Origin of the sequence: Halalkalibacter oceani (assembly GCF_023715705.1) — a bacterium.
Lineage (GTDB): Bacteria > Bacillota > Bacilli > Bacillales > Bacillaceae_D > Halalkalibacter > Halalkalibacter oceani_A.
In genome coordinates, this window is the sequence record NZ_JAMBOS010000007.1 from 1 (window position 1) to 115,343 (window position 115,343).

Sequence of the window (115,343 nt, forward strand, 5' to 3'; positions counted from 1 at the left end):
GCATTTTGCGTTCTGTTCATACAACAATGGCAAATGGTATTCCAGTCAAAGTTGTATTTGTTCAAAACCGAAACAAAAAGAGTGAATGGCTGGCGATTCTTAGCACTGATTGTACGCTTTCTGAACAAGAAATCGTCCGTCTCTATGGAATGCGTTGGGATATTGAGATCTTCTTTAAAACGACCAAATCCTTATTACGTCTTCAAAAAGAGTTCCAAGGTATGTCCTATGATTTACTCATTAGTCATACAACGATTGTCTTTTCTCGGTATATCGTTTTGTCATGGCAACACCGTTGTCATAACGATTATCGTACATTAGGTGGACTCTTCTATGAACTTTGTGATGAAGTCAATGAACTGGATTGGGCTGTTGCATTACAACACTTAATCGAGCTTCTTCAAGATACCCTTAAAAAGTCAAATAAAACTATTCAAAAATGGATGAAAAGTCAACTTCAGCAATGGATTAGCGGTCTGCCTACCTATATCAAGGCTTATTTATCAATTTCAGTCTGCGAAGTTTGAGTAAGTTATAAATATTATCAATATAGTTTGGATAAAGGTTAAACGACTGTTTAAAACATTCGAATGCTTTGTTATAGGCATTTTCACGATTATAGAGTCCTACGCCGCGGTCAGACTCAATAAAAGCTCGAATAAGAATGCTTATTTTTTCAGCTACTATTCTATTTCCTTCTTTGTTATAATGCTGACCGTCTGGTAATAATATTTCGTTTAATTGTATGTTTTTCTCCACGTCAACATAGAAAGTTTGCCTATAATCAACACCATCCATTAATATCTCATTATATTTTCTGATTTCGTCATTCATACCTTTGTATCTATTTTCCATTTTTGTATTTGTAGGTGTAATTCCCACAATGATTATCTTGACTTCTGGTCTAAGAGATAACATAGACATTATGCGAATTAGAACTTGGCGAAATTCTACTTTATTTACCATTTGTGTCCCATTTTCATCTCGAAACCAACAGTCAACAAGACCGACATTAAGAATAAGGATATTAGGTTCAAAATAAAACAAGTGATCTGCGAACGTTTGAGCAATATGCTTTATCGTATAGGCCCGTTGTGCTCTGTTAATAACACGTATATGTAAATCAGGATATTCCGCTTGGATCGTCTTTTCTACTAAAAATCCATAAGTATCATCGAAGCTGACTGCTAGTTCTTCTTTTTTCTTTGGATCATATTGATTAATCCTTTTGGGACGTGGTAAAGCTAGCGAATTACCAATTATTACTATCCTCATCATTTTCCTCCCTAAAAATCACAACTACCTACTCTATTATCTTTTGATATACACTATTACAAAGCAAAAGATGCGAACGCAAATCTAATAAATGCTCTTTTTTATGATTTTTAAAAGCTTCTATCTGCTTATATAAACCTGGCTTAAATTGTCGATCCAAACTATCTTCAATTTGCACCTTATCAATCGAAAGACTTCCTAATGATTGAATATAGAGCTCTTCAAGAGGTTGAAGTATGAGTCGAGTCTTTTTTGTAAATAGCTCTATCCCCCATCTACCAGGTGCTTTCCAATTCGCTTGATAAGAAAATAGTGCTTCCCTCTCTGAAACACCAGAGCCAACAAAAATGGCACCATTTTTATGCCAATCCAATTCTCCATTTTTATAAGATTGAATAGATTTTGGAACTCCTCCTAAGAAAAATGCTAAATCTATTACGTGTGACGAATTACAAAACAACCAATTTTCTAATACTTCTTTAGGCTTATTAAGTTTCTCTACCTTATGCGACCATTCAGTAAAATCAAATTGAAAAGAAGTGACACCCCCATCGAACTCTATAATTCTCTGTGCTTCGATCACTGATGAGTAAAACCTTCTATTGTATGCTACAAATATTTCTACTGATCGCTTTTGAGCTTTTTCCAACAACATTTTAACTTCCGTAAAATGTAACCCACCTGGCTTCTCAATTAATATTCTTTTCACTCCATTATCAATTAATTCAGTCGCTACGTTGTATAAGTTTTCAACATTAACAGCTACAACAGCTTGTTTCGGGAGCGGCCTGCCTGTTTGAATATACGAGGATACACCATTAGGAAAAGCGCTTATCCCAGTGTTTTCTTCAAATCTCATTGTTCCTTTTTCACTACGCCCGATAACATAAAAGGGTATATTTTGTGCTTGTAACACTTTACTATACTGTTGAGCCATATTACCAGTACCGACTAATAGTAACTCTTCCTCCCTTATGTAATCATACATTTATCTATCACTTCTCCTTCATTAAAACCACTTGCATTCAAATGCTTAATAAAAGCAGCAAGCATACTTTTATGTAACTTGGCCGATTCCTTATAAGGTGTGAGATCACAATTTCTAGTGTCTATTAATTGCTTGATAATATCACTTGTTGACTGGCTAACATATAGCTTTTCAAACCTATATTCTTCGAAACTCCACTCATTTTCTTTAGTACTAAAGTAAGCAATTTTTTTCGTTTCGTTAATTACTATTTTTGCATCTAAAGTATTTATATTTACCATTACTGGTGCCTCACCGTCAGAATATGAAGTAACAATTAGGTGAAAATTCCTTCCTTCCCCTATTAAAGAACCAGTAAATTCCAAAAAACCTTTCCGTTTACTTTCTTTAATTACTTTATCTAAAAGCTTTTGATTAAATTCAATATTGTCTTCACCTGTGAAATATGCTAGTAAATCAACAAAATGTATACCATTACAACCAAGCCCTAAATTCGAAGAGCTTACTTCAAAATGAATAAAAGAACTTTGATCTATTAAACGTTTTACCTTCTTGTAAATTGGCCACACTCTCCTAGCACAATTTACAAACGCCTGAATCCCTTTAGAATTTAACAGTTCTTCGATTTCAGAATAATCACTTTCCTGTGGAAATAGAAATTTCTCTAAAATAAGGTAACGAACCGAACTTACTGTTAGTAAGTCCATGATTGCTTGTTTTCGAATGTTAGAATTTGTGGCAATTATCCCAACATCCATTTCATTTGGGACATATTTCAACGTTTTTTCAAAGAAAACATCAACAATATTTTTATCCGCTCTTCCCTCTTCTTCAAACCTACCTTTTGCTATCCTTAGTGCTTCTTCACTTGGGTCTACAACGTACACAGTTGCATCTCTATCAAAATGAGCTAGTGATTGCAAATGTCGGCTGCCAATTTGACCAGCTCCTACAATGACAATATTCATCATATATCCCCCTTAATGATAGTTGATTTTTCAATTTATATCGTGTATAAAAGTTAGTCCATTCATTATTACGACTTATTCTTCTATTACTTAGATTTCATTCTTCACAGTGTACCAATGTAACTTTTATTGAAAAAACTGCTTTTGTAACATCCTTTAATCTCAGATCAACAACATTGTCTACAATATAGCTGATACAACTATTTCGAATTTATTAATAATTCAGCGTATTTAAAATCAAGCTCATCATCAATATCAATAGAATGTTCTTTTTTCATGATCACCGCATAACATTTATCCTTATAAAAAGTATCATTAGATAGTAAATAACTTGTTTTACAAATGTATATTGCACCATTTAACCTAAAGAAAGTAGGTAAACTTTGACGACGCCTTTCTACTACCTCTTTTTTCAAAAAGTTTTCCATAGAATAGTCTTCAGGTAAAGTATTAGACCATAATGGAGAATGATCCACTTCACACACCGATACAACGGCATTCGCACTTCTTATTCTCATTTGTTCATGAGCTTTAATTATATCTTCATATGTTCTGAGTGGTGAAGTCGGCTGAAGGAGAGTAACTGTATCAAACTCTCTCCCTGCATCTTTATAACGCTTTAAGACTTCCTTCACAGAATCCCAAGTTGATGCTGTATCAGAAGATAATTTCTCGCTCCTTAGAAATGGAACATTCGCCCCCCATTCTTGAGCAATTTTAGCGTATTCCTCTGAATCAGTAGATACCATTATTTCATCAAATAAATTCGATTTCTGAGCAGCTAAGATCGAGTAAGCTATAAGTGGTTTCCCATGTAACATCTTAATATTTTTATCTTTCAATCCTTTAGAACCACTTCTTGCTGGAATAATTGCAATGTTTCTCATTCGTTCACCCCCATTCATAAATCATAAAACTTCTTTTTAAGTTCGATTCTCTCATTTAGTAGAAATTCTTTAATTTTTGCAATGACCTTCTTTGAGGTACCACCATTACCATATGGATTAATTGTACTTCTACACTTCTTTTTAAAATTAACCGATAAAGCAAGATGTACTGCATTTTTTATATCTTCATAACTTGGTAAACAATTGATCACACTATCGGCTTGAATTCTTCTTTTTTGACGATCTCCAATATTAATTGTTGGTATCCCAAAGCTAGGTGCTTCTATTAAGCCACTGGATGAATTGCCAATAACAAACTCACAATATTTTAAAGCACTTAAATATCGAATCAACCCTAATGACGTAAAGGCTGTAGCGTTATTATATTTTTCTAAATAATGATCGATCATTTTGTTTATAATTCGACCATTAGCATCCGCATTCGCCTTTGTAAATATGAAATTCAAATTCTGGTGCTTTTGACAAACCTTAAGTAAAGCTTGAAATTGCTCTTGTAATTGATTGTCTTCAAGTGTCACTGGATGAAACGTAACTACTGCATATGGCTTGTCAAAGTTGAATTTGATTGATAATGCTAATTCATCTTTACTCATTAATGGCTGACTGAGAATATTTTCTACACCAACTGCCCCCACACAAAATACTCTATCTGGGTGTTCTCCTAACTGAATAACCCGCTTCCGATAGGATTCTGTACTTGTGAAGTGTAGATAGCTTAATTTCGTAATTGCGTGACGAATTGCCTCATCTACAGCACCTTCAGTTGTCTCCCCACCATATAAATGAGCTATTGGAATTCTTTGATTCATCGCAGCAGTACAAACGGCTAACGTTTCATACCGATCTCCTAGAACAAGAAGCATATCTGGTTTAAGTTTTTCAAAATAATCCGCAAAACTTATCATTGCTAAACCCATTGATTTTGAAATTGCCGCCGGTGTATCTGCACTTAGAAGCATTTCAATCTTTGAATCAATTAGAAAACCGTCTTCTTCGATTTCCTTATAAGTCAATCCAAATTCAGGAGATAAATGAGCACCAGTCACTACAATACGCACATCAAACTCTGAGATAGTATTTAAATTTTCAATAATTGGTTTTAATAAACCATATTCGGCCCTCGTAGCAGTAAGGACACTGATCTTTTTCATACCTCTATCAACTCGTCTTCTTCAAAATTACGTTTAGCCGGCTGGCCTATCACCTCATACCACTTCATTGGACTAATTCCATTCCCTGGCCGTTTTACTGCAAGGTTTTCTTCTGTATAGATTTCCCCTTTTGTAATCGAACGATTTGCTACAATACTTTTTCTTGCTACCGCTATATTCTTTTTTTCAGATTCTACCGGCTGTTTTTCGTCACTTCCAATAGACATTTCAACATTACGAATAGCCCTTACCATTGCTTTTAATTCATCTGGTTCTAAACTTGCTTGATGATCAGGGCCGTCCATACTTCGATCGAGAGTAAAATGCTTTTCAATTATCGTTGCTCCCATCGCAACAGCGGCAATAGAAATTTCAATCCCACGTGTATGATCTGAGTAACCAATAGATAAGTTGAATTCCTTATGAATGGTTTTCATTGCAGCCAGATTAACATCCTTAAAAGGAGCAGGGTATTCAGTTGTACAATGTAATATAGTGATCTCACTGGCTCCGTGCTCCTTAAGTACGCGAACAGCATCACGGATTTCCTGCATCGTACTCATTCCTGTTGAAAGTATAACTGGTTTATTTAATTGAGCTATTCTTATTAAATAGGGGAGGTTGGTTATTTCTCCAGAGGGAATTTTCCATCTTTTCATATTTAAACTACTTAAGAAGTCGATACTATCAAAGTCAAAACCGGTTGAAAGAAATTCAATTCCCTTAAGCTCACAATACTTGTTAAGTTCAACAAATGCTCCAAAAGACAACTCTAGCTTACTGAGCATATCTAATTGACTTTCAGCGGCACCTGACTGCTTTCGTTGATAGCCAGCTTTCTCCGCATGCTTAGAAGCCATTTTGTTGGCTACAAAGGTTTGAAATTTTATACAGTCAGCCCCAGCGTCCTTGGCACGATCGACCAACAATTTTGCATTTTCTAAACTACCGTTATGATTTACTCCTGCCTCTGCAATAATGTATACACTCATTTCGAACGCACCTCCTTACAAGGATTACCATAGGCAACCGTATAATCCTTAATATCAGATAAAACAGTACTGCCAATTCCTATAATTGTGTTATCTCCAATTTCAATCTGTTGTTTGATTACACTATTTGCTCCTATATGCGACCGTTTGCCAACCTTAACCTCTCCGCACAGTACGCTACCTGAGGCAATATGTGAAAATTCCTCAACCAAACAATCATGCTCGATCGTAACAGATGTATTAATAATTGCTCCTTTATGAATGACAGATCCAGCATTTATTACAGCGTTTTTACCGATAAAAATCCCTTTACTTAGCTTAGCGTGTTTACTAACTGTCGCTGTTTTATCGATTATATTCGGAATGTTGAAACCTATTGTTTTAATCAAACTTAAAAGTTTCATTCGCAATTCAGGATTTCCAATACTCCCCACTGTTACAAAGGCATCTGTATAACCTTCATCAAAAAATGTTTGTAGATCATCGTCACACCCAACTATAGGAACAGACAACACCCTCTTACCAATATTTTCTCGTTTGTCGATGATTCCAATATTGTGATACATTTCCGTGCTTAAAAGGGCATCTAATACTGACTTACAATGCCCTCCCCCACCAATCAATAGTATTTTTTTACTCATCACGTTCAAGCCTTCTTCTCATATTCTCCATTTCATCTAACTGTCCCATGTCAAGCCAGGCATTTTCACTGATTGGATAAACCCCGATCTTTTCTCCACTTTGCTTGTACTTCTCAATAATATCAGGGAATCCAATAGCCGTGTCATTTTCTAATTCATTAATAACTCGGGGCTCAACAACGTACATGCCTGTATTAGCAAAAAATGAAAATTCTGGTTTCTCTTTCATTTCTTCTATTTCACCGACTTCGCTAATTTCAATAACTCCATATGGTATTTTAATATTTTTTAAAGAGCAGACCATCGTAATTAAATTATTCTCTTTCTGGTGATAATCATAGATTTTTTCGTAATCTTCCTCAATAATAATATCACAATTAGTCAATATAAAAGTTGAGTCTATTTCTCCCTTTAACAAACTCAACCCTCCACCTGTACCTAACGGAAGTTCTTCATCAGCGTAATAGACATCATATTTTTTTTCAATTTCATTAAAATACGCTTTTATCATATTTTTCTTATGATTGACAATTAAATAAAACTGATTACTACCATATTGATTAAACCGATTAATAATATGTTCCGCAACAGGAATCTCTCCAATAGGAATTAATGGTTTGGGAAGGATCTTTGTATACGGGTACAATCTAGTTCCTAGACCTCCGGCCATCATAACAATAGGTGCTTCAAGTTTTCCTCCACGTTCTACCTTTTCGTCATTCCAAAACACGATCGAGACAATCTCTTCTTCTTCATTCAAAACAGGTAACGCTTCAATTGAGTGCTTACGCATATAGTCTTTGACCATTTGTTTATCTTTTTCATAAATGTACTTAGGACTATAGTTAGCCATATCCTTAACTTTTGCATTCAAACTTCCTTTTTTTAAAATCCATCTTCTAATGTCACCATCGGTAATAGCTGCCGCGAACCGATTATCCTTTACAACAAACAGTACCTTTTTCGCTAGTTTATCTAGCAACGCCATCGCTTCTAACATAGTCGATTCTTCATCTATTAAAAACTCTTGTACATCCAATTTTCACACCACCTAATTAATTCTTTAAACTTTCTTGGGGCTTTTTAGACACTCTATGACATATTGAGCATCTTCTTTAGTTAAGTTAGAACTGCAAGGTATATTAACAATATGATGTAGGTAGTGTGATGCTATCTCAATTTTATATGTCTGATTTTTCAAATAAGGCTTTTGTTCATTAATTAAATCCCAAACAGGCCTAACTTGAACGTTCTTAGAAGCTAAAAATGAAATTATTTCATCCCTATTTAACAAGTAATCTTCATTAATGTACAAAGAATAAAACCAATAATTGCTTCTAATATTTTCATTAAATTCTAAAAGAGTAAGTCCTTTTATTGTATTTAGTTGTTCTCTGTAATAGAGATAATTTTCTCTTTTTGTTTTAATAAAGGTCTCCAACTGCTCTAACTGCGCTAATCCAAGTGCAGCTTGAATGTTTGTCATCCGATAATTATATCCTACTTCGTCATGTCTGTAATAGAGTTCATCACTCTTGGCCTGGGTGGTCAGATGCTTCGCCCGCTTTATTAATTCCATGTCGTCAGAAACGATCATGCCACCACCGCCTGTGGTCATGATTTTATTACCATTAAATGAGTAAACTCCAATCGTCCCAATCGTCCCAGCATACTTCCCTTTATAAAAACCTTCAGTGTAATACGTTCCAATAGCTTCAGTAGCATCTTCTATAACTTTTAAGTTAAATTCATTTGCGACATTCATTATTTTTTCCATGTTCGCTGTATTTCCAAATATATGAACAACTATAATGGCTTTAATATGCTTTTTCGTTTTCTTATTTATCAGTTCTCTACCCTCAAATTCACACTCTTCTTGACAAAAATGGAGAAGCTTGTCTGCATCCATACAGAGAGAATCATCACAGTCTATAAAAATAGGTTCTGCACCAATATACTTTACAGGGTTAACAGCAGCAATAAATGTAAACGCTGGCACAATTACTTCATTTTCTTCCGTCACTCCACACACTTTGAGGGCAATGTGTAAACCTGAAGTTCCATTTTGAACTGAAACGGCTCCCTTTGCTTTAACATAGGCTGCTGTTTTTTCTTCAAACTCATTAATATAAGATCCAGCTGTTGAAACCCACTCGCTTTCAATAGCTTGAGTAACATATTCTAACTCTTTTCCTTTTAAGTTCGGGACCGATAGAGGAATAAATTTTTGATCCATTTCCTGCTCCTAAATGTTATATATATCAACTTTGTATTTATCTATATGCTGCTTAAAGAACTCAATAGTTTCAGCTAGACCTTCTTCGAAAGAATACTGGGGTCTCCAGTTCGTCAGGCGCTTGATTTTCTCATTTGATCCGAGCAGTCTGTTTACCTCGCTATTTTCAGGCCTTAACCTTTGCTCATCACAAATAATCTTTGCATTAGGACTAATTTGTCTAATTATTTCTTCTGCCAGTTGCCCGATAGAAATTTCCTCCTGTGATGCAATGTTTATTTCTTCACCAATTGTATTAGACGCCTTGGCAATCTTGATAAACCCATTTGCTGTATCTTTAACATAGTTAAAATCCCGTGTAGGAGTAAGCGAACCAAGTTGAATTTCTTCTTTCCCAGCCAGTAATTGTGTAATAATTGTCGGAATTACAGCTCTGGCTGATTGGCGCGGTCCATAAGTATTAAATGGTCGAACAATCGTGATCGGCATCTCAAAGCTACGATAAAATGATTCCGCTAGACGATCTGCCCCTATTTTAGTTGCTGAGTAAGGGGATTGCCCTTGAAAAGGATGGTTTTCATCAATTGGTACATACTGAGCCGTTCCATAAACCTCAGAAGTTGAAGTTATTAATAATCTTGAAGTGTCTAAATCTCTAGCTGCCTGCAATACATTTAATGTCCCTTTTATATTTGTATCTACGTAAGTATCAGGGGAATGGTAACTAAACGGAATAGCAATCAGGGCCGCAAGATGATATACCTCGTCTATATCTTTCATTGCTTCCTTAACCCCATTGGGGTCTCTTATATCCCCAGTAAAAACATCAACCTCATTGATAATCTCTTTGGGCAGAGAATCTAACCAGCCCCATGAGTTAAATGAATTATAATAAGCAAAAGCCTTGACTTTGTATCCTTTTTTCACTAATTCCTCTGTTAAATGACTGCCGATAAAACCGTCAGCTCCAGTGACAAGAATATTTGGCATAAAGATGCTCCTTTATTGTATGATTATCGCACTTATTATTTTTAAATTAATAGGGAACTTATTTAGATCACACTCTTAACAAGATGAGAAACTTCAAATTCAGTCTATACTTCTCTATTCACTCATTAAAGAGTTTCTTCTCTACTTCTTTTAATACTGTATCATACACTGGAACAACAATCTCAATTGCTTTTTTTATTTCCTCTATATAACTGGATAGTTCCGCTAAAACAAACTTTCCTTTTTGAAGCATTTCTTTTTCATCATGCATTAATAACAATCTTTTTTCTGTTAGTTCATGTTGTACACGCACTGTAGGATGGATTAAAACTTTATATGAATCTAATAAGTCCATAGCTTGAAACGTCTTATCTAGTTGATTCATTTGCTCGGTAATCTGATATATTTTATTTTCCTCTATTAACCAATTTAAATTATTTAATCCTTTAATAAGTTGGTTAACATATAAAACAAGTTCATCTACCGATTCATCCATACGTTGCTTCTGTTCTAGAACATACTGTTGATCATATTGCTTCGTTATCTCCTTAAACCAATTATCTATGACTACTTCATTTTCAAAATCATTTGCAACTACTTCTTCCAATGATTTGAAAACAGTTCCTTCGATATGTGCCCCTCCTTGCGTCGTATTAATAACAACTTTCTTTGCGTTCGTAATTAAAGGAATATAAGATTCTAACTGTTTTTTCATCCGTAAAAACATTTCATTCGTTTGAACTGTTTCACCATCTACACTTGTTATCTCAATAAGCCTTTCCTTCTCTTGCTCAGTCACTTCACTGGAAATATGATCGTATTGAATACCTTTTGAAAAACGCTGATTATTACGAAATGAGAGGTTTTGTCCTACTAAAATAATCGGATTAAACTTTAACTTATCCATTAATTGCAAGGTTACGACCGCAATCGATGCAGCATCATTTAATTGAGTTAACTTTTTAGACTTTTTATGTTTCAAAAAATAAGGAGATATTGTATCTTGATTCGTTAACATATGAAGCTTGTGACCATTATACACTTGCAATACCTCAAATCCGATTGAACTCCCGAATATAAGTGGAATTTCATGATCAAGCCCTAAAGCAATCGTCTTTTCAAAAACCTTTTGGTTTCTTCCCTTTGGATCATATGAAGCAACGGCATCTGGTTTAATCCCTTCATTAATAAGCGCATTAATCGCTGATCCAACTGCGATTACATAGGCAAGCTTATGTTCTTTAATATAACGAATCCTATCCAGCTCCTCAGCAAGAGATGGACCTGCTGCAACTAAGAGTGCTGGTTTATTTTTAAAAAACTCATGATCAACATCGTGAAGAATATTCGGAGTTGATAGTGTACTTTGAAAGTTCATTAAACTATTTAAAGTCCATCTTTTTTCATAAGCGTAATTGGTACGAAAACTTGCTTTTTTTTGTTTAAGCATTTCAGAAAATAAAGCAACAAAGGATTGATATTCTTTTGAGAAGGCCTTTTTATAACTGGGCAGGGCAACAAACAGCACTTTTTTATTAATAATTTTTGTAAGCTCCGCATCCAACCGCTGTTGAGAAAGTGTACTTTCTACATGAATTGATGTTACTCTCTGTTTACTGAATTTATGTAATGGTTGTGTTTTAATAAATTCCGAGAAAATGTTGGTAATCGGTTCATATAAAGTAAATGTAAGATCCGGGTATTGATTTATCATTTTTTCTACGTGATAACCTAACCCTAAACCATAGAAAAAGATATGATCGTATTGGTCAACATCTTCATACGTTTCTAGTAACTTCTCCGCTTCAACAGTGGGATTATATTTACTATGAAGAAAAAACTCCTTTCCACCATTTTGAACCTTTAGCGTGTCCTCTCCTGAACGAGTTGATATTCTTTCTACTGTAATCTTCTTCGCCTGTTGATCTCTCATTTGTTCGCGGACGCGAGGAAAATATTTTCGTAAGAAGTTAATATTGTCAACTTGCATCATCATTTATCTTCCTCATTCATAATCTTCTTAATGTCCATTTTTATATCCTCAAGTACTGGTGTAATTTCATATTGGATAAAGTCGGCTAATTCAATTTCATTTTCATTCTGCATTGCCTCTTCAAGATTACGAAAAACTGACTCAAGGCTAACGGATTTCACCAATACTTCGTCCCAATTTTGAGGACGCTCAGCATCAAGCCGGTCGATAGTCGAAATCAATTGATAAATCCACTCAAGCCCCTCGATAAATTGTGATAATTTAGTTTTCGTTTCATCTAATTTACCGCTGTACAGTTCAGAGGTTAGTGTGTGAATTTCCGGCAGAGCCCTTTCCAAGTACTCATATCCTGAAGCTAACAGCTCACTAACAAATAGTGAAATGGGCTTCATAACTGCAGTAGCCTCTTTAATATCGTTAATTCTTTCTTCAAAATAAAGCTCTAAATCTTCATAAACCTCTTCTCCATCAACAACAAAATGACTGAAATACATACCATCTTCACGTTTCAATCTTTCATTCACGATGTTAGTAATTTCATTAATTGATTTATGCTCATTTTCAAGCTCAATAGATAGGTCTTGTATAATAAGTTTCACAGTAAATCCTCCAAATCGTATTCTACTAATAATATCGACCATTTCTTCATTTACTTAAATAAAATAGCACCCTTGTCGAATTACAATTTATTCCTTTTAAAAGAAAGTTGTTAAAAAGTAAATAAAAGCCCAAGCCAAAAGGCTCGGGCTTTTAAAGCTTGAAATTATCCAAGTAATTGTAAAACTGATTGTGGAGCTTGGTTTGCTTGAGCAAGCATAGCTTGAGAAGCTTGAGAAAGGATGTTCGCACGAGTGTACTCCATCATTTCACGAGCCATATCCACGTCACGGATACGAGACTCTGCAGCTTGAAGGTTCTCAGCTGAGTTGTCCAAGTTAGAAATTGTGTGCTCTAAACGGTTTTGGAATGCACCAAGGTTAGAACGTTGAGCTGATACACTTTCAATTGCATTGTTGATCGTTGTGATCGCTTGTGAAGCTTTCGTTGCATCCGTTACATCGATTGCATTTCCAGCATCATCACGAACGTTAAGTGCTTGCGCACGCATATCGTTAATACCGATTAGCATGTTTTGACCAGTGTTCGCACCAATTTGCATGGAAAGGGAATTTGATACAGCATCTTCTCCATTGTTACCAGCATCGTATCCTCGAACACTAATTGTGATACTTTCGCCTTCTTTCATATTTTCCAAGCCATTAATTGTCAGTTCAGCACCTGAAGCAATTTCTAAAGTGCTACTACCAGAAGCAGTAGTAAGAGCCCCACTTCCAAGCTCAATAGATGAATCAATCGCAAATTGTGCATTACCTGATTCATCTGCTCCAATATAAGTAATTGTCACAACAGCATCGTCAGTTGCTGCTTCACCAAAACCAGAAACTGCCTCAACCGTTACATCTGCATGTGTATTTCTTTGCACTTCAAAAGACGCGTCACGAGTGTCGCTGAATCCTTTACGACTACCATCAAGAAGCTTCATTGTGTTGAACTCAGTTGTGTTAGCGATACGATCGATTTCATCAACTAGCTCATTGATTTCCTTTTGGATTTCCTCGCGGTCTGCTTCTGTGTTTGTGTCGTTAGCAGATTGAACTGCTAATTCACGCATACGTTGAAGGATTGATTGAGTTTCTTGAAGAGCACCTTCAGCAGTTTGAATTAAAGAAATACTGTCTTGTGCGTTACGGGAAGCCTGGTTCAAACCACGGATTTGACCACGCATTTTTTCAGAGATTGCAAGACCTGCAGCGTCATCACCAGCACGGTTAATACGAAGACCTGAAGAGAGCTTCTCCATTGCAGATTGTCCAGCATTTTGGTTGATACCCATTTGACGGTACGTGTTTAAAGCTGGGATGTTGTTGTTAATAATCATAATATACTTCCTCCTTGAAGTGTCGCCCACGTCCTTGTAGGCCAGATAGATTAGTCAGCAACTCCTTTTGGTTTGGTCGGCCGCCCAAGCCAAAAGGATGCTTACACTCGTTATATCGACAGGTTGGCTCTAATGTTAAATGGTTTTTCGGATTTTTTTATCTTTTTTTGTCTGATTTATGTCTGGATAACAGTTGGCGGTTATGTAGGAGGTTTTTCTTACGTACAAAACTCCCCATTTTCGATTCGATAGAAGACTAAACGGGGAGTTTTGTGATTAGTTTTTCAATTGGGCGATGTCGCGTTTGTTTGACTGGGTTTCTTGAAAGAGGAGGTCAATGTCGGTTTTGTGGCGGTAGTTGGCTAGTTCCAGCTTGTCCGTTCGTTCTTTCATTTCGAGGCGCAGGGCAACGATGTCTTCCGAGTTTTTCGCCGTCATCTTGATCAGTTGCTCGAATTTAACATTTGTGCGCTGTTCACTTTCCTCAATTGCCTGTTTGAAGGAACGCTCCTGTTCATCAAAGCGCTTGTCGAGATTTTGAAGCTGCTTGTTCATTTGCTTGACTAACGTGAGAAGTTCGTTTTCCATTTACTCTCACCTCCTTTAGGTTAAGTCTATATCGAATGTTTGTTCCTGTAAAGGCGAACAGGCATCATTGGGAAGAATGTTAACTGAACAGGGACACCACGGCCTGCTAATAAGGGTTCATTGGACTAAATTTATCACTTCTTCCCAAACCACCTATCCCATAACTCATGGAATAATTGATTGTAATTATAGGTTACATAACTTAAAAATAATGTAGTAAAAACCGTCATTAATCTGGGCTCTCCAGCTAGATAGATTTGTAATGGAATCATATAGAAAATGCTCGTAATAATAAAGCTAATTCCCAATGCTTCAATATACAATCTTACTTTTTGAAGGTTCATCGTTTCCCTCTTTATTTAAGGATTTATCTAATCAGAAAACTCGTTTCAACAGCGACTCTCCAGTTTCTCATCAATAATAGGAAGATTGGATTTCCCTGTTTAGCCGGGCGAGCTCGCGTTTGATCAACAGATTTTTTTGGAAGGAGCGATCAAAGTTCCTTGTGTGTCTTTCCGTTGCTTCTCTTACTTTGCGGCTCGCGATCGCGATTTCCTCAGAGAGCTGCTGGAGAAGCTGCTCGTGTTGATCCAGCCTGGCATTTATTCGTTGCTCACTTTCCTCAATTGCCTGTTTGATCGTTTGTTTGAAGGAACGCTCCTGTTCATCAAAGCGTGTGTCGAAATTTTGTACCTTTAGGTCTATACTCTGGACATGTCCTACCAGTCTCTCCAGCCGCTTGTTCATTTGCTTCAATAACGTGAGAACTTCGCTTTCACATTCCATTGGCTTTCACCCCTTTCTTCAAAAGTCTAGGCTGAAGGCTAGTCCTTGTAAAGGCGAACAGGCGTCACTGGGACAAATCGTGAGCGGACAGGGCAAAACAGTTCGATAATAGGTCAAACGCGAAGGCAGAAACAGGGAAACTTGAGAAAGAACTAGCTTTGACCTATAGGCTGGGCAAAAGATAAAAAAACAACCTTTCTTATACGGAAACTAGAGTCTGGCCGAAATTCAAGGATGGCTCTGCACCGCCTAGACTCCCTTCTTGGAGAAGCTATCGAGAGGAACGAGATTCCGTTATTCTTCTATTTTAACGCTCATCTGTACAACAATAGGAACGAAATTCCGTTACTAGGCAAAAACAAGCGGTTCAACCACCTTGTAACCGACAATAGCGGAATCAGGTTCCCTATACACCAACGATAAGGGCCCTGGAAGCGACATAACGGAATGACGTTCCTTCTGCCCTTCTCAATTGTTCGGATGTTCTTTTAAAAATCCTTTCAAGCTGTCAAGCGAGATGGTTTTGGCGGCTTCGCTGTTTTCGGTTTGGATCGCGACATAAATCTCTTTTCGGTGGATGTCGACATGTCTCGGCGCCTGGATACCTAGTTTGACCTGGTCGCCATCAATCGCCAGGATTGTGATTTCGATGTCATCGCCGATTTGAATCGCTTCCTTCAGCTTGCGTGAGAGCACGAGCATTTACTTCGCCCCCTTTGCCACAGCGAAAATCGCATGCTTCGTCTGGTAGTTCGATTCGTTCATTAAAATTTGCTTGCCTTTTTGCTTGGCGGCGTTGATGACAACAGGTCCCTGAAGATTGGCGGTCGTTTCCGCGAACGGCTCGCGAATCGTCAGCATAACAAAAATCGCAACATCCTCCTGCTTCTCGATCTCGAGCTGTTCAATCGTCGAATCGGTGAGCTTCACTTCATACTGGGAAACATAGTCAAACGGATTAACGACGATAAAAGCGACACTAGCGCTTTTCGTCGACTGCAGCACATAAAACGGTGTATTTTCTTCAAAAGGGAGGAGAACAAAAGAAGTTTCCTCTTCGAAAGCGGGAAGACCTTTTTCAAATGTAATGAAGCGGTCTTCGGCGATCTCTACAATCCCTTGATATTTCGTTTCTATTTTCATTTTCATTCACCTTTACCTTATCCGCATTTTTTCTCATTGTATCATAAGGGAAGAGGTTGTTCGGCTTTTCTCCCCGCTTTTTTCTTCATAGAAAAAAGCCGTCATCACGGCTTTTTGCTCACAATCCCATATTCACCTCTGCTCCAACCGCCTGAAAGGAAATGTCGTTTTTCTGTCTTAGATAGACATCAAGCTGCCATTTCGGCATTTCGATTTGCGGCGAACGGGGGGTGACGGTAATATCGGGCTCTTTGTAAGGAGCTTTCATCGATAGCTGCCCGGGCTGATAGTCAAACGAGATGCTGAAAGCCGAACGCGGCATGGTCGTATAGACAGCCTTCTGTGGGGCCCGCTCGCCGTTTACTTTGGCGATTTGGGCAAAAGCGTCCCCGCCACGCGCGCCGTTTTCGATTTTCATCATTTGATTGCCTTGCTGGGCGGTTTTTGCAAGATACTGGTGAACGACGCTCGTCGTTTTGTCCCAGTAGTCATTGGCCATCCGCAGCGGCGTCTTCAAGTTTGCCTCGGCAAAAGCCTGTCTCTGGTCAATAAACAGCTTCGCGGCGGTTTGACTGATTTCAATCAGGCCGACATGCTGCTGACGAATTTGCAGATCGGCGGACGGCTGCGAGATGCGCGGACCTGGCCGCTGGGAGCGAATACCGATATAGGCGTCTGTTGAATGAATCTCAAGCGTAGGCAGCTGCAAGCAAGCTCCCTCCTTTGCTCAATTATCTGAGGAAATCGAGTAATGACGGCTGAATAATTCTCGCGCCGACGGCAAGAGCGGCACGATGGACCGTTTCCTGAATCGTCAGGTTGATAATCACTTGCTCAATATCGGCATCCTCATTGTTGGACATAATATTTTTCGCGCTGACCTCCTGCTCCATCAAGCGGCTTTCCATCATCTCCACTCGGTTAACCCGTGCACCGAGCTCGGCACGCTCCGCGACAAATTGGTCAATATGGCCAAAGATATTGTCGATATACCCAGTCAAATCTTTACCGGAAATGGACGGATCATTGAGGGCGTGCTCCAGTCTGATAATATCGCCGAAAAGCGCATTGTTGAAAATGTTAGCCGGATCAACATTCACCGGAATCGTCACGCCTTTCAGCAATTCGATTTCAACCGTTTGCGTGTTGATCGAAACAGCATCATTGTATGAGGCGATGACATCAGCTGGGCGCAGAGTTTCGGTTATCGTTGGTTCACTTGCAGAGCTATCCGGATTTGGTCGAGTAAACGTCACTTTATTGCCATTTTCTTCAACGATCAATTGGACATCTTCCTGGCCAACCGCCTCAAATACAATTTGTCCGCCATCACTCGAAACTTCTTTAAAAATCTTACCATCATAGCTAAGCTCAATCTTATCAAGCTCCGTGTTTGGATCAAATAACGTTTCCAGCCCGATATCGATCTTCTCCATATCAATAATCGGCGCATTCGTTGTGTCCGTCCCATTAAAAATAAAGCGGTGACTGCTTTTTGTATTGGCGAGGGACTGCAAATGCTCCCGCAGCTGCTGGATTTCCTTGGCAATGTTTGCCCGCTCCTCCGCATTATAGGAGTCGTTCGCCCCCTGGGTCGCCAGCTCGCGAATCCGCCGCAATGTTTCCGTCGCCTGATCCAATGCAGCATCTGCCGTATCCAGCCAGTTATAGGCTTCGCTGAGGTTGCGCTTGAACTGTTCCACTTCCGTAACCTGGGTGCGGTAGCGCATTCCCTTCATCGCCACAACCGGGTCCTGCGACGGACGGGTAATCTTTTTGCCGGTGGCGAGCTGGTCCTGCAGCGAGGCAAGGCGGTTATAGCCCTGATTTATATGCCGTAATGAATTTGTTGATAGCATCATTTGTGTTACACGCATCGTTTCTCACCTATCCTTATCTTCCGACTATCCCCATATTATTAATAATACGGTCAAGCATTTCATCGACCATGGTGATGTTTCGCGCCGCCGCATTATAGGCGTGCTGAAATTGAATCATTAATGTAAATTCCTCATCCGCCGAAACATTGCTGACCGACTGGCGCCGAAATTCAACACTGTCTCGCAACGATAATGAGCTGTCCGCCATCCGCGCCGCTTCCTGGGCATTGACAGCCATGTCACCAATCACACTTTGATAATAGCTACCGATCGTGCCTGAATTGCCCGAGCTGAATTCCATAATAATATCCTTCATATTCGCTAATTCAAGCGCGTTCGTTCCACTTCCAGCATAGGCTTTTGGCAGATCGTTGAAGACATTAACTTCATTTCCAGCATCATCATAAAATGGATTTTCATCATCAGCACTCAATAAAGCATGAAGGCTTGCATAATCCTCTTCTGATTTAGGTGATTTAGCCATTAGTTTTTCGTAAGCGTCTTTTGGACTGTCATAATCAACTTCGTTTAATGTAAAAGGCACTGTATCATTCAACGCATCGACATTCACACCGGCTGCGGCGATGTTATTGCGACTTGCTTCAATATTGGCATGGATCTTAATTGCCTTCGCTGCTCCCGCCGGATCAGTAAGACCTCCCAGGTCAAAAAAGTCGCCGCCATTTGTTGCAGGTTCACTGTCTGTTCCAAGCGTAAAGCCGAGCTTATGAATATTGTTAATCTCGGTGGCAAACTTATAAGCCATTAAGTCAATCTCCGCGAGCATGTCGGGATAGGTGCCGACAATTTGAGTTTCCCCGTCGACCGTCGTCTCGTATCCGTATGCCTCAATTAAGGCTTTCATTTCCCCGCGCGGCATATCGGTATGAAGGTCATCTATTGCATAAGCTTCAATGGGTTCACCATCCTCGCCTTCTTTCATAAAGGCATAGCTGGTTACTGCCCCATTCTCAAATCCGATGCTCATTTCTAAATGACGTTCTTGACCTGTCCCATCCACAAGCTTGATCGGTTCCAAGAGCCGCTCACCATCTTCACCCGTTACTGGCAAACCCTCATCATTCAGAACCTCCTTCGTATACGCCTGTCCATTCTCATTCACCAAATAGACCGTTACCGCTCCTTCGGCGACTTCGCTCGGTTTGCCGCCGCTTTGTTCGCGCTCGACTTTGATGTTGACGATCCGTGAGAGCTGGTCAATTAGGCGATCCTGTTCGTCGTAAAGGTCGTTGGTGACGTAGCCGTGCGGTTCGACTTTGCGGATTTGTTCATTGACATTGTCCAGTTGGCGGAGAAGCGCGTTGACTTCCTTTTCCGTCACTTCAATTTCGTTTTTGTAATCATTACGGATTTCAGATAATGAATCGTGCATATAATTGAAGCTCTCGGCGATAAAGCGGCCGCGCTCACGGACGACGGAGCGGGCGCCGGAATCATCGGAGGTTCCGGCCAGGTCCTGAAAGGATCTCCAGAAAAGATCAATCTGATGGTTCAACCCGTTTTCTGAAGGCTCATTTAAAATATCCTCCATTTTCATAAGCGAGCTGTAGCGGGCATCCCAATAGCCAACCTTGTTTGATTCATTGCGGTATTGCACATCGAGAAATGCTTCGCGTACGCGCTGAATGGAGCCGGCCTTGACTCCGGTACCGAGATGACCAGGGATTCGCGGGCTGTTCATACCGCTTGCCGGGTAAGGCTCCGTTTGCGAAAAATTGACACGCTGTCTCGTGTAGCCGGGCGTGTTGGCGTTGGCGATATTATGACCGACTGTATGTAAGGCGTATTGCTGGGTCATCATCGCCCGTCTTGCTGTTTCTAAACCGTGGAACGTTGACTGCATTTAAATGATCCTCCATTCAAGTTAGGCTTTTGAGTCGAACAGGGAGTGTCCGGTGTCATAAGGCTGGTCATCGCGCTCATTCGGGCGCTTGTAGCTGATATCCTCCTGATGCGGCACCATTAAATCAAGGGAAAGATTGACAAACCGCAACGATTCCTCAATAAGCTGCTGGTTCAGCTCATTTTGACGTTTTAATGCATGAATCTCCGTGAGCAGCCGCTGCTGAAGGGCATCGAGCTGTTCACGCTCCTCCGCCGTCGCCCATTCCTTTATCTCGGCCAGCGTTGCGTTTTCTGTTATCTTTCCCTTGCTTACAAGAAATGTTCGTACGACCTTCACACGCATCGCCTCCGTCGCCTGCGCCTTACGCACCAGCTTCGCTTCCGCGCGAACAAGCTCTTCCAAGGCAGGCATATCCCCTTTTTTGATCAGCTCAACCTTTTGTCCTGCTGCTTTATTTAGCTCATGATGAATCATAGCCAATGATTCAAGCAGCTCTGTTATCGCCTTCACTGACATGCCCGTCCCTCCTTTGCCTCGTCTCTACTCATTCCAAAATTGATAAAACTTGTTCGCCACTGCCTGTGGATTTACTTTGTATTCTCCGGCCTCGATCTTCTGCTTCAGATCTTCAACCTTCGTCTGACGTTCTTTTTCAATCGCTGTCCCCTTTTGCATTTCCAGCGCTTCAAAGGAAATCTCAAGCTTATCGCTTTTCGCTTTCGTCTCGGCAGCCTTATCCTGCTTTTCCAGCTGCTTGCGGTATGGATTTTGCTGAACGGATTGATACGGATTGATTTTCATGCTCTCACCTCACTGTTTGACCCCTTGTGATACGATTGTTTTCAAAAGAAAAAATGTGCCGAAGAGCTGTCTCAAAGAGGGTTTTCCCTTTTGAAACATCCCCCTACTCATTATATCGGCACATTTCTCAAAAATGTTTATTCATTTTTATTAAATCGGCTGTTAAGAGAATGATAAGTCGTCACCCTGTTTTTCTCTTTTTCCGTTTCCTTTTTCCGCTCAACGAACTCTTTTTCTTTTTCAAGCTTTTCAAGATCGCCGGTAATCGCGTCTTTGCAGCTGCTGCAAAGGCGGCCTTCCTGAATCATTGTGCCGCATGAATCGCACGGATAACCGAGGTTGGGGAAATGAGTGGTGAGCAACCTGCCCTCGCGGACAAACATATGAATCTCTTCTAACGAGACTTCTGTCTTTTCATGAACTTCCTGAATGGAAGCCATTCTGTTTTGCTTGCGCCGCATGAACTTCGACACCTTATCATAGTTATCCTCTTGCTCTTTAAAACACTGCTGGCAAATAGGGCGTAACGCCTTAACAAAAATCCGGCCGCAACGTGGACAATTGGCTACGTTTTTCATGGATCATTCCCCTTTCCATTCCTTTCTTTTATTATACTGCCTGATGCGTATATGACAATAGTCTCTAGTCTCTTTTTACCGTGCGATTGTCAAGGAAGCGATGCGCTCTGCCCCGTGGCGCTTCAATATCCGCGCCGCCTGCCGGACCGTCGTTCCCGTCGTATAGATGTCATCAATCAAAACAAGCTTTTTTCCTTCAATCAACGGTTTCGCTAACTGTGTGAGATGAAACGGCTGCTCGTTGATCCGGGCAATTCTCTGCCTGCGGCTCCGCTTGCTCTGTTTCTCCCCGCTCGCTCTTTGCAGCAGCTTTGTTTCCTCAGCCCAGCCCTCCATCAGCAGCAGCGATTGATTGAATCCTCTCGCCTTGAGTCTCGCTTCACTGAGCGGGATCTCGACCGGCAAGTAGCCGCGGAATTCTTTTTGATAAAGCGCCTTTAGTCGTCCGGCAAAAAAGCGCGCCAGCTCAGCATCGCCGCGGAATTTGAACATCGTGATCACTTCCTTTAAAAAAGCATTGTATTGATAGAGTGACATGTTGCGTTCAAGCAGGTCGGCCGTTTCCTGCCGCTGCTGCCAGCGCAGGCAATCATGACAGATCCTTTCATCATTACGAAGAGCGCGGGAGCAGATGTGACAGCGGCGCCCTTCAAGCGTGATCAGCTGGGTCTCGCATTCCGGACAAAGCGCGCTCTCTTCCTCCAACAGCAAAAGTCCGTGCCAGCTCACCCGTTCAAAAAAAGGTTGATGGCAAAACAAACAGCGGCTCATTTCGTACTCGCCTCCTGATTCATCAGCTGGATATGGCGCTTGGCAGCGCGCATCGCCTGTGAAATGCCATAATGAAAAAAGATGACATCGCCATCCGGCTGTGCGGCTGATCTCCCGACACGTCCGGCGATTTGGACGAGCGCCGTCTCGGTAAAAATCCGATGGTCTGCTCCGAGCACCGCGACCTGAACACCGGGAAACGTGACGCCCCGTTCAAGAATCGTCGTCGTTACTAAAATCGCGGTTTTCTGCTGGCGAAAGGCTTCTATTCGTTGATGGCGCCCGGAATCATTCGCGTGCACAGAGACGGCGTCATAAGAATCGTTCTGAAGAAGACGGGTAGCTTGATGGAGAAAGGAAACGGTTGGAACGAAAAGGAGAATCGGCTTACGTTTATTGAGGTGTTCTGTCAGCCAGCGCAGCAGAACGGTAGGGAGTTTGCCCTTTTTTAAGTGTTTCTGCCAATTTCCGCACCAGCTAAAGCGCGGTTCGGGCAAAGGAAAGCCGTGAAAGCGACGGGGGATCTTGATCACTTCTAGCGGTTCGGAGCGCAGTGCTTGACTAGGAGTGGCGCTCAAGTAAATGCGTGCTGCCTGCTTTTTTTCAGCCTGGGAGATTGCGTAGGCGAGACTTTGATCGTAAGAATAAGGAAAGGCGTCGACCTCGTCAACGATGACAACGTCAAATGTGCGATAAAAGCGGAGAATCTGATGGGTCGTGGCGATGACAAGCTGGCTGTAACGGTGACGATCACGGCTTCCACCGTAGAGGGCAGAAATGGCGATGCGTGGAAAGCTGCGGCGCAGACGCGGTTCAAGCTCCTTAACGACGTCCGCTCGCGGGGTGGCGAGAAGGACTCTCTTCCCTTCTGAAAAAGCTTGCTCCAGCCCCGGGAAAAGGATCTCTGTTTTGCCCGCTCCTGTAACCGCCCAGATGAGCAGCCGTTTTTGCTGCCTAATCGCTTCTTTCACCGCAATGGCGGCCCGCTGCTGTCCTGCTGAGAGAGCGCCGCTCCAGCTTAGGCTTTGCTCAACCTCTGGCAGCTGGGGAATCAATCCCTGCCAGGAGAACAGCGGCTCACATTGGCTCACCTTGCCGAGCGTCAGGCAATGCCGGCAATAATGACAACGCTCGCCGCATTTCGCGCAAAGGTGGCTGCCGATTAAAAAAGGATCCCTGTTATTGCAGCGGCGGCACGTCAGTCTCCCCTTCTCGGTAACAAGACCCGCTTCACGTCTGATCAGCTGCTTTTGTTCAAGCTCTGCCAGGATGTGAGAGGGAAGGGGAATTTCCGAACGCAGCAATCGCTTCCCTGCAAAAATAGGGGCATATTTCAGCATAGTCCTCACCTCTTTGTTTTTTACTATTACGCCTCAGCCTGCTTGTACCAGGAGATGCCAAGGCTGCCCGGTCCGAGATGGGTGCCGATTACCGGACCAAAGACGCTGATGACGACGTCGACGACATTGTCATAGTTTTCACGAATGTCGGCAGCCAGCTGCTCGGCTGCTTCCGGACGCATCGCATGGATGACTGTCACTTCATAGCGGCCGTCGGAACGAAGATCTTGATCCAGCAGCTGGAGGATGCGGTCGATCGCCTTTTTTTCGGTTCGTACTTTTTCAAAGGGGACAATTTTTCCGTCGACGAAATGAAGGATCGGCTTGATCTTCAATAAATTACCGACGAGAAGCTGACCGCCGCTCAGCCGTCCGCCCCGATGGAGATGGCCTAAATCAGCGACCATAAAATACGCCTTCAGCGTCGCCTTTATTTCCTCAAGCCGGGTTACAATCTCGCTCACTCCGGCTCCTTTCAGGGCAAGCTGCGCTGCTTCCCTGACGAAAAAGCCGAGCGCATAGCAGGCAATCTCCGAATCAAAGCCGTGGACCTCAAGCCCGTCGACCATCTCGCCTGCGGTTAGCGCATTTTGAAAGGTGCCGCTGATTCCACTTGAAAGATGTAGCGTGACGACCTGCTGATAGCCTTGTTTCTTCAGGTCGGTAAACAGCTCAACAAACTGGCCCGTTGATGGCTGGGAAGTCGTCGGAAGCTGTTCAGCGCCTTCTAGCTTTTTATAGAACTCCTCCGTCGTCAGCTCCAGCTCTTCCTTGTACGTTTTCTCAGCAAAAATGACACTTAATGGTACCATATAAATCGAAAGACGCTCCCGCTCCTCTTTTGGCAGGTAGGCGGTACTGTCCGTTACAATCGCAACGTTTTTATTCATAGCAAAAGCCTCACTTTATCATTAATACGCATGCTCATTCATTATTTATTGTACACGCCGGGCAAACAACGATTCAATAGCAGAAAGGCAAAAGGTAGATTTTGATAGGCGCTGTCTCAAACGACGATGTGTGAAAAAGCGAAGACGATGAAGGAAAACGAGGCAAGACGGAAGATAGTCTTTTGCCGGAATTAAGAGGTCCACTCGTTCCGCTTGTCGCCGAAAGGAGCAGCAAATGAGAGAAATAGCGGACTCCTGTTCCGATGAGGGGGGATAGGCGGGCCAGCCCGCCTCGACGAAAAAGCATCTCTTCTGTCTGCTTGGACTAGAGATGCTTTTTCGTTTACAATGGCAGCCTGTCCGTCAGCGGACAATCACATAGCCTTTCTTAATCGCTTCAACAACGGCCTGTGTACGGTCATTGACATTCATTTTCTGCAGAATATTACTAACATGGTTTTTCACCGTTTTCTCACTAATATAGAGAGATTCTCCAATCGCCCGGTTGCTCTGACCATCTGTCATCAATTGAAGCACCTCGCACTCGCGACGGGTGAGAATATGTAACGGCTTGCGGTATTCCACTTCCCGGTATCCGATTGAATCCTCATGCTCCTCATCCTCCGTCGCCAGACGACGATATTCCTTGATCAGATTGTGAGTCACCTTCGGATGGATATAAGCGCCTCCAGAGGCAACCACCTTCACGGCTTCCACAAGAGCCGATGCATCCATTTCCTTCAGCAAATAGCCGGAAGCACCAGTCTTGAGAACGTGGGTTACATACGTTTCATCGTCATGTATCGACAGGACGAGCACCTTCACATTCGGGAAAGCTTTAACGAGCTCACGGGTCGCTTCGACCCCATTCATTTGCGGCATGTTAATATCCATCAGGATGACATCCGGACGGTATTCCTTGACAAGCTGGAGGGCATCGGAACCATCTTCGCCATCGGCTACTACTTCAAATTCATCCTCCATGGCCAGAATACGCTTTACGCCTTCTCTGAATAATTGGTGATCGTCGATGAGGACGATACTTATCTTCTTTTCATTTGTTTCTGTCACTGTCATCACCTCTCCGTTATATACGGGCTTTTATTTTCTTTTCATCTCATTTCTTATGTGGCAGAGCGAAAGGGCACCTCGATCACAATGACAGTACCGGCTTTCGGTTTCGACTGAATCGTGAGCTGGCCTTTGAGCATATTGACCCGCTCTTTCATCCCGATCAGTCCAAAAGAGCCTTCTTTCTCTGTTATCGCCGGATCGAAGCCTTTGCCATCATCTTTAATAATTATTATAACCTTTGTCGCTTTGATTTCAATTTTCACTTGGATTTCAGAGGCTTCACCGTGCTTATAGGCATTTTGTACTGCTTCCTGTACAAGGCGAAATAAGGCAATTTCAAATTCCTGCGGGAGCCGCTTATCCTTGCCGATCTGGCGAAACACAGTCGTGATTTGGTTATGCTCCTGAAATGTTTTCAAATATTTCGCAAGAGTCGGAACAAGGCCAAGGTCATCGAGAGCCATCGGACGTAAGTCGTAAATAATCCGTCTCACTTCGACAAGTGAGGATTTCACCATTTTTCGCAAGTCTCGAATCTCATTTAACGCCTCTTCAATTCCTTTTTCTTGATAAATTCGTTCAATTAGCTCAGATCGCAGTAAAACATTTGCCATCATTTGCGCAGGTCCGTCGTGAATTTCACGCGAAAGCTTCTTTCGTTCTTCCTCCTGGGCCTGAATAATTTTCAGACCGAAGGCTTGCTTTTGCCTTGCATCCTCAATCGCATCTCCGACCTGCTTTAAGTCTGTTGACAAAAAGTTGTAAATGACCGCCATCTGTCCCGCCAGTTCCTCGGCCCGCTCCACCGTATCATTCAGATTTACAAGCCGTCGTTCAATATGGTCTCTTCGTTCCCGCAGCTGAATTTCTTCCTGCTCCAGCACGGCTAATTGAACTTGGTAATCATTCGCCTGTTCATAGGCCGCCCGGACTTCCTCTCCGCTGAATTTGTCAAAGGCCCGGCTTACTTCCACAAGCCGATTTCGCGCAAAGCGGGCACGAAGTTGCGTTTGATCTGTTTTTTCAATAATGGCCGCTACTTTTAAACGCACTTGTTTTAGCTCTTCTGCAAGACTTACATATTCGGCCCGGGACTTTTCACCAATTTCAAAAATCTGCTCCCGGCTCTCCCCGACTGCTTCCAAGGTATTTGTAATAATCTTGTCGAGCAACGTTGTGTCAGTCAAGCGTCATCACCAGCCTCATCCTTCGTCCAGCCTGCGCATGAGATTTGCGCCCATAGGCTGTTTTCGCTATTCTTATCTTACATCATCTTCTAATGAAAGCACAAAGAATCATTGAATTATACCTATAATAGGCGACATAATTACTACGCTTTCTGACGATCCCATCGTATCAGATCAATATTACACCCCGATAACTGATATTTGTAAAACTATGAAAAAAGAAGGAGGAATTATCATGCCACTTTCCACCTATCAAACCGTGAAAGGGGAAGGATCACATGAAATTGTTATCCAGAAATCAAGATTTATCGCCCATTTTACGAGGGCGGAAACCGAGGAGGAGGCGCAGCGTTTCATCGAACGAATCAAAAAAGAGCATTGGAACGCCACGCATAATTGCTCGGCTTATTTGATTGGCGAAGCCGACCATATTCAAAAAGCCAATGATGACGGAGAGCCGAGCGGCACCGCAGGCGTTCCGATGCTTGAAGTGTTAAAAAAACGCGGCTTAAAGGACACCGCGGTCGTCGTCACCCGTTACTTTGGCGGCATTAAACTTGGCGCAGGTGGATTGATCCGGGCATATGGAAGTGCGGTCAGCGAAGGCCTTCAGGCTGTCGGTGTTGTCCAACGGACACTCGTCCACACTGTCCACACTGAAATCGACTATCACTGGCTCGGAAAAGTCGAGCATGCTTTAAGGGAATCTCCTTATAAAATGAAAGGGATTGACTACCTTGAGCAGGTCGATGTCCAGGCGTACGTCGAACCGGATCAGCTGGAATCGTTTCATGAGTGGATCACCAATTTGACGAACGGACAGGCGACTGTGAAAACCGGAGATGAGCTGTACCTTGAAAGTCCGGTATCCTGATGTACCGCGATCCGCGCCGCCTCCTTCTACCAATCTCTAAAACTGTCTTAATCTTCTTCTTTACGTTCTCTCTCTTTTTCGCTATTATGGGGGAGATTAGTATCTTTCAAGATAGAAGTGAGGTATTGCGATGACGCAATCTAGAGTAAGCAAGCGCAAGCGGAGAACGAAACGAGTCGTACGGACGTTTATATTTATTGGCCTGGCCTCCTTTCTGATCCTTGGCGGGACAATAGGGTATTTCTTTCTTAAACTGCAGGATGTATCCTCAGCGACACAGCAGGACCTTCAGCGCGGGGAGAAATCAGAAAAGCGGGAAGAGCCGGTTTCACCAAGCAAGGACAACATTTCCATTCTGTTTCTTGGTGTCGATGACCGTGACGGCGATCTCGGCGGCCGAACCGATGCGATGTTGCTTGCGACCTTTAATAAGGAGCTCGGGACGATCAAGCTGCTGAATATCCCCCGTGATTCCCTCGTCGATATACCGGGTCGCAGAAACCAGGATAAAATTAATCATGCCCATGCGTTTGGCGGAGTTGATTTAGCAGTTGAGACAGTCGAGCAGCTGTTTGACATCCCTGTCGACTACTATACGAAGTTGAATTTCATTGCCTTTGTCGAAATTGTTGACGCTCTTGGCGGAATTGACGTAGAGGTACCGTTCGCCTTTTCGGAAATGGACAGCCGTGATCAGCATGACGCGATTTCATTAGAACAAGGATTACAAACATTAAATGGGGAAGAAGCACTGGCCTTCGCGCGGATGCGTAAGCATGATCCCCGTGGCGATCTTGGACGCGGAGAGCGTCAGCAGGAGATCATCAAAGCGATCATCGCCAAAGGAGCCTCTCTCTCATCGATTAACAATTATGATGAAGTTTTACAAAGTGTCGAGACACATCTTTCAACGAATTTAACATTCGGTAACATTTTAGCGCTCCATTCCTATGCCGGCTCCTTACATTCGATTGAGTCCCTGCATTTGGCCGGACGCGATGCCAGAATTAACGGCGTTTACTACTACGAGCTTGACCCAGATTCAGTGCGCGAACTGTCTGTCACCTTCCAGGTTCATCTTGGACTGATTGAAGCCGAACAGGAAGCAGCGAGTTAAAGAGAGGCTGGGCAAAAGGTTAAAAAAACAACCTTTTGTCCCGGCCTCTCCTTTTTTACTGTTTAAAGGCCTTAGACACTCTCCCACGCAGCAGAAAAGCCAGCCAAAGGGTATTTGGCTGGCTTTGAAAAAAATATCCTTATAAAGGTCGTCTGGCGTTGGCCAGCCGTCTTAAGAAATTCATCATCGGTCGATAATCTTTACTGATCAATCCAACTCGCTCCACTAAAAACTCGATTGCAAAAAGCAGAACGAAAATGATCAGAACGGACGTCCAGAACGTCGCCATTGTCATCATCACCGCCGCGAGGCTGAAGAACGCTGTCATCGCGTAAATTGCCAGCACAGTCTGTTTGTGTGTCAATCCGAGGCGTAAAAGACAGTGATGCAAATGTGACTTATCCGGCGCCGATAACGGCTTTTTCTGTACGAGGCGGCGGATAATCGCAAACAATGTATCCGAAATCGGAATCGCTAAAATGACAATCGGCACCAGCAATGAGGAGACCGTGACATTTTTAAAGCCGAGCAAGGCGATGACCGAGATCATGAAACCGAGGAATAATGCTCCCGTGTCTCCCATGAAGATCTTCGCCGGGTTAAAGTTGTGCACAAGGAAACCGAGCGTACTCCCGAGCAGAATAACACCTAGGGCGGCAACGAACATGCTGCCATCCATAATCGCAATACCGGTAATCGTCAGCAGGACGATCGACGATACACCAGCAGCGAGCCCGTCAAGCCCGTCAATTAAATTAATCGCGTTCGTCACACCGATAATCCAGAGCAAGGTTAATGGAATGCTGAACCAGCCAAATTCCAGTTGCATCTCAAACGGCAGGTTGATAAACTCCACCTGGACACCGCCATAGACGACAACCGCCGCTGCGGCGATCTGTCCGAGCAGCTTCCATTTCGCCGACAGCTCAATCATATCATCAAGAAAACCCGTCATAATAATGATGAAGCCGCCGATTAAAATCGGGATCGTATAAGAACTTTCCGGCTGCAAAATCAAAAATCCGACTAAAAAACCAATATATATCGCTAAACCGCCAAGTCGAGCCATTACCTTCTGATGAACTTTACGGTGATTAGGCTTGTCTGTGGCGCCAATTTTAATCGCAAAACGCTTCACAACCGGAGTAATCAAAACCGTCACGATGAAGCAAATCACTAATGCTAAAACAAGCATGCTGACCCTCCTTATTTCTACCTTCTCCAAATTATCTCTTTTTATGATTTTCTTCCGTCATTCGCAATCTTTTAATCTATTACCTTTTCGGATTATAGCATAAATGCAGCAACCTAGCACAGTCCTTTCTTAACAATCCCTAACAGCTGCCACAATTTCACATAATTCGAAAACGTCCTACATCTTTTCCCTGCTTGCCTGGTGGCGAAACCTGTTTATCAAGCCCGCTATAGACATGCAGTGTTCGTTTGAATAACGTCTAGAACCGCCCTTTTTCCTGGAGAATGACCTGAGCTGTCTGCTTTGCTTTTTGCCGTGCTTCATTCGTATAAAGCTGCATATCAGCGACCGCCTGCTCTCTCTTGCTAAGCTGAACGTCAGCTTGCTCATAAAGCATATCCGCTTCCCATTTTTCATTGACATGAGCGGCGACCGGCTGGCGGCACAGCTTGGCAAAGGAATCAATCTTCGGATCATAGGACAGCGCGACAAAGGGCGCATCGCCAACCGCGGCGAAAATCAAAGCATGGAGCCTCATTCCAATCAACAGCTCGCTGCCTGCGATCCACTTTATTTTTTCCATGATGGCAGCTTCATGCGGAGCAATCGTCGCCTCGGCCGTCATCAGCTGCCGTGTCTCCTCTGATGCCTTCGCATCATGCTCGCCGTGCATCGGCACAAAAATAATCGGATACCCATCCGCGGCGAGCATGTCGAGACTGCGGGCCAGCTCCTGTTTATAATGATGCTCACTCGGCCAATCGCGTACCGAAACAGCAATGTACGGCGCCGCGACAAGTCGCTCTTCTGGACCTTCTGCATCAGCAGACAGGCCAAGCACCGGATCCGGCACCTGCTCAATCGGCTTCGTCACCCCAATGCGCTCCAGCAGCTGCTTCGATTCTTCGTCACGGACTGTCAGCAGTCTGCTGCCTGCCAACGTCCGCCTGACAATCGCCTGGTTTCGTTTGCTTTGCAATGGACCGATCCCTTGAGCATAAACATAATAAGGCTTACGTAGCCATTTGGCGATCCACATCACCGCCGAATAGTAAATGACGCTACGGTTTCCCGTCTTATCCTGGAGCAGACTGCCTCCGCCGCTGATCAGTCCGTCGGAAGAACGGATCGCCCGAATAATCTCTTTTATCTTCCAACGGTTAACGGCCTTCACCTGATACTTGGCAGCGGTCTGCTCCGGCTGATTGGACAGAACCGTAATCTCCACCGCCGGATCAGCTTCACGCAAAGCGCTGATGATCGCGTACAGGATCGCTTCGTCGCCTACATTATCAAAGCCGTAATAGCCCGATAAAACAAGCCTCATCCAAGCCACCTCTTTCTCACTTCAGGGTATACATAGCGTCTGATCAGGCGATAGACGAAAATCAGCACAAGTCCGATCAAAAAGCCAAATACAAGGCCGTAGCCTGTTCTGATTAAGGAAACAAGCAACGCGGTATGCAAGTGAGTAAACGTACCGACCATGGAAGCGAAGCCGAGCATTCCCAAGGTAATGAAGAGCGGCGCCACTTTGTCGTTTTTCATGCGCAAATACAGACCGAGCACAAACAGTGGAAATCCGACGAGAAACTCCGACGTTCGCGGACGAACATAGAGCACCGATTCGAGCCAGTATCTGAATTCAAGTTCGTACGGCAGCGTCATCGCGGCATTACCTGTGCGCCATACATAGAAGGCAAGCACACCGGCAACAAGACCCATGATCGCGACATGCCAATACCGAACCGGCTCATTCATCAGCTTCTTCAGGAAGGAAGCGAACAGAACAAAGCCGACAACAAGAACCGGCACCGCAGCAAGCACCTTCACCCCTCGGAATTCATCCACTTTCATAATAAATGTCGGCCCATAAAGCAGCGCGATCACAAGCCAGGCACCGGTTAAGGCAATGGCGGCTGACAGCGCATATTGTCCAATCAAGTGCTTCCAATTTTTAATCCGGTCAACAGCCAAGCCGGCATAGACCGCCCCACTTATTGCCGTTAATAAAGCCAGACCCTTCAGGGCGGCATCGACCTGAAGCAGAGTCAACGCACTTAAACCGAGAGCCCCGACAGCGGCGAGTACACCGAGATAGCGATGAAGCGCAAAGCCCGTTAAACTCAGAAAAGCGACCGTCCCCGCGAGGACAAGCAAAGTGATGAAAAACGGCTGGGAAAACGACTGAAACGGCTGTGCTGTCCCGGCCTGATCCTCTCCAAGCTGGTTTGTCAACAGCGCAAGCATCTCAAGCGTATACGTATATCCCGTCATTGCTTCGCCCGGATGGTGGTACGTCTCCATCCCCGATGGGAAGTTCGTCACCGGATTGACGTATAGCATGCGGATATTTCGTTCCTTATAGCCGCGCAACGCTTTCTCGACCTCTTCGGCGTAGGTAGCTTCCCTTCCTTTGCCAAGCGTCATACTAAAGAGCCGGACGACATTTTCCTCGAGGTCGCCAACGCGTAAGAAGGCGCTCATTCCGCGTTGATCGTTAAAGTCAATCGTGACAATCGCCAGACCGAGTTCTTTGGTCTTACGGGCGAATGTCCGTAATTCTTCCGGATTATCGGCGCCGACAACATCATTCCCTGTAAAGGAAAGAGCCTCCGCACCAAAGTCCTCAACGAGCATGGTAAGCATGTCGTACACATAATGATTTTCATTGTGGATATTCATAAAGTGATTCGGAAAACGCGGGATAATCCGCAAACCGGCATCGTTAATCAATTGCAGCGCCTCGCGGTCAAAGCCGACAGGCATCGCATTTAAGCTAACCTCATAAGGGAGGAACAAATAGGCGTCATCTTCATAGGCGTGAAACGAAACTTGAAGAAGGTTGGGAAGGATTCCTTCCTCCGTCATAATCGCATAATGATTGTTATATACTTCCTCAACAAGATCGATGTATTCACTGTCCTTCTCCAGCAGCTTGACGAATTGCCCGTTATTTTCAGGGAGCTCCCCGCGCGCCTCTGGATGATCATGCTCAATCTCACTCCGTTGAATTCGTTCAAACACCCCGTCTTCAACAAGATCAGAAATCGTCAACGGCTCAATGCTAATCGACGTCAAGCCATTTTCTCTTAGTTCAGCCAAAGCCTGTCCGGCATCAAGGGTTCCTTCCAGCATATCCGGCCACTGAGCAAATTGCTCATAAGGCATGACGACTTCATATGAACGGTTTTGCTGCTCGACTTGCACTCGCTCTACTAAAGAAGGAACAGAAACGAGCAGCGCCAGGATCACCACAATCCAAAGACCTTTTTTTACCAACGTAATGACATCCTTTCAGCTTTTGATTTCATTTTCAATCTATTTTTTATGTACGCTCCCTGGCGACAAATTTCGAGACTACCGGCAATGATTGCAGCAATGAACGGTCGATTCCCTTTAACGCGAGAACAAGTCCACCGTAAATCACCGCTCCCAGAACGATCGCACCTGTTAAATAAAGCGCCATGATGCCCCGTGACCATTCCTGATTAACAACGAACAAGTGCAACAGCCCAAGCACTACCGCCATGACAAAGCTTGATCCGGCAAAAACGACATGTGACCGTTTCAGCCAAGCATAGCTTATCGTCCTGTAGAGGACGAACATATTCACAATCGTAATTAAAATATAGGTGACAAGCGTTGAAACCGCCGCCCCGAGAACCCCAAATCTAGTCACCAGGAGAAGATTCAAGATCACTTTTACAATCGAAAAAACAAGAACAATGACGGCCGCGACGCGCTCTCGGTTAGCTCCCTGCAGCATTCCCGTGCTAAGTACCGTAAAAGAGGTAAACAGGGCGCTGATCGATAGGACGAAAATAACCTCACTTCCAAGCGCGTCGCCAAATAAGACAATATTCATCGGGATCGTGACAGCTGTCATCCCGGCCGCAATAGGCCATGACGTCAAATGCGTAAATGTCGTCGCCTTTGTCATCAACGCCGAAGCGTCCGCCCGCTTGTCCTCAGTCAAGGCTTTCGTGATCGCCGGTATAAGCGGGAGGATCAGAGCGCTGGCAAACACGACAGCGACCTGGACGAGCGCCTGTCCGCGCCCGTAAATGCCATATAATCTTGTAATTTCTTCACTTGTATGCCCCATCGCCCCAAGCTGGCGCGGTACGGTCAAGGAATCAACGACATTTAGCAGCGCCATCGTCAGCGCACCAAAGCAAATCGGCAAAGATACGATCAGAATCCGCTTGCTCCACCGTTTAAACTGCGCCCAACTATAGGCTGCCCTTTTTTTAGGAAGAAGCTTGCTTTTCGCAAAAATGACTTTCAAATAAATGAGGGCTAACACAACGCCAACAGCTGAGCCGATCATCACTCCGCCGGCGACGACATCAATCGAATAGGCCTGGGCGGTTAAATAGATGGCCGCGACTAGGATTAACAGCACACGGACAAGCTGCTCCAGCACCTGGGAAACGGCCGTCGGCATCATATCTTCAAACCCTTGGAAAAAGCCGCGGTACACGGCCATATACGGCGCAAAAATAAGCGCCAGTGAAACGACCATAACCGAATATGTAACGAGTGGCCCACCGAGCTGCATCGCAATCGTTTCCGCGAAGGTAAACATCAGGGCAAAGCTCACCACCCCGAAAACGAGGCCAAGAATCGTCGCCGTCCGGTAGATGAAGTAAATATCGTCCGTCCGCCCTTCTCCCCGTGCTGAGGAAATCAGCTTCGAAATCGCCAGTGGAATGCCCGCCACCGTGATAATTAAGATAGACATATACACCGGATATACCGCGGTAAAAATTCCAAGCACTTCATCGCCGGCGATGTTTTGCAAAGGAATGCGGAAGGCACTGCCGAGCACCTTGGAGAGGAAGGTGGCGATCGTTAGCCAAATCGCCCCTTTTAAAAAGGAAGAGCGACTCATGATGTCTTCTTCCGCTTTTCACGCATGATCCGCCCGACGAAAACTGGCAGCGCCAGCATCCGGCGCCAGCGGGACGGCTGCTTCAGAAGCCGATACAACCATTCAAGATGAATCTTCTGCCAAAAGACAGGGGCGCGTTTCACTTCACCGGCTAACACATCGAAGCTTCCGCCAATTCCCATAAAAATTCCTTTTTTAAACTGATCATAGCGTTCTGCTATCCACTTTTCCTGACGTGGAAAGCCCAGGGCAAGAAAAACAAGATCCGGCTTTTTCAGCCGAATTTCCTCTTCAATTTCTGTTGAATCCCAGTCAAAATAGCCGTGATGGGAACCAACCACCTCGACCTGGGGAAATTGTTTCTCGATAGCAGCAATCGTTTTCTCTAACACATCTTCTTTTGCGCCCAGTAAATATATACTGTATTTGCGCTCATTCGCCACTTGCAATAAGGCGAGGAACATATCGAAGCCGGTTACGCGCTCCGGCAACGGATCACCAAGCATTCCCGCCGCCTTGACAACGCCGATTCCATCCGCTGTAATATAGCTTGCTTTGGCAAGGTACGTTCTGTACGCTTCATCCTCCTGCGCATGGAGCACGATCTCCGGATTAGCTGTGACGACAAACGTTTTTTCCTGACGTTCCAGATGTCCCGCAAGGCGCGAAACCATCTCATCCATTGTCGTATGTAAAAAGTCAACACCAAGAACAGAAACGGTGCGGTTTGACATTGTTTTTCACCAACTCACTTCTATAATAATATCAACGTTTGTACGATTTTTTGAAAAGTTGTGGCAATGGCTTCGTTCGCTACTCGCATAGAGAGAAGAACCCCACTTCTCTCTACGCTTCTAAAGAATGTAGCGACTACGCTCATTGCTTCGGGCTTATCCCACAGGGGTCTCCCTGTGGGATAAGCCCTACCATAGCCGATCATATCAAAAATCGGGAGCTTTTGGAATTGATTTTTCGACAGCGGCTCGACAATTCCTCTTATTCCCAGTCGTTTCTTCTCTATTAATGGTTCATAAAGTCGTGTTATACTTACAAATGATGTCTAATGAAGGAGAGAAGCTAATGCTACGCTCAATAAAAAAGCTTATTGGCGATGAACAACAACGAAAAATCAAAAAGTATGAAAAGGTTGTAGCGGAAGTCAATAAACTTGAACCAGAACTGGAGAAGCTCTCCGATAAAGAGCTCCAACATAAAACCGTTTACTTTAAAGAACAATTACAAAATGGCACTGAGCTGGAATCAATAAAAGTCGAAGCTTTCGCCGTCGTCCGGGAGGCCGCCAAGCGCGTGCTCGGACTTCGCCATTACGATGTGCAATTAATCGGTGGGCTTGTATTAAATGAAGGAGATATTGCCGAAATGCCGACAGGTGAGGGAAAAACACTCGTCGCTTCCTTACCAAGTTATTTGCGCGCGCTGGAAGGCAAAGGTGTCCATGTCATTACCGTGAATGAATATTTAGCAAAACGCGACCGCGAACTGATTGGACAGGTTCATGAATTTCTTGGACTGACAGTCGGCCTGAATGTGCCAATGCTCACCCCTGACGAAAAAAAGGTAGCCTACAAGGCTGACATTACATACGGGGTCGGAAATGAGTTCGGCTTTGATTATCTTCGTGACAATATGGTGACAGATGTCAGCCAGCGGGTACAGCGGCCTTATCACTTTGCGATTATTGATGAAATTGACAGCGTCCTTGTCGATGAGGCGAAAACACCGCTCATTATTGCCTCGAAAACTCAAGTGAATCCAAATCTTTATTATATTGGCGCGAAAGTTGCCAGAAGCTTCAAAGAAAATGAAGACTACATGTACGATAGCCTGTTAAAGGCCGCAAGCTTGACCGATCAGGGTATTACAAAAATCGAACGTGCCTTTGGAATTGACAACCTCTATGACCTGGAGCATCAAACCCTTTATCATTTTATGATTCAGGCACTTCGGGCGCGCGTCATGTTCAGACGGGACGTCGAATACATCGTCAAGGATGGCGAACTTCATCTTGTCGACATGTTCACCGGACGGGTAATGGAAGGTCGGACATTCAGCGATGGTCTGCACCAGGCGCTTGAAGCAAAAGAAGGGCTGACGATTACCGAGGAAAACAAAACACGGGCTTCGATCACGGTCCAAAATTATTTCCGGATGTACCCGACGATTTCGGGAATGACGGGAACGGCGAAAACAGAAGAACGCGAATTTCAAATGCTGTACGGGATGGATGTTGTACAGGTTCCGACGAACAAACCGAGAATTCGCCGAGATCATAAGGAACTCGTCTTTGCCACCGCTGAGGATAAATATCAGGCCGTGGCAAAGGAAGTTCAGGCACGGCATGAAAAAGGCCAGCCTGTCTTGATCGGAACGACCTCCATTATTCAATCGGAGACGATGGCGACCTATCTTGATGAGATAGAGGTTCCTTACGAGCTGTTAAATGCCAAAAGTGTGGAAAAAGAAGTTCAGCTGATTTCCCTCGCCGGTCAAAAAGGGCAAGTGACAATCGCAACGAATATGGCCGGGCGCGGAACGGATATCATGCTCGGAGAAGGAGCGGCTGAGCTTGGCGGTCTATTTGTGATTGGGACGGAGCGTCACGAAAGCCGCCGGATCGACAACCAGCTGCGCGGACGTTCGGGGCGTCAGGGAGATCCGGGTGAGACGCAATTTTTCATTTCGCTTGCTGATGAAATGCTACAGCGCTTCGGACGTGAAGATATTGAGAAGTTCGACCCTCAGAATAATTGCGATGAAAACGGGCTGATTACGAATGAAGATGTTTACCCATTAGTTGACCGGCTGCAACGGATGTGTGAGGATCATAACTACGCCGCCCGTGAATACACGCTTAAGCTTGATGATATTATTAACGAGCAGCGCGGCGTCATTTATTCATTGCGTAACCGCGCGCTTGAACAGGAGGACACACCTGCTCTCATCAAGCCGATGGTCGAAGCGACGGTCGAAGATCATATTGCCAGATACTGTCCGGAAGAGCTTCTGCCGGAAGAATGGCAGCTGGATGATCTCGTGAAATACGGGCAGCAGCTTCTGCCTAATTTGGAGCCTTTTACAAAGCAGCCTGAAGATCTCGAAGAAGTAAAGGCCCATATCGCCCCGGCCTTAGCGAAAGTAACCGATGTCCTCGACGAATTCAGTCAGGATCAGGAAGGACAAATCGCGGCCAGACAAGTTATCTTGATGAATATTGATATACACTGGCAGCGCCATCTTGAAGAGATGAGCCGGCTGAAGGAAGGAATCGGCCTGCGCGGTTACAGCCAGGAGGACCCGATGCGGATTTATACGCGCGAAGGGTTTGAGCTTTTTAAGATGATGTACAGCGGACTGCAGCGTGATGTCAGCCTTCAATTCCAACGGGTGGTCAAGCGCTTCAAAGAGAGAGAAGCCGAGCCGCAAACGAAATAATCATATTCTTAGAGGAAAGAGAAAACGAGGAGGACCGAAGCATGTTACCATTCTTTAATAAAAACAAAAACGAAAAGCCTGAATTAGCTGGTCAGGAGAGCGCGATCTCATCCGAGGAGCTTCTGAACGAGACTTCTTCAAGCGAGGATGAAGAGATTCAGACAGAATTGTCGATTCACCCCGCCTGGAGTCTGGCCAAGGAAGATTTTTATGCGTTTCAATTTTTAAACTTGGAATGTGAGCCTCTGAAGCCGAACCAGCTTTCTCTTTCTGGGATCAGCTTACTGCCGGAAAACGAGCGCCTTTTCCGGGTAACAGCTTTTATCCGCAATAGTCTTGACAAGGGCATAACATTGGAGGATGTCACCCTCGTGTTACTAAATGAGGATGGGACTCTTCTCGGTAGAAAAGCCTTTAATCTAAAGGAAGTCGGTGAGATTCCGGCGAGAAGCAGCCGTCCGTGGTACTTCAAGTTCAGTGACAAGGATTTATTCACCACTGAATTGCCATCCACCGGCTGGAAGCTTGCCTTCCAACTGAAGCCGTCTTCGCGCAAGCATTCGCTTGATCTTGCCAAGTCATGGGAGTCATCGCTTGCCAAGGAAAGCAAGCAGCAGCTGGAAGAGATGGTTGAGAAGATCGAGCCGCCAAAGCCCGGAGAAGTGAATTTCATGGGACTTCAGGCGAAGAAGGACGAGAAAGGTGATCTTCACGTTACAATGCTGATCCGGAACGGTACAGAAAAGAACATCAACCTTGAACAGCTGCCACTCCATGTTGAGGATGCAAGCGGTGAAGTAGTTGCCAAAGGTGGGTTCAAGCTGGATGACTTCACCGTAAAAGCTAATACGAGCAAGCCATGGACCTTTATCTTTCCAAAAAGTATGGTGACAAAAGACGAGCTCGACCTATCCAAATGGAAGGCTTACTCACCAAACAAATAAGTCCTTTTACTGAGAGATATTAAAAAAGATGATTTCCGCGCGATGCGGAAATCATCTTTTTTTCTCTTTCAGGCGTTCTTTATTTATAGTAATCGAGCAGCCCTTCATAAATTGCCTGCGCTGAACTTTGGCGGAATGAATCCTTTTTTAGCAATTCCGCATCAGACGGGTTGGTCATAAATCCGAGCTCTAGCAAGACACTCGGCATTCTTGTTTCACGGATGACTTGGAAATTTCCTTGTTTCACGCCGCGGTCTGTCGTGCCGAGATTGGCAATTAGCCGCTTGTGAATCACATGGGCGAGCTTTTCACTGTTCGCCGCGGCATACGTCGCATGCCAATACGTTTCCGTGCCTTTTGCCGCTGCCGACCCGGCCGCATTGGCATGAATGCTAATAAACACATCAGCGTTGATATCATTAGCTACTTTTACGCGATCGGACAATGACGGATACACATCCTTATCCCGTGTCATAATGACATTAGCACCGGCTTCGCGAAGCAGCCTCTCTGTTCGCAAAGCAACGTCCAGCACAATCTCCTTCTCCTGAAGTCCATTGGCCACTGCTCCCGGATCGCTGCCGCCATGACCAGGATCGATGACAATTTTCTTACCGGACAATGGCTTTCCTGCTACTTTCGGCGTCACATTGATGATCAGCTCTCCGGTCATATGGCTGACGGCTGCCTGGTAACCGTCACTCACTGTAAAGGTGATCGTTTTGCGATTGGATTGACCAGAAATCGATAGATCGGACAAACCTTTCACCGCGCGTGGCAGCTGTTCAATTTCCGACGCATCGGTTTGTATTGTCACTTTACTTCCTGACTGACTATGCGAGCTGGCGACCGTTCCACCAATCTTCGGCCACGTCACTGTTGTTGTATTGCTTACTTCAGAAACGGCCGGACGCCCCAGCATTTTACGCTGCTCGTTATCAGCGTACAAATCAAGATAATAAGAATGAACATATGCCTCTCTGCCGTTGAAGCGGATTTTCGCCCAACGGTCGGAAAAGCCTGAAACCTCGACACGGGCTCCTCTTGAGAGCTGGCCGATCGATTCATACTGAGTTCCCGGACCAGTTCGTACTTGAAGGGAATCTGCGCGGCTCACTAAACCAGAGTAAGCCCCTTTCACATCTGTCTCAGGTGGCTGCTGAACTGGCGGAGCCCCGTTGCCACTGTTGACCCTGACTTCCTTTGTGGCCTGATTCCAGGAAACGTCCTTCCCGAATGCTTCCGCAAAGAAGCGCAATGGAATCACTGTGCTGTTTTCAATGATTTTAGGAGCGGGCTTGACTTGTAGCGTTTGCCCGTTCAGCTTTGCCTCTTCCTTATTCACCGTTAAAATTACTTCGGTACCCCCTTCACGGGCGGTGACCTGCTTTGTTTGCTGCTGCCATTTAACATCAATCCCCAATGCTTCGCCGATTACGCGAAATGGGACGAGAACATGATTATTCTCCATAGGAACCTTTGAAATCGGCAGCTCCAGTTTTTGATTATTCACATAAATGGAGATATCATTCGCGGAAGATGACGATTTAATCCGAATGTAATCCTTATGTACGTATCCTCTTCGGCCTTGCAGCTGGATTTGGTGCCAATCTCCCGTCGAGCTGATAATCGTAACCGTCGCCCCAGGCTGAAGAGAGCCAATTCGTTCGCTTGTCGTAGATGGCTCCGCACGGACATTTAAGGCGGAACCGGCTGTAACGGTTCCTTCAGAAGCCGCCCCCGCGTAGGCCGCTCCTAAAAATAGCGTACAAGCGATCATGAAAACTGTGATGAAAATCCTTTTCCCACTCATCAATACTTACTCCCCTTCCGATTAAACATGTAACGGAGTGAAAAGCCGGCGAAACCCTGCGCCATTGGAAACCTGACGCAGGGTTCCGCTAACTTACCAGTAAAGCTGACCCTGATTAACGTTTCATAATTGGAACCGGCTGAACATAATTGCCATGAACATAACCGAATTCATGGTCCTTATGGTCAGAATAGATTCTGTACCACGTACCATCAGATTGATTTGTGCTTTCAAGCAGGGCGACAAAATAGCTTGCCCCCGGATATTGATATTGGGCGGCCAATCCAGTATTCGGCTGCGGTCTGACGTTTAACGCCTCCGTTGTTCTGGCGATCGTATAATGGCCGTAATCCTTCTTGCCGAGATACGTGTCAGCGCGGTACATATGGCCCGCAATCTTCTGTCCCCAGAATGGATCTGAGGCATAATTGACATTCATTCCGTGGCTTTTATTTCCTAGAACCGCGCCGCGGTAATTTACCCCGGCAGGCGTTAAGTAGCGTTCATCCATCGCTTCAGCGACAAACATGATGGACTCTTCGAAGCTATTAAACGGCTTGGCGTTGCCGAGTGGATCACGATCATAAGCCTGATAGCCGAATAGATTTTTGCGCTGATTGGCGATTTCACTTAAGCCGTAGCTGCTCTCATGGATCGCCTTGGCGAACAAATAAAGCGCGTTGATGCCATATCTCTCCTCAGCCTGCTTGAAGACATGTCCTAAATTGCGCAGTGGACTTTCCTGAGCGACGACTTTCCCATTAATTTCCGTCGTTACCGAACGAATATAGCGGTTCAAGTCCTCGGCGGTATAATTTGTTTTTGTCCGCAATGGCAAATAATTAAAATATTGATAAGCCTCGCCTGCCTTTTGACCGGAAGCATGATAGAAATCACGACCGTTGCGGCTGTAATAACGCTCATTTTCCTGCATAAATGACGGCGCATCTCCGTAATAATACATCCCTGTCGCATTCGTCAGCGGATTATAAACATAATGCCGCAGAACACCGTTGACCGGCTGATAATATGATCGGCCTTGCATCAATCCGCTCGGGATCAGCCTTGCGTCCCTTTGGCGGACAAAGCCGGTGCTATCCGCATAGCGTACTTCAACCCACTCTTCATCAGAGCTGATATACTCCAGCTCAGCGCCTCCCATGACATAGGTGAGCTGTGTCGTCTTATTGGCAGCAAAGATTCTCGTCGTTGATTCTCCGGCTGATGGCGTGGCCGCGACCATTCCGCTTTGCATCTTTAAAATTTTCTCGCCTTTCACAATAACTTCCGCCCCGGCCTGTTCTGCATCACGATAGCTCATATACGGCTCAGGCTGAAGGCGCACTTGACCGCCTGAATCGACGGTGCCGACATGATAAAGCTCTGTGTTTCCTGTGCCGGTTTCTGCAACTTTTAGCATCCGGATCATGAATGCAGCCGCATGGGCGCGGGTCGCATCATCTTTCGGTCCAAAACGAAAACGTTGATTTCCTTGCGGCATTCCTTGAATAATCCCAAAATATGCATTATGGGCAACCGCCGTGCGGAAAGACGGATGAATCTGTTCCGTATCCGTAAATGTTAACGCAATCGGCGTACGCTGCACGCGTTTATATTCCAGAGCACGATCAATCATCACAGCCATCTGCTCACGTGAAATGTTTTCCTCAGGTCGAAAAACATTCCCCGGATAGCCCCCGACGATTCCCGCTTTTGATGCCCGGCCAATTCCTCCGGCTAACGGATGGGACGCCGGTACATCACTGAAAGACGCCTCACCGGATGGAAGCTCAAGTGCTCTCGCCAAAAACGTCGCGAATTGAGCCCGGGTAACGGCGTCATCCGGTCCATAGTGTCCATTCCCATATCCAGCCATAATTCCGCGGGTAACGGCTTCGCGCATTTCAGCCTCGAGTGAATGTCCTGTTAAATCGTCAGCCGCCACCACACTTGTACCAACCTGAAAGAAAACCGCACTTAAAATAAGTAAAATAGCAAGAAAGTGTTTCAAAGAAAAGCTCCTTTCTTAAGGGCTGCCTTGCAGCCCTCCCCCAGAATGACTTAGATGAATCTTCTCAATTTATCTGGCAAAACGCTGCCAGATAAAAATAGTCGTAGATTGGAAGCTGCTGAAAAAGTACGATTTTCACTTTTTCAGCAGCTTTTTCGTAATGAGCGTAGCCGTTGCCTGATTTTGAGACTTGCTACGAGTCGGTTTCTCGACGGAAGGCGCGCAACGCGCGGAGCCATTACTCTTCTTCGAGTTACGAAAAACAAAGTTTTTCAGTGACCTCGTAGATTGCCGTTTATTTATTGACTGACACGATCAAGGAAAACTGAGAATTCAGCTCTTGTCGTCGGCAGGGCAGGACCGAATCCGCCGCCTGGCTGCCCTTGGGCAATACCGTTCGCTTTTAAGGCATCAATCGCTCCATATGCCCAATGTGTGCTCGCCACATCAGGAAATGGCTCGGCCGATTGCCCCGTAATGCTGTACGCCCGTTGCAGGATGGTTGCCATCTCGGCTCTCGTCAACGTTGCCTTCGGGTCAAAGCTTGAAGCTGTTTTTCCGCTCATAATGCCTGCGCGGTCAACCGCGGCAATCGCTTCATAGTAAAACGATTGGGACGCGACATCATTAAAGGCCGGCCGGTGATTTCCCGCTGACAGATTAAGAGCTCTCGCAATCATAATCGCCGTCTGCTCCCGCGAGATCGCTTCACCCGGACGGAACGATCCGTCACTGTAGCCGCTGATCACATTGCGGTCATTCAGCGCCAAAATCGACTGGCGTGCCCAGAAGGTAGAGGAGACATCCTTAAACCGTTCGACCTGATAGGAAGATTGATAGATCGCTTCCAGCTGGTCAAAATAGACAGTACCGTTCCCCTGTTTCGCCGCATTTCCTTGTGCTGTATACACTTGCTCGACCTTGAACGGTTGAGGTGCATTAGTAGGCAGAGGAGCCCGCACATAACGCCATCCTGTCCAGTTAAATTGATTTTCCTCGGTAAAATTGATCGTATGTCTTTGTCCGTTGCCATCGATCACCGTTGCCCGCAGCCAGTGTTCTGCCCCATCACCTGAAGCCCACATGCCGAGCTCCAGCGGCCGTCCCTTTAACGGAATTGGCGTTCTTGCTTTCGCATAGGCCGCGGCAATTCCACTCTCGCCTTTTGAGTAATCATAGGTGAGCTTCAATGATTTCGAGCCGACCCGAACAGGATCATACTGACCGGACAATGAAATTGAGGCTTCCGCCCGCGCGCTACTCGCAACCCAGTTATTCAGATTCTCAAACGGATCAACGACAAGCATCGGTTCAGTCACCCTTTTAGGTGGTTCGCTGGAAATGACCTGCAACGTATTCGGAACCGCTCTCAAGCTCGATTCCGAAGGACGGTTGACGGTAATCGGCTGCTCATAATACGGCAGACGGGCCACCATTGTCGTCGAGCCTCCACCATCAAGATTAATCGCCTGATAAGCGCCTAATGAGCGCATATACTCAGCTAGTTCACGCAGCGTAGCCCCTTGGCTGTAGCCTGTCTGTCGTCCATCAATCGTGACGAGGAACAGCTTTGTCCCATCTCCGGAAATCCCGACAGCAGAGCGCGGATGCCGGGAAGTGGCAAATGAGCCGGACTCATTCATTGAAATCGAAACCTGGCCATTGCGCACAAGGGTTGGCCCTGTGGCCATCATAAACTCAGCATCTTTCCATGTGTCATTGATTTGCGCCTCAACAGTAATCGAATCACCAACTGCTACCCCGGCCAGCGACTCGGCCAGTGCGCCGCCATTGGCCGAGATCACAAAGCCATCTTCAGGAATCGGGGAATTCGCCCCCTCTCCCAATCTGCGAATCTCGGAAACCGTTCCTGTAATCCGGTCGCCAAAGGCAAAATTTTTGGCGCTTTTCGACGTGTTTGTCACAACGATTTCGGTCGCATATTGACTCGCACCGGTTGTCGCCGCCTGATGTCCACCTGTAAAGAGCACAGCTTGTCCGTTTTCCCGCTGCCCGTTGATAGAGGTCAGCGGAATCGTCCGTCCATTGTGCTCAAAGCTCATTCGCGGCTCATAATCAGCGATCGTTAAAGCTCCGTTACGGTTCACACCAAAAGCAAAAGGCGCATTAACCGGTCCATCCTCATTGGATAGAATCCCGTAATTAATAATTTCGTTTTGCTTTATAAGCATATTGACAGGAATACCGTTCGCTAAATTGTAAAAGGAAGCATTAACCGCACCGACGACATAATGCCCTTCATATGTATTTGCGATCGCCTGCTGAGGAGTCGTCTGTACTCTCCCTAAAGGTGAAAGCTGATAAAGCTCAAGATCGACCGCCGGATTACGGTATGCGACATCCAGTACCTGTACGGCGCGGGGTGTCCCGCCGGAAGTTAGATAATGCTCACGGATTAACGATACCCCGGTTGAAATTTCGTCCTTCGTTGAAGACTGCTTCGTGCCAAACCCACTGTATGCTTCAGCTTGAAATGGGCTGACGACCAAGGCAATCCCAACGACACAAGCCGCCAGTTTTTGATTTATTTTCTTCAAACTCTTCACTCCAAACTATAGATGACTTACACATTTGTCGAGAATCTCCAACATATATGCCTATAATTTTACAAGGTTTCCTATGTAATTAAAAGGTAGATTGCGAAACTTTGAAACTTTTTGTACGGAATTGATACTTTATGCTCACTCACATTCTTTCATTTATAGCGAGGGGTTAATGGTTGCGCGATTTTCAAAAAAAGAGGATATCTAACGGGCTTTCACCCTTGTTAGATATCCTCATGAATCCTGTCTTCAGGAACCGGGGCCGCCTCCTGCTTCCTTTTAGTCATGGATTCCCTGATAACGGTTCAGCAAATGATCAAGCTTTTGACTACAGGAAACGACTCTGGAGTCGGTCATGCCGAAGTACCTTGCCTTTATATACATTTCTCTTTTTTTTAATTTAATAGCCGATAATAAGATGGCCTTTTTACAGAACATGGTTCTCTCTCCTTCACCCGACTAAATCATCGTGCCATCAAAGGAGGTAAACTCTTAGAAGTTTTGGACACGTTCTTTATCTTAACTCAGGAACTCTATAGATTTTGTAGAATTTTGTCAGCTGATATAATGTTCATATATCTGTCATATTTCAGCCAAAAGGATACGGTTTAAAGGCTCATAAGACTTAGCTTTTATCCATCTTCTTTCCCTTTTGCACACGCACAGCCGGCGGCATGACATACTGTTGTAACCGCGCTGCAAAATCTCCTACGGCTTCCTTTGTGTTCATCGTATCCACTTCATATGCGGCTTTCGTATACACACCTTGAAGAATGTATAACAATTCCTGCTCATTCAATGGTTTTCGTTGCATTTTCATCATTCTGCTCCTCTTCTTATAAACTGGTGGCGATTCTCAGTTGGCGTACAGAGCGAATTGGCACAGTGTTTCTTATACCCTCCTGACGGTCCGCGAAACATTTTGTTTATTCCTATTTGGCTGTCATGCGCATCATCGCGCCTTTCTATTACATTTCAAGGTCATCATTGTAATCTAAAAAAATATGAATTTCTCCATGCTATAATAAAGCTGATTCTATCTATTTAGTAAAAGGAGGAATTTATTGTGAGAGGTTTACAACTTGGGCTCAGCATCGTTCTCGCAATCCTGCTGATTGCCACCCCTGCTTCAGCCGACACGCCTTTCTCGGATGTGCCAGCAAACCATTGGGGACTGGATGCGATAAATTACCTCGCCGAGCTTGAAATTATCCGCGGTTATGATGATCAAACCTTCAGGCCGGCGCAAACTGTGACGAGAGCCGATGCGGCGATTATGATCGCCAGAGCGCTTGACCTGGACATTGATGAGTCAGCTTCAGCGCCTTTCGCTGATGTCAGCCCGCAATTTTACGCCTATCACGAGATCGCAGCCGTGGCGGAAGCCGGCATTATTCAAGGCTTTAACGGAAGATTTTCGCCGCGTAACGACTTAACAAGGGGACAGATGGCAGCGATTCTGCAACGCGCCTTTGATCTGTCAGGTACGTCTGACAATCAATTTTCGGATGTAGGAGAAAATCATCTTTTCTATCCTGAGATTCAGACCCTTATCGCCAATATGATCACGAATGGTTACAGTGATAGAACATTCAGGCCGGACAACAGCATGAGAAGAGACGAGTTTGCCACTTTCGTGGCGAGAGCGTTGGATGAGAGGTTCCGCGGCATCACCTTCCCTCCGGCACCGGTTACAGAAGACGACGATGAGGATGTCCATCCATTTGAACACGAAGTACTGGAGCGAACGAATGAGGAACGGGCCAAGCATGGTCTCGCCCCGCTGGCATTTGATGAGGAAACACAAAAAGTCGCCCGTCTTAAATCCGAGGACATGCGCGACCATCGCTATTTTTCACATACGTCACCAACCTACGGCTCGCCTTTTGAAATGATGAGCCAGTTCGGAATCAATTACAGCTTTGCCGGCGAGAACATTGCCGCCGGGCAGACGACACCGAGCGAGGTCGTAGAAGCGTGGATGAACAGCGAAGGTCACCGCCAGAACATCTTAAACCCGAACTTTACCCACCTCGGCGTCGGCTACGCGGAAGGCGGCTCAATGCGCCACTACTGGACACAAATGTTTGTCGGGTACTAAAGAGGCTTGGAAAAAGGTTGTTGTATACCTTTTTCCAAGCCTCTAAACAATGAGTGGAGCCGCCACGATCTTGTAGAGTCCGTTGTGAGTGGATTTCTCACAACGGACTTGTGGCGAGTGAAGCCATTGCGCCTCCATGCACCTCCCCCACACTATTCCTCAATCCTCAATATAAAAATTCCGCTGATGAAGAGCAAAATTGAACCGGTATAGAAGATCAGATCGACGGTTAACCAGTCAATGAGAAAGCCACCGGCAATAACGGCGAAGCCTGAGAAAAGCGACACCCAGAAATGATAAGAGCCTATCTTCTCGCCGCGCCGGCCGCCGTCGGTCACATCGGCGATCATCGCCTTTTCACTCGTTTTCTGCATCGCCCCAACGATTCCGAGCAGCACTTGTAGCACATATACCTGCCAAATCGCGGTGACGACCGGAAAAAGCAGAAAAATCACCGCCGTCGTCCATGTGCTAAGTAAGAGAAACCCTTTCCTGCCCCGCTCATCAGAAGTGCTGCCGATCCAACGGTGGACAAGGGCGGAGCTTAGCGTGAACAAGCCGTACGCCAAACCGAATTCAGAAAAGCTCCCACCCGCCTCGCGCAAAAAAATCACGTAAAATGGAAAGACGAGCCCCGTCGCAAACAGCACCCAGCTTTGCGAAATGACCATCCATTTAAGATTCATCCCGGTGATACTCCTCATAAAAGTGATTCATGAACCGTTCCTCGGGATCATATTTCCGCTTTTCTGCAAAAAAAAGCATCGATTTCGGGATAAGCGGCTCTGATCTGTTCATTTGTTGGAAAGGTCTGATAGGTTAAGTAATACGTTCCCTGACAGGCAAGGACCGCTTCGACGACACGCTTCGTCGCTGCCCTCACCTGTTCAATCCCCTCATCAGACAGGGGATGATGAATCAGGAGAACGAGAGCCAATGTATCTTCATTCGAATAACGAAGAAAGCCCTCTTGGTGTTCCGGTGTATACCTGACCGTGACATTCAATGCGTTTAGCTCTTCCTCTTCAATAATTTCTTTTAATAACCCGACAAATCGTGGAAACTGGGCTGTTGGCACAAAGTATTCCTGCAAAATATCCGTATTATTGTCAGAATCGTACTCCAAAAAAGCCACCGGCGGTCGCATCGCATTGTTCCGACTGACAATTTCAACCGCATCCTCATTGGCATACAGCCTTTGCTGTAGGTCCCAGACAAGTTGTTTTCCCCAGTCAAAATTCCGCGCCAAGCCTAAGAAAAATTTGTCCCTTCGCACATGCTTTTCTTCCTCCAGCAAATAAAGCTGCTCAAGCTGCTCCGGCTCAGGGTAATGTTCGTCATCAGGTGTCAGCGTCCGGTACGTGGTGACATACATGTCTTCAAACAACGACTCAGGCGTCGCCGACAAGCGGGCAAAATGAAGCCCGACATCTTCGGCGTTTTTAATATGCTGTTCGATATAAGCGGGATATTCCTGATAGTCAAGCTTTTCAGTTGTGCCAGCATACAATTCATTGTCTGTAATTTCAAGCGTGACATCGAGAATGACGCCGAATAAGCCGAAACCGCCAATCACAAGCTCAAACAGCTCCTCATTTTCAGTGCGACTGACATGTTTGATCTCCCCGTCAGCCGTCAGGAGTCGGAACGATTCCACCGTCTCAATCAGCGGCCCATAGCGCGGATCGCGTCCATGAACATTTGAACTCAATGAACCTCCAACAGTAAAAATATTAGATGACTGCATCACTTTAACCGCCAGCCCATAGCGGTTCAAATAATTCTGCACATCCGCCCATGTCACTCCACTTTGGACCGTAATCAACTTTTGCTCAGTGTCGAGAGATAGAATATCATTGAAGTCCGTCATGTCGAGCAGGAGAGAGTCACGAAAAAAGGCATGCCCTCCTTGACTATGTCTCGCTCCGGCAATCGAAATCTTCAATTGCTTCTCCTCCGCCAGCTTAACCGCTTTGATCAACGCTTCTTCTTCTTTCCCTTTGATAATGTCTTCGACCCGCTCCGGGAATAAACGGCTTACATCGTGAATGAGCAGTTCATCCCCTGTCTGATTCCGATAAAGAGAAAGCGAAAAAGCCATTCCGTACACCATGATCGTACAACAAATCACGACAACAAAACGCCGCCGTTGCTGCTCCCTGCCCCTCATACCCTCACCTGATCTCCTTAAAGATTTGATCCCACTTTCATTTTCGTTGTTTACCGCTTTTTTCCTTCCATATATATAACGGGCAATGTAAGAAAAGAATACAAAAAGCAGGCATCCTGTCATTTCTGACAGGATGCCTGCTTTATTATAATGAACAGAAGGATGGACGTACCCACACGTCCCCTAACTCATCATTTCCGCTGCCCTTGTCAGTCTCGCGGACTGAATTAAAGGTACCACTGTTGAATTACGATCATTATGACAAGAAATGAGAGGTTTGTCAACAGTGAAATTCGTTCCTTGCCGGACCGCTCACCGCTTGCATGATCGAACAACATCGTCGGAAGAAGCCGTTAAAGACTACATTTCTTTACCTTTCCCACTTTTCCTTCTTATAAAACTTTTTTTATAAACTTTTTTACGCGGCATGAAGTAGATAATAAATATTTAAGCCGAGGTAAAGCATTTGCTTTCCTTCGGAAGTCTTCAAATTAAGGCCTGTCAGCTTTTCGATTTTCGTCAATCTATATTTCAATGTATTGACATGTACATTCATCCGTTCTGCCGTTCGTTGAAGATGCTCATTTTCTTCAAAGTAAGCTATGACTGTTTCAAAGAAATTCGTCTGGCGCTGCTGATCAAACGCCAAAATCGGTTCAATCGTTTCTTCATAGTACCCTCTCATGATTTCTTCATTCGACAAGGAATGAATCACTTTAAAAATCCCAAGCTCATCATAGAATGTCAGTTTTCGATCTTCCTTTTTTTTGTGCCGGACTTTTGGACCGAGATCACAGGCGAGCTTCGCTTCAACATAGCTATTTTGCAATTCCTTGATTCCTTTCGCGCAGCTGCCGACGCCAATATGCGAGACCATGTCCATTAACTGCGGATTCTGCTCTAAATGGTGATATAACTCGAGAATGTCAGCGCGAAGACCGGCAAAATTTGAATGCTGAACCGGCAATAGCAAAATACTTTGGCGCGACACCTCACCAACAATACAGCCAGTGTAGTATTGATGTGTCGCTGCCAGCAGCTCATCCAATTGTTGTCCGTTTTGTTCATCTGCGGCGGCAATGTAGACAACAACGTAGAGCGAATCAGCCGAGAAGGCAAATTCAGCGGCATATTTTTCCACAAACTTTTCGTTATGCCCTTCCTGGGTGAGAAGCTCCACTAAAAAATTATTTACATACTGCTTTTTCACATCATGCTTTACTTTTTGCTTTAAAAATTCAATCGATAAAAGAGTCGATGCCTTATTCATCAAAGCGAAATCAACTTTAAGATGCACTTCATTCACTCCCCAGCACGTGATAAAGCCTAGGCATTCTTTGTCGACGATAATCGGGGCGACGATGCACTCAATCTCTTCTTTGTTCATCACCCTCGTCATCCGGAGCGAGCGCTTCATAAGCGCAAGTTCATCCTTCTGCTGGGGAAGCAGTGATTCGATGTCCTTCGGGGGTGCCGGTGTCTCAATATAAGGAAGTTGACTTTCAACGGTAATCGGGTTTCTCGTCAATCCCGACAATGAATCAATAAAGTAAGAAAGCCCGTACTCTTCAATCGAGATTTCCTGCAGCAATTGCTCAGCCTGTTCATAGTCCTCCTGCAGGATAACCTTGCTTTCGAATATCTCGTTCACCGCTGGCCAAAGAATATCCAGGTAGCTGATATGCTTGGGAATTTCAATAATCGGCATACCATATTTCTCCGCCTCGACAAGAATCACTTGGATATCATCAACAAATCGGTACGGCTTAATCGCCACGGCCGCCGTACCGATTGAGGCGAGCTGCTTAATTAATTCCTTTTGCTTGTCCACGCTGTCCCTGATCGGATAAAGGCTCGTTAGTAAAAGCTCCCCGCCTTTTAACCAATTTAGAATATCAGGAACCTCCATGATCGTTACATACTTGACTTCCGTCTCAATTCCAGAGTGACCGGCAATGATTTTGCATTCTCGGAGTCCCCCGCTCTTCATTAAGTCCTTAATGGTGGTTGTCATCGTAAGTCATCCTTTTTTTCCTAGTATTTCTCTTAGTTTACTAGAGGCGAAGACTTTCGTGTTAAACATTCTTATAAAAAACATGACTTTACAAGGAGATCGTAAAACCCCTTATTGCTGCATCACTTTTAATAGACCGGCCAGTCAGGTTTTTTCGTTAACTCCCATGCGTTTCCGCGATCGAGTAAACTGCGAATGACCTCATTCCCCTTACCGATAATCTTTTCCTTATCAAGACTTGTAAATGAACGGTTCTCGTAAACGATGTTCCCGTCGATGATCACATCCGTCACGACATTTCCTTTTGCTGAGTAAACAAGATGAGAAAGCGGTGAAAAGCTTGGAATCATCTCCGGTTCAGCTAGGCTGACCATGATTAGGTCGGCTTTCTTCCCTGCTTCAAGCGATCCAATCTCCTCCTCAAGTCCAATCGCCTTCGCTGCATCGATTGTTGCCATCTCCAGCACTTTATCGGCTGTTAACGCTGTCGTGTTCAACGTATTCACTTTATGAAGCAGGGCCGCTGATTTCATCACTTCAAACATATCTAAGTTATTGTTGCTCGCCGCGCCGTCCGGCCCAATCGTCACATTAATTTGATTGTCGAGCATCGCCGGGACAGGGGCTACACCGTCAGCCAAATACTGATTGGAAACCGCATTATGAGCAACATTCGTCTTTGTTTCAGCGAGGAGGTGAATCTCCTTTTGATTAATCCAGACACAATGAGCGAGCAGCAGATGCGGTCCGAGTACACCAAGGTCATGCAAATATTCAACCGAGCGAAGCTGATAGCGGTCCTGAACACTTTTCACCCGCTGAACCGTTTCGGCCAGATGCATATTCATTCCGACTTGATAGTGACTGCTCACCTCATACATCGCTTTGATCATTTCAGGGCTTGCCACTGTTTCATTTAATGGCTCGACCCGCACCTTCAGCCTGCCCGACGGATGATCATGATAAAGCTCTATAATCCGAACGGCTTCCTTCACTGCCTCTTCAACAGTTTCGTGGAACCGCGTCGGCGCCGGCCCCTGATCGATCGCCGTCCTGCCGAGGACAGCCCGCATTCCTGCTTCAAGCGCCGCATTCGCAATCCCATCGATCGCTTTCTTATCGTGATGAATAAAGTGACTGTCAACAAACGTCGTCGTTCCTGTTTGAATCATTTCCACCGCGGAAAGCTTCATCGCCGCATAGCTTTCCTCATAACCGACATGTGCCGAGAGTGGATACACACATTCACCGAGCCACTCTGACAGCGGGCGGTCATCCCCCAGCCCGCGAAAGAGCGTTTGAAAAATATGCGTATGACCATTAATCAAACCTGGCATAATCAGTTTGCCTTTTGCATCTATGACGCGCTCGTAATCCCTTTCCTGCTCAAGCTCAGCCGTTTTACCAACCTTCACGATCCGGTCTCCTTGCAGAACAACCGCACCATCCTGAAAAATCGCCCGTTCCTTGTTCATTGTGACCACATAGCCATGCTTCACTAAAATCATAAGAGCCCTCCTTCTATTGAATTTTTACGGATAAATCAAACGCGGGAGAAACATCGAGACATCCTCGACATAGGTGATCAGCGCGAGCGCGATAAGACTGGCGGCCAAAAACGGCAACGTCGAAGGAATCATTTTTGAAAAAGGGACACCCGTTATCCCGTTGGCGACAAACAAATTCAAGCCTAGCGGAGGAGTGAACATACCAATTGCTAAGTTGGTGACAACGATTACGCCAAGATGAACCGGATCAATACCCAGCGCCAGGCCGATTGGATAGACAAGCGGAGCCAAAATCATAATCGCTCCCGAGCCGTCCATAAACATTCCGGCAACGAGAAAAACGACATTCACAAGCAAAAGAAACATCACCGGAGACGTATTCATTTCCAGCACGAGATTCGCCAGGGTCTGCGGCAGCTGCGCCGAGGACAAGATCCAGCCGAATGCCGCGGCGGCTCCGGTCAAAATCATCACTTGTGCTGTCAAAACAGCCGCTTTCACACTTGATTTATACAGCTGCTTCACATTCATTTCCTTATAAATAAACATCGAGACGAAGATCGAGTAAACGACTGAAATTCCCGCTGCCTCAGTTGGCGAGAAGATCCCCATATAAATCCCGCCCAAAATGATAAACGGAATACCGAGCGCCCAGATCGCTTTAATGGTCACACTGATAAACTGCTTCGGGTTAAAAGGAACCTGCTCGGCAACGACCTGCTTATCTTTTTTCACGCGGTACCACACATAAATGCCGAGGACGAGCGTATAGAGAATCCCGGCCCCAATGCCGGCAATAAACAGCGAGCCAATCGAAACACCGGTCGCCACCCCGTATAAAATCATCGTTACACTCGGCGGAATGATAATCGCAACCGAGCTGCTGCTGCTAATCAGCCCTACCGAAAAACCACGATCGTATTTTTCCTTTTCCAGCTCAGGGTACATAATACCGCCGATCGCTGCCACCGTCGCCGGGCTTGAGCCGGAAAGAGCGCCAAAGAAGAGTGAGGAAAAGTGCGTCGTAAAGGCCGTTCCTCCCGGCATCCAGGAAACAAGCGCCTTTGACCAGTCTAAAAGCTTTCTCGCCATACCGCCATCAAGCATAACTTGCGCGGCGAAAATAAAGAGCGGCATCGCCATTAAGCCGAACTGATCCAGTCCGCCGAATAAGCGTTGAGCGATAATCGATGGAGAATTATCGGTGAAGAACATAATTGCAATCATACTCGGAAAGGCTAAGCTGATAAAAATTGGCACACCGATAAACAAGCAGGCGAGTAATAATACAAATAATGCAAGAATCATAGAGCTTCCTCCTTACCCGGCTTATTCCCCGGCCGAAAAATATAGTAAATCTCCTGGATGTAACGGATCGTACAAAGAGAAAGGCCCAAAGGTAAAATCAAATAAGGAATATACATCGGTATTTGCAAAGCCGGAGCCTTCTGAATAAAGCGCATATTTTGCTGGATAATTTCTAACGAATACCAGGCCATGGAAGCCGTAAAAATGACACAAATCAGATAAATACATAGGGTCAGCCATTTCTTCGCCTTCCCCTTTAACAAATTAAACAGAAAATCGACGGAAATATGGGAACCTTGCCGGACACAAATGCTCGCCCCTACGAAAGTCACCAGGATCATTAGAAACCGTACCATTTCCTCCGTCCAATTAATGCCGGTACCGAACAAATAGCGCAGTACGACATTTACGAGTATCAACAGCGAAACGATCAAAATTGCGCTGCCGATCACCACTTCCTCCAGCCGGTTTAACAGCCTGTTTAACAACTGCACAGATACTCCCTCCCCCGTTCTAGGTTTCTTTTAATCCGAAAACAGCTTGGGGGCAGCGCAAAAACCGATTTCCGATCTTTGGCTCCCCCAAACCTTTCGTTCTCCTTAATTGCTCGACAAGCTCTCAATTTCACCGAGGAAGCTCTGCATAAGTTCGTCACCAATGACATCCTTAAACTCGTCGTAAACCGGCAGTGTTGCCTGGCGCAGCGCTTCGATTTCTTCATCCGTAAGGTGGACGACTTCTGTTCCCAATTCTTCAAGCTCGCTAATATATGATTCTTCCTCTGCCTGCATCAGCAACCGCTGCTCATCGTTGGCATACTCCATTGCCTCGCGCACAAGCTCCTGTAAATCCGCGGGTAATGACTCATAGAAGTCTTTATTCATAATATTGTTGTAAATCATCCACGAATGGTTCGTCATCGTCACGACATCCTGTACTTCATGCAAGTTCAACATCACAAATGATTGATTCGGATTCTCCTGTCCGTCGACGACTTCCTGCTGCAAGGAATTGTACAATTCACTAAAGGCGATCGGAACCGGGTTGGCGCCAAGGGCCTCCATTGTGGAAATGACAATCGGAGCTTCCATTGCCCGGATCGACGTACCGGCGAAATCGTCAGTCGTACGAAGTGGTTTATGAGCTGAAAACTGCTTCGGCCCGCCGCTCATATAACCAAGTCCGACAAAGCCCTGATTTTCCAAATAAGAGTCATACATCTGGCCGCCCTCACCATCCAACACTGCCCATAACACTTCTTCTGAAGGGAATAAGTATGGGAGATCATTCAATGTCATTTCCGGAACAAAATTACTAATCATGCCAATCGGCTGCTGCGCAAGCTCAATTTGTCCGGCCTGGACAGATTCAATCGTTTCGCGCAAACTGCCTAATTGATTGTTCGGATAAATTTGAACTTCAATTCTTCCTTCTGACAGTTCTTCAATCTTTTCTTTAAATAAAACGGTTCCTTCATGCTGCGGCGTCGATTCATGCTGGTTATGAGCATAGCGGATGACGATCGGCTCGTTGGATTCCGTTCCTTCTTCTGCGCCTCCCGTATTCCCTTGAGAGGTTTCGCTCCCCCCGCCTCCACAAGCAGCTACTAAAATCAATAAAATGAAAACTGAAACGAGATAACCAAATTTCTTTTGCATTACCTTTCACCAATCCTCTCTTGTTGTTATAGCTGTCATTATAAAAGCTTTTTCGACAAATTATGACTAGTTTGATAGTTTATCTAACAAAGAATTTATAGAAAAAAACCAAAAATCAGATTAATAATTGTCTATTTCTATAATGATCATAAAAATGTTGTCGTTTTTGCAATCATTCATAAGAAAGCAAAGTAGTGGAAATGATGAAGGAGGATCCATTACACTCTTAACTGGAAGCAAACAAAAAAGGAGCGATCATGATGGAAAATAAAACGAGGAGAAAAGCCGACCTTCTTCAAGCCTTTCAGGAACGGCACGCAACGAAGGAATTCGATCCGACTAAAAAGATAGAGGAGGACGATTTTCAGTTTATATTGGAGGCGGCCCGACTATCACCAAGCTCAGTTGGCTATGAGCCCTGGAAATTTGTCGTCGTTCAGAACGATACCTTGCGCAATAAGTTGAAGGAGGTCTCATGGGGTGCTCAGGGGCAGCTGCCGACCGCGAGCCATTTTGTCCTTATTCTTGCCAGAACTGCGAAGGATACAAAGTATGATTCAGACTATGTGAAGAACCAGATGCTCCATGTGAAAAAGCTGCCTCCGGAAATGTTTGAAAAGGCGAAGATCCGCTATCAAGCATTCCAGGAGCATGACCTTAAGCTGCTCGAAAACGAGCGGACGATGCTCGACTGGGCCGGTAAGCAAACCTATATTGCCCTTGCCAATATGATGACAGCGGCCGCCTTTATCGGCATTGACTCCTGTCCGATTGAAGGATTTGATTTTGACCAAGTCCAAGCTTTACTTGAAGAAGAACATTTGCTTGAGGACGGACACCTGGCAATTTCCGCGATGGTCGCCTTTGGCTACCGCGCCAGAGAGCCACGTCCGAAAACCCGCAAGCCGCTGGACGAAATCGTCACATGGATTGAATGATTTACCTTTGGATGTTGGAATACGTTATACACTAAAAACGAGCTTGAGACAAAACTAGCATTGGACCTACTGGCAATGGCTTCACACGCCACAAGCCCGTTATGAGAAACCCACTCACAACGGGCTTTAAAAGATCGTGGCGGTTCCGCTCATTGCTTAAAGGCTGTGACAAAAGTTGCTCATCTAAGAGCGACTGGCTCAAGTAGAATCATGAAATAGACTTCCCTAACAAGTTGTGACGCTCAAGGGAGGTCTATTTCTTTTTGTCTGTCGAGTGTGTGGCCATCAACATAATTCAGAATTTGACCGAGATCCTTACTCGTGTAAAGGAGCCCTTCTTCCCCGATGACAAGCAGAAGCGGTAACGACGCTGTCATGTCAAAAGCAGAAACAAAGTCTGCCGCCGGGACATCATCCTGCTGCCGCAAGCTGCCAAAGCCGGTGATTGCCGGATGATCCAGCAGCCCCGAAAGCTCTTCCCAGCTCGGGTCAATTACTCCTCCGCCTTCCCGGTGCAGCGTCGCAATATAATACTGTTGCGCCTCTATGTGTCTGTAGCCTCGCAGCCTTCACGCATACGAAAAAAACTTGTCCGGAAAAAGGCAGCTTTCCCCTTTCCTGGACAAGTTCGGTACTGTTTTATGGATTCGTTGACCATAATCCGGCCGATTTTATGAAAACGCGCGGGTGCAGCTTGAGCTGAGCGACAATGAATTCAGCCAAGTCTTCAGGCTGCATCACCTTTTCCGGATTGCCGTCGGTTAAGTTTTCCTTATAGGCGAGCTCAGTCGCCACCGTGCTCGGTGTAAGGGCAGTAACACGGATATTATGCTTGCGCACCTCCAGCGCGAGTGACTCGGTTAAGCCGAGCAAGCCGAATTTTGAAGCGCTGTAAGCACTTGTGACAGGTGCTCCTTTTTGACCAGCAGTCGAGGAAACATTAATAATATCGCCGCCGTTTTTCTCGATCAGCTGCGGCAGGACGGTACGGGTCACATAGTAAACACCGAGCAGATTGACATCAATCATCTGCTTCCATTCCTCCGGTGAAAGATCGAGAAAGCCGCCGAACTTCCCGGTACCGGCATTATTTATCAAAATATCAAAGGAGCCAAGCTCCCCTTGGACACGCTGCACGGCCGCTTCCACCTCTTCAAGCGAGGAAACATCCGCCGTAGCATAGGCTGCTTTTACCCCCAGCTGCTCAATTTCGGCAGCCACCTCTTTTAAATCCGCCTCTGTACGGGCAAGCATTCCGACATGAACGCCTTCTTTAGCAAGGGCAAGCGCCGTCGCCCGTCCGATTCCTTTTCCTGCTCCAGTTACAAATGCTGTTTTTCCAGCTATGTTTTGTCCCATGTGATAGCCTCCTTGATTTCCTTTTTCCGAGCCTCTATCATACAAAAATCCCTCTTTCAAAGTCAAAACAACTGCTCACCTACAATTCCTCCAAAAATACCGATAAAAACGATTCACCGTTGCGATAAAAGCGCGGATCAAACACGCCAAGCCGGCCGTCTTCATTGACGACGACAACAAACGGACTCCATTTCGTCAGCGTTCTCGCCTCAGGTTTTTCAGCAAACAGTGGCTCCAGATCGACGCTTTCATCCGACTGAAGCGTCCTATGGACATCGAACCCGCGCCATAATGAAACGAGCGCTAAATCGACCTCCTCTCCGTTTTTGCCGATCACCGTATATTGCCACGGAACAAAATCCGCTGATAATGCCGCGTGCTCATATTCTTTTTTCGCCTCATGCAGAAAAGTCAGGCCGAGTGCACTTTGAATGACGATATGCAAGGCAATCATCACCCAGGCCCAGCGAAATATTCCCGACGCGGACTGTGACGAAAAACGCTTCAGCAAAAAGGCTGATAAAAAGATCGTCCAAATGACAACATCGATAATCGGGATTGTTCCTAACGTCAGCCTGACATCGGAAACCGGCTCAAAATAGCCTGTCCCCCAGGCGTTTAACACATCGGATGTATTATGAATCACGACGGCAAGAAGGCCGATATAAAAGATCCTTCACTGCTTCACCCGGAAAAATGCAATCGCCAGCAAGGACAAAAGCAACGCCCATACCGGCGCCAATAGCAACGAATGGGTAATGCCCCGATGCCACATTTGGTACATTCCTTCCTGGTCCCAGAGCTGCGAGATCACATCGATATCCGGGATTTGACTGCCGACGATCGCTGTAAACAACAGCGCCTGCTTTTCCTTTTTCGTCTCCTCGCTCTTCTTGACAGCATGGTACAAGCCAACGCCAAACAGCGTATGAGTGATCGTATCCACAGGTTCTCCTCCACTCGATCTATTTATGTTTAGAATACCGGAACAGCGCCGAAAGAAACAGCAAAAGACCTTTTCGTTTCATTGTTCTGCAAAAAAGGAAAGGATAAGACAAACATGCGACGAACATATTCTTGAAGCTGAATGAGTAAGATACGATGGAAAAGACATTCGAGAGGGGAATACAAATGAAAAACGCAGGAATCGCCGCCGTCCTTTCTTTCTTTATTACCGGACTGGGGCAAATTTACAACGGGCAAATTTTTAAAGGACTTTTCTTTATTGTTATTTACGCTGTTTCATGGCTGTTGATGTACGTGCTGATCGGCTTTATCACGACACCGATTATCTGGATTTGGGGAATGATCGATGCCTACCGCTCCGCAAACAGAATCAATCGTTACAGAGGGAATGACAACAATTATGTATGAAGCAAGAGTCCTCCATCCATCCTAAAGTAGAACCAATAGAACTCGAAAAGGGATGAATGTATGGATACTAATTTGGCCTACTTACGCGAATCATTATCGAATCACCTTGAAAATCACCCGCTTTGCCAGCATATGTACGATAAGCTGGAGCAGTCTGCTTACAAAGACGAGGAGCAATTCGTCCGCAGCCTGAATGAACAGGAAACAGAAATTCTCAATCTGATCCTCCGCGCCGAGATCAACTATGCCCGACAGGAGGAGGATCAGGTCAGGGAAGAGCAATTGATTGGCGTTTATGAATTATTAATTTAGAGAAAGGGTGTGTCCGAAAGGTGAATCCCCTTTTGATACACCCTGCCTTCCTTATGACAATGCTTCAAATTCAAGCGGCATATCGCTATAATAAATCTTCCATATGCCGTCTGTTTTCTTCAGATAATAAACCGGATGATAGTCAATCGTCGTTTCGAAATTCGTCGTCCGGTCTTGATAGCGAACATTCAACTCGCCCTGCAACGAAACTTGCGCAAAGCGGTTGCTGCTCTGCTTCATTTCAAGTTTCGGCTCTGCTGCAAATGCCATCGTTTCTGTCGTCTCATCGTCAAAATACCACATCGCCAAATCATCGGCCAATGCTTTTTGGTAACCAGTCAAATACTTCTTATTATGGCTCAGCAAGCCCGAAGCATCCTTTTGTTCAAAAAGCGGAAAGCTTTCCACCTCACTGTCCTTGACAATCTGTATCAGCTCGTTCGCATTTGGCAGGTTACTCGTTTCCTTTTGGAGAGCCCGGTGCAGCATGACTCCAGCCTCGCCTCTTGTTGCCTTTTTATTGAAGCCGAATTGCGTGCTAGTGATGCCTCTGACGATTTCAGCGCCAGCCGCTTTCGCAATGGATGGAGCAGCCCAATGATCTGACGCGACATCATGGAAGGACTGACTCCCCTCTGCCGGAAATGAAACCGTATCTGAAAAGGCGCGGACGATCATCGCCGCAATTTGCTCACGAAGCACCGGCTCATTCGGGGCGAAACGGCCCGCGCCGACACCTTCAATAATTCCATGATCGCTTGCTATCGCGATTTCAGCCTGAAGGCTATGCGTCACCGGGATATCGTCGAAGCGTTCTCCCTCTCCCGTCGCCTGCAGGTCAAGCGCCCTTACGATGATCGCAGCGAACTCCGCTCTCGTGATAAGATGATCAGGCTTAAACGAATACTCATGATCTCCCGTTGGAAATCCTTTAAATATATCGGCATTGACGAGGTCATCAAGCTCTTCAAAGCCCCAATGCTCCCAAATATCTTCAAGAATGTAGCTTTCCACCGTTCTCACTTCTTCTTTTGCTAAAGCCGGCGTACCTCCTGAAAATCCGCCGATAACAAGGATACTCGCCAACACCCATGCTCCAATTTTTTTCAATTTATTTCCCTTCTCCCTCAGTGGACTTACGACAATGACAAGCAATGTCATACATCGTCATAATATTGCACGGGAAATAAATTCACACGGGAAATTAGTCGGATTTTCGCCAGGGAATTACAGGAAACTGCTGTTTTCCCGCTAAAACAGCATCTCCTTTACTTTCGCCAAAACGTTTCACAGTCAGCCTTGTCCATTATATTGAATTCGATTATTCTCTCAAGCAAGGAATAATCAACCGGGCGGTCCCAAGGCATACGGATTAACTCTTTCGTATGGTCATAGCCTGCCTGGATAATGTCATTGGCAAAATGAATCATCGCCGCCCGCTCAGGCGCAACTGCCAAATGATGCTTAGCGACGCTAAACCCGATAATATACGTCCCGTGGTCGGTAAACATCGGCTGCTTCCATTTGATTTCCTGCATTAAGGATGGAAATTTTTTCGCCACCCAAGCCAAAACCTCTTCCGTTCGTTGCTGATGCTGCGGGTTCTTGATCCCCGCTAAAAATTCTGCAAATGCGTCCATTTTCTTTCCTCCTACCCATCTAGTCTGGAGAACAACTTTTCATACAATTCGAGGCATTGATATGCTTCTCCTGTTCCCCGCTTCTATTTTCACCTTTTTTCTACTAGTCATTGCCTTAAGCTTGTCTCAAAGGAAAAAAATCGACCTTTCGGAACGATGCCGATTTGGTCGATCTTATCTAAATGAGTCATTGCTCTGTTAAGATGAGAGGGCCATTCTTCGTGATCGCGATTGTATGCTCATATTGGGCGGAACGTTTGCCATCAACAGTTTTTGCCGTCCAGCCGTTCCCTTCCATCCTGCTTTGCCATGCCCCTTCATTAATCATCGGCTCAATCGTAATGACCATTCCTTCCTTAAGACGCAGCCCTTTTCCCGCTTGCCCGTAATGAAGAATTTGCGGGGCTTCATGCAGTCCTGGTCCGATCCCATGTCCCGTAAAATCACGTACGACCGAAAAGCCTTCCGCCTCGACATACGACTGAATCGCATGCCCAATATCCCCCGTTCTTTTGCCAACAAGCGCTTGTTCGATCCCTTTATCCAATGCCGTTCTAGTAACGGCAAGCAAGCGCTCCGACTCTTCTGAAATCGGACCAACCGCGTAGCTCCACGCCGAATCAGCGAGGCCGCCATTCAAATTCACGACCATGTCAATCGTGACAATGTCGCCTTTTTTCAATGGCGCCTTACGTGGGAAGCCATGGCAGATCTCGTCATTAATGGAGGCGCAAGTGGCGTATTTATAGCCTTTATAGCCTTTCTGCTCCGGTGTTGCGCCATTCTCCTTTAAAAAACGTTCGACAAATTGATCGACTTCCATTGTCGAAATACCCGGTTCAATCAATTTGGCAATTTCTTTATGGCAAGCCGCCAGCAGCTTGCCGGCCTCATGCATCAACTTAATTTCCCGCTCTGATTTTAACGTAATCATCTTCATCACACCTTACTCTCTAATTCATTCACTAAGAAAAACTCTTATTTCAAAAAAATGCTTCAGTACAGCTTTCGAGATAGTCAGCATCCGCAAGCGGCTGTCTCACCATTCTCTCCCAGCTGCCATCCTCTATTAGGGATGGCAACGGCTGCTCATACCATTCCTCTACCGCCTCGCGCTCGACACCAAAAGAGCGGTCATTAAAGTGAAAATCAATTTCCTGCAAGTTTCCAATCAAGGCAAAGGCTGCTGTCGCATTATAGATAAACGCCTGTTCCCGCTTCCGTCGATCCAGCTCATCAACATTACCTTCAAAATTCACTTGAACGCGATAACGCTCCGAATCGAGTTCAAAGCTCATCGGCACTTCACGTAATGGCAAAGAGCGAAACAGTTGCGTCAAATTCCCCGCATCTCCCATATAGTTATGCTGATAGCGCCTACTTTGTTCAATGTCATGGCTCATCGCTTCATTCTGCGCTGCCTGATATGCTTCTTCTTTTTCAGCGATGGAAGGAAGGACCATTGTCTGTACGATGAAAAAGCCGATCACCCCAATGACACTTATCATCATAATCAATCGATGCCTAACGTTCAACTTCATCACCTACTTTATACTTGTCAACGAGCCGAAGTGCGGCTGAGACGACGAGTGGAAGAATAAGGCTGACAAACGGCAAGCCATAGCTGACAGCCAGTGTTGCGAATTGGTAAGGCCCTGAAATCAAAACAGGCCGCTGAAACCAAATATTGCTGCCGAACTGTAAAAGCGTCAGCCCGATGAGCAGAGCAAGGATCAAAGCACTCCAGCCAATCCAGACAAGCTTCCGCAGACGGAGCAGCGCTTTTCTACTGAATGACACAATTCTCTCATCCAGACGGCCGCCTCTTCTGAGATATAACGAAAAATAAATGAGGCCAATTACAACCGAAGCAAGCAATAGCACGAAATGAAGGCGCATCGCCAGGCCGAGAACGGTCAACGGAATCGTGATAACCCAGGCAATCAGCGTGTACAGGAGCAGGATTTGGATGACCTCCAATCTCCAGCGGTTGAGATAGACCGTGACAGTGTCGCTAAAGAAAAAGTCCACTCTTTCCAATGTACTGACCGCCTTTTGATCAGCTTCCGCCGCTTCAAGACCCTCGGTCTGAAAGTCCGCTGACTTTGCTTCCAGGTTACTAAGAATTTCCTCTTTTAATTCCTTCACTTCTGCTGTCTCCTGATAACTAGCAAACAGTTTTTCAACGTGTCGCTCTAAGCGGTTCACTCCGTTTCCTCCTTCATCTCAATTAATTGATCGATCAGCCGGCGTGCTGTTTTCCAGGCGCTGACATTGTCACGGTATGCTTTTATCCCGCTCTTAGTAATCTGATAATACTTCCGCCGTCCTCCCTGGCTTTCGTTCCCCCAGTAGGATTCGATCAGCCCGTTCGCTTCCAGTCTCTTTAAGCTTGTGTATAACGAAGGCTCTTTCAGCTCATAGTGTCCGCCGCTATTTTTGAAAATGGCTTTCATAATTTCATAACCGTAATTATCGCCTTCCATTAGCACCCGCAAAATCATTGTATCGATGTTACCTCGAATCAGCTCACGACTAATCCTTTCTGCCATCCCCTTCACCTCACTATTGCAATGTAACTCATATTACTTTGTATGTAAATGTAATATGTAACAAATAACATCCAAAAAAAGTTTGACATCTTGACTGCAACAACTTATTCTTTAATTGATAATGATAATCAAGATCAAATTATTAGGAAAGGTGAGAACAATGCAGCAAAAACTGAAGCTCTCTTTATCCATTTTTCTTATTAGCAGCTTTCTTATCAGCTTAGGAGCATGCGGAAGTGAAGATACTTCGTCACTAAATGAAGACGGAGAAGCTCCTCCTGCGGCTGCAGAAGACGTCCGTGAAATTACCCATCCACTCGGGACAACAGTAATTGAAGGAACGCCCGAACGGATTGTGACCCTCTATCAAGGAGCAACTGATGCGGCGAATGCGCTCGGGATTGTCCCTGTCGGCGCTGTTGAATCATGGGAAGAAGCTCCTGTGTACGAATATTTAAGACCGGAGTTAGAAAATATGGCCATCGTCGGGGTCGAAACGCAGCCAAATGTCGAGGAAATCGCCAAGCTGGAGCCTGATTTAATCGTTGCCTCCCACATCCGTCATGAGGAAATTTACGAACAATTATCGCAAATCGCGCCGACTGTCGTGAATGAAACGATCTATGATTTCAAAGAATCGCTTCAGCTGCTTGCAGATGCAACGAACAACGAGGAAAAGGCCGAGGAGATTTTAAGTGCATGGGATGAGCGTGTCGCCGATTTCCAGACGAAGATCAAAGAGAAGCTCGGAGATGAATGGCCGATCAACGCTGCTGTACTAAACTTCCGCGCCGACCATGCCCGGATTTATGTAACCGGTTTTGCCGGCTCCATTCTTCAGGAACTCGGTTTTACAAGTTCGGAACAGCAGCTTGCTTTAAATGAAGACATTATTATGCTCAATGATAAAGAGAGCATTCCTGATATGAATGCCGATGTCTTTTATGTTTTCTACTATGATAGCGATCCCGCCGTCCAACAGGCATTTGAAGAATGGACAAGCCACCCGCTATGGGACAACTTAGACGCGGTGAAAAAAGATCAGGTTTATATCGTTGATGAAGTGATCTGGAACTTGGCTGGCGGCGTCCAGGCAGCTAACTTAATGCTTGATGACATTTATGACCGGTTTGACTTAGAAAAATAGAGCTGTCTTTAGCAACCTTACAGGAGAGAGAAAATGCTATGAAGCCTTTATTTAGGAAAATCCCGCATCCGCTTGGACTGTTGCTCGCTTTTTTCGTCTTTATCCTTTCCTGCAGTTTAAGTCTGCTGGTCGGAAAAACAGCAATTCCTCCTGAGATGGTACTCGATGCTTTGATTAATTATGATGCGACAGTCACTGAGCATGTCATCGTCGCCTCCTCACGCCTGTCGCGCACAGTTATAGCCGCCGTGGTCGGGGCCAGTCTCGCTATCTCCGGGGCATTGATGCAAGCTCTTACGAAAAATCCTTTAGCTGCTCCTGACATTTTCGGCATTAATGCGGGAGCGCTCTTTTTTATCGTAAGTGCGGCCACTATCTTTTCCGTGCAATCGTTACTCCATTATATGTGGGTCGGTTTCCTCGGCGCGGCATTAGCGGCAGCCTTCGTCTACACCCTTGGCTCTTTTGGACGAGACAGGTTATCACCTGTCAAGCTGATCCTTGCCGGTGCGGCGATAACCGCCTTATTCGTCTCCTTTACGCAAGGGTTGCTCGTCATGAATGAGCAAGGGCTGCAAAGTGTCTTATTCTGGCTTGCCGGCTCCGTCGCCGGCCGCTCGATCGATATGCTTCTGCCGATTCTGCCATTTATGCTTGGGGCGAGCCTCATCGCCTTATATTTAGGGCGGGCGATCAACATCCTGCTGATTGGAGAGGATGTCGCGACAGGTCTCGGACAAAGAACGGTGCTCACCAAGCTTGTTATCGGCTGCATCGTCGTTTTTCTAGCAGGCGGTTCAGTCGCGGTCGCCGGCTCGATCGGCTTTATCGGTCTCATCATCCCCCATATTGTCCGCGGCCTGTTCGGAACTGATTACCGGCTCGTGATCCCTTACAGCGCTTTTTTAGGTGGGAGCCTGCTATTGATCGCCGATATCGTCGCCCGTACAATCATCATGCCGCGTGAAATGCCGATTGGCGTCATGACGGCGCTTGTCGGTGCACCTTTTTTCATTTATATCGCACGCAAGGGGTTGGCACGAAAATGAATACCATCACACAAAAAATCGCTCAACATAAATGGCTGACCGTCCTTACGTTTATGTTGCTCAGCCTGCTGCTGCTTGTTTTTGCGCTTTCAGTCGGAAGTGAGTGGTTGTCTCCTATGACCGTCATCCTGCATCTGCTCGGAAAAGGAACGGGAGAATATGATTTCGTCTTGCAAACGCTAAGGCTCCCCCGCGTCCTGCTCGCTTTTCTCGTCGGAGCAGCCTTGGCGGTCTCCGGCTTAATTTTGCAGTCGATTATCCGCAACCCGCTCGGCTCACCGGATATTATCGGCATCACCGGTGGCGCCTCAGTCGGCGCCCTCTTATTCCTGACCTTTTTCGGTGGTACGGTCAGCATCAGTTTCCTGCCGATCGCCGCCTTGATCGGGGCGGCGGCTGTTTCCGTGCTGGTCTACCTTCTATCGTGGAAAAATGGTGTCGCGCCAATCACGCTCATTTTAATCGGCATCGGCGTTTCAGCAGCAATGAAAGCCGTCACGACGATGGTCATCGTCTTCAGTGACACGGTTACGACTTCGAAAGCCTATCTTTGGATGACAGGCAGCGTGTATGGGGCCAATTGGACTCAAGTGTACGGCATGCTGCCGTGGGTTGCCATCTTCATTCCGCTGACTCTGTTGTTTGCCAAAACCGTTCAGGTGAAATTGCTTGGCGATGATATCGCGACAGGACTCGGTGTCCGAGTCCAGCTTCAGCGTTTCCTGCTTCTTTTCATCAGTGTCGCCCTCGCAGGTTCCGCCGTTGCGTTTGCAGGAGGAATCAGCTTCGTTGGCTTAATCGCCCCGCATATCGCCAGAAAACTGGTCGGCCCCTCCTTTGCAGCCCTCGTCCCATTATCAGCCATCGTCGGCGGCTTTATCGTCGTCATCGCCGACGTCGTCGCCAGGACAGCCTTCCTGCCGCTTGATCTTCCGGCGGGAGTGTTTACAGCGGGTATCGGCGCTCCTTTTTTCATTTATTTATTGTTGAGAAAATCGCGCAGCGGCTTTTCTTAAAAGCGGCGCGCGAAGCCGCCCCTTTCCGAGCGATTGTTTCTCCTTCAGTCCCCTTCACACACGAAAGGTTGTCATAATTCCCACGTCTTGACAGCTAAAATCGAAGGAGGTATAATAGATATTGTAAGCGCTTTCATAAAGGAGTGAATGATTTTGCTAAAAGAAAAGAAGTTGAATAAAGACCAGCTGATCGATGCTCTTTTATCCTATCATCATTACAAAATGCCAGACGGCCGGCAATTTTATGAAGCGACCGAATCGGAACTTCTCCAGCTAATCTGTAAAGAAACAGACAATCAGTTCACCTCTTGTCATATATAACGAAAGAGTGTGCCTTAAGGGTCGGACTTTCCTTGTGGCACACTTTTTTTATGAGGCCTCTGTATAACCGGCTTTTTTCTTCGTCCCACCGAAAGGATTGGGAACCGTTTTCATCACATCCATCATTCTCCCCATCATTACTGCCGCGATAAACGTATAGAAAGCCGTCATCACATCGAGCAGGAAAGCACCCAGAAACAAGACACAAAAGTCAAACGCAATATGAATCGGTCCCATTTTCCAATGCGGATAACGAAGCTGGATTAAACGCGCCAGCAATCCGACTCCCCCGCTCGTCAGCCCCTGTCGAAAGACAAGCCCCGTCCCTACTCCCATCAGCAATCCGCCTAACGGAATACCGAGCCAAAGCGGCGGGTGCACCCATTGACTGAGCGGATAAAGGAGGTCAAGGAAAATCGACAGCACGACCGTCACGACGATGTTTTTAAAGACGAAAACACGCCCAATATAACGCCACGCCAGCAAAAACAAAGGAATATTCATGATAAAGACAACAAGCCCGACTGAAAGGCCGAGCGTGTAATGCGCTAGGACCCCCATTCCCGGAAAACCGATGCTAAACAGCTGCAACGGAATAAAACCGAGATTGACACCCAGAGCGATTAATAAACAGCCAATGAACGAAATAAAAATAACAACCACTCCTACGTCATACCCTTGACGTTCTACTTTAAAACCATTATATGCTGCTTCATATAGGCCCAATTTTGCGGAAAAGGCAGTCTTACTTCCCAAAATGTAACGCCGAGAAGCCCGTAGAGATCCACTAACTGATATTTACTAACATAACTTCTAATATCCTCAAACCAAACAAGATGACGCCCTTCTTCCTGCCAGTATGCAAAATGCGGGGAGAGCGCGGTCATATCGAACTCAATCACGGCCCCTCTGTCGAGAGCAAGATTTTGCGCCCCGAGAGCGGACAAACCGCTTGATTCATTTGTCTGATCGAGCCAGTCATAACCATAGAGAGGAAAAGAAATTTGTAATTTCCCAGCCGGAATCTCCGTCAGGGCGTAGCGAATGACTTCATCAACCCACCAAATCGGTGCCACCGGATTGGGAGGCCCTCCCGGATAACCGTAATCCATCGTCATTACGGCGACTATATCAGCCTCCTGACTGATTTCCCGGTAATCGTACGCCCCGATAATCGGATTATCAGGAATATCGGCCGTTTTCGCGTGGACACTAACATGTAAGGGAAGCGCTCCCAAAGCTTGTTTCAACTCCCGAAGAAAGAGGACAAAATCACTCCGCCGCGCCGGAGGAATAAATTCAAAATCAATACTGACACCGCCATAGTTTTTTTCATTTATGAAAGCCAAAAGCGAGTCAATCAAGCGTCGGCGCGCGTCGGTGCTTTCAAGAACAGCTCCAACCAGTTCCGGACTGAATGTCCCATCAGGCAAAATATTGCGTATCATCAACAATGGCGTTACTTGCAACTGGCGGCTGCGCTCTGGAATATCGCCATCATCCAACACGACATAAGCCTCGCCTTCTTCCGTGACCGAATACGAGGCAACCGCTACATACGTCAGCTGCTCTGCAAACCCTTCCAAAGAAGCGAGAAACTGCTCAATCGAATAGGGCACGATAAAGCCGACCGTTACCATCTCCGGCAAAAGGGGAGAGGGAATGATCATCGTCTCCCCCACCGGTAAGCGGTAAGGGTCTAACGCCGGATTGGCCGCGCGGATGGCCGTCACCGTCGTACGAAATTGCCTTGCCAGCAACCAAAACTGGTCCCCTTCCTGAATCCGGTAAAGACGATTTGTCAAAACACGGTCCGGCACATAAAGAGCCAGACCTGGCATAAGCAGGGAGGAAGTCAGTCCATTCGCCGCGCTGATTTCGTCAATCGTCACTTCGTACTGTCGTGAAAGCTTCCACAATGAGTCCCCTTCTTGCACGATATGGATCGTCACAGATTTCACCCTTTTTGATACATCTTATGAATCGAAAGGGGGCAGTTATTACAATCGCTCTAATCCAACGACAAATAGCTTACAGCATGATGAAGATTATTCATGATCGTAATCCCATCCAGCGTAATATTGCTCTGTACGAAAGATTTGCTCAGCTGCGGTCTGATCCCGGTCAAAATCGGGGTGATGCCAAGTAATGTCAAGCTGCCAATTAATTTATGGAACATATCAATGACAATCGGCGTCGCTGTTTGCACCCCTGAGACATCAATAATTAAACTGTCGTACCCTTGTTCCGAACTTGCCTTCAAAGCTTGCTGGATCAAAATCTCGGCACGCTTTTGATGGATTTCGCCAATCAATGGCAGAATTGCTACCTTTTTTGACAGCGGGACAATCGGAACAGAAATTTTGAGATATTCATTTTGCGACTCTTCTAATAGCCGATTGGAGTGGGAAATAAACGCTTGGGCAAACCCGGCGACTGTCGTGGTGACGATGCTGTCAGCCTTACTAATAATCTCAATTAAGATCTTGTTGTTCCACTTCGCCTGTTCTCCCGCTTCCAAAATATACGACAACAAAACCTTTTTATAATGCGAACTCATTTTCAGCGTCGGGATCAGTTCTCCTCCCTTGTCAATCGTCATGAAGCCGACTCTTTCACCCCAGACGGCCGACTCCTGTTCTACGCATTCATCAAATAGGCCTTCGCCGATAATTTTCACCAGACGGCCTAAGATCTCTATTAACTCTTTGTCCGCCGCTCTTTCTCCTGAATCGGTGTTCTCGTAAAACGCTTCAACCATTTGCCGTGCTAATTGCTCTGAACTTTCGATCATTTTTTTCCCTAATGCTTCTTTTGCTTCTTTTATCTGTTTCAACTCAAGATCCATGGCCTTTTTCACTCCATTATCGTTTCCCTGAATTTATATAAGTACTTGCTGTAATGTCTAGTATTCTCATTATATCATTGTTTGATCAACTAAAGTAATAGAGGAAAGGGAATAGAACAAGAAGAGAGGCTGTTCCTCAGGCCCATCATTAACCTTTCAGAACAACCTCGAAGCAATCTGCATGAGCTTTTTTCACCTACTCATCTCATGATTGGCCTCTTTTTCGGTTTGAAACTTCGCCTGCTAAGGCATAAAGTGAAATCATTGAAGCAAAATGAGACGATACATCGGTCAGGTCCTGTTGAGGATACACTTCCACAAAGTCCATTCCGGCGATCCCGCGCTTCGTAAATTCATAAATAAGAGTTAACAGTTCATAAGAGCTGAGACCGTTGCCATCAACAGGACCACCCGGATTAAAGGCAAAGTCCAGCACATCACTGCACACACTGAGATAGACGACCTCCGTTCCTTCGCTGGCCTGTTCATACATCTTTTCTGCCAGGCTGCGCAGATCCCCGTGCTGCCGAATATCATTAATCGTCCACGTCTTTGCGCCTGCTTCTCTGGCAAACCGTCCGCTTTCAGGCTTGTTGCGCGGGCCGTGAATACCGGCATGTATCAGGCTTTCATTTCGCACTCCTTCTAATTCATACATGCGCGCGAATGGGGTAGAACGGGCATACTTATCTCCCTCATGATGAGGCATATTATCATAATGGGCATCAAGGTGAATGATCCCGACCTTACCCTTTACTTTTTCTGTCAAGGCTTTCACAATCGGATATGTAATACCATGATCGCCGCCTAAAGCGAGTGGAAATTTCCCGGTCTCCCAGATCTCGCCGGCAAACTCTTCAATCCGTTTCATCGTTTCCTCCACGTCTGCCGGAACGACATCCACATCACCCATATCAGCGAGCGTCAGATGCTCAAAGACATCTATATGATCAAGCTCCGGCAAATAGCCGCTGTAACGTGCTGAGCATAGCCGCATCACTTTCGGCCCGAGCTCACATCCTGTATAATCTCCCCACGTCACGGCTCCTTCCCACGGCACGCCATAGATGAGAACATCCGCCCCCTCTATTTGAGTCTGTTGTTCCATTGATCGCACCGAGGAAAGGCGGCGTATTTCCATACATCACTTCACTCATAACTGACACCTCCTTTTTAAAAAAATGACAGACTCTTATTCCTATACCCAATTACACCTTTTTTAATCGTTATTACTCAGCGTCTGATAATCAAATAAATAATAAAGCCGAGAACCGGAAAAAAGAGGGTCGCCACAAGGATCAGCAGGCTGTATTCCTTGCTGTTCCCCTGGTTTAACGAATCACGGTAACACCAAATACTAGTGAAAAGATTAAGTAAAAAGCCCCCTAAAACAAACAGCAAAACAATAGGAAAGAATAACAATTCCATGGAGAACACTCCTTTCTCTTTCCTATATCTACGGTGGAACTGTCCTCCCGGTTCCCGTTTTGCTTTTTTGTTTAAAGAGGAAAAGCCTGCCGAATGAAGCTGCTGCCAGGCTTTCCCTCTCAACTTCGACTTCTGTCCCCGCCCCGCTTACGATCTGACTCCGGGCGTTTCCATCCGATCCTCGTCAGCCGACGCCGCATCCGGCTGCGGATGGGCGATCTCTTCTCCGGCTTCTTTTACCTTCTCTCCAATTTCTTTTAACTCTGCCGACGCTTCCTTAACTGAAGAAAGCAGCTCTGTACTTTCTTCGCCAATATGGTTTGCCGGCTTAATGACCGTATCATTGACCTTATCATAAAGCGCTTGTGCATCCTTCATGATCTCGCTGATTGCTTCCGATGTTGTCCGTACTCTTTCCTGCAGCTCCTGCTTGATCTCAGCAGGATTTTCCTTCACCTTTTTCATCGCTTCAACGGTCGTTTCTTTCATTTCTTTTGTCGTGGAGGTCACCTTCCTCCTCGTGTTCGTGTCGACAAGAATCGCCAAAGCTCCCCCTACCAATGCGCCGATCATCATCGCCTTCATCAATTTACTGCTCTGTTCGGTCCTGTCCATTTCCGGATACGTCAGATCCTCTTTCATGATTTTCTGCCTCCTTTTGTTAGGTAATGTCTACGAGATCTTTTTCCATTATTCCCTGATTCCCCGGCATGAAACGTCAGCGGCGGGGCAAAAAGCCGTTTTTCGTTTTTTCACAGTTGCCAGACATTCCTTCATTATGTTCGTGAGCCTCTCTATTCGTTTTGTTAGACAAGCAGCAGCTTTCCCATACTTTTCTTGTTTCAACAGCGAAATCGCTGGTTATATAAGCAGTAGAGAAGCCTGGTCTTTGAATGAAGAAAGGAGATGAGTTTGATGACTGCTTCAGCTTATCCAAAACCGATAATCGGGATCTCAAGCTCGGTAATTGACCATAATGCGATTCCGAGTGTTCACGTCCATCAAAAGTATATAGAGGCTGTATCAGAAGCCGGTGGCATCCCATTGGTCATTCCACTCGGCTCGAAGGAAAAAATTGAAGCCTGGGTATCCATCTGCGATGGCCTTATTTTAAACGGCGGAGAGGATGTTGATCCACGTTCATATGGCGCCCAGCCCGATCCAGCGCTCCGAAAAACGAAAGCAGCCCGCGACGAGACGGAGATTCAGCTGGTCAAGGAGGCGGTTAAAAAGAAAAAGCCCGTCTTTGGCATTTGTCGCGGAATTGCGATGATGAACGCAGCTTTAGGCGGGACGGTCCTTCAGGATATTGAAACCTTGCATGATCAGCCGATTAATCATTATCAAAAAGCAGCGCGCCCGGAGGCCACTCATGATGTGCTCATTGAGCGGAACAGCCGTCTTTATGAGTACCTCAAAAAAGAGCAAGTCCGCGTCAACAGCATGCATCATCAGGCGATTGGCAAACTGGCTCCGACTTTAAAGAAAGTCGGTCAGGCAAAGGATGGGATTATCGAAGCGGTTCAGGAAACCGAAGAGGCCCCTTCTTATTTGTTAGGTGTGCAATGGCATCCTGAGGAAATGGCGAAGGACGACCGGCTCATGAAAAGTCTGTTTGAGCATTTTATCGAAGCATGCCATCAGCCGGATCGCGCTGCGGTGTCGCAGTAAGCTCCAGCTGACAGAGAAAGAGGATGTGATAAAACCAGCTTTGACCTATTGGCAATGGCTTCACTCGCCACATGTCCCGGTCTGAGAAACCCATCAGGGCTTGGAAAAAGGTAAAAACAATCCTTTATCCCAGCCCTGTGGTCAAACATTTACTGTCTCACTGTAATATGAAGAGTGCTTCCATCCCAGCGGATACTGCCGGAAAATGTTTCGGTGACGACGCGGGCCGGGACGTATAATCTGCCGGCTTCAATAAGCGGTGACTGGGGCAGCGTCGTTTTCGCCCCGTTAATGACTGCCGCGGAATTACCAGCCGACACCGTCAGGCTCTTTCCTTGGTGAGACGCGCGGACAGTGGCCGAAGCGGCGTCATAAGAAAACGGGACGCCAAGCCATTCGAAAATTTGGCGCATCGGCACCATTGAGACACCGTCCAAAATAAAGGCATCTCCTTCCACCTGGTGACCATTAACCGTAACCTTGATCGGTGTCTTGGCCGGCGTGGCCGGATCCGGCTGAGGGGCTGGCTTTGCCGGTGACAGAAGCGAGACGATCCGCTTCTTCCCGTCCCATTTCACCGAGGCTCCTAATGCTTCACTGACAAAGCGTGTCGGGACAAATGTCTGTTGGCCAGAGATCGTCGGGGCGACATCAAGCATATATGTCTTGCCATCAATTTTGGCGCGCTTAGAATCAATTGTCAGCTCAATTTTTCGGCCATCTTTTGTCGCCGCCACTGTCTTCGTTTTTGCGTTCCATGCGACTGTCGCTCCAAGAGCATTGAAAATTGAGCGCATTGGGACGAGAACCCGATTGTCTTTCATGAACGGCTCCTGATTGACTGACAGCTTTTTCCCGTCGACATAGACGCTGATCGGAGGCAGCAGTTGATAGCCATTCGCCTTCGCCAGCTCTTCAAAGGAGCGGGATGAACGGACAATGATGACATCGGTGTTCAGCTTCACTTGCTCAAATAACCAATGAATATCTCTATTATGCATTCGTACACAACCGGCGCTGACATACTTGCCGACCGACTGTTCATTATTGTTTCCATGAATCGCGTAAGTCGTGCCGTATGTTCCACGTGCGTCAAGACCAAGCCAACGGTCGCCGAGCGGATTTCGCGGATCTCCTCCCGGTATTCCATCTGTGTAGTAAGGCCTGTTTTTAATTTTGTTGACGATTGGAAACCGTCCTTCGGGCGTCAGCTCAGACGTTCTTCCTGTAGCAACCGGAAAGGTCCTCACCAGTTCCCCTTTTTCAAAGAATGCTAGTTCGTTTGTCGATTTATTAATAATAATCAATTGTCCCGAAGACGCGGCTTCAGCTGTCTGAGGCAGCATCCATGCAAGTGCAAACAATAGCACCCATAACCATTTTTTCACATTGACCCCTTCTTTCTTCTCTCTATTTTTCTCTTTTTCTATAAGGTGTATAAAAATTAATAGTATAATATGGCTTTTCTCCCAAAAAGGCAACTCCGGTGCCAAGTCTTTCGAAGCCCGGTGCCAGCATATTGCGGCGATGCCCGGCAGAATTCATCAGCGCCTCATGGGCAAAGATCGGGTGGAACTGACCGACTGCCAAATTTTCACCTGCTTGATAAAAGGCAATTCCTTCACGATCAAAACGGTCAAAAGGAGAAAGACCTTCAAGATTCGTATGACTGAAAAACTGATTCTCCTGCATATCCTCACTATGCTTGCGCGCCAACCGCGCGACCTCATCATCCCACACTAAGGCCGGTACACCCTCCCTTTGGCGGACACCCTGAAGCAGATAAAACAGATGCTCCTCATAATCTTCTCTTCTCTCTTCCGTTGGCTCGCCGAAATAGCTGTCATGAGCAAGCTCGACATCTTCAGCGATTATTTGAATCGCGGTGACTCTACCTTCTTTAAGCTGATCATAGAAAAGCGTGTAATAAGCGTCGTCAGCCTGAAAGAGATCCCATTCTTTTTTCCCTTCGTAGCGGAAGACACGCTCTTCCTTTTCAAGCTCCCAGATTCGTTCCTCACCGAAGTCCCTCAGCATCTGATCTCGTGTCATGTCGTTGTTAAAAGGCAGACCTGTTACATGCCGGCTTGTATTCGTATAGAAGGCAACGACAGTTCCCTCTTCTAGCCCGATATGAACATAAGAGGAATCAGTCAGCTGATAAATATTCCAGTCGAAAGAGTAAGCGCTGGCTACTGTGGTCAGAGGCTTTCCAAGCCGCTCCCGGACCTCCTCAATCGAATCCCCGAGCCATAAGGACGCAACCCGCGGCCCGGTTTCAACCGTCTGCTCCGCCACAAAAGTTTGCGCTCCTGCCGTTGAGATAATGACGGCCTTCTTTTCCTTTTCCCATTTCACTTCCGCTCCGATGTCTGAAGCGAAGCGGACTGGGACATAGGCCGTCTGATCAGCAAGAAAACTCGGGGCAGCGAGCACTCGTTTTTTTCCATTCACTATCGCATAGCTTTTGCCGACAGGCAGTTCGATCGACAGGCCATTCTTCTTAATATAAACGGTCGCGCTCGCGGAATCCCAATTAAATTGAGCATCAAGTTCCTCAAGAAGCGCTCTCAGCGGAACAAACGCAGTCCCGTCTTTCATCACGGCCTCATGCGCCAGTTCAAGGGGATGCTCATTTATGTAAACACTAATATGCTGCTTCGCTGTCACTGCTGACCCGGTTGCCAGCAGGCCGAGCCAGATGATCAGCGCGCCGGCTCCGACCTTCCACCATTTCATCCCATCCCCTCCTTGTATTCTTGACGATTCATTCGCCGTCAAAGTTTCACTTTCCTACTTACTGTTTCCATTCCCTCATAATTCGTAAAAGAAACAAAAATTTCGGCATTTTATGTGGTTTCCTCATGTTTTTGTCAAAATGAACATTGACTTCTGCCAATGATTGCTATTAATCTACAAATAGTTTTTAACTATGACAGATTGAGATAAGGACGTGACATAACTTGACAGCTTACAGGCATCTCTTCTCACTGATCGTTACGAGTATCTTCGTTTTTCTTCTGTGTATTCCTCAGTTTTCAGCCGAAGCTTCCATCGTCAACCCTAAGCAAGTCTATTCATATGCTCAAATGGAGCGCGATATGAAAAAACTTGCTGAAACGTATCCTGATTTCATTGAGTACCATGTGATCGGCACAAGTGAATTCGGTCGGCCGATCTATGCCATAACGCTTGGAAATGGCATGTCCGCGTCTTACATAAACGGCTCCAATCATGCCCGGGAATGGATCACCACGAATTTAACCATGTATATGATTGATCAATACGCCCAGGCTTATCATCAGCGCCGCTCTATCGGCGGCTACGATGTTAAAACCTTGCTTGATAAACACCGAATATGGTTTGTCCCGATGCTCAATCCCGATGGCGTGATGATTCAGCAGCAGGGGCTGACAAGCGTCCCTCAAGGTGAAGCCGCTTCAGTGATGGTCATGAATCAAAACAGCTCGAACTTTAAACGCTGGAAGGCAAACGGCAAAGGAGTCGATTTAAACCGGCAGTTCGACGCGAACTGGAATCATCTCGCGAACAGCCCGGGAGGCCCGAGCTTCGCCAACTATAAAGGAAGAACCCCTCACAGCGCCTCTGAGGTGAAAGCTGTTTTGCAGCTGACGGAAGAGATTCGTCCGGAAATGGCCGTCTCCTATCACAGCAGCGGTCAAATTCTCTTCTGGAATTTTCATCAGCAGGGCGCGCAGCTGATCCGTGACCGCGCACATGCCCGGGCATTGTCGCAAATGACCGGCTACCGGCTGATGGGAGCCCCTGGAGCCACAGGCGGAGGGGGCTACACAGACTGGTTTATTCAAGAATACAAAAAGCCGGCTTTCACACCGGAAGTGTCTCCGTATGTTGGCGCGACAAACGTCCCGCTGGCTAATTTTGATCGTATCTGGCAGGAAAACCGTCTTGTCGGTCTCTATGTTGCCCGTGAAAGTCAGAAAATGTTCGAAACAAGACTGCGCAACACTTTTTCTCCCGTCTCGATTGAAGTGGATGGCGAGCGCATCCCTCTTGCTGAAGGCGCGTTCACCGTTCAAAACCGTACCGTCGTGCCGCTGCGCAGCATCTTCGAACGGCTTGGTGCTTCAGTAAAGTGGAACAGTGCCAGTCGCGAAGTGCTGATTGAATCAGACGAAAAGAACATCCGTCTGCCTGTACACCGTCCATACGCTTATCTTGACGGGGAAAGGGTTGAACTGGATGTTCCGGCATTACTGGTTGATAACCGCACCTATGTCCCGGTTCGCTTTATCGCCGAAGCTCTTGGCGCCAAAGTCGAGTGGCAGTCAAGGGAACAGACGGTCCGGATCACTACCTCTTCGCCTGACTAGACAGAAATGAAGAATAATTGATTCATAGAAAACGAGAAAAACAACTTTGTTCTAAGCGGGAGGAGTCCATTATGGTTCAAAAATTCATGCTGATATTGATGATTCTGTTTCTGATACAGCTGCCCGGCTTTGCAGCGGTCACGGTAGCTGCCTTTCAGGAACCAAAGCAAATTCAGGTTTATGGGGAATCCTACTACTACCATTTCCAGAGCGTTGATTCAAAAGGGAATGGTCCGCTTCTTACCTACAAGCAGCAGGCCTTTTTACCGGTTGAAGACGTCGCCTCGATACTCGGACTGTCGCTCAGTCAGGAAGGAACCGACCTTCACCTTGATGGTGCGCCGACTGTCATCAGCAGTGCCACTTTAGACGTCGCCCTGCCGAAAGACGCCACGATCGCCACCGAACAGCTGCGCATTAATCCGGGAATCGGCGCCCAGGCAGGTGTTATGCTCGAAGATGAAGCGGAGCAGCCTGTCTTCTCCAAAAATGCTAACCAGCGCCTTTATCCTTCAAGCACGCTAAAAATCATGACGGCATTGCTCGCGATTGAACGTGGTCAGCTGAACGACCTTGTCACCGTCGGCCCGCGCGCAGCTGCCGTTCCCCGCGACAGCTCTAAAGCAGGGCTTGTGCCGGGGGATCGGCTTACGCTTGAGCAGCTGTTATATGCGCTGATGCTTCCATCCGGTAATGACGCCGCTGTTGCGATCGCCGAACATATCGCCGGATCTGAGCAGCAATTCGTTCAGCTAATGAACGCCCGGGCGAGGGAGCTTGGATTGACTGGAACGAATTTTGTGAACTCGCACGGCTATCACCATCCGAACCAGTATACAACAGCGTCTGATCTCGCTTTGCTCGCCAAAGAAGCAGCCTCTCATCCCGTTTTCATGAAAATTGTCGGGGCCCCCAGTTACTATGCTTCCTATCGCGGACCAAACGGAGCGGCAAAAGCAAAGACGTGGCGAAATACCAATTCCTTGATCCGCAGCGATTCACCTTACTTCACCGCGACTGTCACCGGAGGCAAAACAGGCTATACGAGTGTTTCACGCTACAATCTCGTCAGCTTTGCCAGCTCAAATGATCATGATTACGTCACAGTCCTCTTAAGAGGGGAACGAAACCAGCGTTTTGTTGACACACGAAATCTTTTACAGTCCGCTTATACAAAGCGTGCTCAGCTGAATGGCGCAAAGAAGCGGATTCACATTACTCCATTCACTGGACGACTGTTCTTTAATGGCAGCGATCTGACCAATCAGGTTACGCTCTTTACTCAAAACGGGCAAGCCTATGTTTCAACCGAGGCGTTGGCGTTGATTTCCACTCAAATCTCACGGGTGAAACGGAGCGACAATCAGCAAATGAAAGCATCGCTCGATCAGCAGCTGTTGACATTCGACGACGTTGGTCCAGTTACTCGCAACGGAAGAATGCTTGTGCCCGTCCGCTCATTTTTTGAAGAGGCCGGTCTTCAGCTGAAATGGGACGCCGCGACGAAAAGAATCGAGGGAAGGGCTCCGGGTACCGAAATTATCATGACGCTGAACTCGAAGCAGGCCTACATCAACGGCCAGCTCGTCAGCCTTGATGTTCCGGCGACGATTGAAAATGGACGAACCCTCGTCCCACTTCGCTTTATTTCAGAAGCATTAGGAGCAAAAGTTGATTGGGGACGCGGACGTGTTTTATATTTTTACTAATGATGAAACCTTTTCCTGTTAATGGACGTTAAAAAAGAGGAAATCCGACTTTTTCTGCGTGACACGATTAGGAAATATGAGACAGCTTTTTACTTTTTTACACAATTCGTGACAATTGTCTCAATCTGTAGAAATCCTGAAAAGACACATTTTTTTCTATATATCTCCTAATTTTTATGTGTTATTATGGGATTGTTCGGAAAATGTTTTTTAATATAAGGAGATCACACATGCTCAAACGATTATTTGCTGTTTTAATGGTTTTGACTCTGATTACAACGGGCTTGTCGCTTAATGGAGGACAAGCACTTGCTGCCACTCATGTCCAGGGAGATTTATATACGAAAAACAATATGACGATTATGCTGAATGGTTCAAGGTTGCAGCTTTCGGATCCAATTCTTAATAAAAATGGTCATACGCTGCTGCCAATGAGAGCGCTCTATGAAGCTGTCGGCGCGCAGATCGAATGGAACAAAGCTTCACAAACAGCCAAAGCGATCAAAAACGGAACAACGATTGAGCTGACGATCAACTCAAGTTCCGCCCGGGTAAATAATCAACGTGTGGCCTTAACCGCCCCTTCGATTATGTATAAGAACCGTACATATGTCCCGTTGCGTTTTGTCATTGAGAACTTTGACGGCACGGTCCACTACAACCATCAGGCTCAGCTGATTACGCTTGCAACAACAGGTACTTCCCAGCCACCGGCTGGTAGCGAGCCTTATACGTTGCATTTAAACAACCAGCGTATTCAGATGGAAGAAGCGGCTATTATCCGGAATGGACGGAATTATATTCCAGCGAAATATTTCTATAATTACTTGGAAAACTCATCCGTTAACTGGCTTGACTCACAAACACTCGAGCTTCAGATTGAAGGACTTGTTTTTACATTCCGCAATAACCAAAGCAATATTCTGGTCAACCAAGAGCCGACCGCTTCTAATGAAACCCCATTCCTTGTCGGCAATGAAATGTATGTGCCAGTTCACTTCATCGTCAATGCCTTAGGGGGAAATCTGCGTTTCCGCAGTGATACGAAAGAAATTTATATTTATTTGAATCAATTTATGTTTAGCAGTGAGTTCCTTCCAAAGCAGGAAGGCAGCCTGCGCGTTCCCGATTTAGTACCGGGAGCTGAGCTCGTTGGCGATCGCATGCTGCTAATCAGCGATAATCCGGAAACATTAACACCATCCTTAATTCCGCCGGCTCCGCGCCTGACACTGTCAGAGCATCGTGTAACGCCGGACAAAGAGCAAAATGATCATCGTGTGTTCGGCTGGCATTTAAACCAGTTAGGAACTAAGGTGAATATTGGGATCACAATTGAAAATACGTCTGAAACCGAGTCTCTGACGATTCCGGCTTCAAGCGGGATTGTCAAGAAAAGCAACAACAGCTGGATCAATTATGACATTGGCCTGCCGATTGCGGATGGCGTGTTAAACAACCGTCAGCAAACGAAGAGCAGCCAAGGCTTGACCATTGCACCGGGCGAAATCGCGCTCATTGACGAATTTGAGCTTTATCCGCGTTATATAGTCGGATTCCTTAATGACTTCACCGTGCAAACGTCAAGTAATGACGAGTACATTATTCGTACAGTGTTAAGTGAATTTGAGGATTTAACCTCCATTCGCACTGAACCGATCAATATTAACCCATATGCGGCCCATCCGCGGGGAGCATGGCCGGCGTCCGATCTTGCCACGACTTTGCCGGAATATACAGTCGGTTCTGTTGAACAAGGCTATAATCTTTCGAACGGCCGCAGCGACCACTTGTTAACAGCGGAAAACTCCCTGTCAACAACAAATGGCGCAATCGGCAACCCTGGTCATTTCGGGATGACCTATCACGTGACGATTCCACTCGTCAATCAGACATCACGCCCGGCGACGGTTCGGTTAAAAGCTACTGGTCGTGGAGGTCTCTACAGTGGAGCAATTAAAGTAAATGGCGACAGTCATTTAATTCCTACCTTAAAGCCAAATCAGGACTATGTGGAATTAATCGATTATCGCGTCGAACCGGGAACAGATGAAATAACAGTTGAGATTATGCATGCCGGCGGAGCCGCTCTCCCAGTCGCATTATATATCGAAACAATCCGTTAAAAAAAAGCCGCACAGCGGCTTTTTTTTATAACGTCGTGCGGAGCCGTTACTGTCTTTTGAGCAAGTCTGAAAGTGGTCTTCTTTCAGACTTGCGTGTAACGCGCGCAGCCGACGCCCCTTCACTGATTCAACTTAACAAGAAAAAGCTGTGCCATCGGTTAGTGAGAAACCGGCACAGCTTTTTTACTTTGTAAAACTACATCACTTCCTCGTAGCCCATTTCAATTTGCTCCAAATATTCTTCAAACGTAATTGCTGAATCAATAACTTCCTGTGGAATATGGATGTCACTTATGCTGTTGAAGCCCGAATAAGTGGTATGAGCTTTCTGGCTGATCGCCATCTCCTCTCCTTCCACCGCGATCGTCAAATCAGACTTCATTTGTTCCGATAACGGGTAGAGCGTTTCCTTATCGAGTGTCGTGATGATGGACATTTCATTAATATGAATGTCCAGGTTAAGATCTTCAAGCAACTCTTCATCCAAACCAAGCTCCGACATGTTCAAAATAAGCTCAAGCAGCTCCTGGAAGCCTTCTCCCGAGACGTTGAAACGCATCTCGTACGTATCTTCCTGCTCATATACTTTTAAGTCCTCGATATATGTCTCCATTAGCTCAAACTGGGCGACCGGGTCGAGCTGAGTCTGAGAAAGGCCGATTAGGCTTTCGTACATCTCATCGTCATATTTGATCCATTGATCAAACATCGAATCATAGGAATAGAATCCATCCGCCGTAAAATAGGCCTCAGAGCGAACTTCTTCCCCTAATTGCTCCATTTCCATCGTCATATGCTGATAAAAGCTGAGCGGATCGGCAATCATATCCATTTGCATTCTCATATCCATCTCAATCTGTTCACCGGCCATGCTCATTGCCTGCTCGATATCCACTTCCGCTGAATAACTCGTTAATTGCTGGCCAGCAGCAATCAGTTCTTCCAAAAAAGCCGCAGTATCGGTCACTTCCTCACCAGAAGCCGGTGTTTCTAAATAAACAGTCCGCTCACCCTGGTTCCACTTCACCTCAAAGCCGGCCTGCTCAACCACAAAGCGCAACGGGATAAACAAGCGGCTCTCCTTCATCATGACTGGGCTGTCAATCGCCGCCGCCTGTCCGTTTACCGTTACTTGGTTTTCTCCAAGCTTCATCTTGATCGATAGATCTTCTCCACTTATGGTTGCGGTTTGTGAGCCCTGATCCCATTCAACCTCAAGACCAAGATGGGCAAACACACCACGAACAGGGACAAACGTCCGGTTGTTTTCCAAAAAGGCTGAAGCGGAATCAGAGAGAGTCACCTCTTCCCCGTCAATGACGATATCCACCGCTGTCTGCGCTGCTGCCTGAACCGGAACTGTCACCATAAACAAACACACTGCCAACATCGTCCACATCGCTATACGCTTCAAGTGATCACTCCTACTTATTATTTGTCCCTTCACACATTCTAGCTTTATTCTCCTCTCCCCTTTCTCTCCGCAAATAAAACACAGTATCACAAATTATTAGAGATTTTCTGTTTGTTTACAATTTTTCTACTATGGCGGTTGAATGGCAGCAGCGCCTACCTGCTTTATCTTCATTTGTGTCAGGCTGATGACTGGAGCGCCTTCAGAATCCATGTTTGGCAGTGGAAAAAACATATTGTTTCCTGTTTTGGCGCACGCTAAATAGCAAATGACGTAGAGAGTGGGGAATAAAAGTGAAATCATTAACGCTCACATTTAAAGTTTCAATTCTGCTGGCTGTCGGTTTTGTGCTGATTGGCGCTTTGTTTCCTCGTCCGCTTGAAGCAGCCATGCTTCAGGCACAAGCTTTTTTCCTCAATGTCTTTGGCTGGTTTTATAGCCTGTCGGCGACGTTCTTTTTGTTACTTGCCCTGTTTCTGATCGTTAGCAGATACGGAAAAATCAGACTCGGAAAGGATACGGATCGGCCTGAATTCAGCAGGCCGACCTGGTTCGCGATGCTTTTTAGCGCAGGGATGGGGATCGGACTTTTGTTTTATGGGGTATCGGAGCCGGTTTCACACTACGCGACCCCTCCCTATGGCGCAGGAGGGACGCGGGACGCAGCTTTACTCGGTCTGCGCTATACTTACTTGCACTGGGGATTTCACGCCTGGGCTATTTACGCAATTGTCGCCCTCGCACTGGCGTATTTTAAATTCCGCAAGGACGCACCTGGACTGATGAGTGCCACTCTTCAGCCTATTTTAGGCGACAGAGTAAAGGGAGGAATCGGTAATCGCTGTCTTTGCAACGCTCTTTGGTGTCTGTGCCTCGTTAGGGCTCGGCTCCCAGCAGATTAACGCGGGATTGAACTATTTACTTGGTGTTCCAGTTCAATTCAACGTTCAATTATTGATCATCGGCATTATTACGGTGCTGTTTATTATTTCGGCCAGTACAGGAATAAAGAAAGGGATTAAGTATTTAAGCAATACGAATATGATATTAGCCGTTACCCTGCTCATTACGATGGTCATTCTTGGTCCAACCTTATTTTTGTTGAATTTATTCACTCATACACTAGGCACCTATATCCAAAACCTGCCGCAAATGGGATTGCGTCTGGCTCCCTTTGATCGTGAACAGGCCGAATGGACCCAGAACTGGACGATCTTTTACTGGGCGTGGTGGATCTCATGGTCACCATTTGTCGGCATGTTTATTGCCCGTGTTTCCAAAGGAAGGACGATCCGGGAATTCGTGATCGCCGTTCTTCTACTTCCGACAATTGTCTGCTCGTTTTGGTTTTCAACCTTCGGCGGGACGGGCATTTATCTTGATCTCATCAACGGACTTGATGTGGCCGGGCAAAGCCTGGAAACGGGGCTGTTTTACGTTTACGATCATCTCCCTTTTGGCGGGATACTTTCGGTTATTACACTGCTGTTAATCAGTACATTTTTTATTACATCAGCCGACTCAGCGACTTTCGTTCTCGGGATGCAGACAACAAACGGAGAGCTGAACCCTTCCAATTTCATTAAAATTTCGTGGGGACTAGTGTTAGCCGCCTCAGCCATTGTTCTCATGGCGTCAGGCGGGCTGCAAGCAATGCAAACCGCGATCATTGTCAGTGCATTTCCGCTCACTTTAATCCTGCTCGTCATGAGCTTCGGATTGGTGAAAGCATTTAAAATTGAAGTAAGGCCGTTTGCCAAAAGGAGAAAGATTCCTAAGCCTCAGTTGGAGTAAGAAGAAACAGCAAAACAGTACACTCCTTTGTGATAGCTGAGAGCTTAAGTATTTCAGTCTGTATCGCGTTAAGAAATGCGAGTGAATTCTGCACCACTAAAAAAAGAAGAGTCTTGCTACTCCATTATTCGTAGCAAAGCTTTCATTACGAAAAAGCTGCTGAAAAAGTGAAAATCATACTTTTTCAGCAGCTTTGGATAATCCTTTACCTCTTAGTATTCTACTTCCATTAGTTCATCAAGCGTGATGATACTGTCGGCATCCGGAATACCAATTGAGAAGTTTGGCTCTTCGTTAATACGTGATTTCGATTGACCACCGTTGATTACAAAGCCTACTGTTTCACCCTCGAGTGCAAATTCAAGATCAAGGTTGAACTGGTTGTAAGCAAGATAGTGGTTACGATCAATCACGACATACTCTTCAAATTTGTTAATGTTCAGCACATTTTCAATTTCTGTCAGAACCGTTTGAAGTTCAAGCTGCAGTGCTTCAAGCTCTTCCTTCACCAATTCCGCATCTTCAACAGTAATTCCGAACAGTTCAGCAAATTCTGGATCAGCCATTAAGTCAACCATATCCGGCATAAAGCCGCCGATGAAAACAGTTAAAAATTCTTCAAGCTTCTCGTTCGTAAGCTCAAATTTCACCACATGCTTTGCATCGATTGAGTTTGGATAGTCAATCGCGTTCAATGCAACTTGCTCATAAAAACCATCTGTAAAGTGATCGAAGAATAGATCATAGATCGCTGCCGCAAGCTCTGTTTGCAGATCAAGGTTCATCATGAACGGATCTTGACCTGAAAGCTCAGCAAGCTCTTCTAAATCATATTCAATGAATTTCCCATTCAGCTCCTCTGGTAATGGGAACAATGGTGAATTCGGCATTTTCAGCCACATTTTTGTTTCAGTCATCACAATCGGCATTTCCAATGTTACATTCATGTCACCGCCAAGTGTGACTGCCAGTACCATTTCAAGCTGCATCGGATCAAGCTGGTATGTGCCGTTCTTGATTTCAACCGAAATGTCTTCAAGCACACCGGCAATCATTGCGAATTCTGGATCAATATCCGTGAAAGAAGCAGGAAGGCTGATGCCCATTTCAAGATCTCCTGCGAAATCGTAAGACTCAATCTCAAGCTCGTTCGCATACACTTCTTTTAACAATGACGCTAAGTCTTCAGTATCTCCGCTTTGCAACGTTTTTACCAACAGCACGGCAAACTCGGCACGAGTCGTAGCTTTGCTTGGTGCATATGTACCATCCTGGTAGCCTTCTGTAATGCCGTTTGAGTAAATCGCATCAATCGCTTCCTTTGCCCAATGACTGTCCGCCACATCTGTAAAAGAAGCTTCACCAGTCGCTTCCAAAGAGAAGGCATCCGTCAACACAGCAGCCATTTCAGCACGGGTTAACGATTGATTAGGGTTGAATTGATTATAGCTTCCTGACATAATTCCGGCAGCTGTCACCGCCGCAATCGCCTCATAAGCATAGTGACTTGCTTCGACATCCTGATAGCTCGGCTCTGCAACCGCCGTATCTAAATTAAGAGCATTCGTCAGCATGATTGCTGCCTGCGCCCGAGTAACCGCCTGACTTGGACGGAATGTCCCATCATCAAATCCGTTAAGCACTTCCTGCTCAACCAATGTGTAGATTTCTTTTTCTGCCCAGTGCCCCTCTGCTACATCGCGAAATGTGGTTTCAGCACTTGCCTGAAAAGCTGGCAAAATACTAAAGAGAAGCAAGGTTACGAGTGTTGCTACAATACCTGATTTACGCATAAATATCCTCCTTGATTTGTGATCCATCCTACTTATTCTAGCTCGAGTTGATATAATCCTGCATTTATTTTATATTTTTTTTATTTTTTCACCAAAAAAATAAAAGAATACCATAAATGGTCGTCTTACCCTTCATGGTATTCTTCATATTTTTCTCTTTATCTTTTATCGAGTCCGTGGAAGAGTACTTTCAGATAATCCTCGATAACCGCTTCATACGTCTCTCCCTTTTCAAGCTGGTACGTATAAATCACCTTCAACCCATTTAAGACGGCCGCCGCCGCAATACGCGGCGGGACGTCACTCACCTCATCAGCCTGAATCGCTTCTGCAAAAATTTGCTCCATCGTACCGAGCAGCTCCCGCTGTTTTTCCATTAAACGGCGATGAAGATCGGCCGGTATTTTCCCTAAATTGTTGAGCATGATCGCCTGCAAATCCGATTTCGTCCGAAAGATCTCGAGGTTTTTCTGAAACAGTCTTTCCACTTTTTGATGCACGCCTCCAGGCTGCTGCAATACCGCTGTCAGCTCGTCAACCATATTCGAAATCCCTTTTAGAAGAACTTCGCAAAATAGGGCTTCCTTGCTTGGAAAGTATTCATACGTCGTTCCTTTCCCGACACCAGCGCTTTTGGCGATATTCTGCATCGTCGCCCTGTCAAAACCCTCTTCTGCAAAATTGCGCAGGGCCGATTGCAGGATCAGTTCTCTCTTCTCTTCTTTATTCTTCAACTTCCACCGCCCCTGTCTGAATGTTCTTCTTTCTTGTAAAGAGACGCTTCACTCGATTTGCAAAGTCATCCAAGAAGGTATACATTACCGGGACTAAAACAAGTGTAAAGATTGTGGAGAAGCTCAAGCCGAATATAATGACGACTCCCATCGGCGCCTGTGACTCAGCTCCCTCGCCAATTCCCATCGCGATCGGGACCATCGCCAACGCCGTCGTCAACGTCGTCATCAGGATCGGACGAAGACGGCTTCGTCCAGCCTCGACAATCGCTTCAAAGCGATCAATGCCCTGTGCCCGCAAAATGTTAATATAGCTGACGAGAATAATCGCATTGTTGACGACAATCCCCGCTAGCATAATCAGCCCGATAAAGGCAGGTATACTCAAAGGATGACCAGTGACAAACAATCCTACCAACACCCCTACGACTGTTGTCGGCAAGGCGAACATAATCGTAAATGGATGGACAAAGGATTCAAACTGGATCGCCATCACTAAATAGACAAGGAAAATCGACAGGAGTAAAGCCAATGTCAGTTGTTCAAACGATTCGGCCATATCCTCGACCTGACCGCCGATCGAAACGGAATAACCGTCCGGTAGATTCATATTATCAAGCCGCTGTTGGATCTGCGTCGTCACCGTCCCGAGATCCACGCCGTCCACATCGCTCGTCACCCGGACTTGTCGCTGCTGGTTACTGCGGTTAATTTCAGACGGACCTTGAACCTGCTTCAGCTCGGCAACCGCCTGAACAGGGACATCGACGCCGGCATTCGAACGAACGACCATCGTCTCCAAATCACGAATCGTCTTTCTGTTTTCTTCCGGTAAAATAACTCTTACATCGTACTCATTGCCATCCGTCCGGTACTGGGTGGCCAGCTGTCCGTTAAAGCCGAGGACAACCTCATTCATGACCTGCTGGTAGGACAATCCATACTGGCTGGCAAGGTCACGGTCAACAATCACCTGGAGTTCCGGACGACCTTCGGCGACGCTGCTTTCCACATTCGTCGTGCCATTCACTTCTTCCAGCATCCAGACAACCTGCTGGGAAAGGTCCTCGAGTACTTCAAGTTCAGCCCCGCTGATATTCACCTGAATCGGTGAACCTGCACTCATTCCGCCTTCTACCCCCTGAACCGTAATCTCAGCTCCAGGAATATCACCGATGGCGGATGTTAAGGCGTTTCTTAATTCATCTGTCGTCATCTCGCGCTCGGAAGGCGGTACCATCTGAATCGTGTATACCGCTTCATTTGAGGCAGTACCACCAAATCCGCCACTTCCGCCGCCAATGGAAACATAGCTCGTCTCAATCACATCGGCATACGAATCCAAATGGCTGTTGATCTGCCCGACAATTTGCTCAGTTTCTTCAATCGTTGAACCACTTTGCCCAACAACACTGATGCTGAGCTGTCCCTGGTCGGCACCCGGCATGAAATCAGCACCGATAAACGGGATTAATGAGAGGCTGGCAATGATGACAGCTCCGGTGAGCAGCAGCGTCGTTTTTCGAAAACGGAGAGCCCGTTGAAGCAGGTTACCGTAACGATCACGTACTTTATTAAGCAGTTTATTAAATCCTTTATTATCCTCACCGTCAAAAGAGACCTTTACATTGCCGAGCATCTTCGATGACAGCATCGGAATCAAGGTCAGCGACGCAATCAGCGACGCAAACAGTGAGAAAGCAACAGTTAGAGCCAATGGACGGAATACTTCAGCAGCCAGCCCTTCTACAAAGACAATCGGTACGAAAACGACAATTGTCGTCAAAGTAGATGCCACAACGGCTGGAGCCAGTTCCGCTCCCCCTTCGATTGCCGCTTTCTTGATCGGATACCCTTTTTGCAACTTACTAAATGTATTCTCCAATATAACGATCGCACTATCGACCATCATCCCGACACCGAGTGCAAGTCCCCCCATTGAAAGGATGTTTAGCGTTTCTCCGGTAAAATACATTAAGGTGAATGTCGAAATAATCGCAATCGGGATCGTTAACCCGATAACAAGCGTTGTCCGGAAACTGCGTAAAAAGAGTAGCAGAATCAAGACAGAGAGCACAGCCCCCATCAACATATTATTGACTACACTGTTAATCGACTGTTTGATAAATTGTGACGTATCCATGACGACAGATAAGGACAGCCCTTCTCGTTCAAGGTCCGGCTGAAGCTCGTCAACGGCCGCCAAAAGACTGTTGGCAACATCGACCGTATTTCCGTCTGATTGCTTCATCACCGATAGAACAAGCGCTTCCTCGCCATTCACCTGCGATTTCAATGCCACTTCTTTAAACGTATCATGAATATTGGCCACATCCGACACTTTAATACTGCCGCCTGTTTGCAGGGCAATTGGTGTTTTCGCAATATCGTCAACCGAAGTGAACTCACCATTGACACGAAGTTGAAGATCCTGCGTTCCCCGTGTCAAGTTCCCGGCCGAAGCATTGTTATTTTCTCCATTGATTGCCTGCACAACCTCCATCCCGGTCACTCCGTAATGGAGCAGCTGAGCCCGGTTCAATTCAACGAGTATTTCGCGTTCTTTCCCGCCTTCAATCCCGATGGAAGCCACGCCGCTCAGTCTTTCCAAATAAGGTTCAATATCATCTTCAGCTACTTCCTGAAGACGATCCGCCTCCGCTCCGCCTAAGCCGAGCCACATAACCGGCGTTTGCTGTGGATCAATCCGTAAAATCGACGGCCTGTTCGCCCCATCTGGCAACATCCCGGCGACCTGATCAATCCGTTCTCGAATATCGTTCATCACATCATCGATATCGCGCCCATAGTCAAATTGCATAATGACAAGAGAAGCCCCCGGAGAGGAAACGGATTCAACCGTCGTTACCCCTTCAATCGTACTAAGCGAGGACTCCACCGGCCTGCTGACTAATTCTTCAACCTCCTGCGGCGCCGCGCCGTCATAAGTCGTCGTCACGACCGCCACAGGAATATCCATTTCCGGAAACAAATCAATCGCCAGGTTCTTTAAAGAGATCCCGCCAAGAACAAGAGCAGCGATAACCAGCATGATGACCCCAACGGGGCGTTTGACTGAAAGTTCTACAAGCTTCACGTTAGTTATCCTCCTCTATGATTCTGACCAGGTCTCCATCACTCAAAAGGTTTTGGCCTTTTACGACGACCTCTGCTCCTTCCATGATGTCCCCTGTAATCGCCGTAAACTCAGTATCATAGCGGACCACTTCAACATCCTTCCGGACAGCAGCGCCATCTTCCACAACAAAGACATATGTCTCTTCCTGGCGCTCGACCACCGCCGCAGTCGGTATAATCATACTGTTTTCCACAAGCACTTCTTCAATATTTAACGTCGCTACCATACCAGGGCGAATGTCCCGGGCTTCGTTGTTGACTTCAACCTCGACCGTGATCAAGCCGGAATCATTGTTCGTTGGTGAAATATAGGCAACCTGTCCTTGCTTCGGCTCTTCCAGACCGGCAAATTCCACCTCGATCTGATCACCGATATCAAATAACATCAGCTGCTCGGCTGTTACTTGCACCGTTGCATTGATAACATCGACTGTGATTAAACGGGCAAATGGTGCCTGGCTGGAAACAAGCTCACCAGAGCGGGACTCCACCGAAACAATTTCTCCATTTGCCGGAGCGGTAATCACATAATTATCAAGCTGCTCCTGAGCGCTCTCCACGCCGAGCTGAGCCTGCTCGACAGCGAGTTGTGCCTCCTGTACGGCGATTTCCGCGTCACGCTTTGACGAAAGAGCCGACGATACGCCGATCTCCGCCTGTTCAACGGATGCCTCTACAGAAGCCAGTCCGACTTCGCTTTCAGCCTGGTTCTTATTCAATCGCACCTGCTCATAGGCCGAAGCGGCCCGAGTTTCGGCATTTACCGCCTCTTCATATTCAACCTGTGAAATGAGCCCATCCTGATAAAGAGCGGTCATCCGCTCGAGGTTTTTCTTCGCTTCATCCCATTGCGTCTGAGCGTTCTTCAATTCAAGCTGCAAACTATCAATATTGTTTTGACGGTTTTGCTTCGCCTCAGTCAAGCTGGCTTCCGCCTGCCGCTTACTGGAGAGCGCCTGCTGATAATTCGCCTCAGCCTGATTCAAGCCATTGCGTGCTCGCTCCAGCGCGCTTTGGGCTTGCCTTACAGAGCCCTGCTCTCTTTCTAATGCCCGCTGCTGCTCGCCGCCGTCAATACGTGCAAGAATTTGGCCGCGTTCGACCTGATCTCCCTTTTCTACCAATACTTCAATCAGCTCTCCCGATGCTTTCGGTATAATATCAAGATCCGTTCCAGGAGTTGCTTCCCCTACTAAGCGGTTACTACCACTTAAAGAGCCTGTTACAGCTTCGGCCACCGCTACCGGGGTCTCCGGGGGTGGTTCGTCACTTACCTCCTCAACATTATTACAACCTGCTACAAATAAACCGAATGCCATCAATAAAAGTGGTAATGTTTTTTGCTTACGCACCTGTCCCATTCGTTCTTAATCCCCTTTTCCATCCTAATTATAAAATCATCAGCTCACTGACTGACCAGTCAGTTCTGGATTTCAATAGTTTCATTGTAGGGCTCTGGAAGCACTACGTCAATTCATATCAAAAAAGTTTACAAAGTCTACACAGTTTTAATGGTACTAAGTGGAAAACTCTTCTCTCTTCTGATCATGATCAAAAACGGCCTACGCCTCCTATCCTGGGTATTTTGCAACATGCCATCTCTCTACATACGCAGTTGCCATAAAATAGTTTCATTAATTTAAACAAAAAAAGAAATGCCCTAACCAGGCGCTCCTTTCCGCCTTAATTAAGACATTTCCTTCCTTATTATTCAGTAGAATGTATTATTGATAGTCTCCTGTAATAAACAGCTTTTCCGAGGAACCAGGCGCAGCAACAGCCTCAACTTTAAGCTCTTGAATACCACCAATTTCCAAGTTCACTTCCTGTAATGGCTGACCCGCTGTCAACGTAACATCCTTTAAGACCGTTTCACCGGCAATGACTTGAACGCGAATATCTTTATCCGCATCGATCGCCGCCAGAGTCAGATTTACTGTCTGGTATTTATTCGCTGGAAGTAGGCTTATATTTTTAGCAGCCGAGTTAATGCTTTCCAACACGATTCCGGATTGATAGTCTTTGCCTTGCTGTACGGTATATCGCTTATCCACAGTTGTAAAGGCGGAATAGCCGACCTTTACCTCCTCAGACGTCACGGGCACCGACTCCGTCCCTTCTCCTAGAGAAATCGTCTGTGTTTGCTGATCCCAGTCGACTGCGACTCCCAACGCCTCTGACACTGCCCTGATTGGCAGATAGGTTGTGTTTTGATATGTAATTGGAGCTAATTTCTCATTATTTTGATCTGTCGGCACCCAATTACTCCCATCAATAACAAAAGAAATAGACCAGTTTAAGTGAGCCGAGATCCGCTCCAAAATCGGCGACGCGCTCGCCCCTAAAGCAAAGCCAACCACCAGTACACTTGCCATCATAAAAACCATCAGTTTTTTCTTCATAAAAAAATCCCCTTCCCTTTTCCTAGTTATATGTACACCCACACCGCAGTTCAGGGAACATTTTAAACATTCTAAATTCAATCGGCAAGTTTACTTCGTACTGCATATTTTTTCCTTCATTCTTAAAAAGTGTTGAAAATTTCTGTTGATAACAGCCCCACCTGAACCTTTGACGTATGCCTAAAGGTCTGGACGCTTTAGAATAAATGATGCCGACTGCCTGTCTGCCGGAAGAACGCACTCCCAGCAGACTTCATAAACCATTGTTCAGCTAATCCTACTCCGCCTTCTTACGCAGCATAATAAACACATTCGTAATGAACTTTGAAAAGAGAAGCACGACGATATACAAGAAGAACATGTAGAATAACGTTCCCTCATATAGGCGCAGCAGGCCGATGGCAATAAAGATCGGCTTGCAAATAAAAGAGAACACCGCGGCTAATAGGATGGCGTACAAATAGTAATTTTTGTTGTGCTTTAATGTCCATTGATACATCAGCATGAAAGATACTGGAACAAGTGAGGCATCCAGGCCAAGATTGCTTGATACTTCGACCAGAATCTGATGGGGATAGCCCCAGAAGCCGTGCCTTATCCCGATCGAATCAATATAGGTGATCCAGACATGAATGTTAAAACCATAAAACCCGAGCAAAAAAGCACGCTTTTTATCAATCTTAAAATAGAGGACGATTAACGGAATAATGAGGAGTGCGAGATTAAACCAGAATTGCCACGCATCAAAGCCGGAATGCAGCTTCCAGTATTCCTTATAGGCTTTCGTTAACTCGATTTGCATGGAACGAACCTATTCAAACATTTCAATTTGATCACTATTCATCAGACTGACTCCTTCATCTATTTTCCTATAGAATTCCCATTTTTTTCTTACTGCTATACCCTTTATGTACAAAAAAGCTGAATTTCCTATTAATCAGCCTTTTCTCTTGCCTCCTGTTTACGTTGAACAGCTTGCTATAACAGCTGGATTTCAGAAAACGACAGAATTTCCCTTCTCTCTCCAGGTAGTGACACGTATCATTCAACGCTTTATAATAGCAGTAAGGTTGTACAGAATTTTCATACTTTTTCCATGCAAATAGATAGGAGTTGAAGGTCATGAGTGAAAAAGGAAGCTTTGGTCAATTTGGCGGCAGCTACGTCCCTGAAGATTTAGGGAAGGTGCTTGGACTGTTAGATGAGCAATTTGAACGGTATAAAGAGGATCCCGAGTTTATCGAGGAATTCAAGTATTACTTAAAGGAGTTCGTCGGCCGCGAAAATCCGCTGACGTTTGCCAAGCATTTAACAGAGAAAAACGGCGGGGCCAAAATTTATTTAAAGCGCGAGGACTTAAATCATACAGGCGCGCACAAAATCAACAATGCGATCGGGCAAATTCTGCTGGCGAAACGAATGGGTGCCACGCGCATTATCGCCGAAACCGGCGCTGGGCAGCATGGCGTGGCAACGGCTACAGCCTGCGCGATTTTCGGGATGGACTGCACAATTTATATGGGAAAACTCGACACGGAGAGACAAGCATTAAATGTATTTAGAATGGAGCTGCTCGGGGCCAAGGTCGTCGCCGTCGATGCCGGGCAAGGACGGTTGAAGGATGCCGTTGACGCCGCCTTAAATGACCTCGTTGAAAACTATCAGAACACGTTCTATTTATTAGGATCTGCTGTTGGGCCCCATCCGTTTCCAACGATGGTGAAATTCTTTCAGTCGGTGATAAGCGAAGAGTCGAAGAAGCAAATTCTTGAAAAGGAAGGTCGCCTTCCGACCGCGGTTGTTGCTTGTGCCGGCGGCGGCAGTAACGCAATCGGGGCCTTCGCGCACTATCTCGATGAGCCGGAGGTCCGCTTGATCGGGGTAGAGCCGGCGGAAGCGCCCTCTCTTACAGAAGGAGTTCCCGCGGTCATCCACGGGTTTAAATGCTTAACCTTGCTTGACGAAGAAGGAAATCCGAAGCCGACCTACTCGGTTGCCGCCGGGCTTGACTATCCGGGCATCGGACCGGAGCACAGTTATTTAAAGGAAACGGGACGGGCGGAATATGTTACCGTCACCGGTGCCGAAGCGCTCGAAGCATTCCGGCAACTTTCAAAAATTGAAGGAATCATACCGGCTTTAGAAAGCGCCCATGCTGTCGCCTATGCCGGCAAGCTCGCCCAGTCGCTCAACAAGGACGATATTATTATCGTCAACCTTTCCGGACGTGGAGACAAGGACGTCCAGCAAGTATACGAAATGATAAAGGAGCAGTAAAAATAAAGAATTGGTTCCATGAGGCAGGGCCCGTCCAAAGAGCGGAACCACCACGATTGTTTAAAAGCCCGTTATGAGAAACCCGCTCATAACGGGCTTGTGACGTATGAAGCCATTGAAACGAGTCTTGCACTGTTCTTTCCGGCAGGCTTAAAAATGGTTCCCGACTTCCCCTTCCCACGGATCGCCTGACGTCCAGCCGATTGTCGTGCTTTTTTGCGTGCTCACTTTGCGTATGAGATCATCACGTTTTAGCAACGAAGGAGAAAGCTCCGTTCCAAGTCCGGGGCTTTCCAGTGGATACAAATGCCCCTCTTTAATAACCGGCTGCTCAGTGACTAGAGCCTCATAATAACTTCGATAGAAAGCGCGTACCGTTTCGACGATCATGACATTTTCCGTGCTCGTACAAACGTGAGAGTAGGCAATTGTTTGTACAGGTCCGCCGCAGTTGTGAGGGGCAAGCGGCAGCTGGTACGCCGAAGCAAGCGTCGCTATTTTCTTTATTTCAGAAATTCCGCCGACCCAGCAAATATCAGGCATGATAATCGTTGCCGCCCGCTGCTCAAGCACCGGCATAAATTGAAAGCGTGAGAACAGGCGCTCACTGACACAAAGCGGGGTTGATGTCGCTTCTTTTAATTCCTTCAGCGAGCTAATCGAGTCGACAGCAATTAAGTCCTCAAGCCACATCGGCCGGTACGGCTCCACCGCTTGGGCAATTCGAATCGCGCTCGGCACATTCCAGCAAGCATGTCCTTCCAAAGCGATCTCGATTTCATCTCCAACCGCCTCTCGTATTTGTTTAAAGACGCTTACCCCTTTTTGCAGATCGGCGTTGGAAATCGAATGTCCTCTCGTTTTTTCGCTAAACTGGTCATAGGGCCAAATTTTCATCGCGATAATGCCGTCTTTCAGCAGCGATTCCGCCAGCTCACCCGGTTTTTCGCGCGAGAGCTCCCAATCATTGTAGGCTCCATGACTCACACATGTATTGTACACCCGAATGGACTCCCGACATTTTCCACCAAGCAACCGGTAAAGCGGCTGATTCGTATATTTGCCTAAAATGTCCCACAGCGCCAGATCAATCGCGCTGATCGCCCGCATTTCAGAGCCGGCATAACCGTGATAGTGGGCGCTTTGGTACATATCATGCCAGAGCTTCTCAATATGTAAAGGGTCCTGACCAAGTAAAATATCCGCCAAAATATCATGGATAATCGTTTCAGCCCCCATGACACGCGGCGTCGTTTCTCCAAGCCCGATGATCCCTTCATCTGTATGAAGCTGTACCCATAATAAATTGGGGTGTTCCGGTGTTCGAATCGTTTCAACCTTTGTAATTTTCACTTTCCATCCTCCTTATTGAGCCGCTCTTACAGCCCAAGCTTCGTTAGCATATCGTTAACTTCCATATGGCTTGTAAATGTCTCTACTGCCTGTTGGACATCCCTGTTCTTCAACGCCTCGAATAACGCAACATGAGTTTCCGCAATATCCTCAAGCTTATGAAAATAGCGGGGGTGCGTATGGGCAATAAAACGGCGCACATGCATATCAATCCGGCTCCAAATTTTCAGGCTGATTGTTTTTCCGGTTTTTTCGACGAGATAACGGTGAAAAAACATATCATAGGAAATCAGCTTCCCCAAATCCTTTTCCGTCGCGGCCCCTCTCATTAACTGGATCGTATCAGCCAGTACCTCAAGGTCTTTATTTGTTAAAAAGTCGATCACCTTTTTAACGGCATTGAGCTCGATCATCTTCCTGTATTCAAACAACTCTTTCATTTCTTCGACTGACAGCGCTGTCACAAATGACCCGGTAAATGGAATCAGCTCAACGAATCCATCTTCCTCTAGCTTTTGCAGTGCTTCTCTTACCGGAGCCTGACTGCATGAAAACCAGCCTGCGATTTCAAGTTCCACTAAACGCTCCCTCGGCTGAAGCTCTCCGGTGAGGATCCTCTGCTGTAATTCCGAGTAGATTTTTTGTTTAAGCAATTTTTTCTCAGCTTGAGCCATGCGATTACTCCTATCTCATACAACTAAGATTATCAATAGATTATCGATAATCTATTTTTACAGTACATAACCTTTCCCTGTTTGTCTATGATCAATTTCAAAAAAATCGAAAAACTGAGCTTTTTAGACTGGTAGCTGCACACCAACGACTTGTTCCATTGGCACAGAGCTCCGCCTTTCCTCCCCATACTCTTTACCCCTTTTCTTAAAAATAGAGAATTTTCCGATCATTTATCTATACTTTTTCCTATGTCATCTCGGTAAAATCAATTTTATAATAAAAAAAGAGTAAATCTTTCCAGTGAGAGAGGAGGGTAGCCGATGAAAACATTGGTCGTCAGCTCGCTGCATCATGATCTCCAATCCCTGCAGACCAAGCTACACGAACAAGCCGGACAAATGGCCAGGCTTGAGGCAGAACTTTCAGCTTTTATTAGCATCGATTCTTTTGAAGGCGAAGGTGGAGGAGCAATCCGCAACTTCTTTCAGGAATGCCACCTGCCGTTTTTACGTTTTTTTCAGCATTTCCTCTTAGACTACCAGCGGACGATCCAACAGATGATAAACTCCCTTGAGGCTTTGGAGCCCGCGCAAGAAGGGGTTATTCAGCAAAGCTACCTTGACCACAATATTCAAACCGGAATTGAACAGGCGAAAACAGTGATCACTCAATTAACGGATTCGGCCAATCAGGCTATTCAGCAAGTGGGCGACATCCTCTTCCTGCCACGGATTCAGGACGAAGAGGCGTTGCACCATCTCGAACGGGCACGACAGGAAGCGGATGAAACGGTCGAGAAGCTGCTGACATTCGACCATCGGCAAACATCGGCCCTGACGAATGTGGCGGCTGATCTCCAACTGATGAAGCAGTATGTGACTGATGTGGAAAGAATGTTTCAATTTGGCAGGCTGACGGTCAATACGTTCCATCCGGGCCAATTGACGTTTCAGGCCTCTCACATTAATCTTAGAACCGAACTGTTTCAGAAACAGTCTTCCTTTCTGGCTTTGGCTGGTCATGATCCTTTCCGGTATCCGCCAATCGGCTTTCCCAACTGGTTCAATCCAACATTGCAGCCTTATGGCAGCCTGACCTTTGGCACGGTGCCTCTCGCTCATTCCGCGCACAACGTGCAGCAAGTATCGAACACCGACGATGCGCAGTATGAAATCGATACTCCTTCCGGCTGGGCGGAAGCGGGGTCGTTCGTCCTCGACTTCATCCCGATTGTCGGCAATATTAAGGCCGGTGTGGAGGCGGGAAGCGGCAGTGATCCAATTACAGGGCGTGAGCTGGAAGGCTGGGAACAGGGCTTGGCCGGTGCCTCCATTCTGTTAGGCGGCTTCGGAAAACTTTTCTCGCGTGGTACGAGAGCGGTGACGAAGCTTGGATCGAATGTGCCAATCCGCTATGATGACCGCGTAATCAGAAGAATGAGAGAGGATGGCGGCACGCATCATAACTTCCCTACTTCTTTTGATCAGACGATTCTTTCAAAGAAACCGGCCGTAAAACGGGCGGACGGACGCGAGGAATTTTTAAATACGGGCTCAATTAACGGACAGCCGGGCGTCTACCATATTACAATAAAAGATGATGTCATTACGCACCGTTCCTTCATTCCGGAAAGTGACTGGCAGCGTTACTCCAACCGCTGGGGCTTACCGTCGATAAATGACATTAATTAGCACTTATTGAAGGAGGAGAAGCACTTGAAGCAACTGCACTATCAAACAGAGGGCGAGCTGACAGACGAACGTCTCAGACTTACTTACGGCTCCCAACTGATATTTGACGGATACACCGATGATTTGGTCACCTCCGCCTCAGGCGATCTGCAGTTGAAACTGAACTTTGGCACGAAGGAGACTACCAGAGTCAGCGCGCGAAAGCTCGGTGAACAGATTATCTGGATTCCAGAATTGCCTCTGTCTGCCAAAGATTCGTATACGACACTCCTGTTTAGCGAGCAGCAGTTCACTGAGCTGTGGACGGCTTTGCGCTATGATCCGGCAGCGGATCTCACCCTGATCCCTGCGATCAGCCCGGATGAACTAAAGCGGACCTGGCTGATTGCAGCCATAGCGGAGCCGCAGCTTTCCGACCTCGCCGCTCTTGCCCGCTCTGCAAAAGAACAGATTATCGCCTGCTCAGACGAGCTGGAAGAGCAGCAGCCATATTTTACGCAATTAATTGAAGAGGACTGGTCGAAGATGGATACGGGACGTCTCCAGGCAGTCGAAAGCGATTCGGACTGGAAAGATGGAACAGCTTACCTGAACGACGGGGGCGAATGGGTGCCGCTGAAAATCGACCTTGCTGGCAAGCGCTATCTTCATGTAGGGAATGGAATTTGTGTACGTACATAAATACAGGTTCCCCATGGAACGCTGAAAGGTCAAAAGGGACCGGGCAAAAGGTAGAAAAAATACCTTTTGCCCGGTCCCTAAGCAATTCGCGGCAGCGCCACGGATTTGTGGCGTGCGGAGACAGTGTTAATAGGTCAAAAAGAGGACTATCCCGACCATGATGATCGGCGAAAATCCTCTTTTCTTCATCCCCCGGCAGACAGCTTTACTCTTCAGCAGACAGCGCCACCGTCTCTTGCATTAGCTTCCCTCTGACGGCAATTCGCTCCCGGCCGTCTCTTGTACAGGTGATCAGCGTGATTTCCTTGCGGAATGGATGGTCCTCTAAAACGTCCACATACGTTGGTTCGATTACTTCTGTGGAAAATACCTGATACTTATACGTTCTCTCATTTGCATGCAATAAAATGGTATCCCCTTTATCTACTTCCGGCAAGCGGCTAAAATGACGTTCAGCCCGATAGCCTCGATGCCCGGCGATCGTAAAATTCCCTTCACCGGGCACCTGCTCTTTTTTTATTTGCGTGAGGGCCATCCTGAGGTTTTGCTCTGTTGTCTCAGGCAAAACAAGCTGTTCCAAGCCAATTACCGGGATTTCGAGTTTCATCACTTGTTCAAGCTCACTCTCGTTCATATTCTTACCCATTACATTCACTTCGACATGATCCTGACCCGGATCAGCAACGAGGGAGAGGGCTTCCTCCAAAGCCCTCACGTCCCGGCTGCTTTGCCATTCAAATGCAAAGGGAATCAGAGTCAGAATCGACCCAACCAGCAGCAACCAGACCCCAATGATCAACTTGAAATGTCCTCTACTCATCCAGCTCACTTAATCCTTTACTCAACTGACTTGAATCGGCGATGAAGCAGAATTCCGCCACCAAGCGTCAGGCAGATCAAGCCAAGAATCAGCATATAAAGGAATCTCTCTTCTCCTGTTTGTGGAAGCAACTGACCAGAATTCGGTCCTTTTTCAATAGATGGTCCCCGATCATTTGGCGTGTTCCCTTGCCCACCGCCGTTCGGCTGCTCTTTATCTTCTTTATCGCCACCACCCGGATTATCTCCGGTTCCAGGACCAGGTTCCGGTTGATCTTCATCACCATTATCGCCTGGATCATCACTATGGTCAGGATCATCACCGTTACCATTATCCGGATCACCAGGATTATCACCATCACCGCCACCTGGTTCTTCCCCATCGTTATCACCTGGCTCTTCTCCATCGTTATCGCCAGGCTCTTCCGGATCTTCTTCTTCATTCTCGTCCGGATCCTCAGGCGGTCTTGGTCCTCCACCGCCGCCTCCACCAGAGCTGCGACGCTGATTTTCAACGAGAAGTTTAACGCTCTCCTGCTGATTTAATTCAATGGTGAATAAATGCGGCGTCTGATCAAGACGGTAGCCCGCTGGTGCCTTTGTTTCGACAAATTGATACGCACCAGGCCTCAGTTCATCGACAACGAGCTTTCCATCTTCATCTGTCGTTAACCCCGTTTTCAATGCTACACCGTTTCGGTCCTGCAGCTCAAATTCCGCGCCGGCAAGCACGTTTCCATGATTTCTGCGATCAACCTTGATCAGTACAACCGCACCCGGAATCAATTGATTTTCGGCTCTAACAATCAGCCGCTCTTCTTGCCCTTTCACAATCGTAAATTCAAACGGCTTATCAGGCAGTAGATAATGTTCGGCTGCTTTCGTTTCCACAAATTGATACGTTCCCGGCCGTAAGTCGTCAACCACCAGCCTGCCGTCCTGATCCGTCGTTAAGCCGGTCTGTAACGTCGTGCCCTGACTATCCTGAAGCTCAAACTCAACCTCCTCCAGAACCAGTGCCGGTTCGTCCTTGTCGACCTTTACAAGCTCAACCGCTCCCAGTATGATCGTATTTTCCATTTGCAGTTTGAGCAGTTCAATCTGATTTTGCGTAATAGTAAACGAAATTGGAGTTGTGTCAATCTCATACCCAAATGGAGGAGTCACTTCAACGAATTGATACTCTCCCGGTTCCAAATTGTGGCGCAAAATAACACCCTCTTCATTCGTCTCTATTTCCTCAAGAGTAACAAAATCATTTCCCTGCTTTTTCTTCAGCTCAAAAATAGCCCCTGACAGTCGCTCCTGTGTATCTTTATCTAGCTTTTCAAGCTGAACCGCACGCTTCAGTTTCTGATTTTCAACTTTGACCGAATTGTTCCCATCAATCTTCACTGGCAGCGTATCCGCGATACCGACAACATATCCTTCCGGAGCTCTCGTCTCCTTCAGCAAGTAGTCGTCAAACAACAGGTTCTCAAATGTAACCTTCCCGTCAGCTCCGGTTTCCAACGTTCTGATAGCAATGGTTCCCGAACTGTCATAGAGCGTAAAACGAGCGCCCGCTAACGGTTCATCTGTTCCGGCAGCGACCTTCGTCACTTCAAGGCTTCCTGTTTCACCGCTCCCCGTTCCGGATCCATCCGTGAATCTGACAATAATCGTTTCATTCGATTCTGTTTCTTCTATTGTAATATGCTCACCGGATAGAGTAGCTGTGTTCTTAACCTCTTTCCCGTCAGTGGCGCTAATAAAGGACTGATACTCCAAAATATAGGCGCGGTCAACATCCTGACTGAAGCGAAGCTCAAAGTACTCCACGCTCTCATCCTCTAAAAATTCAAGCGTATAATCCTCGCCAAAATCTAACTCACCTGCTTTTGTGATATTTCCTCCTTCATCAACATTCGTTGCGTACAGCTTAAAGGAATCACGCATTAATATTTGATTTGCGCTAGGCCGATCGATTAATTTGGCATTGGAAATATGAGACTGGCTGTAATTGATTTTCACTTGCCAATTAATGACCTTGCCATTTTGCGTTCCTGTTTTTCCGGTAAATTCGCCGCCATGCTTAATGGAGAGCGAAGCATCAAGCTGTAAAGGATGATCGTTAGCACTTTGAACGAGCGCTCTATTATGATAACGATCCTTAATAAGCTGATCTGCTAAACTTGTTTTGTACGTGATCCAATATGGTGTTGTCAGCGTGTTGTTAAATGAGATTTCAAAGCCCGGTTCCCCGTTGGAATTTTCTACCTTTTTAATTGTATAATCAGTCCCCAGATGTAACGATTCTCCGAGTCTCACCCCATCAGCGCCACCTGTCAACTCCATATGATAAACCTCAATCGAATCTTCAAGAAGTTGCTGATTGTCGAGGATGTAGTCTGTCACAACGACATTCTCTAACTCATTCAAGTTATAGTTCAAACCGACATTCCATGTAATTTCCTTTGTAACGGCATTATAGGAGCCATTCTTAAAGCCATTGTTTTGTGTATACCGGTCCGGATTGAAGACAGCAGTCGCCTTTTGCGTTTTATCCACACCGGCAGTATCCTTCCAATTCAATGTGGCTTCATTGATGAAATTCTTGCTCCTGTCCTCTCTCCGATCATAATCAAAGCCGGTTGTATATGTTATCGTACGAGGTGTGCTGATCGTTCCTTGAAATTCAATCCTGAAGCCATCTTCAAACGAATGAAGTGTGTACTCACTTTCATCTAGTTCACGGTTGCCCTCTTTAATAACAAGTGTGTCTTCCATAAAAGGTAACCCTTTATTCGTAAATTCATCCGTCAGGACAACGTTTGTCATTTCATGAGAGTCTTTATTAAAGACGATCGTCCAATTCGTTGTCTTGTCTTTATAATTAGCTGACCCGTTGCTCTTTTCGAGTATCTGCTGCCTGATTGGCTGTGAACCGGAAGATTCATGCTCACCGAATTCTATTTTATTTACGATTGTGCCATCATGATATACACGGTCTTTAGCTTTCGTTTGATAAATGATTTTATAGGCATGAGAAATATCCTGGTTAAATTGCAGGTCAAATCCATTCCCCGCCGGAATAACGGAATAGTTGGTAAACTCCGTCTGCGCGGCTTCACCGCCATCTTCATTAATCTCTACTTGATACACTTCAAAGGAGTCCCCCACCAGCAGATGACTATCTGAAAACAGATCGGTCAGCTTTGCCTCAGCCTGTGGGATCGACTTCTCGTTATAGTTAAATTTGATTTCCCACGTAATCAGCTGATTAGGACCATCATAACGGACGGCCCGCTTTTCAAGTGGCTTGCCCCGCCGGGTTTCCACTTTCGCCGAAGCTTCCTGATCAGTAATATTGTCACCCTTTAAAAACGCTTTATTTTCATACGAGGTGGCATCTTCAATAATGACGTCCGTCTTAAAGATAACCCGGTAAGCTGTGGAAATATCGCCAAAGTTGAGCGGAAATGTTCCATCTCCCATTGCTACCTGATTGCCTTGGACAGCGCTGCCATCAAGCTGCATATTCAGCTCATACACTTCGATTGACCCTGGCTGAAATGCCTGGCCTTCTTCAATCGGATCTTCCAGAACCGCCCCTTCAATGGCCTGCAGCGACTTATTCAAATCAATCGTCCAGGTGATTTCCTTCGCATTGTAGCCTTTATCCGGTGTGCCACGCTTTTCCAGCGTACTGCCCGGCTTCGGCTTAAAATGAACAGGAATAGTTGCGATCACTTCATCTCTAATTTCAAAAACAATTTCCTGGATAATATCTCCTACAAGATCTTCACGAAACGCTGTCCGGAAATTTAGCGTCCCCATAATATTGGAAAGCTGCTCGATCGTTTCATTGAAGGTCATTGTTACCTTTCGATCCATACCCAGCTCAAACGTACCCATGTTGGTCGATCCAAAGGTCAGCTCGCCATTTACCGGATTGTAGACTTCAAAAGCGTCCGGCAAATAAAAAGTAAAGGTCGAACCGGCTTTATAGCCATGACCGTTCTCCAGTTTCCAGTTGAGATGAATGTCAACGATCTCCCCGAGGGAAGGTTGGTTGTCAGGACCGAATTCGTTGCCATCCTCATCCTTTAATAGAATGCTCGTAATGATATTTTCTTTAATGACAGAGGGATCATTCTCCTCAAGAAATTCGTCTAGCAGACTTTCTTCTTCCTCAATGACGTCAGCCGCGTCTTCTTCCATTTGCTCCTGATCTGTTTCCTCCTCCAGACCTTCTTCTGTTCCCGCTTCTGAGTCATCCCCTGATTCTGTTTCCTGACCGGAATCATTTGGACTGTCTGCGTCCGGTTCAGCCGGATCCGTTCCCTCTTCATCATTGCCGTCCTCCGCGGCAGGATTTTCTTCCTTGGCTCCGTCGTCAGAATCAGTTCCTTCTTCTGCTCCGTCCTCAGAATGAGCATCCTGATCGGTTCCTTCTTCCGCTCCGCCCTCTGAATGAGAGCCTTCTTGTGCACCTTCCTCGGTTTCTGTTTCAGAGGCAGGCGTCTCTTGCTCATCCTGTTCGGCAGGCCCTTCGGCCTCTGCGGCTTTTAGACTGTTGGCAAAAGCGACCGTACTCGAAAAAGTCTTTCCACCGGCGGAAATGCTCAGTTGCATGTGATCGCGATCCCGGATCATCCCCTGATTGAATCCAGCCTTGATCGTAAATTCGCCTTTCCCCTCCACCGCACTGCCGTTGTCAGAAATAGAGGCTGTAATCACTCCATTGGCGGCGCGATACGTCCCGGCATTTGTGCCGCCTGCTCCGGTTAATATACCTTGTTGTTCTTGTGAAATCGTTAATTCCTTAGGCAATGTAATCGAATATGTTTCGCCCGTGACGTGCTGACTACGTTCCCAGCCAATATGTACATTGACCAAAGAGTCCTTCTCCACTGCCGTACTCGCATCCAATCGTTTGCCGTTTCCATCAGTCAGCACAACATTTGTGAAAAGCGATTGTGGTGAAGCCTTCGCACTAGGTAATATTCCCATATTTATCGTCAGTGTCTGAATGACAAACAACAACACAAAAGCGGCTAACCCAATTTTTCTACCCAACTGCAGCTTCCTCCTTGCCTTCTATTTATTAAGCCTGATCCGGCCTTTACTGTGTCATGATAAGCAAACACTCTTATGCATCTCTTTACCTTTTCTTATAAAACACTTATACAATTCAACTTACGATGGAAATGTTATTAATATTCGGACCTTTAGTACCGTGTCCATATGACTATTTACTTGTTATAGTGATATAATCGCTTTCAATCGACAAACATTGAATGGAGGTTATAGTAAATTACTTGTAATATAGAGATTAAAATTATCCAGGAAGAAGGAGGGAATGTTATGATTCGAGCAATAATTGTTGAGGATGAAGAACTATCTCGCCAAAGATTGGTTCGGAATTTAGAAGAGTTAGAGGTTAATGTAGTAGCTTCATTTTCAAGTGGTCAGACGATGATCAAGGAATTGGCCATGCTTGATTTCGATGTCGCCTTTTTAGATATTGAAATGCCAATGATAAGCGGATTAGAATTATCTTCCCACATACAGAAATGGAAGCCCGCCGTTCAAATCGTGTTTGTTACCGGCTACACAGATTATGCTGTAGCCGCTTTTGAACAAGAAACGGTTGACTACATACTAAAACCAATCCTGCGAACCCGACTGGAGAAAACGCTAAAAAGAGTGGAAAAAAAGCTGCAACATACGAAGGGCGCCTCCCTCCCTACCAAGGTAGAGAAAAACGCGCCCTTACAAATCACATGCTTTAATCATTTTTCAGTAAAAATTTACAATACACCGGTCAAATGGAAAACCTTGAAGGTCAAGGAGCTGTTCGCCTATTTGTTTATGCATCACAATACGCCGGTACACCGGGATACAATTATTGACCAGCTATGGAGCGACCATGATTACCGCAAGGCGAAAATCCAGCTTCATACCTCTCTGACCTATTTAAGAAAATTACTGGCGACGATTGGAGAAGAAGAAAGTATCACGTTTTCAAGTCAGTACTATCAGCTATCGCTTCATGATTATCACTGCGATGTCGATACTTTTGAACACTTACTCGAAGCCTATCACACAGTCAATACAGAGACGATTCATGCGATACAGGAGACGCTTGAGCTATACACCGGGGGCTATCTTGAACAAGATGGATATGAATGGGCACATGCAAAAGCAAGTTATTTACATGAGCTGATGATCATTCAGCTTGAGAGGCTGGCTAAGTATTACGAGGATGCTGGATTACCCTCCTCTCAGCTCAAGTATCTGCATTGGCTGCAAAGACTGAATCCATACGCAGAACACGTCGTGCAAAAGTTAATGCTTGCTTATACGAAGGCCGGCTCTCGGGCGAAGGCGCTCCAGGTGTATGATCACTTTAAAACCACGATGCTTAACGACATTGGTCTGGAGCCGGAGGAAAAAACGAGAAAGCTGTATGAGCTTATTCATCATGATCTATAGACCTGTTCATTTTTTTAAAGAGGGCGTGTTATAAGGGCATCGTTTATCTACATAAGGGCTCCTGTTGAAATAACATATCAAGCGTAATCCTTATTTCTCCTGTTTGTCGAAGCGACTCTCAGCTCCCATTTCATCAAAAAAAGCATCCCGTAAGACGCTTCGGTCCTGGGATGCTGTTCAACTTTGTTATTGTAAGATTTCAGGCGCTTTCCGATGCTGTGTTCCTTGCTCGTATGAGTAACCGAGTTTTATTAATAGCGGTTCTTCAAAACGTCCGGCAAGCAATTCAACGCCAACCGGGGTTCCGGCAGACGTATAGCCGGCCGGAAGCGAGATTGCCGGGAAACCGCTGAAAGCAGACAGACGGTTGTTCGTGCCGGAAGTCTGATTCTGACCAACCAGGGCCGCCGGGTGAGTCGTTGTCGGGTACACGATCGCATCCAAATCATGATCAGCCATTGCTTTCATGATCGATTCCTGCGTAATTCTTGTACGGAAGAGAACAATATCCTTATATTCCTCTTCATCCAACGATTCGCGCTCATTTCTCGCAATCAGGGAATCTCTCATTGACTGTTCAATTTCACCCGATTCGATAATATCCGTTAACGATTGATGCTTGGCGGCCGGACCCAATTCAGCCAGATAATCATTTAATTGGAATTTGAACTCCCAGCTGCTCAAGCTTGGATACTGACTGATTTCCTCGAGATTCGGCAGCGTAATGTCGATCATTTCCGCGCCGAGCCGCTCCATATCGCGGACCGCTTGCTCGACAAGGCGATTAACTTCCTGACTTTCAGCAGCGTCACTGAACAGCTCGCGGGCAACGCCAATTCGCGCTCCTTGCAGACCATCAACGTCGAGATAATCAGTATAACTAGCCGGGATTTGTCCTTTGCTCCATGCGGTCACCACATCTTTCTCATCATAGCCCGCCGTCGCATCAAGCATATGCGCCGCATCCGCCACCGTCCGCGCGAGAGGCCCGCCGACATCCTGTGTCAGGGCCAGCGGAATAATGCCGTCACGGCTCGTTAAGCCGATGGTAGGGCGAATGCCGACCAGGCTGTTAAAGGCGGCCGGAATCCGGATTGACCCGCCGGTGTCCGTCCCAAGTCCGGCGACGGCAAAGTTCGCCGCCAGCGCCGCCCCTGTTCCGCCACTTGATCCGCCCGGCAAATACTCGAGATTATACGGGTTCAGCGTCTGTCCACCAAGTGAACTGACCGTGGTAATGCCGAATGCAAATTCATGCAGGTTCGCCTTCGCGATGATGATCGCTCCTGCCTCTTTAAGCAGCCTAATTTGCTCAGCATCATCAAGCGGGAACGAATCCTTTAAACATAAGCAGCCAGCTGTTGTCGCCATATCGACCGTATCAAAATTATCCTTCACGACAACCGGAATCCCGTGCAGCGGGCTGCGCGGCCCGCTTGCAGCGCGTTCCTGATCCAGCTCCCGCGCAATCGCTTCGGCCTCCGGGTTAATCGCAATAATTGAGTTAATCGCCGGCCCCTGCTGATCATATAAGTCAATCCGCTCAAGATACATCCCGACAAGCTCTTCAGCTGTCAGCAGCCCACGATCCATCGCCGCCTGAATAGCGGCAATCGTCGTTTCTTCAAGTTCAAACGGATCGAGATAATGATAGAGACGAAGCGCAAATACAGCTGCCTGCGCACGCGTTAATGTATCCCCATAACCAAAACGGCTTTCGCTATAGCCGTTAATGATGCCCGTCTGCTGAACCGCGCCGATATCTCCGGCATACGGACTGGAATCAGGCACGTCACTGAAGTGTTCAGCCTGCTTATCCAGACGAAGTCCCAGATTCATATAATATGCAGCCTCTTCCCTAGTGAGCGGAGTCGCATCCCCACTGTCAAGCGACACATCCACTTCATGCTCTGCAAACACGCGTGATAATATCGTTGAAAACTGGGCAGTTGTCACTTCCTCATTTGGCCGGTAAGTCCCATCAGGATACCCGTTAACCAATTGAAGTTGATAGGCCTCCATAATGTCCTGCCCCATTTGCCCCTGCACATCGGAAAAGACATCCGTGTCCGCAAGTGTCAGCAGCGGACCTGCGAACAGCACCGATAAGAACACGACGCTCATAAACAGTTGTTTCAGCTGATTTCGCATAGTTCCCTCCTCATGTAAGTAGCGTGAAAAAGAAAGGCAGTGCTCCGTTCCGCAAAAGGGCGTGCAGAAAGGAATCACTGCAAGGGGCTGAGAAAAAGGTTGTTTTCCCTTTTGCCGAGCCCCTTCCTGCAAAGGTCTGTTACGTTAGTCGACCTGGAACATTAAGCTTAATATTCGTTAAAGAATCTCTGAATCTCAGCCGGGTCATCAGTTTCTGTCAGAGCGAGCATTAAAAGAATACGGGCTTTTTGCGGGTTAAGAGAATCCGCCGTTAAGCTGTTTCTTTCCGAGACCGTGCCATTGCCTACACGCGTTGAACGAACGACATGAACGCCCTTTTCCGTTGCCGCCTGAGCGCCCTCTACGCTGATGCTTGACATCGACCCATTGCCTGAGCCAGCGACCACAATTCCTCTTGCCCCATTTTCAACGGCCGCATCATACATATAGCGATTATCATTCTGGTAGCCGTAAATAATATCAACCTGCGGCAATGCTGATAGATTGGAAATATCAAAGGCTGTTTCCGTCGTATGCTTGCGTGTTGTTTCGTTGTAGAAATACGGCTTGCCACCAACTATTCTTCCTAAGTAGCCTTGCTCGGTTGATCTGAACGTATCAGGCGCCGTCGTATTTGTTTTCGTAATCTCTCTTGCCGCGCCGATCCGATCATTAAAGGCAACAAGCACGCCCCGTCCTTTTGCTTCTTCGTGTCCCGCAACGAGTACAGCATTGTATAAATTCATCGGGCCATCGGCACTAATCGCCGTCGCCGGTCTCATCGCCCCTACGACGACGACCGGTTTCTCACTTTTCACAACAAGATTGAGGAAATAGGCTGTTTCTTCAAGCGTATCTGTTCCGTGCGTGACGACAATTCCGTCAACCTCATCCGTCGCGAGCAGCTCATTGATCCGTTTTCCTAACGTCAGCAGCGTATCATTTGTAATGTTCGGGCTGCCGACACTGACAATTTGCTCGCCGCTGATGTTGGCGATTTCCTCCATCTCGGGTACCGCTTCGATCAACGTTTCAATCGCAATTGAGCCGGCCTGATAGCCGGTCGTTGCTGTGTTGGAAGGCGCGGAGCCGGCAATCGTGCCTCCTGTCGCCAAAATCGCAACATTCGGCAATTCGTTGTCCGCAGTGAAATCCAGCTCTTCAGCCGGCATTACATATTCATACAGACGAACCGCCAAAGCCGCCGCCTGGGCGCGGGTCAGCGTATCACCATAACCGAAGCGATCCGCCGTATAGCCGGTGATCAGTCCTGTAGCGGCAATCGCACCGATATCTCCGGCAAATTCACTTTCAGCCGGCACATCACGGAAACTCTCTACTACCGGCTCAAGCTGTAAACCAAGATTCATATAATGAGCAGCCAGCTCTCTTGTAATCGGAGTTGCGTCTCCTGCTTCAAGCTCGACGTTCATCCCATTCTCCTGAAATACCCGTGAAAGAATGATAGAGAATTGCCCCGTCGTCACCTCATCCTGAGGTCGATATGTACCATCCGGAAAACCATTTACTAAATTTAGTTCGTGCGCTGCGATGATTTCAGCCTTCATCGCTCCTTCCACATCGGAAAAGACCTCGCTATCGGCCAATGTGGCAAGTGGACTTACCGCCAGAAAAAAGAGCAATGAGATTACCATCAACATATGTTTGCCTTTATCCTGCATTTTTTTCCTCCTTTTTGAAATAATCACCACCCATTTTAAAATATTTCGTTAAGCTACATACAGATTTTTGACAGGTTTTCTGACACATCTTTTCCCACAGATCAAAAAAACCGCGCACTAAGTCATCAATGAAAAACGGTGGGAAGCCGCTTCCTCCAACCTGCAAGTAATTTTTTTTAAAAGGGGGCTTTTGCTCAATTGCGAAAACGGTCCCTGTTGAATTTTTTAAAACGGCATAACAAAAAAGCCGAAACGCTCTTTCGCACAAGAGTGCTCTCTCCGTTTCAGCAAGATGACCATTTTTCTCCTCTTTTGTACGCTAAAACTACCGCGGAATCTTGCAGAAGCGCTTCTGAAAAAGGAAAGAGCGATGCACCATCAACCATTTGAACAAGTATTGACAGATTACGAGCCGCTGATTAAAAGCCTTATCCAAAAGCTCAATCTTTACCGGGATTACGAGGATTATTACCAAGTCGGAATGATCGCCCTCTGGACGGCGTATTGTCACTTCGATCCTGAAAAGGGAGCGTTCCCCGGCTACGCGCAAAAGGTTGTGCGCGGTCATCTGCTGATGTTCATGCAGAAGGAACAGCAATTTAGCGAGCGCCATCAACTGCACGATGACCACAGCGACTATCGACTCATCGACCAGGGTAGCCAACAGGCATTCGAAGCAGTCAGTCCGCCTCTTGAGGACTATCTTCCTCTGCTTTCAGAACGTGAACGCCTGTGGGTCGTCGAAACATTCCTCCAGCAAAAAAAGCTCGGTCAAATTGCGACCGAGCAAGGAGTATCACCCAATACCGTGGCGTCCTGGCGTAAGCAAGCACTTAAAAAATTACGTCACAGGTTCAAGCATCTCCGCTCGTAAAAGAGGGGGCTTGAACCGGAAACTGGATAAGAAAGCTTTATCGCGGACGCGCGCGTTAGCAGTTTTTCGGCTTATGCCGCATGGATCTTGCCTGAAAATATCCGAGACACGCGCGGCTGATCAGAAGCTGTGAGCGGAAGGAGGCATAGGAAACTGGTAAGGTCAGCTTTAATCCAGTACGAAATAGAATCGTTGTTTTTTCATCAGGGCCGCTCCGATCCGGGTAAAGGTCCGTGACATGAGCCGCCAAAATCCAGACGCAGTCAAGATGCTCCGGTGAATGAGTCGGGCTGGCAATAATGCTGCCCTGCTCCTGAATGAGGATCGGGAGTTTGTATGTATGCTTCGTAACATAGGCCGCCCACTCCCTTCTACCGGCATAAGAGGCGCCGTTCAGCTTGCAGGATTGCTCAATGATCCGCAAAGGCGGCTCCTTCACATAATAAACGGCTTCCATTTCAATGACTTTCGTCTGATATTCCACATCGCGGTGTGGATAGAGTGCAAGTGTCTCTTCATGAATTTCGTAAGTACTCACATAGTTAGATTTCATTTTACATTCCCCCATTTTAGTTTTTGTTTCTTGTCAGACCCTGTCGATGACAACGCAAAAACAAAGCAACAATGTGGAATCAAATAAACATCCCCGTGAGAACAGTGCCTGTTACACACCATTAACAGACCGCAACGCTACATGATAGATTTGCATTCTTATCAGCATGCCAGCTTTACAAATTTCCTGCTGCCTCCACTTCTCCCCCTTCCTGACCAGGTTTATCCTCTTCCAACAATAAACCTAAAGATTCATGAAAATAATACTATTTTCCCCTAGATTATACATCTATCCTTTCGCGAATCGCAAGTAATTTTTTTACTTTTTAGAAAATTCTATACTTATTACGAATTTATCTGCACTATTTATTGAATAAATCCTTCCTATCCTTTTACAAATAACGGTAATTACTATTCCGTCAAGGGGGATTCCAACTTCATTTACTATCCTTCTCCAAATCGGTTTGTCGGCAATCGTCTTTCTTTTTTCTCTATTGGCGGCGTGGTATGAAGGGAGTGAACTGTTAATCAACCCGAGGGAATGGGGGTATACGGCGATTTTCACCCAGCTTTTGACCGGCGGCCAAATAGAGGAGGCGAGTGAGATTTTGGTGATTGATCATTTTGTCTATGCGCTGAAATTCAGACCGCTGTTTCCCATCCTCCTCTATTTAAGCGGACTCTATTTGGTCAGTTTGCTTGTCTATTTGTTAAGCAAACGCACAAAGGCTTTTTGCTATTATTTATTTGGAGCGGCAGCAATAAACCTGGCGTTATCCTTGCTATTCATCGGCTCTTCGACAGATGGGGTCCGGATCTTTCTCAATGTGATGTGGCTGGTCACGCTTGCTGGTTTCCTCCTCGCTGCTTATTTGCTCCGCAAAACAGGGGTTATCGTAAAAGGCTGATGCTTAGCCTTTCGCGATAACCCCTAAAGCCTTGCCGCTTACGTTTCACTAATCGCCGCAAGACGGGCGAGCCGTCTCTTATAGACAACCTTCGAGATCGAAATGCTCATTTCATAGAGCAGCGCGAGAGGCGCGAGGACGATCAAGGCAGAAATCAAGTCAGGCGGCGTGACGAGTGTCGCTAGTAATGTCAGCACAAAGTAGGCGATCTTGCGTGTCTTCGCCAGCTTGGCCGGGTTCAGCAGCCCGAGGCGTGTCAATAAAATAATCAGAATCGGAATTTCAAACAGAAGCCCAATCGGTATTGTTAAATTGAACAAAAAGCCGAAGTATCTTTCGGCGGTGTACATCATGACGAGGTGATCCTCCGCCAGCGTTTGCAAAAATGCTAACACACTTGGAAACAAAATGAAGTAGCCAAATAAAATACCGATGATAAAAAAGAGAAACACTGCCGGAATGTAGACGCCAACGATTCCCTTTTCTTCTGTCGTGATCGCCGGCTCCACAAACCTCCAAAGCTGATAGAGAATCAGCGGCGTCGTGATAATCAGCGCGCAGGAGCCGGCAAGCGTGAAGTAAATCCACAGAATGTCACTCGGTCCCAGAATCGCCAGCTGCTGGCCTGCCGTTTCGACAATCCAATCATACACGTTAGGAACGAAAGCGAAGGCACCAGCAAAAGAGAGAACAAAAAAAACGAGGATAATGATTAGACGCTTCCTCAGCTCTCCCAAATGCTCTTCCAGCTTAAGCTCTTCCATACATACACTTCCTTTCCCCCATTTGCGTATAAGTCATGTTTATCTTTTGCCCAGCCCCTAAGTAATGAGCGGAACCGCCACGATCTGTTAAAGCCCGTTGCGAGTAGGTTCCTCACAACGGGCCGGTGCGTGTGAGCTCAGGACAAAGATCGTTTCGTCTCTCATCGTCACAGCCTCTTCTGAAACTGTTACTGCTTTTTCTCAGCGCTTTGCAGTTCCTTTTGCTCCTTTTCCGGTTCGCCGGATACGAGCTCTCTTGTCGCACTCTTAAACTCTGTCAACGTACGTCCAAATGCCCGGCCGATTTCCGGCAGCTTTGACGGACCAAAAATCACAAGAGCAATAATTAGAAGCAGGATCAAGCCGGGAATTCCAATGTTTTGCAGGAACATAGCCTTTCACTCCTCTCTTTTCACCGTGCCTTATTTAAACGCTACATCCGCTTCTATTTCAATCAGCCAGTCGGAATTCACCAAGCTGCTCACCCCAACTGTCGACCGGGCAACCTTTGGTGTATCCTCCGTATCAAAATACTCGGCATAGGCATCAAACCAGCCTTGATAGTCAAACTCGTTTCCTTTCATCGGGTCCGGCGTAATATAGACTCGTAAATAGGTGACATCAGCCAGCGAGAGCCCTTTTCCCTCCAAATCGACTTTGAACTTTTCCAAAATCGACATGGCCTGAGTTTTCGTATCGCCGT

Annotated in this window: 99 protein-coding genes and 5 pseudogenes (1 of these 104 running past the window's edge); 24 read left to right on the forward strand and 80 right to left on the reverse strand. The window is 46.3% G+C overall.

What is annotated here, in order from left to right; translation table 11 throughout:
- Positions 1-527: pseudogene (locus M3212_RS08845) on the forward strand (IS4 family transposase); the annotation flags it as partial.
- Here the strand turns inward: M3212_RS08845 and M3212_RS08850 are convergent.
- From M3212_RS08850 to M3212_RS08985, 28 genes are all read right to left on the reverse strand, one after another.
- The gene (locus M3212_RS08850; protein ID WP_251193609.1) at positions 490-1,275 is read right to left on the reverse strand and encodes an SGNH/GDSL hydrolase family protein; all 786 of its coding nucleotides are present in this window, start codon (positions 1,273-1,275) and stop codon (positions 490-492) included. The pseudogene M3212_RS08845 and the gene M3212_RS08850 sit on opposite strands and share 38 nt — an antisense overlap.
- A gap of 28 nt (positions 1,276-1,303) precedes the next feature.
- A complete protein-coding gene (locus M3212_RS08855; protein ID WP_251193610.1) occupies positions 1,304-2,263 on the reverse strand; it encodes a Gfo/Idh/MocA family oxidoreductase in 960 nt (319 codons plus the stop codon).
- Entirely contained in the window at positions 2,248-3,231 is a 984-nt protein-coding gene (locus tag M3212_RS08860) for a Gfo/Idh/MocA family oxidoreductase (protein WP_251193611.1), read from the reverse strand. Before M3212_RS08860 ends, M3212_RS08855 begins: the two co-directional genes overlap by 16 nt.
- 200 nt (positions 3,232-3,431) lie before the next feature.
- Positions 3,432-4,118, reverse strand: coding sequence for a cytidylyltransferase domain-containing protein (locus M3212_RS08865; RefSeq protein ID WP_251193612.1), 687 nt, complete (start codon positions 4,116-4,118; stop codon positions 3,432-3,434).
- A gap of 14 nt (positions 4,119-4,132) precedes the next feature.
- A complete protein-coding gene (neuC, locus tag M3212_RS08870) occupies positions 4,133-5,290 on the reverse strand; it encodes a UDP-N-acetylglucosamine 2-epimerase (RefSeq protein ID WP_251193613.1) in 1,158 nt (385 codons plus the stop codon).
- Positions 5,287-6,282, reverse strand: a complete 996-nt coding sequence (gene neuB / locus M3212_RS08875; RefSeq protein ID WP_251193614.1) for an N-acetylneuraminate synthase — start codon at positions 6,280-6,282, stop codon at positions 5,287-5,289. The genes neuC and neuB overlap by 4 nt, the downstream gene beginning before the upstream one ends.
- Positions 6,279-6,923 (reverse strand): acetyltransferase, encoded by a 645-nt coding sequence (locus M3212_RS08880; protein WP_251193615.1) that lies wholly within the window; start codon positions 6,921-6,923, stop codon positions 6,279-6,281. The genes neuB and M3212_RS08880 overlap by 4 nt, the downstream gene beginning before the upstream one ends.
- A complete protein-coding gene (locus M3212_RS08885; RefSeq protein WP_251193616.1) occupies positions 6,916-7,962 on the reverse strand; it encodes a sugar phosphate nucleotidyltransferase in 1,047 nt (348 codons plus the stop codon). Before M3212_RS08885 ends, M3212_RS08880 begins: the two co-directional genes overlap by 8 nt.
- A 24-nt stretch (positions 7,963-7,986) precedes the next feature.
- Positions 7,987-9,159 carry a LegC family aminotransferase gene (locus M3212_RS08890; protein ID WP_251193617.1) on the reverse strand — a complete coding sequence of 391 codons (1,173 nt, stop codon included), beginning with the start codon at positions 9,157-9,159 and terminating at the stop codon, positions 7,987-7,989.
- Between the two features lie 9 nt (positions 9,160-9,168).
- Positions 9,169-10,149, reverse strand: a complete 981-nt coding sequence (locus M3212_RS08895) for an NAD-dependent 4,6-dehydratase LegB (protein WP_251193618.1) — start codon at positions 10,147-10,149, stop codon at positions 9,169-9,171.
- Positions 10,150-10,267: 118 nt separating this feature from the next.
- The gene (locus tag M3212_RS08900) at positions 10,268-12,145 is read right to left on the reverse strand and encodes a motility associated factor glycosyltransferase family protein (RefSeq protein ID WP_251193619.1); all 1,878 of its coding nucleotides are present in this window, start codon (positions 12,143-12,145) and stop codon (positions 10,268-10,270) included.
- Complete coding sequence (locus tag M3212_RS08905) at positions 12,142-12,741, reverse strand: hypothetical protein (RefSeq protein WP_251193620.1); 600 nt, start codon at positions 12,739-12,741, stop codon at positions 12,142-12,144. Before M3212_RS08905 ends, M3212_RS08900 begins: the two co-directional genes overlap by 4 nt.
- A gap of 164 nt (positions 12,742-12,905) precedes the next feature.
- On the reverse strand, positions 12,906-14,081 hold the full coding sequence (locus M3212_RS08910) for a flagellin (protein ID WP_251193621.1): 1,176 nt from the start codon (positions 14,079-14,081) through the stop codon (positions 12,906-12,908).
- A gap of 276 nt (positions 14,082-14,357) precedes the next feature.
- The gene (locus tag M3212_RS08915) at positions 14,358-14,669 is read right to left on the reverse strand and encodes a hypothetical protein (RefSeq protein ID WP_251193622.1); all 312 of its coding nucleotides are present in this window, start codon (positions 14,667-14,669) and stop codon (positions 14,358-14,360) included.
- Between the two features lie 414 nt (positions 14,670-15,083).
- Entirely contained in the window at positions 15,084-15,455 is a 372-nt protein-coding gene (locus tag M3212_RS08920) for a hypothetical protein (RefSeq protein WP_251193623.1), read from the reverse strand.
- A gap of 468 nt (positions 15,456-15,923) precedes the next feature.
- Positions 15,924-16,157, reverse strand: a complete 234-nt coding sequence (csrA, locus tag M3212_RS08925) for a carbon storage regulator CsrA (RefSeq protein ID WP_251193624.1) — start codon at positions 16,155-16,157, stop codon at positions 15,924-15,926.
- On the reverse strand, positions 16,158-16,598 hold the full coding sequence (gene fliW, locus M3212_RS08930; protein ID WP_251193625.1) for a flagellar assembly protein FliW: 441 nt from the start codon (positions 16,596-16,598) through the stop codon (positions 16,158-16,160).
- 118 nt (positions 16,599-16,716) lie between these two features.
- Positions 16,717-17,307 (reverse strand): DUF6470 family protein, encoded by a 591-nt coding sequence (locus M3212_RS08935; protein ID WP_251193626.1) that lies wholly within the window; start codon positions 17,305-17,307, stop codon positions 16,717-16,719.
- A 22-nt stretch (positions 17,308-17,329) separates the two neighbouring features.
- Positions 17,330-18,475 (reverse strand): flagellar hook-associated protein FlgL, encoded by a 1,146-nt coding sequence (gene flgL / locus M3212_RS08940; RefSeq protein ID WP_251193627.1) that lies wholly within the window; start codon positions 18,473-18,475, stop codon positions 17,330-17,332.
- 16 nt (positions 18,476-18,491) lie between these two features.
- Positions 18,492-20,342 (reverse strand): flagellar hook-associated protein FlgK, encoded by a 1,851-nt coding sequence (flgK, locus tag M3212_RS08945; protein WP_251193628.1) that lies wholly within the window; start codon positions 20,340-20,342, stop codon positions 18,492-18,494.
- A gap of 21 nt (positions 20,343-20,363) precedes the next feature.
- Complete coding sequence (locus tag M3212_RS08950; RefSeq protein ID WP_251193629.1) at positions 20,364-20,861, reverse strand: flagellar protein FlgN; 498 nt, start codon at positions 20,859-20,861, stop codon at positions 20,364-20,366.
- Positions 20,862-20,885: 24 nt separating this feature from the next.
- Positions 20,886-21,146: a flagellar biosynthesis anti-sigma factor FlgM gene (gene flgM / locus M3212_RS08955; RefSeq protein WP_251193630.1), complete on the reverse strand. Its 261-nt coding sequence runs from the start codon at positions 21,144-21,146 to the stop codon at positions 20,886-20,888.
- A 137-nt stretch (positions 21,147-21,283) separates the two neighbouring features.
- Positions 21,284-21,724, reverse strand: coding sequence for a TIGR03826 family flagellar region protein (locus tag M3212_RS08960; RefSeq protein WP_251193631.1), 441 nt, complete (start codon positions 21,722-21,724; stop codon positions 21,284-21,286).
- Positions 21,725-21,799: 75 nt separating this feature from the next.
- Positions 21,800-22,495, reverse strand: a complete 696-nt coding sequence (locus M3212_RS08965; protein ID WP_251193632.1) for a ComF family protein — start codon at positions 22,493-22,495, stop codon at positions 21,800-21,802.
- A complete protein-coding gene (locus tag M3212_RS08970) occupies positions 22,492-23,835 on the reverse strand; it encodes a DEAD/DEAH box helicase (protein ID WP_251193633.1) in 1,344 nt (447 codons plus the stop codon). Before M3212_RS08970 ends, M3212_RS08965 begins: the two co-directional genes overlap by 4 nt.
- 26 nt (positions 23,836-23,861) lie before the next feature.
- Complete coding sequence (locus tag M3212_RS08975) at positions 23,862-24,725, reverse strand: DegV family protein (RefSeq protein ID WP_251193634.1); 864 nt, start codon at positions 24,723-24,725, stop codon at positions 23,862-23,864.
- 363 nt (positions 24,726-25,088) lie between these two features.
- Positions 25,089-25,802, reverse strand: coding sequence for a response regulator (locus tag M3212_RS08980; protein ID WP_251193635.1), 714 nt, complete (start codon positions 25,800-25,802; stop codon positions 25,089-25,091).
- A 47-nt stretch (positions 25,803-25,849) separates the two neighbouring features.
- Positions 25,850-26,986 carry a sensor histidine kinase gene (locus M3212_RS08985; protein WP_251193636.1) on the reverse strand — a complete coding sequence of 379 codons (1,137 nt, stop codon included), beginning with the start codon at positions 26,984-26,986 and terminating at the stop codon, positions 25,850-25,852.
- Between the two features lie 235 nt (positions 26,987-27,221).
- Here M3212_RS08985 and M3212_RS08990 point away from each other — a divergent pair, with 235 nt between their 5' ends.
- Together M3212_RS08990 and M3212_RS08995 are read left to right on the forward strand one after the other, a co-directional pair.
- Positions 27,222-27,860, forward strand: coding sequence for a YigZ family protein (locus M3212_RS08990; protein ID WP_251193637.1), 639 nt, complete (start codon positions 27,222-27,224; stop codon positions 27,858-27,860).
- Between the two features lie 130 nt (positions 27,861-27,990).
- Entirely contained in the window at positions 27,991-28,977 is a 987-nt protein-coding gene (locus tag M3212_RS08995; RefSeq protein ID WP_251193638.1) for an LCP family protein, read from the forward strand.
- A 139-nt stretch (positions 28,978-29,116) separates the two neighbouring features.
- On the opposite strand, the gene M3212_RS09000 is transcribed toward M3212_RS08995, so the two are convergent.
- The 5 genes from M3212_RS09000 to M3212_RS09020 all read right to left on the reverse strand — a co-directional run bounded on the left by M3212_RS09000 (position 29,117) and on the right by M3212_RS09020 (position 35,803).
- Positions 29,117-30,172 carry a glycosyltransferase family 4 protein gene (locus M3212_RS09000; RefSeq protein WP_251193639.1) on the reverse strand — a complete coding sequence of 352 codons (1,056 nt, stop codon included), beginning with the start codon at positions 30,170-30,172 and terminating at the stop codon, positions 29,117-29,119.
- Positions 30,173-30,431: 259 nt separating this feature from the next.
- Positions 30,432-31,499 (reverse strand): polysaccharide pyruvyl transferase CsaB, encoded by a 1,068-nt coding sequence (gene csaB / locus M3212_RS09005; RefSeq protein WP_251193640.1) that lies wholly within the window; start codon positions 31,497-31,499, stop codon positions 30,432-30,434.
- Entirely contained in the window at positions 31,496-33,454 is a 1,959-nt protein-coding gene (locus M3212_RS09010; protein WP_251193641.1) for a DUF5693 family protein, read from the reverse strand. Before M3212_RS09010 ends, csaB begins: the two co-directional genes overlap by 4 nt.
- Positions 33,455-33,500: 46 nt before the next feature.
- Positions 33,501-35,069 (reverse strand): putative polysaccharide biosynthesis protein, encoded by a 1,569-nt coding sequence (locus M3212_RS09015; RefSeq protein WP_251193642.1) that lies wholly within the window; start codon positions 35,067-35,069, stop codon positions 33,501-33,503.
- Complete coding sequence (locus M3212_RS09020) at positions 35,066-35,803, reverse strand: WecB/TagA/CpsF family glycosyltransferase (protein WP_251193643.1); 738 nt, start codon at positions 35,801-35,803, stop codon at positions 35,066-35,068. Before M3212_RS09020 ends, M3212_RS09015 begins: the two co-directional genes overlap by 4 nt.
- A 346-nt stretch (positions 35,804-36,149) precedes the next feature.
- Between M3212_RS09020 and secA2 the strand changes: the two genes are divergently transcribed.
- Together secA2 and M3212_RS09030 are read left to right on the forward strand one after the other, a co-directional pair.
- Positions 36,150-38,522, forward strand: a complete 2,373-nt coding sequence (gene secA2, locus M3212_RS09025; RefSeq protein ID WP_251193644.1) for an accessory Sec system translocase SecA2 — start codon at positions 36,150-36,152, stop codon at positions 38,520-38,522.
- Positions 38,523-38,563: 41 nt separating this feature from the next.
- Positions 38,564-39,466: an accessory Sec system S-layer assembly protein gene (locus M3212_RS09030; RefSeq protein WP_251193645.1), complete on the forward strand. Its 903-nt coding sequence runs from the start codon at positions 38,564-38,566 to the stop codon at positions 39,464-39,466.
- A 79-nt stretch (positions 39,467-39,545) separates the two neighbouring features.
- Here M3212_RS09030 and M3212_RS09035 read toward each other — a convergent pair whose 3' ends face one another.
- From M3212_RS09035 to M3212_RS09055, 5 genes are all read right to left on the reverse strand, one after another.
- The gene (locus tag M3212_RS09035) at positions 39,546-41,279 is read right to left on the reverse strand and encodes an N-acetylmuramoyl-L-alanine amidase (protein ID WP_251193646.1); all 1,734 of its coding nucleotides are present in this window, start codon (positions 41,277-41,279) and stop codon (positions 39,546-39,548) included.
- Between the two features lie 115 nt (positions 41,280-41,394).
- The gene (locus M3212_RS09040; protein ID WP_251193647.1) at positions 41,395-43,290 is read right to left on the reverse strand and encodes an S-layer homology domain-containing protein; all 1,896 of its coding nucleotides are present in this window, start codon (positions 43,288-43,290) and stop codon (positions 41,395-41,397) included.
- 299 nt (positions 43,291-43,589) lie between these two features.
- Positions 43,590-45,848, reverse strand: coding sequence for a phosphodiester glycosidase family protein (locus M3212_RS09045; protein WP_251193648.1), 2,259 nt, complete (start codon positions 45,846-45,848; stop codon positions 43,590-43,592).
- A gap of 285 nt (positions 45,849-46,133) precedes the next feature.
- Positions 46,134-46,292, reverse strand: a complete 159-nt coding sequence (locus M3212_RS09050) for an aspartyl-phosphate phosphatase Spo0E family protein (RefSeq protein ID WP_251193649.1) — start codon at positions 46,290-46,292, stop codon at positions 46,134-46,136.
- Positions 46,293-46,479: 187 nt separating this feature from the next.
- Positions 46,480-46,674, reverse strand: coding sequence for a hypothetical protein (locus tag M3212_RS09055; RefSeq protein WP_251193650.1), 195 nt, complete (start codon positions 46,672-46,674; stop codon positions 46,480-46,482).
- Between the two features lie 246 nt (positions 46,675-46,920).
- Here M3212_RS09055 and M3212_RS09060 point away from each other — a divergent pair, with 246 nt between their 5' ends.
- The gene (locus M3212_RS09060; RefSeq protein WP_251193651.1) at positions 46,921-47,955 is read left to right on the forward strand and encodes an S-layer homology domain-containing protein; all 1,035 of its coding nucleotides are present in this window, start codon (positions 46,921-46,923) and stop codon (positions 47,953-47,955) included.
- 152 nt (positions 47,956-48,107) lie between these two features.
- Here M3212_RS09060 and M3212_RS09065 read toward each other — a convergent pair whose 3' ends face one another.
- The 7 genes from M3212_RS09065 to M3212_RS09095 form a co-directional block, all read right to left on the reverse strand.
- Complete coding sequence (locus tag M3212_RS09065) at positions 48,108-48,641, reverse strand: MFS transporter (protein WP_251193652.1); 534 nt, start codon at positions 48,639-48,641, stop codon at positions 48,108-48,110.
- Positions 48,642-48,688: 47 nt separating this feature from the next.
- The gene (locus tag M3212_RS09070) at positions 48,689-50,125 is read right to left on the reverse strand and encodes an FAD-binding oxidoreductase (protein WP_251193653.1); all 1,437 of its coding nucleotides are present in this window, start codon (positions 50,123-50,125) and stop codon (positions 48,689-48,691) included.
- A gap of 418 nt (positions 50,126-50,543) precedes the next feature.
- Positions 50,544-52,139: a PucR family transcriptional regulator gene (locus M3212_RS09075; protein WP_251193654.1), complete on the reverse strand. Its 1,596-nt coding sequence runs from the start codon at positions 52,137-52,139 to the stop codon at positions 50,544-50,546.
- A 128-nt stretch (positions 52,140-52,267) separates the two neighbouring features.
- A complete protein-coding gene (locus tag M3212_RS09080; protein ID WP_251193655.1) occupies positions 52,268-53,647 on the reverse strand; it encodes an amidohydrolase family protein in 1,380 nt (459 codons plus the stop codon).
- 24 nt (positions 53,648-53,671) lie between these two features.
- A complete protein-coding gene (locus M3212_RS09085; protein WP_251193656.1) occupies positions 53,672-54,955 on the reverse strand; it encodes a TRAP transporter large permease in 1,284 nt (427 codons plus the stop codon).
- Complete coding sequence (locus tag M3212_RS09090; RefSeq protein ID WP_251193657.1) at positions 54,952-55,449, reverse strand: TRAP transporter small permease; 498 nt, start codon at positions 55,447-55,449, stop codon at positions 54,952-54,954. Before M3212_RS09090 ends, M3212_RS09085 begins: the two co-directional genes overlap by 4 nt.
- A gap of 105 nt (positions 55,450-55,554) precedes the next feature.
- Positions 55,555-56,613 carry a TRAP transporter substrate-binding protein gene (locus M3212_RS09095; RefSeq protein WP_251193658.1) on the reverse strand — a complete coding sequence of 353 codons (1,059 nt, stop codon included), beginning with the start codon at positions 56,611-56,613 and terminating at the stop codon, positions 55,555-55,557.
- Between the two features lie 260 nt (positions 56,614-56,873).
- On the opposite strand from M3212_RS09095, the gene M3212_RS09100 reads away from it, so the two are divergent.
- Positions 56,874-57,551, forward strand: coding sequence for an NAD(P)H-dependent oxidoreductase (locus tag M3212_RS09100; protein ID WP_251193659.1), 678 nt, complete (start codon positions 56,874-56,876; stop codon positions 57,549-57,551).
- A 639-nt stretch (positions 57,552-58,190) separates the two neighbouring features.
- Here the strand turns inward: M3212_RS09100 and M3212_RS09105 are convergent.
- On the reverse strand, positions 58,191-58,910 hold the full coding sequence (locus tag M3212_RS09105) for a 3-ketoacyl-ACP reductase (RefSeq protein WP_251193660.1): 720 nt from the start codon (positions 58,908-58,910) through the stop codon (positions 58,191-58,193).
- Positions 58,911-58,989: 79 nt separating this feature from the next.
- Positions 58,990-59,856, reverse strand: a pseudogene (locus M3212_RS09110) (metal-dependent hydrolase).
- A 185-nt stretch (positions 59,857-60,041) separates the two neighbouring features.
- Between M3212_RS09110 and M3212_RS09115 the strand changes: the two are divergent.
- Complete coding sequence (locus M3212_RS09115; protein WP_251193661.1) at positions 60,042-60,284, forward strand: hypothetical protein; 243 nt, start codon at positions 60,042-60,044, stop codon at positions 60,282-60,284.
- A gap of 60 nt (positions 60,285-60,344) precedes the next feature.
- Complete coding sequence (locus tag M3212_RS09120) at positions 60,345-60,596, forward strand: sigma-G-dependent sporulation-specific acid-soluble spore protein CsgA (RefSeq protein ID WP_251193662.1); 252 nt, start codon at positions 60,345-60,347, stop codon at positions 60,594-60,596.
- 51 nt (positions 60,597-60,647) lie between these two features.
- On the opposite strand, the gene M3212_RS09125 is transcribed toward M3212_RS09120, so the two are convergent.
- The 6 genes from M3212_RS09125 to M3212_RS09150 all read right to left on the reverse strand — a co-directional run bounded on the left by M3212_RS09125 (position 60,648) and on the right by M3212_RS09150 (position 64,788).
- Positions 60,648-61,706, reverse strand: a complete 1,059-nt coding sequence (locus M3212_RS09125; RefSeq protein ID WP_251193663.1) for an S-layer homology domain-containing protein — start codon at positions 61,704-61,706, stop codon at positions 60,648-60,650.
- 158 nt (positions 61,707-61,864) lie between these two features.
- Entirely contained in the window at positions 61,865-62,236 is a 372-nt protein-coding gene (locus M3212_RS09130) for an iron chaperone (protein ID WP_251193664.1), read from the reverse strand.
- A gap of 187 nt (positions 62,237-62,423) precedes the next feature.
- Positions 62,424-63,170: a type I methionyl aminopeptidase gene (map, locus tag M3212_RS09135; protein ID WP_251193665.1), complete on the reverse strand. Its 747-nt coding sequence runs from the start codon at positions 63,168-63,170 to the stop codon at positions 62,424-62,426.
- 49 nt (positions 63,171-63,219) lie between these two features.
- The gene (locus M3212_RS09140; protein WP_251193666.1) at positions 63,220-63,771 is read right to left on the reverse strand and encodes a DUF4825 domain-containing protein; all 552 of its coding nucleotides are present in this window, start codon (positions 63,769-63,771) and stop codon (positions 63,220-63,222) included.
- On the reverse strand, positions 63,761-64,444 hold the full coding sequence (locus M3212_RS09145) for a hypothetical protein (protein WP_251193667.1): 684 nt from the start codon (positions 64,442-64,444) through the stop codon (positions 63,761-63,763). The genes M3212_RS09140 and M3212_RS09145 overlap by 11 nt, the downstream gene beginning before the upstream one ends.
- Positions 64,441-64,788, reverse strand: a complete 348-nt coding sequence (locus M3212_RS09150; protein WP_251193668.1) for a PadR family transcriptional regulator — start codon at positions 64,786-64,788, stop codon at positions 64,441-64,443. The genes M3212_RS09145 and M3212_RS09150 overlap by 4 nt, the downstream gene beginning before the upstream one ends.
- Positions 64,789-64,948: 160 nt before the next feature.
- Between M3212_RS09150 and M3212_RS09155 the strand changes: the two genes are divergently transcribed.
- The 4 genes from M3212_RS09155 (at position 64,949) to fbpA (ending at position 68,321) form a co-directional block, all read left to right on the forward strand.
- A complete protein-coding gene (locus tag M3212_RS09155; RefSeq protein ID WP_251193669.1) occupies positions 64,949-65,935 on the forward strand; it encodes an ABC transporter substrate-binding protein in 987 nt (328 codons plus the stop codon).
- A 38-nt stretch (positions 65,936-65,973) separates the two neighbouring features.
- Complete coding sequence (locus M3212_RS09160; protein ID WP_434084038.1) at positions 65,974-66,984, forward strand: FecCD family ABC transporter permease; 1,011 nt, start codon at positions 65,974-65,976, stop codon at positions 66,982-66,984.
- Positions 66,981-68,000, forward strand: coding sequence for a FecCD family ABC transporter permease (locus M3212_RS09165; protein WP_251193670.1), 1,020 nt, complete (start codon positions 66,981-66,983; stop codon positions 67,998-68,000). Before M3212_RS09160 ends, M3212_RS09165 begins: the two co-directional genes overlap by 4 nt.
- Before the next feature lie 153 nt (positions 68,001-68,153).
- Positions 68,154-68,321 (forward strand): Fur-regulated basic protein FbpA, encoded by a 168-nt coding sequence (gene fbpA, locus M3212_RS09170; RefSeq protein ID WP_251193671.1) that lies wholly within the window; start codon positions 68,154-68,156, stop codon positions 68,319-68,321.
- Between the two features lie 48 nt (positions 68,322-68,369).
- On the opposite strand, the gene M3212_RS09175 is transcribed toward fbpA, so the two are convergent.
- The 6 genes from M3212_RS09175 to M3212_RS09200 all read right to left on the reverse strand — a co-directional run bounded on the left by M3212_RS09175 (position 68,370) and on the right by M3212_RS09200 (position 73,239).
- Complete coding sequence (locus tag M3212_RS09175; protein ID WP_251193672.1) at positions 68,370-68,984, reverse strand: YitT family protein; 615 nt, start codon at positions 68,982-68,984, stop codon at positions 68,370-68,372.
- 23 nt (positions 68,985-69,007) lie between these two features.
- Entirely contained in the window at positions 69,008-70,273 is a 1,266-nt protein-coding gene (locus M3212_RS09180) for a glycosyl hydrolase family 18 protein (RefSeq protein WP_251193673.1), read from the reverse strand.
- A 59-nt stretch (positions 70,274-70,332) separates the two neighbouring features.
- Entirely contained in the window at positions 70,333-71,169 is an 837-nt protein-coding gene (locus M3212_RS09185; RefSeq protein WP_251193674.1) for an STAS domain-containing protein, read from the reverse strand.
- Positions 71,170-71,374: 205 nt separating this feature from the next.
- Complete coding sequence (locus M3212_RS09190; RefSeq protein ID WP_434084039.1) at positions 71,375-72,277, reverse strand: agmatinase family protein; 903 nt, start codon at positions 72,275-72,277, stop codon at positions 71,375-71,377.
- 125 nt (positions 72,278-72,402) lie between these two features.
- A complete protein-coding gene (locus M3212_RS09195; RefSeq protein WP_251193675.1) occupies positions 72,403-72,597 on the reverse strand; it encodes a PLDc N-terminal domain-containing protein in 195 nt (64 codons plus the stop codon).
- 147 nt (positions 72,598-72,744) lie between these two features.
- The gene (locus M3212_RS09200) at positions 72,745-73,239 is read right to left on the reverse strand and encodes a YtxH domain-containing protein (RefSeq protein ID WP_251193676.1); all 495 of its coding nucleotides are present in this window, start codon (positions 73,237-73,239) and stop codon (positions 72,745-72,747) included.
- 273 nt (positions 73,240-73,512) lie between these two features.
- On the opposite strand from M3212_RS09200, the gene M3212_RS09205 reads away from it, so the two are divergent.
- Entirely contained in the window at positions 73,513-74,268 is a 756-nt protein-coding gene (locus M3212_RS09205) for a gamma-glutamyl-gamma-aminobutyrate hydrolase family protein (protein ID WP_251193677.1), read from the forward strand.
- A 149-nt stretch (positions 74,269-74,417) separates the two neighbouring features.
- On the opposite strand, the gene M3212_RS22275 is transcribed toward M3212_RS09205, so the two are convergent.
- Together M3212_RS22275 and M3212_RS09220 are read right to left on the reverse strand one after the other, a co-directional pair.
- The gene (locus M3212_RS22275; RefSeq protein ID WP_349774183.1) at positions 74,418-75,656 is read right to left on the reverse strand and encodes a L,D-transpeptidase family protein; all 1,239 of its coding nucleotides are present in this window, start codon (positions 75,654-75,656) and stop codon (positions 74,418-74,420) included.
- A gap of 22 nt (positions 75,657-75,678) precedes the next feature.
- On the reverse strand, positions 75,679-77,007 hold the full coding sequence (locus tag M3212_RS09220; RefSeq protein WP_251193678.1) for a CAP-associated domain-containing protein: 1,329 nt from the start codon (positions 77,005-77,007) through the stop codon (positions 75,679-75,681).
- Between the two features lie 362 nt (positions 77,008-77,369).
- Here M3212_RS09220 and M3212_RS09225 point away from each other — a divergent pair, with 362 nt between their 5' ends.
- From M3212_RS09225 to M3212_RS09235, 3 genes are all read left to right on the forward strand, one after another.
- The gene (locus M3212_RS09225) at positions 77,370-78,623 is read left to right on the forward strand and encodes a M14 family zinc carboxypeptidase (RefSeq protein WP_251193679.1); all 1,254 of its coding nucleotides are present in this window, start codon (positions 77,370-77,372) and stop codon (positions 78,621-78,623) included.
- A gap of 71 nt (positions 78,624-78,694) precedes the next feature.
- On the forward strand, positions 78,695-80,332 hold the full coding sequence (locus tag M3212_RS09230; protein WP_251193680.1) for a stalk domain-containing protein: 1,638 nt from the start codon (positions 78,695-78,697) through the stop codon (positions 80,330-80,332).
- 230 nt (positions 80,333-80,562) lie between these two features.
- Positions 80,563-82,458, forward strand: a complete 1,896-nt coding sequence (locus M3212_RS09235; RefSeq protein ID WP_251193681.1) for a copper amine oxidase N-terminal domain-containing protein — start codon at positions 80,563-80,565, stop codon at positions 82,456-82,458.
- A 196-nt stretch (positions 82,459-82,654) separates the two neighbouring features.
- Here M3212_RS09235 and M3212_RS09240 read toward each other — a convergent pair whose 3' ends face one another.
- Complete coding sequence (locus tag M3212_RS09240) at positions 82,655-83,872, reverse strand: copper amine oxidase N-terminal domain-containing protein (protein ID WP_251193682.1); 1,218 nt, start codon at positions 83,870-83,872, stop codon at positions 82,655-82,657.
- Between the two features lie 293 nt (positions 83,873-84,165).
- On the opposite strand from M3212_RS09240, the pseudogene M3212_RS09245 reads away from it, so the two are divergent.
- Positions 84,166-85,666, forward strand: a pseudogene (locus M3212_RS09245) (BCCT family transporter).
- 212 nt (positions 85,667-85,878) lie between these two features.
- Here the strand turns inward: M3212_RS09245 and M3212_RS09250 are convergent.
- The 6 genes from M3212_RS09250 to M3212_RS09275 all read right to left on the reverse strand — a co-directional run bounded on the left by M3212_RS09250 (position 85,879) and on the right by M3212_RS09275 (position 94,535).
- Positions 85,879-87,459 carry an S-layer homology domain-containing protein gene (locus M3212_RS09250; protein WP_251193683.1) on the reverse strand — a complete coding sequence of 527 codons (1,581 nt, stop codon included), beginning with the start codon at positions 87,457-87,459 and terminating at the stop codon, positions 85,879-85,881.
- 158 nt (positions 87,460-87,617) lie between these two features.
- The gene (locus tag M3212_RS09255; protein ID WP_251193684.1) at positions 87,618-88,193 is read right to left on the reverse strand and encodes a TetR/AcrR family transcriptional regulator; all 576 of its coding nucleotides are present in this window, start codon (positions 88,191-88,193) and stop codon (positions 87,618-87,620) included.
- Positions 88,183-91,290 (reverse strand): efflux RND transporter permease subunit, encoded by a 3,108-nt coding sequence (locus tag M3212_RS09260; protein ID WP_251193685.1) that lies wholly within the window; start codon positions 91,288-91,290, stop codon positions 88,183-88,185. The genes M3212_RS09255 and M3212_RS09260 overlap by 11 nt, the downstream gene beginning before the upstream one ends.
- Before the next feature lies 1 nt (position 91,291).
- Complete coding sequence (locus tag M3212_RS09265) at positions 91,292-92,692, reverse strand: efflux RND transporter periplasmic adaptor subunit (protein ID WP_251193686.1); 1,401 nt, start codon at positions 92,690-92,692, stop codon at positions 91,292-91,294.
- A gap of 363 nt (positions 92,693-93,055) precedes the next feature.
- Positions 93,056-93,733, reverse strand: coding sequence for a stalk domain-containing protein (locus M3212_RS09270; RefSeq protein WP_251193687.1), 678 nt, complete (start codon positions 93,731-93,733; stop codon positions 93,056-93,058).
- Between the two features lie 277 nt (positions 93,734-94,010).
- Positions 94,011-94,535: a CBO0543 family protein gene (locus tag M3212_RS09275; RefSeq protein ID WP_251193688.1), complete on the reverse strand. Its 525-nt coding sequence runs from the start codon at positions 94,533-94,535 to the stop codon at positions 94,011-94,013.
- A gap of 320 nt (positions 94,536-94,855) precedes the next feature.
- Here M3212_RS09275 and trpB point away from each other — a divergent pair, with 320 nt between their 5' ends.
- Complete coding sequence (trpB, locus tag M3212_RS09280) at positions 94,856-96,010, forward strand: tryptophan synthase subunit beta (protein ID WP_434084040.1); 1,155 nt, start codon at positions 94,856-94,858, stop codon at positions 96,008-96,010.
- 150 nt (positions 96,011-96,160) lie between these two features.
- On the opposite strand, the gene M3212_RS22280 is transcribed toward trpB, so the two are convergent.
- Positions 96,161-97,363 (reverse strand): mandelate racemase/muconate lactonizing enzyme family protein, encoded by a 1,203-nt coding sequence (locus M3212_RS22280; RefSeq protein ID WP_251193690.1) that lies wholly within the window; start codon positions 97,361-97,363, stop codon positions 96,161-96,163.
- Between the two features lie 26 nt (positions 97,364-97,389).
- Complete coding sequence (locus M3212_RS09290) at positions 97,390-98,037, reverse strand: GntR family transcriptional regulator (RefSeq protein ID WP_251193691.1); 648 nt, start codon at positions 98,035-98,037, stop codon at positions 97,390-97,392.
- Between the two features lie 321 nt (positions 98,038-98,358).
- Between M3212_RS09290 and M3212_RS09295 the strand changes: the two genes are divergently transcribed.
- Positions 98,359-99,729, forward strand: coding sequence for a T7SS effector LXG polymorphic toxin (locus tag M3212_RS09295; RefSeq protein WP_251193692.1), 1,371 nt, complete (start codon positions 98,359-98,361; stop codon positions 99,727-99,729).
- Positions 99,730-99,753: 24 nt separating this feature from the next.
- Positions 99,754-100,410 (forward strand): hypothetical protein, encoded by a 657-nt coding sequence (locus M3212_RS09300; RefSeq protein WP_251193693.1) that lies wholly within the window; start codon positions 99,754-99,756, stop codon positions 100,408-100,410.
- Positions 100,411-100,615: 205 nt separating this feature from the next.
- Here M3212_RS09300 and M3212_RS09305 read toward each other — a convergent pair whose 3' ends face one another.
- Positions 100,616-101,230: a class D sortase gene (locus tag M3212_RS09305; protein WP_251193694.1), complete on the reverse strand. Its 615-nt coding sequence runs from the start codon at positions 101,228-101,230 to the stop codon at positions 100,616-100,618.
- Positions 101,231-101,247: 17 nt separating this feature from the next.
- Complete coding sequence (locus M3212_RS09310) at positions 101,248-106,290, reverse strand: collagen binding domain-containing protein (protein ID WP_251193695.1); 5,043 nt, start codon at positions 106,288-106,290, stop codon at positions 101,248-101,250.
- Between the two features lie 288 nt (positions 106,291-106,578).
- On the opposite strand from M3212_RS09310, the gene M3212_RS09315 reads away from it, so the two are divergent.
- Complete coding sequence (locus M3212_RS09315) at positions 106,579-107,709, forward strand: response regulator (RefSeq protein ID WP_251193696.1); 1,131 nt, start codon at positions 106,579-106,581, stop codon at positions 107,707-107,709.
- Positions 107,710-107,895: 186 nt separating this feature from the next.
- Here M3212_RS09315 and M3212_RS09320 read toward each other — a convergent pair whose 3' ends face one another.
- The 4 genes and pseudogenes from M3212_RS09320 to M3212_RS09335 all read right to left on the reverse strand — a co-directional run bounded on the left by M3212_RS09320 (position 107,896) and on the right by M3212_RS09335 (position 111,810).
- Entirely contained in the window at positions 107,896-109,860 is a 1,965-nt protein-coding gene (locus M3212_RS09320; protein ID WP_251193697.1) for an amidase family protein, read from the reverse strand.
- A gap of 167 nt (positions 109,861-110,027) precedes the next feature.
- A pseudogene (locus tag M3212_RS09325) lies at positions 110,028-110,999 on the reverse strand (type II asparaginase); the annotation flags it as partial.
- Between the two features lie 75 nt (positions 111,000-111,074).
- Positions 111,075-111,542 (reverse strand): annotated as a pseudogene (locus tag M3212_RS09330) (S-layer homology domain-containing protein); the annotation flags it as partial.
- A complete protein-coding gene (locus M3212_RS09335) occupies positions 111,532-111,810 on the reverse strand; it encodes a hypothetical protein (RefSeq protein WP_251193698.1) in 279 nt (92 codons plus the stop codon). The pseudogene M3212_RS09330 and the gene M3212_RS09335, both read right to left, overlap by 11 nt.
- Before the next feature lie 102 nt (positions 111,811-111,912).
- Here M3212_RS09335 and M3212_RS09340 point away from each other — a divergent pair, with 102 nt between their 5' ends.
- The gene (locus M3212_RS09340) at positions 111,913-112,416 is read left to right on the forward strand and encodes a sigma-70 family RNA polymerase sigma factor (RefSeq protein ID WP_251193699.1); all 504 of its coding nucleotides are present in this window, start codon (positions 111,913-111,915) and stop codon (positions 112,414-112,416) included.
- Positions 112,417-112,471: 55 nt separating this feature from the next.
- On the opposite strand, the gene M3212_RS09345 is transcribed toward M3212_RS09340, so the two are convergent.
- Positions 112,472-112,969 carry a competence protein ComK gene (locus M3212_RS09345; RefSeq protein ID WP_251193700.1) on the reverse strand — a complete coding sequence of 166 codons (498 nt, stop codon included), beginning with the start codon at positions 112,967-112,969 and terminating at the stop codon, positions 112,472-112,474.
- Positions 112,970-113,432: 463 nt separating this feature from the next.
- On the opposite strand from M3212_RS09345, the gene M3212_RS09350 reads away from it, so the two are divergent.
- Positions 113,433-113,876 carry a DUF4306 domain-containing protein gene (locus M3212_RS09350; protein WP_251193701.1) on the forward strand — a complete coding sequence of 148 codons (444 nt, stop codon included), beginning with the start codon at positions 113,433-113,435 and terminating at the stop codon, positions 113,874-113,876.
- Between the two features lie 38 nt (positions 113,877-113,914).
- On the opposite strand, the gene tatC is transcribed toward M3212_RS09350, so the two are convergent.
- From tatC to M3212_RS09365, 3 genes are all read right to left on the reverse strand, one after another.
- Positions 113,915-114,640: a twin-arginine translocase subunit TatC gene (gene tatC, locus M3212_RS09355; RefSeq protein WP_251193702.1), complete on the reverse strand. Its 726-nt coding sequence runs from the start codon at positions 114,638-114,640 to the stop codon at positions 113,915-113,917.
- Between the two features lie 188 nt (positions 114,641-114,828).
- Complete coding sequence (gene tatA, locus M3212_RS09360) at positions 114,829-115,032, reverse strand: twin-arginine translocase TatA/TatE family subunit (RefSeq protein WP_251193703.1); 204 nt, start codon at positions 115,030-115,032, stop codon at positions 114,829-114,831.
- Between the two features lie 30 nt (positions 115,033-115,062).
- A protein-coding gene (locus M3212_RS09365; protein WP_251193704.1) for a Rid family hydrolase crosses the window boundary here: on the reverse strand, positions 115,063-115,343 show its 3' portion. 247 nt of this gene lie beyond the right edge of the window; only the last 281 of its 528 coding nucleotides appear in the window; its start codon lies beyond the right edge, outside the window — the gene reads right to left on this strand; the stop codon is at positions 115,063-115,065.

Bases quoted from the DNA above. Each gene is read 5' to 3' on its own strand.
- M3212_RS08850 (WP_251193609.1), bottom strand. From the start codon at position 1,275: ATGAGGATAGTAATAATTGGTAATTCGCTAGCTTTACCACGTCCCAAA.
- M3212_RS08855 (WP_251193610.1), bottom strand. From the start codon at position 2,263: ATGTATGATTACATAAGGGAGGAAGAGTTACTATTAGTCGGTACTGGT.
- M3212_RS08860 (WP_251193611.1), bottom strand. From the start codon at position 3,231: ATGAATATTGTCATTGTAGGAGCTGGTCAAATTGGCAGCCGACATTTG.
- M3212_RS08865 (WP_251193612.1), bottom strand. From the start codon at position 4,118: ATGAGAAACATTGCAATTATTCCAGCAAGAAGTGGTTCTAAAGGATTG.
- neuC (WP_251193613.1), bottom strand. From the start codon at position 5,290: ATGAAAAAGATCAGTGTCCTTACTGCTACGAGGGCCGAATATGGTTTA.
- neuB (WP_251193614.1), bottom strand. From the start codon at position 6,282: ATGAGTGTATACATTATTGCAGAGGCAGGAGTAAATCATAACGGTAGT.
- M3212_RS08880 (WP_251193615.1), bottom strand. From the start codon at position 6,923: ATGAGTAAAAAAATACTATTGATTGGTGGGGGAGGGCATTGTAAGTCA.
- M3212_RS08890 (WP_251193617.1), bottom strand. From the start codon at position 9,159: ATGGATCAAAAATTTATTCCTCTATCGGTCCCGAACTTAAAAGGAAAA.
- M3212_RS08895 (WP_251193618.1), bottom strand. From the start codon at position 10,149: ATGCCAAATATTCTTGTCACTGGAGCTGACGGTTTTATCGGCAGTCAT.
- M3212_RS08900 (WP_251193619.1), bottom strand. From the start codon at position 12,145: ATGATGATGCAAGTTGACAATATTAACTTCTTACGAAAATATTTTCCT.
- M3212_RS08910 (WP_251193621.1), bottom strand. From the start codon at position 14,081: ATGATTATTAACAACAACATCCCAGCTTTAAACACGTACCGTCAAATG.
- M3212_RS08915 (WP_251193622.1), bottom strand. From the start codon at position 14,669: ATGGAAAACGAACTTCTCACGTTAGTCAAGCAAATGAACAAGCAGCTT.
- M3212_RS08920 (WP_251193623.1), bottom strand. From the start codon at position 15,455: ATGGAATGTGAAAGCGAAGTTCTCACGTTATTGAAGCAAATGAACAAG.
- csrA (WP_251193624.1), bottom strand. From the start codon at position 16,157: ATGCTCGTGCTCTCACGCAAGCTGAAGGAAGCGATTCAAATCGGCGAT.
- fliW (WP_251193625.1), bottom strand. From the start codon at position 16,598: ATGAAAATAGAAACGAAATATCAAGGGATTGTAGAGATCGCCGAAGAC.
- flgL (WP_251193627.1), bottom strand. From the start codon at position 18,475: ATGCGTGTAACACAAATGATGCTATCAACAAATTCATTACGGCATATA.
- flgK (WP_251193628.1), bottom strand. From the start codon at position 20,342: ATGCAGTCAACGTTCCACGGTTTAGAAACAGCAAGACGGGCGATGATG.
- M3212_RS08950 (WP_251193629.1), bottom strand. From the start codon at position 20,861: ATGTCAGTGAAGGCGATAACAGAGCTGCTTGAATCATTGGCTATGATT.
- flgM (WP_251193630.1), bottom strand. From the start codon at position 21,146: ATGAAAATCAATCCGTATCAATCCGTTCAGCAAAATCCATACCGCAAG.
- M3212_RS08960 (WP_251193631.1), bottom strand. From the start codon at position 21,724: ATGAAAAACGTAGCCAATTGTCCACGTTGCGGCCGGATTTTTGTTAAG.
- M3212_RS08965 (WP_251193632.1), bottom strand. From the start codon at position 22,495: ATGAGCCGCTGTTTGTTTTGCCATCAACCTTTTTTTGAACGGGTGAGC.
- M3212_RS08970 (WP_251193633.1), bottom strand. From the start codon at position 23,835: ATGCTGAAATATGCCCCTATTTTTGCAGGGAAGCGATTGCTGCGTTCG.
- M3212_RS08975 (WP_251193634.1), bottom strand. From the start codon at position 24,725: ATGAATAAAAACGTTGCGATTGTAACGGACAGTACCGCCTACCTGCCA.
- M3212_RS08980 (WP_251193635.1), bottom strand. From the start codon at position 25,802: ATGACAGTGACAGAAACAAATGAAAAGAAGATAAGTATCGTCCTCATC.
- M3212_RS08990 (WP_251193637.1), top strand. From the start codon at position 27,222: ATGCCACTTTCCACCTATCAAACCGTGAAAGGGGAAGGATCACATGAA.
- M3212_RS08995 (WP_251193638.1), top strand. From the start codon at position 27,991: ATGACGCAATCTAGAGTAAGCAAGCGCAAGCGGAGAACGAAACGAGTC.
- M3212_RS09000 (WP_251193639.1), bottom strand. From the start codon at position 30,172: ATGCTTGTTTTAGCATTAGTGATTTGCTTCATCGTGACGGTTTTGATT.
- csaB (WP_251193640.1), bottom strand. From the start codon at position 31,499: ATGAGGCTTGTTTTATCGGGCTATTACGGCTTTGATAATGTAGGCGAC.
- M3212_RS09015 (WP_251193642.1), bottom strand. From the start codon at position 35,069: ATGAGTCGCTCTTCCTTTTTAAAAGGGGCGATTTGGCTAACGATCGCC.
- M3212_RS09020 (WP_251193643.1), bottom strand. From the start codon at position 35,803: ATGTCAAACCGCACCGTTTCTGTTCTTGGTGTTGACTTTTTACATACG.
- secA2 (WP_251193644.1), top strand. From the start codon at position 36,150: ATGCTACGCTCAATAAAAAAGCTTATTGGCGATGAACAACAACGAAAA.
- M3212_RS09030 (WP_251193645.1), top strand. From the start codon at position 38,564: ATGTTACCATTCTTTAATAAAAACAAAAACGAAAAGCCTGAATTAGCT.
- M3212_RS09035 (WP_251193646.1), bottom strand. From the start codon at position 41,279: ATGAGTGGGAAAAGGATTTTCATCACAGTTTTCATGATCGCTTGTACG.
- M3212_RS09050 (WP_251193649.1), bottom strand. From the start codon at position 46,292: ATGTTCTGTAAAAAGGCCATCTTATTATCGGCTATTAAATTAAAAAAA.
- M3212_RS09055 (WP_251193650.1), bottom strand. From the start codon at position 46,674: ATGAAAATGCAACGAAAACCATTGAATGAGCAGGAATTGTTATACATT.
- M3212_RS09065 (WP_251193652.1), bottom strand. From the start codon at position 48,641: ATGAATCTTAAATGGATGGTCATTTCGCAAAGCTGGGTGCTGTTTGCG.
- M3212_RS09070 (WP_251193653.1), bottom strand. From the start codon at position 50,125: ATGAGGGGCAGGGAGCAGCAACGGCGGCGTTTTGTTGTCGTGATTTGT.
- M3212_RS09075 (WP_251193654.1), bottom strand. From the start codon at position 52,139: ATGACAACCACCATTAAGGACTTAATGAAGAGCGGGGGACTCCGAGAA.
- M3212_RS09080 (WP_251193655.1), bottom strand. From the start codon at position 53,647: ATGATTTTAGTGAAGCATGGCTATGTGGTCACAATGAACAAGGAACGG.
- M3212_RS09085 (WP_251193656.1), bottom strand. From the start codon at position 54,955: ATGATTCTTGCATTATTTGTATTATTACTCGCCTGCTTGTTTATCGGT.
- M3212_RS09095 (WP_251193658.1), bottom strand. From the start codon at position 56,613: ATGCAAAAGAAATTTGGTTATCTCGTTTCAGTTTTCATTTTATTGATT.
- M3212_RS09100 (WP_251193659.1), top strand. From the start codon at position 56,874: ATGGAAAATAAAACGAGGAGAAAAGCCGACCTTCTTCAAGCCTTTCAG.
- M3212_RS09105 (WP_251193660.1), bottom strand. From the start codon at position 58,910: ATGGGACAAAACATAGCTGGAAAAACAGCATTTGTAACTGGAGCAGGA.
- M3212_RS09115 (WP_251193661.1), top strand. From the start codon at position 60,042: ATGAAAAACGCAGGAATCGCCGCCGTCCTTTCTTTCTTTATTACCGGA.
- M3212_RS09120 (WP_251193662.1), top strand. From the start codon at position 60,345: ATGGATACTAATTTGGCCTACTTACGCGAATCATTATCGAATCACCTT.
- M3212_RS09130 (WP_251193664.1), bottom strand. From the start codon at position 62,236: ATGGACGCATTTGCAGAATTTTTAGCGGGGATCAAGAACCCGCAGCAT.
- map (WP_251193665.1), bottom strand. From the start codon at position 63,170: ATGATTACGTTAAAATCAGAGCGGGAAATTAAGTTGATGCATGAGGCC.
- M3212_RS09150 (WP_251193668.1), bottom strand. From the start codon at position 64,788: ATGGCAGAAAGGATTAGTCGTGAGCTGATTCGAGGTAACATCGATACA.
- M3212_RS09155 (WP_251193669.1), top strand. From the start codon at position 64,949: ATGCAGCAAAAACTGAAGCTCTCTTTATCCATTTTTCTTATTAGCAGC.
- M3212_RS09160 (WP_434084038.1), top strand. From the start codon at position 65,974: ATGAAGCCTTTATTTAGGAAAATCCCGCATCCGCTTGGACTGTTGCTC.
- M3212_RS09165 (WP_251193670.1), top strand. From the start codon at position 66,981: ATGAATACCATCACACAAAAAATCGCTCAACATAAATGGCTGACCGTC.
- M3212_RS09185 (WP_251193674.1), bottom strand. From the start codon at position 71,169: ATGGATCTTGAGTTGAAACAGATAAAAGAAGCAAAAGAAGCATTAGGG.
- M3212_RS09190 (WP_434084039.1), bottom strand. From the start codon at position 72,277: ATGGAACAACAGACTCAAATAGAGGGGGCGGATGTTCTCATCTATGGC.
- M3212_RS09195 (WP_251193675.1), bottom strand. From the start codon at position 72,597: ATGGAATTGTTATTCTTTCCTATTGTTTTGCTGTTTGTTTTAGGGGGC.
- M3212_RS09200 (WP_251193676.1), bottom strand. From the start codon at position 73,239: ATGAAAGAGGATCTGACGTATCCGGAAATGGACAGGACCGAACAGAGC.
- M3212_RS09205 (WP_251193677.1), top strand. From the start codon at position 73,513: ATGACTGCTTCAGCTTATCCAAAACCGATAATCGGGATCTCAAGCTCG.
- M3212_RS09220 (WP_251193678.1), bottom strand. From the start codon at position 77,007: ATGAAATGGTGGAAGGTCGGAGCCGGCGCGCTGATCATCTGGCTCGGC.
- M3212_RS09225 (WP_251193679.1), top strand. From the start codon at position 77,370: ATGAAAAAACTTGCTGAAACGTATCCTGATTTCATTGAGTACCATGTG.
- M3212_RS09230 (WP_251193680.1), top strand. From the start codon at position 78,695: ATGGTTCAAAAATTCATGCTGATATTGATGATTCTGTTTCTGATACAG.
- M3212_RS09235 (WP_251193681.1), top strand. From the start codon at position 80,563: ATGCTCAAACGATTATTTGCTGTTTTAATGGTTTTGACTCTGATTACA.
- M3212_RS09250 (WP_251193683.1), bottom strand. From the start codon at position 87,459: ATGCGTAAATCAGGTATTGTAGCAACACTCGTAACCTTGCTTCTCTTT.
- M3212_RS09265 (WP_251193686.1), bottom strand. From the start codon at position 92,692: ATGGGACAGGTGCGTAAGCAAAAAACATTACCACTTTTATTGATGGCA.
- M3212_RS09270 (WP_251193687.1), bottom strand. From the start codon at position 93,733: ATGAAGAAAAAACTGATGGTTTTTATGATGGCAAGTGTACTGGTGGTT.
- M3212_RS09275 (WP_251193688.1), bottom strand. From the start codon at position 94,535: ATGCAAATCGAGTTAACGAAAGCCTATAAGGAATACTGGAAGCTGCAT.
- trpB (WP_434084040.1), top strand. From the start codon at position 94,856: ATGAGTGAAAAAGGAAGCTTTGGTCAATTTGGCGGCAGCTACGTCCCT.
- M3212_RS09290 (WP_251193691.1), bottom strand. From the start codon at position 98,037: ATGGCTCAAGCTGAGAAAAAATTGCTTAAACAAAAAATCTACTCGGAA.
- M3212_RS09295 (WP_251193692.1), top strand. From the start codon at position 98,359: ATGAAAACATTGGTCGTCAGCTCGCTGCATCATGATCTCCAATCCCTG.
- M3212_RS09305 (WP_251193694.1), bottom strand. From the start codon at position 101,230: ATGAGTAGAGGACATTTCAAGTTGATCATTGGGGTCTGGTTGCTGCTG.
- M3212_RS09315 (WP_251193696.1), top strand. From the start codon at position 106,579: ATGATTCGAGCAATAATTGTTGAGGATGAAGAACTATCTCGCCAAAGA.
- M3212_RS09320 (WP_251193697.1), bottom strand. From the start codon at position 109,860: ATGCGAAATCAGCTGAAACAACTGTTTATGAGCGTCGTGTTCTTATCG.
- M3212_RS09340 (WP_251193699.1), top strand. From the start codon at position 111,913: ATGCACCATCAACCATTTGAACAAGTATTGACAGATTACGAGCCGCTG.
- M3212_RS09345 (WP_251193700.1), bottom strand. From the start codon at position 112,969: ATGAAATCTAACTATGTGAGTACTTACGAAATTCATGAAGAGACACTT.
- tatC (WP_251193702.1), bottom strand. From the start codon at position 114,640: ATGGAAGAGCTTAAGCTGGAAGAGCATTTGGGAGAGCTGAGGAAGCGT.
- tatA (WP_251193703.1), bottom strand. From the start codon at position 115,032: ATGTTCCTGCAAAACATTGGAATTCCCGGCTTGATCCTGCTTCTAATT.